The sequence below is a fragment of the Afipia sp. GW823-FHT06G09 genome (assembly GCF_058794875.1).
The window spans coordinates 612,032-721,602 of the sequence record NZ_JBXAHF010000001.1 but is presented as its reverse complement, the minus strand read 5'-3'; the positions used below and the strand labels follow the sequence as shown (position 1 = coordinate 721,602).

The window sequence follows — 109,571 nt, the reverse complement described above, 5'->3', positions numbered from 1 at the left end:
GGCTCATCGTCCTGATTTCGCGCGGCAATTCTTGCCCGCTAGGCAATTGTGCCCCGGTCTTTTGGCCGGGGCATTTGTTTTAGTGCATTGATATTGCAGCGTAAATACTGTTGGCACGGTGCTTGCGATCTCTTCTTTGAATACGGCCATGGCTATGGACACACCGGCGGGCCGCCCGGATCGAAGTTGGAGAAAATGTAATGGGTCTCTTTGGCGCACTCACCACGTCCGTCGCAGGTCTTCGTGCTCAGTCCTATGCGCTCGAAAACATCTCCGGAAACATCGCGAACTCGCAGACAACGGCGTTCAAGCGCATCGATACGAGTTTCCTGGACCTCATTCCCGATACCGGCACCAACAACCAGCTCGCCGGCAGCGTCGCGACCAACTCGCGTGAAACCAACACGGTGCAGGGCGACGTCCAGAAGGCCGCCGTTTCGACCTACATGGCGATCAGCGGCGACGGCTTCTTCGTGGTGCAGAAGCCCGGCAGCTTCACCGATAGCAACCCGGTCTTCAACGGCGTGAACAACTACACCCGCCGCGGCGACTTCACGCTCGACAAGAACGGTTATTTGGTGAACGGCGCCGGTTACTATCTCGAAGGCATTCCGATCGACCCGACCACGGGCAACGTCACCGGCAGCAACCCGCAGGTTCTGAAATTCGGCGGCGACTTCCTGCCCGCCCAGCCCACCTCGACCGTGACCTATCGCGCCAACCTGGCCTCGTATCCGATCACCACGAAGAGCGACAAGTCCGTTCCGGGGTCGGAACTGCTCAACGTCGGCGACTTCACCGTTAACCCGAGCACGGTCGGCACGCCGCCGTTGCCTTATCTCGACAACGTCGGAAGCGGCGCGTCGGTGAACAGCGCGCTGACCACCCCGACCAAGATCAACGGCACAACCGCGCTGTCGGGCGCGGCGAACACCAACTCACTGTCGGCGAGCTTTGCCGCTGGCGACACGATCACGGTGAACGGAACGCCGATTACTTTCACCGACGCATCCAGCGTTCCGCCGAATCAGAATGACGCGACCCATATCCCGATCGGCAGCACCATCGATCAGCTCCTCGACAAGATTGACGGGTTGAGCGGCAACTCCGCGCTGTCCTCGACCGTCAACAATGGCTCCGTGCAGTTGCATACGGGTCTGGCGAATAACCTCGTTATCACCTCAAGCAATGCAACGGCTTTTGCCGCGCTCGGCTTTTCCGGCACCGTCACCGTGAATCGCCTGGGTGGCGGTTCGGCGGGCGCCGGTCACGTCATCGGCTCCGACGCCGCGACATTCATTTCGCAATCGATCGCGGGTGGCGCCACCACTGGCTACGACATCTCCGGCTCGCCTGTCAGCATCCAGTTCCGCTGGGCGAAGATGGACTCATCGACGCTCGGCCCGGGCCATACCGACAAGTGGAACATGTTCTATCAGGTCGATCCGAACGCGACCGGCGGCGCGACGGCCTGGCAGAACATCGGCACCGATTTCACGTTCAGTGCAAACGGCCAGCTCACTCCGGCGGTGGCATCGGTGACGCTCACCACTCCGACCATCAGCGGCGTCACGCTGGGCAATATCACCGTGAACTTCGGCGTCAGCGGCCTGACCTCATTCGCCGATGCCAACGGCAACGCGCAGGTCAACGACATTCACCAGGACGGCTTCCCTGCGGGTTCGTTGCAGACGGTTTCGATCGGCGACAACGGCCGTGTGGTCGGCAACTATTCCAACGGCCGCAACATCGATCTGGCGCAGATCACGCTGGCGACCTTCAACGGCGCGAACTTCCTGAAGCGCCTCGATGGCGGCGCGTTCGAGGAGACCGACCAGTCCGGTAACGCGGTTTTCGGAAAGGCCGGCTCCATCACGGGTTCGGCGCTCGAAGGATCCAACAGCGATATCGCGGACGAGTTCACCAAGCTGATCGTTACGCAGCAGGCCTATTCGGCGAACACCAAGGTCATCACCACTGCGAACCAGATGGCGCAGGATCTGCTGAACGTGCTGCGATAATCGCTGAACACATCGTCGCGTGATCCGACCTGAGATGGGCAGTATGTTATGGGTCTGAGCCAAGCTCTTTCAACCGCGATGGCCGGCTTGCGGGCAAACCAGGCGTCGCTCGCGCTGGTTTCGTCCAACGTAGCGAACGCGGAAACGCCGGGTTACGTCCGTAAGACGACCAACCAGATCCAGACCGCGGTCGGCAACGGCGCCGGCGTCGAAACCATCGGCGTCAATCGCGTCCTCGACGATTACATTCAGAGCCAGTTGCGGACGGAAACCTCGGGCGCGGCCTATACCCGCACGCGTGCGAATTTCCTGAACAACCTCCAGAGCGTCTACGGTGATCCGGATTCGTCTGCCACGATTGAAGCGGCATTCAATTCGCTCACGACCGCGCTTCAGGCGCTCTCGACGAGTCCCGACTCGCAATCGGCGCGCACCGGCGTGCTCAATGCGGCGCAGGCGCTGGCCCAGCAGTTGAATTCGACCTCGCAAGGCATCCAGGCTCTGCGCAACAGCGCCGAGACGGGGATAGCCAACTCGGTATCGACGGCCAACAACGCCCTGACCCAGATCGCCAAGATCAACCGGCAATTGCAGGGCTATGCCAACCAGGACGCCGCGACGGCGGCGTTGCTGGATCAGCGCGATCAGTTCATCACGCAGTTGTCAGGACTGATGGACGTGCGCGTGGTCAAGGGCGAAGGCAATCAGGTTTCCGTTTACACGACCTCGGGCACGCAACTCGTCGGCGGCTCCGATGCCGCGCAACTGTCGTTCAACACTCAAGGCACGGTCACGCCGGAGGCGCAGTGGAACGCCGATCCGTCGAAAAGCACGCTCGGCACGATCTCCATTTCCTATCCGAATGGCGGAAGCATCGATCTCATCTCCAGCGGAGCAATCCGCTCCGGATCGATCGCGGCGTTTCTCGAACTGCGCGACAAGACGCTGGTGCAGGCGCAGGACCAGGTCGATCAACTCGCGGCGGCGATGGCGAGCGCGTTGTCGGATAAGACCACAGGCGGCACGGCATACCCGCCAGCGACGCCTGTTCCGCCGCCCGGCACGCCCGCCGGCTTCGATCTTGATCTTGCTGGCCTTCAGGCCGGCAACACCGTTCATCTGACTTACACCGACAACATCACTGGCGTTCAGCACAATATTTCGATCATCCGCGTGGATGATCCGAGCGCGCTGCCGCTGAAGGACACGGCGACGATCGATCCCAACGACAAGGTGATCGGCGTCGATTTCTCCGGCGGCATGTCGTCGGTCGTCTCACAGCTCAATGCTGCGCTGGGCGGCGCCAGCATCCAGTTCTCGAACCCCGCCGGCTCAACGCTGCGCGTGGTGGATGACGGCGCGACCGGCTTGTCAGACGTCAACGCCGCATCGGTCACGACGACCGCAACATCGCTGACCGGCAGCGGTCCGCAGGTCGCCTTGTTCACCGATGGCGGAAGACCTTACACCGGCGCGATCACAGCATCCGGTTCTCAGCAAACGGGCCTCGCGGGACGCATCACCGTCAATTCCGGGTTGCTGGCGGATTCGTCGCGCCTGATCGTCTACAGCACGAGTCCCGCGACACCGGCTGGCGACACCACGCGTTCCGACTTCATCCTGTCGCAGCTGACGTCCGGCACTTTCAGCTATTCGGCAACGACCGGCATCGGCTCGAGCAGCACGCCCTATAAGGGCACGCTGCTCGGATTCACCCAGCAGTTCACGAACATGCAGGCCAATGCCGCGAGTTCGGCGCAGCAGCTGTCCGACGGTCAGGACGTCGTGCTGAACACGTTGCAGAAAAAAATGGACGCGACCTCGGGCGTGGATATCGACACCGAAATGGCCAACCTGCTCGCGCTGCAAAACGCTTACTCGGCAAATGCCCGCGTGATGTCCACGGTCAATTCGATGTTCCAGTCATTGATGCAGGTACTGTGAGGATCTCATGACAATCGATGGCGTTAGCGGCCGGACTTCGTATCTCGGCTCGTCGATTCTCAATCTGAAGAGTCAGCTCGACACGCTGACGCAGCAGCTCGCTTCGGGAAAGAAGTCGACATCCTATGCCGGTCTCGGCGTCGACTCGGGAACCGCGACGGGGCTGCGCGCGCAGATTTCGTCGATCGCCGCTTTCGCCAACACCGGCACCGTCCTGAATACGCGCATCAATGTCGCGAACCTGTCCTTGCAAGGCATCAAAGACGCAGGCAGCCAAGTCAAGGCTGCGGCCGCAGGCGCAACGCTGAATCTCGACAGTAACGGCAAGACCGCCGGGCAGAAGACCGCGATGGCATCGTTCACGCAGGTCATCGCGCTTCTCAACACCGAGGTCGGCGGGCGTTACATGTTTTCCGGCCGCGCCACCGACACTCCGGCGACCGAGCCGGCCGATGTCATTCTCAACGGCAGCGGCACGCGCGCCGGATTGAACCAGATCATCGACGAACGTGGTCAGGCTGACGGGACCTCGGGTCTCGGCCGGACAGTAATCACGTCGGCGACGCCAACCTCGGTGACGATCGGCGAAGACGTCGCGGGATCTCCGTTTGGCCTCAAGCTGAGCGCGATTACGACGACGTCGGCGACGGCGACCGTGACAGGCCCGGCGCCGCCGGCGGCGCCTCCCGGCGCGCCTTCGGAAATGTCGGTCGATCTCGGCGCGACCAATCCGGCCGATGGCGACAAGGTTCGTTTCACATTCAGCCTGCCGGACGGTACGTCTGAAACCATCGAACTCACGGCGACAACGACGACGCCGGTGCCTGCCGGCGGCTTCGCCATCGGCGTCGATTCAACGGCAACCGCCGCCAATCTCAAAACCGTGCTCAACGCCGCCGTCGGCACCTTGTCGAACACAGCGCTGGTCGCGGCCTCCGCCATGGCCGCATCCGACAATTTCTTCAGTTCGTCGCCGCCATTGCGGGTCGGCGGTTCTCCGCTCGGTACCGCAACGACGCTCGTGAACGGCACCGCTACCGACACCGTGTCCTGGTACACCGGTGAGGACGGTCCTGATCCGGCGCGCGGAACGGCAGTTGCCGGCATCGATCAATCTATTTCGGTGCAGTACGGCGCGCGGGCCAACGAAGATGCGTTCGTTGCGCAGTTGAAGAACATCGCCGTCTATGCCGCGGTGTCGACCAACGCGAGCAATCCGAACGCGAACGGTCAGCTCACCGCTCTGAACTCGCGGATTGTAGACAATCTCGCGGTGCATCCGGGTACGCAATCGATCCAGGATATCCAGGCCGATTTCGCCGGTGCGCAGGCTGCGGTCCAGACGGCGAAGGATCGGCAGACCCAGACCGGGGCGGTCGCGCAGTCGATGCTGGATTCGATCCAGGGCATCAACGACAACGAGGTCGCAACCAAGATACTTGCGCTGCAGACTTCCTTGCAGGCGTCCTATCAGACCACTGCGTCGCTCTATCAAATGAGCCTGGTGAAGTTCCTCTAGCTGCCCTGCAACGATGAAACGAAAAAGGCCTCCTTCTGGAGGCCTTTTTTGTTCATGGTCTGCGTGTGGTGTCAGGCGGCGCTGCTGAGGCTGGCTTCACGCGCCTGTCCGTCCTTGGCGCTGTCGAGAAGCTGCTTTTCGTAAGCGATCAGTTTTTTCGATTCCTTCAGCGCTCTATAATAGTCGCCGCTTAAAATGTAGTTATTGATTTCTTCGACGAAGCCGGCCGCGCTTGGCGCGACGCTGAGGAAGTCACGCATCACGTCGAAGTACACCGCATGGTGCTCCTGCGGATCGTGCGAAATGTACATGAGCTGGACCGCCAGATAGATCAGCTTCGCCGGCGTGTCGGCGGTGTCCGGCGTCAGGATATCTTTCTCTCGCAAGACGGGGAGCCTCTCTCCTTCGATCAGGAATTTCGCGCGCTGATCGGTATTGGTGATGACGCACGACCCGACAATGATCTTTTCGTGCGGCTTGAGTTCGACCTTCAAAGCCATGGCGGTTCTCCGTGCGAGCCGGTTTCAAATCGATCCGGCGGATGGGCCGATCCTTTCGCGTTATGGTTAACGCGAGGTAAACGCTGCGGTGGCCACGGAACGGCGGCGCTTATGAGATTGTCTTGTCAAATCAACGTATTTGCGGTTTGCCGCGGTGCGTCCGCAGCCGCGTTATCCGGACAGTTGAACGAAACCGGTTCACACCTTTTTAGACTGTTGGTTCCAATGTCGGACGGCTCGCTGATCGAAGCTATCAGCGGCACGCTTGTACACGTTGCGTTTTGCGTCACACCAGAAAGGTACGCCCAATGTCTTCTATCGTTCTCTCGTCGTCCGTTCGTCAGAACCTGCTCTCGCTCCAGTCGACCGCAGAGCTCCTCTCGACCACCCAGACCCGCCTTGCCACTGGCAAGAAGGTCAACACCGCTCTCGACAACCCGACCAACTTCTTCACTGCCGCCGGCCTCGATGCCCGCGCCAGCGACATCAACAACCTTCTCGACGGCATCGGCAACGGCGTGCAGGTCATTCAGGCCGCCAACACCGGCATCAGCTCGCTCCAGAAGCTGGTTGATACCGCGAAGTCGATCGCTAACCAGGCTCTCCAGACCCCGGTCGGTTACACCAAGTCGTCCGTGACGTCGCTTGCGACCACCGGCGCGACCGCTGCCAACCTGCTCGGCGATCCTGATACGGCTGCTACGCTCACCGGTGCTGCCACCGGTACTATCGCGGCTGCTTCGGCTCTGACCGGCGCGACCGGCGGTAGCTTCGCTTCCGGCGACACCGTCATCGTCAACGGCACCACGATCAAGGTCACGGCTGCCGGCGCTGGTACTGCCACCGTCACCACCGATCCGGATGGCACGATCAACCTGAACACCACCGCGACCACTGCTGCGACCACGACCGACTTGACCGACGCGATCAAGACGGCTCTTGGCGGCGGCACCGCGGCTGCGTCGATCGCCGGCAACAAGGTCACGATCACGGCTGGCAACACCTCCGACAGCATCACCCTCGGCGGCACCGCGCTGGCCAAGATCGGCCTCACCGCCGGAACAACTGCTCCGACCTCGACGGTGACCGGCAAGACGCTGACCATCGGTGCAACCGGCGGCGGCACTGCGACCAACATCACCTTCGGTAAGGGTGCTGGTCAGGTTTCGACCCTGAACGAGCTCAACGCGGCTCTGCTGTCGAACAACCTGCAGGCTTCGATCGATACCGCTGGCAAGATCACCATCACCACCTCCAACGATGCCGCTTCGGCGAACATCGGAACCATCGGCGGTACGGCGGCGGCGTTTGCCAGTGCAGCGGCTTCCCAGGCGGTTGCCGATCCGAACTCGCAGGCAACCCGCACCAGCCTGGTCAACCAGTACAACAACGTCATCGACCAGATCCGCACGACGGCTCAGGACGCGTCATACAACGGCGTGAACCTCCTGAACGGCGACCAGCTCAAGCTGGTGTTCAACGAAACCGGCAAGTCGACGCTGAACATCACCGGCGTCAACTTCAACCCGGCTGGCCTTGGTCTCGGCTCGCTGAGCGTTGGCACCGACTTCGTCGACAACGCGGCGACCAACAAGGTTCTGGCTTCTCTGAACACCGCCAGCACCACGCTTCGTTCGCAGGCTTCGGCTCTGGGTTCGAACCTGTCGATCGTGCAGACCCGTCAGGACTTCTCGAAGAGCCTGATCAACGTGCTGCAGACCGGCTCGTCCAACCTGACGCTGGCCGACACCAACGAGGAAGCGGCGAACAGCCAGGCGCTGTCGACCCGCCAGTCGATCGCGGTGTCCGCACTGTCGCTGGCCAACCAGTCGCAGCAGAGCGTTCTCCAGCTGCTCCGCTAATACCGGAAGCACTGCAAACCATCAGAACGGCGGGGGAAACCCCGCCGTTTTTTATGGGCTTTGCTCGCGGAACGGTGCCGGAAGGCTCAAGCGGGAAGGATTTGAGGGGCAGGCGAGGGGTCGAAACGCATTTACCCTTCATTAAGGAAACAATTTAATCGGCTCTTAACCATAATTTAAACGGTGCCTCCTAAGAATTGGGGAAAGACGGTCGTTCTCCAAGTTGCATCACGCCGCTTCGTCGCCGGCTTTTGCTTATCTAAGGAAGGTACACAAATGTCCGATATCGTTCTTACGGCGTCAGTTCGCCAGAACCTGCTGTCGCTGCAATCGACGGCGGACCTTCTCGCAACCACCCAGAACCGCCTCGCGACTGGCAAAAAGGTCAACTCGGCCCTCGATAACCCGACCAACTTCTTCACGGCCGCCGGGCTCGACGCCCGCGCCAGCGACATCAACAACCTTCTCGACGGCATCGGCAACGGTGTGCAGGTCCTGCAAGCCGCCAACACTGGCATTACTTCGCTGCAAAAGCTGATCGACAGCGCAAAGTCGATCGCCAACCAGGCGCTCCAGACCAACGTCGGCTACGCCAAGTCGAGCTTCACGACTGGCCCGAACCCCGGGGCGACGGGCGCCAATCTGCTTGGATTGCCGGATACCGCTGCAACCGTGACCGGCGCTGTCGTCGGCGGCGGCCTGACTCCGGCCACCACGCTGGCCGCTGCGGGCTTTGCCAATGGTGACTCGTTCACCGTTAACGGCAAGACGATTTCGTTCGTCACCGGTTTGGCTGCCGATCCGGCGTCCACGACCGATCCCGTCACCGGGAATGTTTCGATCAGCCTGGCGAGTTCCACCGGCGGTACCGTCGCGACCATCCAAAGCGCTATCAGCAGCATCACCGGCGGTACGACGAGCATCGCGGGCAACCAGCTGACCGTCAGCAACGCAGTCGCCGACACCAGCAACAGCATTGTGTTCGGCGGCACCAGCAGCGTGCTGGCCAAGCTCGGCCTCTCGACCGGCACCACGCCGCCGACCTATACCTTCTCAGGCAAGACACTGACCATTCCGTCGACTGCGGGTGGACCGGCGACCAACATCGTCTTCGGCAATGGTGTTGGACAGATTTCCACCATCAATCAGCTCAACGCGGCGCTGCTCCCGAACAATCTTCAGGCCAGCATCGATTCGACCGGCGCGATCACCGTCACCACGTCCAACGATGCCGCGTCTTCGACGATCGGCGCCCTCGGTGGCACCGCGACGGCGCCCGGTGAGTTGTTCGCGGGCGTGATCGTCTCCGCGCCGGTTGGCGAAGCCAACTCGCAGGCAACGCGCGCGGGCCTCGTGTCGCAGTACAACAACATCATCAACCAGATCAAAACGACATCGCAGGACGCGTCGTTCAACGGTGTGAACCTCCTGAACGGCGACCAGCTCAAGCTGGTGTTCAACGAAACCGGCAAGTCGACGCTGAACATCACCGGCGTCAATCTCGATCCGGCCGGCCTCGGTCTTGGCGCGCTGACCTCCGGCACCGACTTCATCGACAACGTCGCGACCAACAAGGTGCTCGACGCGCTCAACTATGCGAGCAGCTTCCTTCGCTCGCAGGCCTCGACGCTGGGTTCGAATCTGTCGATCGTGCAGATCCGCCAGGACTTCTCGAAGAACCTAATCAACGTGCTGCAGACCGGGTCGACGAACCTGACGATCGCCGACACCAACGAGGAAGCTGCCAACAGCCAGGCGCTGTCGACCCGCCAGTCGATCGCAGTCTCCGCGCTGGCGCTTGCCAACCAGTCGCAGCAGAGTGTGCTCAAGCTGCTGCAGTAATCGGTTAACTCAGCCGGAACAGAGCAGCGGGGATAAAATCCCGCTGCTTTCTTGCGTCGTGGAGTCGCGCTATTCTTTCGTGCCGCTGTTGATCGCCGTAGCCGGACGCGTTGTGCAACGACGCAGGTTCAAGGGAGAAAGAAAGTGGCTCTCAGAGTCGAACTCAAGCCGTTCGAGAGAATTATCATCGGCCAGAGCGTCATCACCAATTCGGAAACGCGTGCATCGTTTCTGATCGACGGTGAGACACCGATTCTGCGCGAAAAGGACATTCTGACTGCGGAGACCGCGAACACGCCGGTGAAGAGAATCTATCTCTGCGTTCAGCAGATGTATCTCGAGGACGACATACCGAAGTATCAGGAACTCTATCTCGGTTTCGTCAAAGATCTGCTGGAAGCAGTGCCGAGCTTTCGCAGCCACATAGAAGCCGCAAGTAATCTTATTTTAAGCGGTTATCTTTACAAAGCTCTAAGAGAAATCAGGAAACTGATAAGTCGCGAAGACGAACTCCTATCGAGGTGATGAATGTCTCACGCTGCCCAAGCCTACGCGCGCACCGCTCAAACGACGGCGTCTCCACGCGAGATTGAAGCGCAGGCTCTTCTGAAGGCCGCGAACAAGCTTCAGCACGCGATGACGAACTGGGATCATCCCGATACGAATTTCGCCGAAGCGCTGCTCTTCAACCGCAAGCTCTGGGCGATCCTTCTGAGCGCGGTGACCAGCGACGAAAACCCGCAAACCATCGAGGTTCGTCAGAACATCGCCAACATCGGCACGTTCGTCCTGACGCAGACCGCGGAATTGCAGCTCAATCCGCAGCCAGAAAAGCTGAAGTCGCTGATCGACATCAATTGCAATCTGGCGGCTGGCCTGTCCGGCCGCGCCTGACGCCAGCGCATGGACGAACGATGGCTGATCTTTTAAGCATCATATCGTCGAACTACGTGGCGGTCGGCTCGAACGTCAACTATTCGAAGGGGCCTTACGTGCCCGTCGATGCCGCCAGCTACGAGGGTAACTGGACCGGCAAGTACGCCAACAACGACACGTTCAGCATTCAGGTCTCCAACGTCATCGGCTTCCGCGCCAAGGCGCGGTATCAGAGCGGCTCGACGGTGAAGTACCAAGACGTTCTGATCAGGGACAACTCGTTCAAGATCGGCGATTCGAAGTTCACGCTGACGAAACATGGTACGGCGCAGATCAAGACGGTCATGACCACCAACGGCACTCAGACCCTCGAGACCGCCTACGCCCAGCAGAACGGCCGTTAAACCCTCAAATCCGTATTTCTGCGCATGTTGTCCTCGCGAGCGATGTCCATTGCGCGCAGATAGGCGCGTGCGCGCAGCCGCGCTTCGTCGGGATACTGGCGCACTACGAGGCTCGTTCTGCTGTCGACGGTCCGGTAGACGATCTCCGCCGCGGCACGATCGATGATCACCTGCTTCGAAAGCCGATCGGTTTCAGCCTGGGGATTGATGCGTGCCTGAACGGAGGGATCCGGCGCCGTAACGGCCTTATCAGGCGGCAGTTGCGTCTGGACAGCCGTCTTCGCTCCGTTGGATGCCGGCTCGACGTATGTTGCAGTAACCGATGCCCCCACCGGTTTGATGTTGAAATCCGCACTCATGGCAGCCTCTGGCTCCCCCTTGAGTCAAACCCCAACCCTCCAATGCCGATTATGAGTGGAACCGGATGAATCCGGTCCTTATGTTCCCGCGCGGAATTGAATCAAAGTATCTGCATTTCGCATCGCGGTGACGTGAAAATGTCATTGCGAGCGAAACGAAGCAATCCAGACGTGCTCACCACAATGCGCTGGTGCTTCGCCGCTTGCTTCTCGCAATGACGGCGCAGAATGTCTAAAAATAATCGCTAAAGCGAACGGCTGACGGACAGCGGCGTCACCTGACGCGGTCCCGGCATGGCGCGCTGTCCGGCGGCAGTATAGCCGTTTGGAAGATTCTTGCGTTGCATTTCGCCGTTGACGCCGCGCACGATGCCTTCGGAGACCGCATGCGCCGTCGCAAGCACGGTGAGGTTGACCTGCAGCATGGCGCGGAAGGTGTCGTGGTGACGGTGCAGCGCCGTAAGCAGTTCGGGCGTCGCTTGCTTGAGATAGTCGCGGCTTTGCGCCAGCCTGGAAATCGCTTCGGTGTATTGCCGCGATGCTGCGCTCTTTTCGGTTTCGAGCGCCATCGCATCTCGGATGTTGCCGGCGCGGACGAGTTCGGTCTCCCGCTCCACGATCCCGAGCAGGGTGCTCATGATCTGCATCAATCCTTCGGCGAGCTTGCGGGCCTCGGCCGGCGTCGCTGCCGGCGCTGGAGCGGAGGATGCCTTGGCATTTTGGAGGGGCATGAGATGTTCTTCCGGTGCGTCTAGCTGGCGCGGTTGGCCTGCTGAAGAATGAGAGTGCGGTAGACGTCGTTTGAAATTCCGACGCCGCCCGCCTGTGCAAAAGACTTGGAGTATTGCTCGGTCATCATCGAGCGCCAGACGCCGGTGCCCGGCGTGTTGCCGTAAGGCCCGTCGCCCTTGATGCCGTTCATCATCTGCGAAAACATCGAGTTGAGAAACACCGCCTCGAAATCCTGCGCCTGGGTCTTGGCTTTCGCCTGTGCCTGCGGCGAGACCTTCGTCAGTGCGTCTTGCAGCACGAGATCGGGACGGCCGCCCGTGAAGGTGCCGGGAGCGCGCGTGGTGGTCGGGGTGATGCTCATTACATCACCTCGATGTCGGCCTGGATCGCGCCCGAAGCCTTGATGGCTTGCAGGATGCCGATCAGGTCGCGCGGGCCGATGCCAAGGCCGTTGAGGCCGTCGACCAGTTGTTGCAGCGAGACGCCGTCCTTCACCACGGCGAGTTTCTTGCCGTCCTCCTGAACGCCGACGCGTGTATTCGGTGTGACCACGGTGCGTCCGCGCGAGAATGGCGCGGGCTGGCTGACCTGCGGGCTTTCCGAAATGGAGACGGTGAGGTTGCCCTGTGCGACCGCGACGGTGGCGACGCGCACGTCACGGCCCATCACGATGATGCCGGAGCGTTCGTCGATTATGATCTTGGCGCCGAGATCCGGTTCGACCTGCAACTGTTCGATCTCGGTCAGCAGCGCGACTACGTTGCCCTTGAACTCCGCCGGAATGCTGAGCTGCACGGTGGAGGGATCGACCGGTTCGGCGGTCTTGGTGCCGAGATAGTCGTTGACCGCGGCCGCAATGCGCTTGGCGGTGGTGAAGTCGCCGTTGCGCAGGGCAAGGCGGACGTTGGGCAGGCGGTTCAGCGCGAACTCGATTTCGCGCTCGATGATCGCGCCGTTGGCGATGCGGCCGACTGTCGGGACGCCCTTGGTGATGCTTGCGGCCGCGCCCTCGGCGGAGAAGCCGCCGATCGCCAGCGATCCCTGTGCGACGGCATAGACGTTGCCGTCGGCGCCGAGCAGGGGGGTGACCAGAAGCGTGCCGCCCTGAAGGCTCTTGGCATCGCCGAGCGCCGACACGGTGACGTCCATGCGGGTGCCCTGGGTGCCGAAAGCGGGCAGGTTGCCCGTGACCATGACGGCCGCGACGTTGCCGGTGCGGATGGTGGAGCCGCGAATGTTGACGCCCATGCGCTCAAGCATCGCCTGCAGCGACTGCTTGGTGAAAGGGATGTTGTTAAGCGTGTCGCCGGTGCCGTTCAGGCCGACCACAAGGCCGTAACCGATCAACTGGTTCTGGCGCACGCCCTCGATGTTCGCGAGATCCTTGATCCGCGACGTCGCCTGGGCCGGTGCGCTGAAGGCGGACAGCAGGGCGATCGCCATGCATGCAGCCTGAAAAATCCGAAACATCCTCTGCTCCCCGCTGAGGTCTTTGCGGCCCAGCCCCATGCTCCCCACGAGGTTAGTCCGCAGTTAACTATGCGAGGGCCGTGCCAGAGCGGGATAATCCGTAAGATGTTGTTCCAATTAATAAATTATTGAAGGCGTTGGGCGAGCCCCTGTCGCGAAGAGCGCCGAACTTGCCGCATCCGGCATAAATTGCCGGGTTGTTTACTTCCCGTTAACCATAAATGGCCACTTTGGGGCATGGGGGTTCCGCGGACCGGTGTAAGAGCAGAGCTGGTGGTCCCGACCCGTTGTCTTGCGAGATAGGCACGATGCGAATCTACGGACCGAATGGAGCCAACCTGGCGTCGCCCACGGGAAACGCGCGGCGCTCAAGCTCGACAGCCTTTTCCCTCGGCGACATCGGAACGGCAGCGGAAACCCGCCCGGCAGCAGCACCGCGCGCCACCAGCGGCATCGATGCCTTGCTGGCGATGCAGGGCGTTGAAGATTCCACGGAGCGCCGCCGCCGATCGGTGGCGCGGGGCCGGACCGCGCTCGATGTCCTCGATGATCTCAAGATCGGCCTGCTGGCCGGTTCGTTCGATTCGGCCACCGTCGCCCGCCTGCGCACCGCGGCAGCCGACCTCAAGGCCAGCTCCGGCGACCCCGGACTTGACCAGGTGCTGTCGGAAATCGAGCTGCGGGTGGAAGTCGAACTCGCCAAGGCCGGACAATAAGGCTTGCGCCGGAAGATCGCTGACAGGCCGGAATTCCGGCCGTTTCCGTGCTTCTGCTGCGGTGCGGTTCCCTGTGGAAGGCCATATTTGAGGGCCCGATTCGGGTGCTTTCCGGCCCATCCGCGATATTGTCTGTCACAAGTCGTAGCTATATAAGCTGCCGCGCGGACAGGCATTTTCCGTCCGCCTTGTACGTCGACATGGACCGCACTTGGAAAAGTTGAAGAACTACAGGCCCTCTGAAAAAGAGCCTTTCATGAATGAGCGTCAGCGGGAGTATTTCCGCCGGAAGTTGCTCGACTGGAAGGAAGAGATCCTCCGGGAATCGAAGACCACGCTTCAGCAGCTTCAGGAAGAGAACGTCAATCATCCTGATCTTGCCGACCGCGCTTCATCTGAGACCGATCGCGCCATCGAACTTCGCGCGCGCGACCGTCAACGCAAGCTCATCTCAAAGATCGATGCCGCCTTGCAGCGGATCGAGGACAATACCTACGGCTACTGCGAAGAAACCGGCGAGCCGATCTCGCTGAAGCGGCTGGAAGCGCGTCCCATCGCGACGCTGTCGGTCGAGGCGCAGGAGCGCCACGAGAAGCGCGAGAAGGTTTATCGCGACGAATAGCAATTCGCGCCGTACGCGTTCACCGATTTCAGCCCGGTGGTCGAAAGACCATCGGGTTTTTTGTTCCGTTTCGGAACAGGAGGGGCCTTCGCGAATTAGCGCCCAATAACAAAGGGAGGATAATCGTGAAGATATTTTTGATCGCACTGGCGTTCGTGGCGACGTCGTTCGCGTTCATCGGTCAGGCCGATGCGCGTGGTTACAGGTATTGCCTGAAGAGCTCGCCAGGCCCCGGCGACTGCAGATACGCAAGCTATCAGCAGTGCAAGGCTTCGGCATCGGGTGTGGGAGGGACCTGCGTGCGCAACTATGGGCGGCGCTGAGCCGGAATTCTCCGGCTACGCGGCGAGGCTGAAGCCGGAGATCTGAACGCGGTTGCGGCCGGACGCCTTCGCCTCATAGAGCGCGGCATCGGCTCTGCTAAGTAGCGCCTGGAGCGTTTCCGGCTCCACCGAGCGAACGGCGATTCCTGCGCTGACCGTCGCCCGTACGGGCCCATTCTCCGTTTGAACGGTCGTCGCCTCGATTTGCGTTCTGATGCGGTCGGCAACAGTGGCGGAAGCCTTCGGACCTGCATCCGGCATGATGATGCAAAACTCTTCGCCGCCCATGCGCGCGGCAAGATCGTTTGCGCGGATGTTCGAATGGATCACGTCGGCAAAGGCCATCAGTATCCGATCGCCGGAATCGTGTCCGAAGCGGTCGTTGATCGTCTTGAAGTAATCCAGATCCATCATCACGACGGCCGTTCCAGATGGCGCGATCCCCATCCGGCCGTCGAACAGCGCGCGCCGGTTGAGCAGACCGGTCAGGGCGTCTCTCATGGCATCCGATTTGTGTCGGTTTGCGATCCGCATCTGATTGAGGGTGAGGGAGAGCGCCCCGATACCGGTCAATCCGGCGATCGCCATGATGGAATTGATCTCCTCCGCCCAGTTGGCCGGCCGGGACGTCAGGATGATCTGGCCCTGAACGGCGAGTGCGTAACCGCATGCGATGAAGGATGCCGCTGTGGCGACACAACATATGGCATTTGCCGTCATCAGGAGCCGGGATTCGGCGCGCGCCAGCCAATAGTGGCGCGCGATCAGCATAAGAAGCGCACCGATCGCGATATTCCCGATCATCGTTCCGATGCCGGAGTAACCCAGAGCGAAGGCGATCGATGTCGGGATGAGGGCAAGAGCGACAGCTACGGCTGTCGAAACCCAGTTGGTCTGGCCGGTGCAAAACCGGGCGCAGCCGGCGTGAAGGAATCCAAATCCCCCGATCAGGAACAGGAACGACGTCAGCAGAAGTCCCGAACTGTAGTTCTCAACGACGGCGCTGAAGACGATGACGCCGGCGACGATGAGCGCAAGTCCGGTCGCCCAGATCAGCAGATGTGTCTCGGACCGTCCGATCGCCCACATCATGAGAAAGGTCATGCCGAGCGAGGCGCTCGAAAAGCCGATCGCGACAAGGACGGATAGCTGATCAAGGAACATGCGACGAGGCCGTGGTTCAATCCTGAGCCTCTAGATAGGTCAATGATCGTTACCTAACCAACGATGCCGGCTTCATTCGCGTCTCAGGGTGATCAAATGGTTACTCCGTTCAGTCAAAGGATCACGGTACCGCTTGCGGGCGCAAATCGGCATCGGCGGTAATGGACGCAGTTGTGTTTGATTACTGAATCCGGGCGGGCGTTTCATCGAGCGCGATGGGTCGCGTGTCGCGCGCCGTCCCGCCGTACCTTTTTGCCGGTTCTTCGGTCCATCTCGCTGACAGATAGGCAATCGGCGTCGTCAGCACGATGACCACGATCGATGCGGCAAGGCCGATCTCCAGCGGATGGGTTGTCGCGAGTGCTGACTTGCGCAGATACAGACAGATGATTTCGAGAAACATCACATTGTAGAGATAGAAGCTGTAGCTGATCCGGCCGAAGAACCTTGCAACGGGGCGTCGGAGAATGTTGCCGAGCAGGCCGTCATCGCGGTGATAGAGCAGTGCGATCAGGAGGCCGCAGCAAATCTTCTCGGTGGTCGGTCCGCTGAAATACAGCAGGACGATCATGATGACGATCCAGCTATGGTGCGGCAGGACGCCGGCCACCGCGCTGCCGATCCGCGTCGGTATCAGCATTCCGACAAGAAAGTAGGGCCAGAAGGTCTTGATAGGGCCGATGTTGAGGCCGCCGATATTGAGAATGAGGGCGACGGCAACACCCGCGATGAGAAGTCCGGCTTCCCGCCCGATCAGATAGCCGCCGAACGCGACCAGCATCGCGGGCGCCGCCTGCATTTCGACGGACAATGTCCATGTCGGTCCGTTGACCGGGAATGAATAGAGCAGGGCGTTTTCGATGAAGCCCTGCACCGAGACCGGGATACCGAACACCGCGTAGACGCCGGTCATCACAGCCAGACATACAATCAGCGGCGGATAGATCCGCAGGAATCTGCGGATCAGAAACGTTGCCGACCGGCTTGCCGCCGATCCCTGCAAGCGGCGCAGGCTGCCGAACAGAACCGTTCCGCTCAGAACAAAGAAGATGGCGACAGCGATGTTTCCGTTGAATGTGCGAAGAACAAGCCAGTTGAGCCGGTCATAGGCTCCGGCGAGGCTGGAAAAGTCCTGCTCCTGGACACGCGCGATGAGCCCCAGATCGACATTCAGCACAGTATGAAAGACCGCAACCGCCAGCGCGGCATATCCGCGAAGCCCGTCGAGTGCTTCGTTTCGTTGCTGCGAATGTTCCAAGCCCTGTCCCCGCTGTATCCGGGACATTAGCACGCAATCGCCGTGTCGCCACCCGGCCGCGCGCTGCGGATGAGGCCGCTATGCCAGGGTGTGGACGATGACCGGTCCGGCGACTGCGGTGGCCGGTCCGGTGAGCAGCGGCGCGAGGTCCTTCTCGATCCATGCCAGCCCGCGCTTGTTCGACTCTTCTGCGCCGGCAAAATTGTTGAAGATGCTGATCGCCGTCACCGTATCGTCCGGCGCATAGATCACATAATAGGCCATGAAGCCTTCGACGTTGCTGATGATCGGGATCGCGCCTTCCTTGATCCTGCGCGACAGTTCCTCGACCATGCCGGCTTTTGCCTTACCCTGACGAATAGCGGCGTACATGACACCCTCCTTCACCGGTCGGCTGCTCAGGTTGCGAAGGCTGCGACGTTGCATCACGCCCATTCAGAGGCGGCCGAGCAGCAGGATTGTCCGCGCTGAACGGTAGGCAGCTTGCGCAGGCGGAAATTATCACCTCCGCGACCGGCTGAACACGGCGAAATGTTTGCTCAAAACGATCACGGCCTGCATCAGGGGAGCTGATGCAGGCCGTGTCGTGAACACCGTGCGGCGCCTAGGTTCGCTGCCTGGTGTGGGAGCGGGGAGAGAGACGGTGGGAGCCGTCTCTTATTGATGCGACATGATCCTTTCCGGAAAATCGGGCCTGCTGAAACGATACTTCGGTGTTGCGGTTAGAACGGCAGCAGGATGTCGAAGGCCTGCTGGCCGTAGCGGGCCTGCTGCACGTCGGTGATCTGACCGCGGCCGCCGTAGGCGATGCGGGCCTGCGCGATCTTGCTGGAGTCGATGGTGTTGTCGCTCTGGATGTCCTCCGGCCGCACGATGCCCGCCACGATCAGTTCGCGGACCTCGAAGTTGACGCGGATTTCCTGCTTGCCCTCGACAACAAGGTTGCCGTTCGGCAGCAACTGGGTGACGACGGCGGCGACGTTGGTCTGCAACGCTTCCTGCCGGTTGACCGAGCCCTTGCCGTCGCTGGACGAGGTGGAATCCGCGGTCAGCATGCGGCCGGGAGGGATCGGTGCATTCGTGAGCGGAATCTTGTTGATGCCGAAGAAGCTGGTGACGCCGGAGTTTTCCGAGTTGGTGCGGCTGCGCTGGGTCTCGTTGGCGATGTTGGCCTTGTCGGTGATGTTGACCTGCACCGTGAGAATGTCGCCGATCTGGTGCGCACGCTGATCCTTGAAGAAGGCGCGCGAACCGTTCCGCCACAGCGAATTCGGATTGAACGACGCCGGCTGCGGCGCGGGCATCGGCATCGACACCGGCTTGTAGCCCGCCTGGGTTGTCGGATTGTCGATCGCCGAGAGCTTCGGCTTTTCGCCGATCGCAGCGAGACGATCGAGGGATGAGCAGCCGCTGGCCATGGTGCCGAGCGCCAGGAGACTTCCGGCGACGATGAGGCGATTGAACACGTGAAACTTCGACATGACTGATTACTCGGCTTTTTTGGATTCGGGAGCGGCAGGTGGCTCGCTGTTCGAAAGTGCTGCGGTGGTGAGGCGAGGGCCGGGGGCGGTGATGGTGACCTGGCCGGGGCCGGTCACGACGCCCTGAACGGTGCGTTTCGATTGCAGGTTGACGATGTTGACGACATCGCCTTCGGTGCCGCTGTCGAGCGCCTTGCCGCGGCCGGTGAGATAGAGGCCGGGCGCTTGGTAGATCAGCATGACGCCCTGATCGCGCGAGACCAGATCCGGCTTTCCGAGGTCCGCCGCTTTCAGCGCCTGTCCGGCGCGCATCTGCTTGCGGGCCTGCATGCCGACCGAACGGTCGCGGTTGATCACGTCGTTTCCGATTTCAGTCTTTGGCCGCCGCTCGACCACAACGTCCGACGATTTCAGAATTTCGTTGCGCTCCACCGCGCGGGTCAGCACTGCTGCTTCGACAGTCTCAACCGCGGTACCGATGAAGCGCAGCTTGGTCGGATTGTAGGTCACGTCGTTGGGAATCTCGAAGGTGATGTCGAAGCGTCCGTTGCGCGGGTCGAACCGCACGATGGTCGCGCGCATGTCGCCGGTATGGGCGGCATCGAGCTGCAATTCGCGCAGGTCACGCTCGAAGGTGACGGAGATGTTGGCGGCGTCGCCGAGGCCGTTGCGCCGTTCCAGCACGCGGGCGATCTGCTGTTCGATTTCCTTGGAGACAAGGGTGCGCGACGAACGGGTGACCGACACCTCGCGGAGGTCGCGGGTGTCGACGCCGATCACCTGATGTGCGCGCAGCGCCGCAAGAAGCTGCGCGATGGGCAGCGAGCCGGTGGTGCCGAGGTCAGGCGCGCGAAAGATCGCGATCTGTGCTGCGCTTCCGGCGTTCTCGACGACGTCGCCGATGCGGACGACATCGCTGCTCACGGTGACGTTCGCGCGTAGCACCGGAGAGGCAAGCGAGTCCTGCTCCGACTGCGCCAGTACGGCGCCCGACGTTGCGGCGAGGAGGGCGGCGGCGATGACAAATGAACGCAACATCACTCTCTCCCTTAGCGGAACATGCCGGTGGTGGACTGCATCATCTGGTCGGCGGCGCTGACGACCTTGGCGTTCATTTCATAGGCGCGCTGGGCGGCGATCAGGTCGGAGATTTCCGACACGACCTCGACGTTGGCCGATTCAAGATTGCGCTGCTGCATGTCGCCGAAGCCGTCGGCGTTGGCGAGGCCGTCCTGCGGCGGACCGGAAGCCGGCGTATCGGTGAACAGGTTGTCGCCGATCGATTGCAGGCCGCCCTTGTTGATGAAGCGGGTCAGGCCGATCTGGCCGACCACGGTCGGCGTTGTCGAACCCGGTGTCATCACCGAGACCTGGCCCTGCTGGTTGATGGTCAGCTGCGACGAGTTCTGCGGGATTGTGATGGTGGGCTGTACCGGATTGCCCTGCGCCGTCACCACGCGGCCCTGACCGTCGGTCGTGAACGAGCCGTCGCGGGTGTAGGTGTAGGTGCCGTCGGTCATCTGGATCTTGAAAAAGCCCTCGCCGCGGATGGCGATGTCGAGATCGCCGCCGGTCGGATTGAGCGTGCCCTGTGTCATCAGGCGCGGCGTGCCGACGGTCTTGACGCCGCCGCCGATATCGATGCCGACCGGAAGGATGGTGCCCTGATCCGACGCCTGCGCGCCGACGCGCTTGACGTGTTCGTAGATCAGATCCTGGAACTGCGCGCGCTGCTTCTTGTAGCCGGTGGTGCGCAGGTTCGCGATGTTGTTGGAAATGACCTGGACGTTGAGCTCCTGAGCCGCCATCCCGGTCGCTGCTGTGTAAAGTGCGCGCATGGATCAGTTTCCTTATGCCGGAACGTCGGCAAGTGTCTGGAGTGCGGTTTTGCGAAGGTCATTCTGCTGCTGCATCAGCGAGGCGACCGACTGATAGGTGCGCATGACTTCCATCATGCGGGTCATTTCAGCGACGGCGCTGACATTGGACTTCTCGACAAAGCCCTGATTGAAGCGCGAGGCGAGGTCGGGCTGTGCCGTGGTGCCGGCCGGCGCCGAGTACAGGTTCGCGCCTTCGTTCTGGAGCTGCTGCGGATTGTCGAACTTGACCAGCTTCAGCTTGCCGCGAATGGAATCGAACTGGGTCACGATGCCTTCGCGCACCGTGATGGTGCCTTCGCTCGAGATCACGATGTCCTTGTCGGTCGGCTGGAACACGATCGGGCCATTGGTGCCGAGCACAAGGTTGCCGCCGGTGGTGACGAGCTGGCCCTGGGAATTGATCTGGAACGAGCCGTCGCGGGTGTAGCGCTCACCGGCCGGGGTCTGCACCGCAATGAAGCCCTTGCCGTCAATGGAGACGTCCAGCGGGCTGCCGGTCTTCTCGGCTGGGCCTTGCGTGAAATCGTGATAGGCCGCGCGGTCCTGAACGAAGCTGACGCGGCGGTCGCCGGCCGAGAAGTTGTCCTCGCGCGCGCCCGTATTCAGGTATTCCTCGAACAGCGACTTGTTGGCCTTGAAACCATTGGTGTTGGTGTTGGCCACGTTGTTGGCAATGATGTCGATCTGCCGCTCAAGCGACATCTGCCGCGACAAAGCGACGAGAAGCGTATTCTCCATCGGCCAATCTCCCCTTGTTGAACCGCGCCGTGCCTCTCCCAAGGCGTGACGCGGATCGTGCGAACCGTTGAGGCTCTCCCAAGCCGCGGTTCGCCATCTACAATGCGAGGGGCGTGCCAACTAAAAAATACGAGAGATTTCAGTATTTTAATGATTTCGAGGCGGTGACGTGGGTCGGCAATAACCTCTTGTTGACCATGTTGCCTCGGCAAATTTTTCCCACCTGAAGGACAAAAGAAAGATTTCGTTAACCATTGCGTCCGTACGGTGGACGTAGAGGGCGCTCACGCGCCGGCGGCCTTTGTATCGCGTCATTTAAAGCCAGTTCGGCAGCATCGAGCCCATCCCAGGACGACGGGCGGGGGCAATGGCAGACGACGATCAGGTCGAAGAGGGCGGTGCCGAAGCCGCCGCTCCGAAGAGCAAGCGCAAACTCATTATGATTGGCGGCGCCGCAGCGCTGGTGCTTCTGCTGGTTGGCGGCGGCTGGTTCTTCTTCATGCGCGGACACGGCAAGGAGGAGCACGCGGCTGCTCCGCCCCCGAAGCCGCCGGTGTTCCTCGACGTGCCCGAGGTACTGGTCAATCTGGCGAATGCGCCGGGCGAGCGGGTTCAATATCTCAAGGTCAAGGTTGTGCTCGAGGTCAAGGATCAGCCGCTGGTGGCGCAGATCCAGCCGACCATGCCGCGCGTGATGGACCTGTTTCAGACCTACATGCGCGAGTTGCGTCCAACCGACCTCAACGGATCGATCGGGCTGTTCCGCCTGAAGGAAGAACTGACGCGCCGCGTCAACGCTGCGATCTCGCCCAGTCAGGTGAACGCTGTGCTGTTCAAGGAAATCGTCGTTCAGTGACGGACGGAAGTTGAAACATGTCTCCGGGCGATAATGATGTCGATCAGGATGCGCTAGCCGCCGAATGGGAAGGCGCGCTGGATTCCGAAGATCCGGCCGCGGCTGCGGCTGAGGCGGAAGCCAATACGCTGACCGAGACCATGGCGGAGCAGTGGGCCGCGATGGTCGACGACGGCAGCCGCACGCTCGACATCGGCAAGGCCGGCGGCGAGCGCGTCCTGTCGCAGGAAGAAATCGACAACCTGCTCGGTTTCAGCGACGGCGAACTCAATATCGACGAGAATTCCGGCATTCGCGCCATCATCGATTCCGCGATGGTGTCGTACGAACGCCTTCCGATGCTCGAAATCGTGTTCGACCGCCTAGTGCGGCTGATGACGACGAGCCTGCGCAATTTCACCTCCGACAACGTCGAAGTCTCGCTGGACCGCATCACCTCGGTGCGCTTCGGCGACTATCTCAATTCGATCCCGCTGCCCTGCGTGCTCTCGGTGTTCAAGGCCGAGGAATGGGAAAACTTCGGCTTGTTCACGGTCGATTCGAGTCTGATCTATTCGATCATCGACGTGCTGCTCGGCGGGCGCCGCGGGCAGCCGTCGCTGCGCATCGAAGGCCGTCCCTATACCACCATCGAAACCAATCTGGTCAAGCGCCTCGTTGAAGTCGTTCTCGCCGATGCCGAGCAGGCCTTCCGGCCGCTGTCGCCCGTGACCTTCACGATCGACCGGCTGGAGACCAATCCGCGCTTCGCCGCCATCAGCCGGCCTGCCAACGCCGCCATTCTGGTCCGCCTGCGGATCGACATGGAAGACCGCGGCGGCAACATCGAGCTTCTGCTGCCCTACGCCACCATCGAACCGATCCGCGACGTGCTGTTGCAGATGTTCATGGGTGAAAAGTTCGGCCGTGATCCGATCTGGGAGGGCCATCTTGCCACCGAGATCGCGCGGGCGGAAATCGCCGTCGATGCCGTGCTCTATGAAGCCAACATGCCGCTCAAGCAACTGATGATGCTGAAGGTCGGCGATACCCTGCCGCTCAACGTGCGGCCCGATGCACTGGTGACGGTCCGCTGCGGCGACGTGCCGCTCAGCGAGGGCCGGATGGGGCGTGTCGGCGATCGCGTTGCCATTCGTGTCACCAAGCCACTGCGCAAGCCGCACACAACTTACGCGATGTTCGAGAAGCAAGACGAGCAAACCAAACTGATGGAGGCACAATGAGTCACTCATTCGGACTTGTGATCGAGAGCCTGGTTGCGGTGCTGCTTTTGCTCACGATCGGTTACTGCATGCTCCTGAACCGGCGGCTTAAGCGCCTGCGGGCCGACGAGCAGTCGATGCGCGCCATGATCGCCGAACTCATCACGGCGACCGAAATCGCCGAGCGTGCGATCGGTGGCCTGAAGCTGACGGTGCGGGAGTGCGACGAAAATCTCGGCGCTCAGCTCACCGCCGGAACGGCCCTGTCGGCGAAACTCAGCAAGCAGGTGATGGCCGGCGAAGCGATCCTCAACCGTCTGACCCAGATCGCGCTCGCGGCCCGGCCATCGGTCCCCGAGGTCGAGATGGCTGCGGGGGCCGAAACGCCGGCTGCTCCGGTGCAAAAGTCGTCGAATGCGAAGACGCTGCTTGCCGCCGCCCAGGCATTCTCCGAACGGCGAAGGGCCACCGGTCTCGCTGCATGAAAACACTTCTTCGCGATATCCGGATCATCCCGATACTTTTGATCGCGACCTGCTGTCTGGTCGTGCTCAAGGTATCGGGCCTTCTGCTTGAAGGCGGGTATATCCTTAACGATACGCCGAAGCCGAAGTCGTGGGCGCAGGAGACCTTCAACTTCCCGTCGCCGGGCAAGCTGGATTCGTCGGATGTCACCGGTTCGGTCGCCGCCAAGGATGACAAGCCGGTCGTGGCAGCTCCCGAGGTCGCGCCAATTCCTGACGGCAAGGTGGTCTATCCGGATCCCAACCGCGCGGTGACTGCATCCGAACGTGCGGTTCTTGAAAGCCTTCAGGCGCGGCGGCAGGAGATCGAAGCCCGCGCACGCGAAATCGAAATTCGGGAAAGCCTGATGAAGTCCGCTGAAAAGCGGATCGAGGGCAAGATCGAAGAGATGAAGGCGACCGAGGCGCGTGTGTCAGTTGCCGGGCAGCAGAAGCAGGAACAGGAGGCCGCGCGCTTCAAGGGGCTGGTGACGATGTACGAAGCCATGAAGCCGAAGGATGCGGCGAGGGTGTTCGACCGGCTTGAACTGTCGGTGCTGTTCGAGATCGCGTCGCAGATCGCGCCGCGCAAGATGTCCGACATCATGGGACAGATGCAGCCGGAGGCGGCCGAGCGATTGACGGTCGAACTGGCGCGCCGCTCCGGCGATAGATCGTCATCCGCGAACGACCTGCCCAAGATCGAAGGCAGGCCGCAAGCACCCGTCCGAAACTGAGGCGTGTTGGGAATGTCCAGGACCGCCGGCACAATTAAGCCAGCCCGAGGGACCAGGCCGAAAGCCCGCTCTCTTGCGGGCCGGCTTTGCTGCGGCCTGCGGTCATCGGCGCTTGCGCTGGCCGTTCTGCTGTCCTGCCTGTCGGTCGCCGCAACAGCCGCTCCGGCTGATCCTGTCAAAGGCGAGGCAGTGCTGACGGCGCAGCCCGGTTATGCCCGCCTGATTCTCAAGTTCAAGGAAGACGTTCCGACCGATGTGATTGTCGCGGGCGCGATCCTGGTCATTCAGTTCAAGAAGCCCGTCGACGTTCCGATCGATCTGCTTGCGGATTCCGTTCCCGCCTATGTCGGGTCGGTTCGCCGCGATCCCGACGGCACTGCGATCCGCATGGCGCTGACGCAGAAAGTCAGCGTCAATGTGATGACCGCGGGAGAGCGCGTGTTCATCGATCTGTTGCCGGAAAAATGGACCGGGCTTCCGCCCGCACTGCCGGCCGAGGTTGTGAAGGAGCTGTCCGAGCGTGCGCTGGCCGCCGAGCGCGCCTTGCGCATGCAGAAGATTGCGGATGAGGCGACGAAGCGTCCGCCGGTTCGCGTACGGGTATCGATTCAGCCGACCTTCGTCCGCTTTGTCTTTGAAATGCCGGACGGCGTGAATGTGTCGTCCTCGCTGGGGACGGAGAAGTTCACGTTGTCGTTCACCGCGCCGCTGATGTTCGATCTTGCGGACGCGAAGATCGCGATGCCTGCGAACATCACCTCGATCAATCAGAAGATCGCGGGCGACGGGGCACGCGTCGAGATCGCGCTGATCGGCGAGGCGGATATTCATTCGTTCCGCGAGGACAAGAATTACGTCGTCGACGTTGCCTTCGAGCCGGCGCAGAAGCCAAAAACCGTCAATTCGCCGTTGAAGCCGATCCCGGGCGACAAGGCCAGCGAGATCGCGCCGCCGACGTCCGAACAAATCGCACGTCAGATGACGGCGGACGCCAAGCCGGCTGAAGTCAAGACAGCCCAGGTCAAGCTGCCGGAGATTCAAACGCCGGACGTCAAGCCGGCGGAAACCGCTGCGCCCGCGCCGTCGACCGATGCGAAGGCCGAGACGGCCGTTGCGAAGCCGGACGCCGCGACGGCTGTGCCGACTCCTCCAGCCGTTGCCGAAGCGCCCGTGAAGACGCCGCTGGTGCCATCGCCGCCTGCCGTGAAAGCCTCGCCGCCCGAAAAGGCTGCGGCCAAACCCGCAGCGGAGGTCACGGTGGAGGCGAGGCTCACCAGTGACGATTTCCGCCTGACGTTTCCGTTCAGCACTCCTACCGCCGCGGCGGTGTTTCGCCGTTCGGACTCGATCTGGCTGGTGTTCGACACCGATCAGGCGATCGATGCCAGCGCCGTCCGCCGTGAGGGCGGATGGATCGTCGCAGAAGCCGTTCCTGTCGATTTGCCGAAAGGCCGCGCGCTGCGGATACGGCTGAATCGTCCGCAGCTTGCAACCCTGACGGGGGATGAGCGTGCGTGGACTCTCGTTCTCGCCGACAAGGGACACGCACCGCCGCAACCACTGGTCGCGACACGCAACATGGCCGATCCCGGACGCGCCAGCGTCAGTGTCAGCCTCGCAAAGCCCGGACAGCTTCATCGGCTGAACGATCCCGATGCCGGCGATCTGCTGCTGGTGATGACGGCGGGCGCGCCGTCGCGCGGGTTCATGAAGCGCCAGGACTTTGTCGAGTTCTCGCTGCTCGAATCGATCCACGGTGTGGTGATCCAGCAGAAGTCGGATGACATCACCGCGGGCATCTCGTCGGATACGCTGACCCTGACGCGGCCCGGAGGTTTGACGCTGTCCACCGCGACAGCGGCGCCGGAGCGCGCAGCCGCGCTCATTCGTCCAGTCTTCGACGTCACCGAATGGCGCGACTATCAGAACGCCGAGTTCATTCCGACCCGCAACAAGCTGCTGACAAAGGCGGCGCTGGCGACCGGAATGGCGCGCCTGCCTGTCCATGTCGACCTTGCGCGGTTCTATCTCGCACGTGGACTGTATCCCGAAGCGAAGGGCATTCTCGATCTGGCGTTTTCGGAGATCAAGCCGGGCGAGGAAGAAGCCTCGTCGCTGACGGTTCATGCTGTCGCCAGCACGCTGGCGGGGCATCCTGCGCTTGCGCTGGCGGATCTCGCGAACCCCGCCGTAGCCGCGAATATCGATTCCCAGCTCTGGAAGGCGCTTGCTCTGGCGCGGCAGGAAAAATGGGTGGAAGCGCGCGAGAAATTCAAGAACGTCGAGTTCGCCATCACGGCGCTGCCGCTCGATCTCCAGCGCATTGTGATCGCGGACGCGTTCCGCGCGTCGCTTGAGGTGAGGGACTATCCGGGCGCGGCGGTGCGGAGCAACGATCTTGACGTCGTCGGCGTCGGTCCCGAGCAGACGGCGGCGATTGCGCTGTTGCGCGGGCGTCTCGCCGAAGCGCTGGGCCGCGATCAGGACGCACTGGCGGCGTTTCAGGCCGCCGCAGGGTCGGCCGATCGTCCGTCGGCGGTCGAAGCGCAGGTCCGTCAGATTGCATTGCGCCAGAAGCGCGGCGAAATCAGCGATGACGATGCGCTTCGCGATCTTGAAGCCATCTCGGTCACATGGCGGGGCGACTCCATCGAGGTGAAGACACTGGAGATGCTGAGCCGGCTCTACGCGGCCAAGGGGCGTTATTCGGAAGCTTTCTCAGCCGTACGCACCGCGACCATGCTGCAACCGAACTCCGAAGCATCGCGAAAGATGCAGGACGAGGCGTCGGCATTGTTCGAGCAGATCTACAATGGCGCGAAGGGGGAGGATCTTCCGCCCGTCGAAGCGCTTGCGATGTTCTATGAGTTCCGCGATCTCACGCCGATCGGCCGTCGCGGCGACGAAATGATCCGGCGTCTGGCGGATCGTCTTGTCGCCGTCGATCTGCTCGAACAGGCGAGCGAGCTTTTACAATACCAAATCGATCACCGGCTTGAAGGCTCGGCCCGCGCACAGGTCGCCTCCCGGCTGGCGATGGTCTATCTGATGAACCGCAAGCCCGATCGCGCCATCGCGGCGCTGCGCACCACGCGGATCGCCGATCTGGCCGGAGAAATCCGCCAGCAGCGCCTGTTGCTCGAGGCGCGGGCGCAGACCGACATCGGTCGTCACGATCTGGCGCTCGACATCATCTCGAACGTCGGCGGCCGCGAGGCGGTCCGGCTGCGGTCGGATATCTACTGGGCGTCGCGGCGCTGGCGGGAGTCCGCCGAGCAGATCGAACTGCTTTACGGTGATCGCTGGCGCGATTTTCAGCCGCTGTCGCCGACCGAGAAGAGCGACGTCATTCGCGCCGTGATCGGATACGCGCTGGCGGAAGATGCCATCGGCCTTGCCCGCTTCCGCGAGAAGTACAGTCCGAAGATGGACGGCGGCGACCGCGCAGCGTTCGACGTGGCCTCGAAGCCGGCGACGGCGAACAGCGCGGATTTCGCGCGGATTGCGAAGATGGCGGCGACCATCGACACGCTCGATGGCTTCCTGCGTGAGATGAAGGTCCGCTTCCCCGATGCAATGGCGCGCGCCAAACTGCCGCCTGAAATCAAGGCCGATCCGAATCCGACGGGCAGCCTGAAGCGGGTGAAGGCGACCCGCTGACCGGCGGACGCTGCAGGCGTCATTGCAAGCGAAGCGAATCCAGAGCGACAAGGAAGTTGGATTGCTTCGTTGCTGACGCTCCTCGCAATGACGAAACGGAAAGTCTCGCGAGCCGACTTACCCGCCGCCGTAGCTTTGCACGAGGCTGCCTGCCACCAGCGACCAGCCGTCCACCAGCACGAAGAAGATCAGCTTGAACGGCAGTGACACCACCACCGGCGGCAGCATCATCATGCCCATCGACATCAGAACCGATGCGACCACAAGGTCGATGATGAGGAAGGGCAAAAACAGGAGAAAGCCGATCTCGAAGGCGCGCTTCAGCTCGGAAATCATGAAGGCGGGGATCAGGATGCGCAGCGACATCTGCTCGGGCGTGGCCGCCGGTGGCTCGCCCGACAGGTCCATGAACAGCTTGAGATCCTTCTCGCGCACATTCTTCTGCATGAAGCTGCGCAGCGGCACCGTGCCGCGCTCGAACGCCTGCTCGACGGTGATCTGGTTGGCAACCAGCGGCTTGATGCCGTCGTCATAAGCTTTTTGCAGCACCGGTCCCATTACGAATCCGGTCAGGAACAGCGCCAGCGCGATGATGACCGAGTTCGGCGGCGCGGTCGCGGTGCCGAGCGCCGTGCGTAGCAGCGACAGCACCACCACGATGCGGGTGAACGACGTCATCATCACCAGGATCGACGGCGCGATCGACAGGACCGTCAGCAGCGCGATCAGCTGGATCGCGCGCTCGGTGACGCCGCCGTTGCCCTGGCCCAGATTGATGCTGATATCCTGCGCGCTCGCCGGTTCGATCAGGAACCCGGTGGCGGCGACAAGACTGGCAAAAAATAAAACTCTACGCGGTGATGTCGAGGATCTCACGCGGGAGGCTTCGGACGGCCGAGGAGATTGGCCATCTCGTCTTCGAGATTCTCGAACGCAGCCTTTGGCGCGGGCGGCGGCGGCGCCGGTGGAACTGGCGGGCGCGGGGCGCCTTCGGAGCGCGGCACGGGCCGATTCCCCGCAGCCTCAGGAGCAACGGGTGGTGCGCCCGGCCGCTCGACCGGGCCGATCGATGGTGCGGTGTCGAGGCGAGGTTCACCGCCGGGCCGGCGCAGGGCGGCTTCGAGCCGCTGCGCCATGTCGGCGAGGTTCTGATCCGCCGATGACAAAGCAGGATCGGGTGCCGGGCGTACCGGCGGACGGGGCGGCATCGGCGGCGCTTTCGGAACGTCGCCCGAGCGCGGCATGCGCGGCGGCATCGGTTCGCTGCGCTCGCTTCGCGGAATTGCGCGAGGCTCCGAACGCAGCATCGGTTCAGGACGCAACGACGGTTCGGGACGAATCATCGGCTCCGGCGTGAAGCTCGGCATGACGTCCGGGCTGTGCCGCTCAGGCAGCGGAGGGGCGGGCCGGCGGGTGTCGTCATTATAAGGAGCGCGCACCGGACGATGGGGCAGCTCCGGCGCGGACGGCTCGCGATGTTCAAAAGCCTCGGTATGCGGGACTTCGCTATCGGACCAGCCGGTGTCGGGAGCCAGACGCGGCGGAAGCTCGGTTCCCGCAGGCCCGCGCGGTGCCGCCTGATCACGCTGCGGCACGCTGCGTACGATATTGGGTTCGACCACGAGATCGGCGGGGCCACCGATCATCAGCAGATGTTCGACGTTGTCGCGCCGGACCAGCACCAGCCTGCGGCGGCCATCGACCGCTGCGGCATCGATCACGGCAAGCCGCGGCATGCGCCCCCGGCTGGCTCCGGAGCCGCCGAGACTGCTTCCGCCAAACCGGCGAACAAGCCAGGCGGCAACTCCGATCAACGCAAGAACGATGACGAAGGCGATGAAGAACCAAAGCGTTTGCGGCATGTCCTGTCCCCGTCAAACAACACTCGCATCTATGCCAGATTCGCAGGTCACTGGCCGCGAAACAAGCAGTTTGGGACGAATTGAGTGCTAAGTGCGCGCTACCGGTTAATTCTTGACGGCAAATGCTGCCGCCGGCGGATGAGTACCCTATTAAAGCGCGGCGGCCCGAAATAGTTCTTCTGCCGGTACTTCAATGGCTTGTCCGGTTGAAGGGCATTCATGGCGAAAATGGGTCCGAACGGTTCTTAACCCCTTATTAACCATACACGCGGCAAATTCTGCCTACCTGAGGCGCTGCGCTTCGGGTTGAGGGCTGGCCGATGGCGATCACCGATCTTCCGATGTTGTCCGCGCTTCGCACCAAGATGCAGTGGCATCAGGAGCGGCAACGGGTGCTTGCGGAGAATATTTCACATTCGGACACACCGAACTTCAAGCCGCGGGACCTCGTGGAACCCAAGTTCGATCGTGGCGGCGCGGGTCCGGTGACCGGCGCGATGCCGTCGCTGGCCATGGCGCGCACCAGCGCAGGGCACATCCAGGCGAGCGGGGTGAGCGAGAATTTCAGTTCCAGCAACCGCGGCGGCTATGCGACCCGGCCCGCAGGCAATGCGGTCAACCTCGAAGACGAGATGCTGAAGGTCTCCGCCAACCAGATGGACTATGCGGCGGCGACCTCGCTCTACACCCGCAGCCTCGGACTGCTGAAGACCGCCATCGGAAAGCGGTAACGCGCATGATCCCGCCTAGGAGAGCCAAAGCATGAGCGACGGCAACGATTTTCTCAGGTCGATGAGCATCGCGACGTCCGGTCTGCGCGCGCAGGCGGGCCGGATGCGGGTGATTTCGGAAAACATCGCCAACGCGGACTCGACGGCAAAGACCGCGGGCGGCGATCCCTATCGCCGCAAGGTGCCGACGTTCTCCTCCGAACTCGACCGCACGCTCGATTCGCGCGTGGTTACGCTGGGAAAGATCAAGCCGGACAATTCCGATTTCCGCGTCAAGCACGAGCCGGGCAATCCGGCGGCGGACGCCAACGGCAACGTCAAGTATCCCAACGTGAACTCGCTGGTCGAAATGACCGACATGCGCGAAGCGCAGCGGTCGTATGAGGCCAACCTCAACATCATCTCCGCCACGCGCCGCATGATCCAGCGCACCCTCGACATTCTCAAGGCCTGACAGGGAGAATTAACTCATGGCTTCGCCAACAGTCGCCGCCAATGCCTATGCCAGCCTTGCGAAAATCATGGATTCCGCCGGCGGCGCGGGCGCTCTCGGCAAGACCGGCGATTCGAACGGCCCTTCGTTCGGCGCGCTGCTCAAGGAAACGATGGGCAGCGTGATGGATGCGGGCCGCAAGTCCGACGCGCAGACCATCGCGATGGCGCAGGGCAAGGCCAACGTCATGGACGTGGTGACGGCCGTCGCTGAAACCGATGTCGCCGTGTCGACGCTGGTGTCGGTGCGCGACAAGGTCATTCAGGCCTACGAAGACATCATGCGGATGCCGATCTGATTTGGCTTTTTTGAAATGCCCACGGGCAGGGGATTGAAATGACAGGTGCTGAAGTTCTCGACGTCTCGCGCGATGCGATCTGGACCATCGTGAAGGTATCGTCGCCGCTCTTGATCGTCGGCCTCGTGGTCGGCGTTGCGATCTCGCTGGTGCAGGCGCTGACGCAGATCCAGGAACAGACGCTGGTGTTCGTGCCGAAGATTCTCGCGATCTTCGTCACACTTGTTCTGGCGCTGCCGTTCATGGCTGACGCGCTGCACAGCCAGATGCTGCGGATATCGTCGCGAATCATCGGCGGGTAGCGCATGATCCGGCGCCGGTTCAGGAGCGGAATGTTCACGGACGCGGCGTTCACGGGCAGGGCACGTCTTCCATGCGTATCGACATCTCGCTGCTTCCGGCGCTCGCCGCGGCCTTCATGCTGGTGTTCGCCCGCATCGGTGCCATGGTGATGCTGCTGCCCGGATTCGGCGAAGCCAATATTCCCGTCCGCGTCAGGCTCGCGATCGCCTTAGCGCTGACGCTCATTATTTTGCCGCTGCACCGCAACGCCTACACCGTCAGCATGACCTCCATCGCGCCACTGCTGGTGCTGATGGTTCATGAAATCATCATCGGCGTGGTGCTCGGCGCCACCGCGCGCGTCACACTGTCGGCGCTGGCGGTGGCCGGTTCGGTGATCGCCCAGCAGCTCGGCCTCGGCTTCGTGACCACGATCGATCCCACGCAGGGCCAGCAGGGCGCGCTGATCGGCAACTTCCTGACCATGCTCGGGCTGACGCTGCTGTTCGCGACCGACATGCATCATTTGGTGATCGCGGCGCTGAACGAAAGCTACAACGCATTCGCCCCGGGAGAATTAATGTCGAGCGGCGACGTCGCGGCGCTGGCGACCAAGGCCTTTGCGACGGCTTTCAAGATCGGCATCCAGTTGTCCGCGCCGTTCATCGTGTTCGGCCTGGTATTCAATCTCGGCCTCGGCGTGCTGGCGCGGCTGATGCCGCAGATGCAGGTGTTCTTTGTCGGCGTGCCGCTTTCGATTCTCGGCGGCTTCCTGATTCTTGCCCTCGTCATCGCCACCATGATGGGTGCTTACCTCGATTACTTCGGCGGCGTTCTCCACGAACTCGCGCCGCGGCGCTGAGGGCAGGAACTGAAGACAAGCCATGTCAGACGAGGACAAGGAATCAAAAACACAGGACCCGACGCAAAAACGTCTCGACGATGCGTTGGAGAAGGGCGACGTCGCCAAGAGCCAGGAGGTCAATACCTGGTTCGTGATCGCCGCATCCACGTTGCTGCTGTCTTCGTTCTCGGGCTCGATCAGCAAGGGCATCGAGGTGCCGATGCGCAATCTGATGATGAACGCGCATCAGATCCGCGTCGACGGTCCCGGTCTGCTGTCGCTGCTCAGCCAGATCGAGCTGATGCTGATCGGTGTTCTCGGCGTTCCGCTGCTGATGCTGCTGATCGCGGGCGTCGGCAGCAACCTGATCCAGCACCGGCTGGTCTTCTCGTCGGAGCCGCTCAGCCCGAAATTCAGCAAGATCTCGCCGATGGCGGGCTTCCAGCGGCTGTTCGGCAAGCAGGCAGGTGCGAACTTCCTGAAGGGCATCTTCAAGGTCGTCCTGCTCGGCGTCGTGATGTGCCTTGTGCTGTGGCCCGAGCGGCACCGTCTCGATGCCATGGTCCGGTTCGATCCGATGTCGATCCTGAACGTCACCAAAACCATCTCGGTTCAGTTGATGGGCACGGTGGTCGCGGCGCTCGCGCTGGTGGCCGCGCTCGACTACCTGTTCCAGTACCGCCAGTGGTTCGAGCGGCAGAAGATGTCGTTGGAGGAGATCAAGGAAGAATACAAGCAGTCGGAAGGCGATCCCCACATCAAGGGACGCATCCGGCAGCTTCGCCATGCGCGCGCGAAGAAGCGCATGATGGCGGCGGTGCCATCGGCTTCGGTGATTATCACCAACCCGACCCACTACGCGGTGGCGCTGAAGTACGATCGCGGCATGCCGGCGCCGGTCTGCGTCGCCAAGGGCGTCGATGCGCTGGCGCTGAAGATCAGGGAAATTGCTACCGCCAACGACATCCCCATTGTCGAGAACGTGCCGCTGGCCCGCGCATTGCACGCAACCGTCGATATCGACGACGAAATTCCGGTCGAGCACTATCACGCGGTCGCAGAGGTGATCGGCTACGTGATGAAGCTCAAGCGCAGGATTTCCGGCCTTGGCTGATCCCTGTTAACCTAGGGGAACCAAGTCTGGCGCGGGCACTTGCACAGACGTAATGTGCCTTGCGTTAGGATGCCCGATTCAGGCACTCAGAGGCCGGTCGACTGCGGATTATAATGACTTGCGCGTCCTTTGCGGACGCGCGAACAGGCTGAGATGACAACCGATACGGGCAACGAACTTCGTCCCTCTTTCGCCGCCGTGCATGAGCCGGCGCGGCGAAGCGGAAGCATCTTTCTTGTGCTGCTGGTGGCGGGTGCGATCATTGCCGCGGCCGTAGCCTTTATGACCCTGGGCCGCACCCAGGCCCAGCCTTACATCCTGGTGCTGCTGGCTTTGCTGGCCATGGTCGGGCTGTTCACGCTGTTCGCCTTTGCCGCCGGGATCGTGCGGTTCGCCGATCGCCTCGCGGAAGACCCGATCACGCGTCCGATCGCCGATCATGCGTTCGACGGGCTGGCGGTGACCGATCCGCGCGGTCATGTCGTCTACGCCAATACGGCCTATCTCGCGCTGACCGGCGCATCAGGCCCCAACGATGTGCGTCCTGTCGAGCGGGTCTTCATCGGCAATCCCGATGTCTCCGAGGCGGTATTCCGTCTGCTCAAGGCCGCGCGCGAGGGCAAGCGCCAGCAGGAGGAGGTCCGCGTCGCGGGCATCGACAGCACCCATGGCCGGTGGCTGCGGATGCGCGTTCGTCCGCTGGGCACCGACAAGCGGCAGGCAAAATTCGCAGTGTGGTCGGTGGCCGACATCACCCGCGATCGCGAGCGCCAGGAAGACGTCTTCCAGGAATTGCAGCACGCCATCGAGTATCTCGATCATGCGCCCTGCGGCTTCTTCTCCGTCAATGCCAGGGGCGAACTGGTCTATGTCAACGCGACGCTCGCCAACTGGCTGGATTACGATCTCGCGGAAATAGGGTCCGGCGGCCTGAAGGTTGCCGACATCATGTCCGGCGACGGCGCGTCGCTTCTGACCTCGATCACCCCGGAGCCGGGCGAGGTGAAGACCGAGGTGTTCGATCTCGACCTGCGGATGCGCAACGGCAAGACCATGCCGGTGCGGCTCTATCACAAGCTGGCGTTCGGCGCCGACGGCACGCCCGGCGCATCGCGGACACTGGTCATCAATCGCGCGCGCGACGATCATTCCGATCCGCAGCGCGCGGCGGAAGTGCGTTTCATGCGCTTCTTCGATCATACGCCGATGGCGATCGCCACCGTCGACAAGGCGGGCAACATCGTGCGCGCCAATGCGCGGTTCGCAAAGCTCACCCAGAGCCTGTCACCGGCCGGCACCGGCAGCAAATCGATCTTCGCGGTGGTGCACGAGCGCGAGCGCGGCGAACTGGTCACCGCGATCAACAAGGCCGCGGACGGGCAGGGCGACATTCCACCCGTCGAGGCGATGCTGGACAGCGCCAAGGAGCGCTGGGGCCAGTTCTTCGTCACCTCCGTCGAGCACGACGCGCGCGATGCGGAAGCCGCGATCGTCTACCTGCTCGATACCACCGAGAAGCGTACGCTGGAGAACAGCTTCGCGCAGTCGCAGAAGATGCAGGCGGTGGGCCAGCTCGCCGGCGGCATCGCCCACGACTTCAACAACGTGCTCTCCGCCATCATGATGGCGAACGACTTCCTGCTGAACGCGCACAAGCCGACCGATCCGTCGTTCCAGGACATCATGCAGATCAAGCAGAACGCCAACCGCGCGGCGGCGCTGGTGCGGCAGCTGCTGGCGTTCTCGCGCAAGCAGACGCTGCGCCCGCAGGTGCTCGACATCGGCGATGTACTCTCCGACATCAACGTGCTGCTGAAGCGCCTGCTCGGCGAGAAGGTGAAGCCGGAGTTCGTCTACGGCCGCGACCTGTGGCCGGTGAAGGCCGACCTGTCCCAGTTCGAACAGGTCATCGTCAATCTTGCGGTCAACGCGCGCGATGCGATGCCCGAAGGCGGCAAGCTGACCATTCGCACCGCCAACGTGTCCGCGAAAGACGCCGAGCGCGGCGAGTACAAGGGCATGCCGGCGGCGGATTATGTGCTGGTCGAGGTCACCGACACTGGCAGCGGCATTCCCGCCGACATTGTCGACAAGATCTTCGAGCCGTTCTTCTCGACCAAGGAAGTCGGCAAGGGGACCGGGCTCGGTCTCTCCACGGTCTATGGCATCGTCAAGCAGACCGGCGGCTTCATCTATGTCGACTCGGTTGAGGGACGCGGCACCGTGTTCCGGATTTTCCTGCCACGGCATTTCCCGGAAGTGGCCGCTGTCCAGGAAGCGCCAGCCGCCAGCAGCGCCGTCGCTCAGGCTCCGGCACCGGCCCGCGCGCCGGATCTGACCGGGCAGGGCACCATTCTGCTGGTGGAGGACGAGGATGGGCTGCGCTCGCTCAATGCGCGCGGCCTTCGTTCGCGCGGCTACACGGTGATCGAGGCCGAGAACGGTCTCGATGCGCTCGAAGCATTAGAGCGCGAAGAAGGCGCGGTCGATCTCGTGGTGTCCGACGTGGTGATGCCGGAAATGGACGGTCCGACCATGCTGAGCGAAATGCGCAAGCGGAACCCCGACCTGCGAATCATCTTCGTGTCAGGCTATGCTGAAGATGCCTTCGAGAAGAGCTTGCCGGAGGGCCAGCAGTTCAATTTCCTGCCCAAGCCCTTCACGTTGAGCCAGCTCGTGGCTTCGGTGAAGGAAACCATGACGGCTCCGTCGTAATCGGCATGACCCGGAGCTAGCCAGTTTTCGGATTAGATCATGCCAAACAAGGCTTTGGCTCCCGCGCGCCAGATGTGACCGCACGCCTCACCGCGACTGAGGGCCGCAGGCCCTATCGTACCTATCCGCTTCCCTTTCGCACGCCGCTGCCCATGTATGTGCCTGTCCCCTTTGCCGGGGATCAATGCCCCTTGAGGGCCGAGAGGGAACAGACATGATTTCGTCGCAGCGCTTGCGCTCAGTCATCAAAACACTTGCTGTGGTCATGGCGGTCGCCATGCCGCTGACAGTAACCATTTCATCGTCGGTGGATGCCCGCCCGAGCAGCGGCGGCAGCCGCGGTTCGCGCACGTTCTCCGCGCCGCCATCCACTCCGACTGCGCCGAATGCCGCGCAGCCGCTGAACCGCACCATAACCCAGCCCGGCGCGAAGGCACCGGCAGCGGCGCCCGCAGGCGGCGGCTTCTTCAACCGTCCCGGCATGGGCATGCTCGGCGGTCTTGCCGCGGGCTTCCTCGGCGCCGGCCTGCTCGGCATGCTGTTCGGCGGCGGATTGTTCAGCGGCCTCGGCGGCCTGTCGTCGATCATCGGTCTGATTCTCCAGATCGGCCTGATCTACCTCGTGGTCCGTCTTGCGATGTCGTGGTGGAAGCGCCGCAACGCGCCGGCCTACGCCCATGCATCGGCTGCGCCCGGTCAGGCTCCGCAGCAGGATCAGGGACCGATGGCCAACGCGCGATCCGGCTTCGGCTTCGGTCTGGGCGGCGGTTCGAACGACGCGCCGCTTGAGATCAAGCCGGACGACTACGATGCGTTCGAGCGTCTGCTCGGCGAAGTTCAGACCGCGTGGTCGAACGAGGACATCGGCAAGCTGCACACGCTGGCGACGCCGGAAATGGTCTCGTACTTTACCGAGGATCTCAACGCGAACAAGGAACGCGGCGTGATCAACAAGGTGTCCGACGTCAAGCTGCTGCAGGGCGACCTTGCGGAAGCCTGGCGCGAAGGCACCACCGACTACGCGACCGTCGCGCTTCGCTACAGCCTGATCGACAAGACCATCGAGCGTGCCACCGGCAAGATCGTCGAGGGCAGTGATGCGCCACAGGAGGTCACCGATGTCTGGACGTTCGTGCGGCGTCCGGGCAGCCAGTGGGAGTTGTCGGCCATTCAGATGACTTGATCCCGCAGGATCGGTTCAAGAACAGAAGGCGTCGCGCTTGCGCGGCGCCTTTTTCTTTGGCTGCCCCTGAATAAGTCGCGGCCTTGTGTGTTGATCTTGCGCGCCGGCCATCGCATCACCGCCGGATAGTTCAAGAAGACTTCACAGGAGGACGAATGCTCAAGTTTTACATGATTGCAGCGCCGCTTTTGCTCCTTGCCGCGCCGGTTCAGGCGCAGCAGGCGAACATGACGTTTTTCATCACCAGCACGCCGATCGGCAATGGCGGAAACCTCGGCGGCCTCGCCGGCGCCGACAACCAGTGCCAGACGTTGGCGCAGGCCGCGGGTGCCGGTGCTCCCAAGGTCTGGCGCGCGTATCTCTCCACCCAGGCTGCAGACGGCAAGCCCGCGATCAATGCACGTGATCGGATCGGGAAGGGGCCATGGACCAACGCCAAGGGTGAAGTGGTTGCCAAGGACGTGGCCGATCTGCACGGCCCCAATGCGCTGACCAAGCAGTCCGCTCTGAGTGAAAAGGGCGAAGTCATCAACGGCCGCGGCGATCAGCCGAATCGCCATGACGTTCTCACCGGATCGCAGCCCGACGGGACGGCCTTTGCGGCTGGTGACGACAAGACCTGCAAGAACTGGACGAGCAGCACGCAGGGCTCGGCTGTGGTCGGCCACTCGGATCGTCTCGGCTTGCGTGACGACGATGCTTCGAAGTCGTGGAATTCGTCGCACGGCTCGCGCGGGCCGGAGGGAGGGTGCTCGCAGGCAGATCTGCGGAGCACCGGCGGCGACGGTTTGCTGTATTGTTTCGCAACGAACTGATTGGGATTCGAGGCGTTATTCTCGATCCTTCGGCGCGGACCTCCGCGCCGAAAGCGTTTGTGAGGTCCCATGCGATATGAGCTCTATTATTGGCCGACCATTCAGGGCCGCGGCGAATATGTCCGGCTCGCGCTGGAAGACGCAGGCGCCGACTACATCGATGCCGCGCGGGGCAGAGGCGGCGACAGCAGGATGATGGCCATGATGAAGCGCGGGGCGACGCCGCCATTCGCACCGCCGTTTCTCAAAGCCGGAAAGCTTCTGATCGGGCAGACCGCGAACATTCTGCTTTATCTCGGCGCGCGTCACGGGCTTGCGCCGAAGGCCGAAGCGCAGCGCCTGTGGGTGCACCAGCTTCAACTGACGATTGCCGACTTCGTCGTTGAGATTCACGACACGCATCATCCGCTCGGGCCGACGCTTTATTACGAAGACCAGCGTCCTGTCGCCAAGCGGCGCACCCGCGAATTCTGGAGCGAGCGCGTGCCGAAGTTCCTCGGCTACTTCGAACGCCTGATCGACGTCGGTGGCGGGCCATATCTCAACGGCCGGCGGCTTAGTTACGCGGATCTCTCGCTGTTCCAGATTGTCGAGGGCCTGCGCTATGCGTTCCCGAACAGCATGAAGCGCTTTGAGCGCAAGGCGCCGCGCGTGATCGAACTGCGCGACCGGGTCGCGGCGCGGCCGAACATCAAGGCTTATCTCGCCAGCGATCGGCGCATTCCGTTCAATGAGGACGGCATCTTCCGTCACTACAAGGCGCTCGATGCGTAAAGCGCTGACGCGTTTATATCGCTCCTATATCGAAGGCAGTGCGGCCTTCTCGAATTCCTATGGGCTCGCGGTCATCTTCCGGTTGTCACGCCGCATCTGCGTCGCGACGATTTTCGGGAGGTGGCCATGGCCGCTCTGTTTACCGGCGACGACAAGCGCAGCTTCTACGCTGAGGACGATTACCGCGCGTATCTGATCAGCCGCAATCCGCCGCCGATCGTTCACCACTCCGCCGCGATCCACTGGAGGCGGCTGCGCGTCCATACGCGCCGTGCGGTGAATCTTGTCGACTTTGTTCTGCATCGGATGGTCGAAGCGCTGGCCAGATCCAAGACGCGCCGCATCCAGCGCGAGCTGCAATTGCGCGGTATACGTTATCCGCAGGAGACGCATGACGAGCAGTCATCGCCGCGCTGAAATAAGAACTCCCCGGTTGCCGGATTGCCACGTAGACTGAGCGTCTGTTTCGACGCCGGTCCCGGCGATTCATCACTCCGGAGTTTTCCCATGAAGATCACGCCATCCGGCTCCGTGCCGACCAAGCGCGCGCCCGCATCCTATTTCACCGGCACGGTCTGGCAGGACCCGGTGATCGAGACGCCTGCGCCCGGACGGCTCAATGCGACGCGCGTGACCTTCGAGCCCGGCGCGCGTACGGCCTGGCACACCCATCCGGTCGGTCAGACACTTTATGTGTTGTCGGGTACCGGCCGCGTGCAGACGGAAGGACAGCCGGTGCACGAAATCCGTCCCGGCGACGTGGTGTGGATTCCTCCGGGTGAGAAACACTGGCATGGCGCCGCGCCGGGAAACCTGATGACTCACCTCGCGATGCAGGAGTCCGAGAACGGCAGCTTCGCGACATGGCTCGAGCATGTGACTGACGAACAATATGCGGTGGAGCCCTCGAAGTAGGTCGCGTCATCGCGCTGTCATGCACGTATCGCAGCGACACTGCGTGAATAATTTCATCGCAGAACATGTCTGAACCACTGACGCATTGCGTTGCGCGACGCAGCGACGAATGCGCTTGACGATAGGTGTGCATACGACTTTAGTTTGCGCGGACTGGGAGGTGCGTATCATGCCTTATGAGTCCGGGGTTCTCATCAGCAAACATCCATGTGCTCAATGCGGCCAGCCGATTGCTTCGCCGCTCTGGACCGAGAGAGAACGCAATCGCGTTTCGTTTCTGTGGTCGTGCAGCGCGTGTGACTATCAGTTTGTCACCGTCGCGGTTCTGAAGTCTGAGATGAGAGAGGATCCGGTTCCGCGGCAGCCGCCAGTGGCTGAAGTCGTGACCCGCGACGAGCCGGCGATCGCAGCCTGACTGTCTTCAAGCGCCGATACACGATCCGCGCCAGCCCCGATTCGGGGCTTGGCACCTGCGAGCGTGCGCCGGCCGGTATCATGCAGCGGTCTGGATTGTATTTCCGGGTTCCATGACTGGAACGTCAGCGAAGCGCTGCGGGCAGGGGTTCCCGAATCAGCCATCTCGCCGCAATGCTGTCGCATTCACCCTGTCTGTTCCGGCTTCATTCACATCGCCAAGCAGGAGGATCGATGCGCATCATCACCCCCGCGATCTATGCGGCCCTGCTCGGGGGCGCGATCTACCTCGCCATCTCGCAGAATCCGCTGCCGAACGCGATCGCCTCGGTTCAGCCCGAAGGCAGCAAGATCAGCTACGCGGTGCCGACCGACAGCAAGTCGCCGCCAGTGATGCGCACCGGCAAGCGCGAGGTCTGCCGCCAGTCGGTGACCGCCAAGCATCTCTCCCGGCATCAGGCGCGTGACCACATGCAGCTCTGCGTGGCGCAGGCGCGCGTCGAATGCCTCAAGCAGGCCATCGACCAGAAGCTGCGCGGCGCAGCCCGCCGTGTTTATGTGAAGAGCTGCGTCGCGGCATAATCCGCCTTTAGCGGATCAGCATATCCTCAACGCGGACAGCGGCAGGTTCTGCTGCCTCCGGCTGTGCTTCATGCAGAGGCACTGCGGGAAGTTGCAGGACAGTGGCCCGCTGACCGGGATCGAGCTGGGTCAGCAGCACGAGCTGCCCGTCGGGGAATTCCAGCGCGTCATGGTGCCGGTTCGGGTTGTCGAGATCGACGGTCCGGAACCGTGCGACGGTGTGACGAACCTTCTTCCTGAAGAATGCTCCGTCGTAATCGACCTCCCGCTCGAAGGCGAGTTCGGTGCCGGGGCGAACGCAGACCGCAACATTCGGCTCACCTTCGCCGGTGAAGCCGCGGGTTACGGTCATGGGGAATTTCGTCGACACCAGTTTTTCGCCAAGCCTGGCGGGGCGGCTTGCGACGGCGTGTAAACTATAGTCACACATTGCGGCCACTCCTGTTGTTGATCGATCAACCGGGTGATGCGCGGTGTAACAAAAAGGTAATGCTCTCGGGGCGGCGTTGTTATGTGGGCGCGCCGTCACCTTTTCGTGAAACGGCGAAAGCCCCGCCGGTCAGCGCGAGATGTATGCCGGCGCGTGTTCGATCATCCGCGATGCACGTTTTTCGCGTGCCATGCGCTCGGCGAGCTCGACGATCTTCAGGCGTCCCTGCATGTTGGGAATGGCCTTGAACGCGGCGAGCAAACGCTGCGCTTCCTCGTCCGATGTCACCAGAATATCCCTGAGCATTGTCCGTCCCTGCGACTTCAAGCGTCTCTTGGTTAGTCCGCTTCTTAGTCGCGGGACGTTACCATCCGGTTCATGCGCCAATGTGACGAATTTACCGGGGTGCCGGTGTGGTTAAGCGGGCGTAAGCGCGGCGGGGGAACAATCGCGGTTCCTCTTGGCGTGTCCGCGCACGCTCTCTCGTCGGCCCCGCGATCTTTCTCCGGTCGTCCCCGCGAAGGCGGGGACCCATACTCCCTGGACCATCGTGTTGTTGGGAGCGGGACAACTCTTTCCTTCGTCATCATAACGCTTAGTGGTTATGGGTCCCCGCTTTCGCGGGGACGACATCGGTAGTGTTGCGCGATCGCGCGCACCATCTTCTCCGGATTCAGTTTTCAAACAGCTCGCACTTGCAGATGTGCGCCATCGCCCCTGTTGTTGTGACGGCGTCGCGCGCGGGGCTTGCCCCGTTCGCGCCAAAGACAACCCGCGCCACCAGCGGTCACGCGCCATCGCCCCTGTTGTTATGACGGCGCGGGGGCGCCCGAATTCCTCTCGTCGCTTCGCCCTGAATGAGGGCGCGCGGAACGCCGGATGCGCGAGCGCATCCGCAGCCCCGTGTGCAAAAGTGAAAAGCACACGAGCGTAGTCGCCACGGTCACGCCGGTTGCATCCGGCGTTCCGCACGCAATGGTTGGAACGGCTTGCTGCGTGAGGCACCCCCGGTGGCCGGTGCTGAGTACACCACCGTTGTGTGGACTGACGGACTCTTCCATCGCCCTCTGTACGAGGAGCGACGGCGTCGTCCTGCCCCTTGGCGCGAAGCCGATGCGCCGGGATGACACGCCTTGGGCCGTCCGCAAACGGTGTGGTCGTCATCTCCGTGCCGCGCGAGATCACCCTGCAAGCCGGGAAATTCCACACGCGTCACGGCCTTCGAACACCGCCGCGGCCACCGCATCCCGCCCCGCGTATCGTGACGATCGCGAAACGCCCCTCATGACGGGGCGGGATAAATAGGAATATAGTCCGATAACTTGGAATGTCAAGATTGGTTTGCCATCGATCACCGTCAATTTGACACAAGGAAGCTGGATCGGTCTCTGTAGCGCCCCAGTTTCCGGCGCCACGCCGGGCTTCGTGTCGCAGGCAGGCAATGGAGCACTATGCGAATTGTTTGACCGGAAAGCCGCTTCCACCGTTAAATTTTTGAGGTCGAGCCAATGACGATTGCGACAAGACACCTGATTGTGAAGATGGCGGCATCGGAAGTGAATGTTCCGATCAGTATATCCGCGCCGGAACGCGCCGACGTCGACTGGATTTGCCGGTTTGAAATCGGCTGGCCTGAGGGGACGGTCAAACGATACGCGGCAGGCATCGATTCCGTGCAGGCACTTCTTTTCGCGATGCAGATGATCGGCGCGGAAATTTACGCAAGCAAGTATCACGAGGCGAGGCAGCTCATCTGGTTGGAGCCGGGTCGGGGTTACGGCTTTCCCGTTCCGAACAGCATCCGCGATCTTCTTGTCGGCGACGACGCGATGTATGGGGGGTGAGGGAAGCTTTTCCGCCTGCTGCTCCTGCCTGACGCTGCGCGCCACCGCATCCCGCTCCGGGTATCGTGACGATCGTGAAACGCCCCTCATGACGGGGCGGGACATGCCGAACATAAGAGAGGTCTTGAGGGTGGGGATTTGTATCATGTTGATGAATGGAAATGAGTGCAGCGTTATTTTTCTGACGGTTCTTAGTCATTATGCGACTTATCGAAGCTCAGCGTAGGCACTTGTTGTATTGAGTTGTCGCGAATGCCAGGAAGCTGTGCTTCAACCCGAGTCTGATTGTGATAAACGACGAGATGATTAGGAGATGGCGGGCTCGGTGCAGGCAGCATTAGTCCTAAGCCTTTGTCCAGGACAAGTTGTTCCTCATCCTTCTTTGCTGCTTTCGGTGGTTCCAATTGAGGGGGAGGCCACTTAGATGGAGGAGGAAGCGTCTTTGAGGTTAGCTGTTTTTCGACTGCCTCCATTTCGGTTGGCGAAAGATCTTTTGCAATTGCGGCAAGTTCTCGGCTCGCTTGTGAAAGTTCTTTTTTAACGTCGTTGGGGCTAAGCGCCGATACAGAATTTTCTAACTTTTCTAGCCGTTTTGCTAAGCGATACAGCTTGCCGGTCGTCTTCGTTCGCCGTTCGAAGCGATAGACTTGTTCCTCATTAGCGCCAGCCTTTTTTGTAAAAGGCTCGCATACATCTGTTGCGTACTGCCGGGCGTCGTCGCAAAGCTCTGCTACGCTATCTTTAAAGCCCTTATAGTCGGCAACTGTACTATAGACAGCAAGAGTTGCGGCTAGTGTGCCGATTACAGTTACCCTGACCCGTAGCGACCCTTCCTCAAATTGAACATCAATTACAACGTTACCACCGTAAATGCGTTTTGCGATATCAGCAGCTAGTATGTCGGTGGATTTGCCAAGTCGCTGTAGTTTCTTGCGCGAGGCATGGTAGGGTTTTAGGTGGATGTATGCTTGGGCTAGTTGAGCCACAAACGAACTCCTAAATAATCTGAATACGATCTAATGAATGTTTAAATTAGATAGTGGTGCCGTGCATTAGAGTCGTTGCTCCCTCACACACCCTTTTCGCGCGACATCGTGATGCGCACGCCGGTCTTGGCGACGGTGCAGTGGACGTCGAGCTTGCGGTAGCGTGAATCGATATTGTAGCCGCGGATGATATTGGTGCGGCTGACGCAGCGCTTCGCGCCCTTGACCGCGTCGGGCTTGGGGATCGTGAACACCAGCGCCGCCGCCGTGCCGATGAAGTCGTAATAGGCTTCCGCGGGCTTCTTCTTGTCGGTGGAGGCGAACACGTCGTTGGTGCGGTTGCGGCTCGAGCAGCCGAGCGACGCCTGAGCCACGGCGGGATGTTCGAGATAGATCACGCCGGCGACCGTCTTGCCGATCTTGAGACCGGGAATCTGGTTGGTGAGATCCTTGGCAAGATCGTCGCAGCGGTCGGCGCGGGCAGGGGTGCTGCCGAGCGCAGCCATGGCCGCAATGAGCGCAGCCGCGAAGGCGGAATTTTTGAAAAATGAGATGCGTGCTGTCATGGTTTCCCCCGGTGCCATTGAAGCGTGCGGCATTGCTTTGCGCAAGGTGGGCACTTTTGTCCCTCCCCCTTGTGGGGAGGGTGGTTTGTTGCGCGGATGCGCGGCAAACCGGGTGGGGGTGTCATTCAGCGTCGAAGATTTCATGCGTAAAGATGTACCCCCACCCCGGCCTCGCTTCGCTTGGCCGAACCTCCCCACAGGGGGAGGGAGAAGATGCGTCGTTGTGAGAATTCAAAACCCGTGGATCATGACGCTGATCGCGAATCCGACGATCAGTACAACATTGAACAGCGTCGGGACCGCGACAAGGAAGGTCGCGCGGCCGAGGTGTTCGTTATGCGCCGCATAGGCGATGGCGCAGGCGGCGGCCAGCGGGAAGGCGATGATCTTCGCAATGGTTTCCACGGCGCCGAAGGCGCTCCTGAACTCGAGCCCGTGCGCGACGACGGAAGGCATGTCGCTCAGCCACGCCATGATGATGATGGTGCCGAGCGCGATGATGGCGTGCCGCGCGCGGCCCATGGCCGCGAACACGATCGCGGCGATGGCCAGCACCGGATGTGCGGCGAGGTGCGCTTTGACCAGACCGGCGCCGATGCCCGAGCCGATATGCGACATGTCGCCTAACAATGTCGGCGCGTCGGAGAGACCGAGCCCAGCCTCGATCAGGGCCAGAATAATGAGCACGGCGCGCAGCCCGAGCATTTGCGGGGCAGGCATGGATGTGGGCTCGGGCGCGGCAGGATCGGCAATCACCGGCGTAGCGGGGGTCATGTCTGAAAGTCCTGATCGAAATCCATTCTGAAAGGCCGGAACTTAGCGCGTCCGCGCGCGGCGCACAGCCGCCCTGCAAGCGACGGGTCAGCTTTGGGCCATCTTCCTTTTGTCGGAAAAGCGATTAGAACGGTTCAAACTTCAGACGAGGCGCGAGCCGGGCCCTTGAAAGTCCAGCGCTTTTCGCCTTTCCAACCCGCGAGACCCGTTATGAACGCTCCGACCGCCATCCCGTCGCCCAAGGCCGTTCCGCCCTACAAGCACACCCCGCTGTTTCCGCTGGGCGCGGACAAGACGCCGTATCGCAAGATCACGACCGAGGGCGTCCGGGTCGAAACCGTGATGGGCAAGGAGATGCTGGTGGTGTCGCGCGAGGCGCTGCGTGCGCTCTCCGAAGCGGCGTTCGGCGACATCAACCACTACCTGCGGCCGGGCCATCTGGCGCAGCTTCGCAAGATCCTCGACGATCCCGAGGCGAGCGACAACGACAAGTTCGTCGCGTTCGACTTTTTGAAGAATGCCAACATCGCCGCCGGCGGCATCCTGCCGATGTGCCAGGACACCGGCACCGCGATCATCATGGGCAAGAAGGGTGCGCGGGTCATCACCGAGGGGGATGACGAAGCAGCCCTGAGCGAAGGCGCGCGCGATGCGTATCTGCGCCGCAACCTGCGCTATTCGCAGGTGGCGCCTTTGTCGATGTTCGAGGAGAAGAACACCGCCAACAACATGCCAGCGCAGACCGAGATCTATGCCGAGGGCGATGACGCCTACAAGTTCATGTTCATGGCCAAGGGCGGCGGTTCTGCCAACAAGAGCTTCCTGTTTCAGGGGACGCCATCGCTGCTGACCAAGGATCGCCTGCACGCCTTCCTGAAGGAGAAGGTGCTGACGCTCGGCACCGCCGCGTGTCCGCCGTATCACCTCGCCATCGTCATCGGCGGCACCTCCGCTGAACTCTGCATGAAGACGGTGAAACTTGCGTCGGCGCGCTATCTCGATGAACTGCCGACGCAGGGCTCGCCGGACGGCAACGCGTTCCGCGATCTGGAGATGGAGCAGGAAATTTTGAAGATGACGCAGTCGCTCGGCGTCGGCGCGCAGTTCGGCGGCAAGTATTTCTGCCACGACGTGCGCGTGATCCGGCTGCCGCGTCACGGTGCGTCGCTTCCCATTGGCCTCGGGGTGTCCTGCTCGGCCGACCGTCAGGTGCTCGGCAAGATCACCAAGGACGGCGTGTATCTCGAAGAGCTGGAGCACAATCCGGCGAAATATCTGCCCGAGGTCGAGGCGAAGCTCGGCGGCGAGGTGGTGCAGATCGACCTCAACAAGCCGATGAAGGACATCCTCGCCACACTGACGCAGTATCCGACCAAGACGCGGCTGTCGCTCACCGGCACCATGATCGTGGCGCGTGACTCCGCTCATGCGAAATTGCGTGAACGCCTTGAGAAGGGCGAGCCGCTGCCGGACTACTTCAAGAACCATCCGATCTATTACGCAGGTCCCGCGAAGACTCCGGAAGGCTATGCTTCGGGTTCGTTCGGTCCGACCACGGCGGGACGCATGGATTCGTTCGTCGACCAGTTCCAGGCGGTAGGCGGCTCGATGGTGATGCTGGCGAAGGGCAACCGCTCGGCGCAGGTGCGCGACGCCTGCAAGAAGTACGGCGGGTTCTATCTCGGCTCGATCGGCGGCTCGGCGGCGAACCTCGCCGAGCACTGCATCAAGAAGGTCGAGGTGGTGGAATATCCCGAACTCGGCATGGAAGCGATCTGGCGCATCGAGGTCGAGAACTTCCCGGCGTTCATCATCATGGACGACAAGGGCAACGACTTCTTCAAGGAATTGAATCTGGGGTAGCCTTTGATGCTGACGCTGTTCGGGCCCGGACCGGCGTCAGCTTCAAATTTAGGGAGCCGATTTGACCGTCGTGGAATGCGATACGCCGTTGTTGAGCATGCTGGATCGCAGTGTGATCGAGGCTGCGTATTTTCGGGACTCGTATAGGGCTCCCTTGAGCCGTCCGCAGGCGAGCGTGACCGATATCTTCATCGCCATCTTCGCCCACCATCCGGTGTGGATGAAGGCTATCCTGATCGTGCGAAACCGGATTGTCCGCTTGTTCGGTCTCGATGCGGCATCGGACTCCGAAATTCTCAACTTCACGTCCAAGAACAGCTTCAGCGTCGGCGACAAGATCGGTGTCTGGCCGATCTATATTCTGACGGAGAACGAACTCGTTGCCGGCCGCGATAACAAGCATCTGGACTTCAGGCTCTCGGTGCTGAAGGTCATGGATGCCGAAACGGCGAGCGTCATCGTGACGACGATCTGCACCGTGCATAATCTGTTCGGAAAGCTCTACCTGTTCTTCATCGTGCCGTTTCACAAATGGGGCGTGAAGCGGATCATTTCAAACGCGGTCGCCGCAGGACGATTGTAACGCTCGTCGTTAGGGCGTGGGACGGATCGATACAATGCATCGCTCAAGCCTGTTTGCTGCAATCGTCATGATGCTGATGTGCGGCGTGACTTCCGCCCTGGCGGATTGCCGCGAGGATCATGCGGCCGCCGATCAGAACGTCCGCAGGGCGCGTGCCGGTATCGAAAAGCTCACGGACAGCACCGACGCTGCGATGTGCGCGGCTTATCGCCGGTACATCGCGGCGCTGACCGCGCAGCGCGGCGTCATCGAACGCTGCGACGCCGGTCCCAACCGCGCGCAGAATGTCGGCGCGATCGATACTGCGATTGCGGATTATAACAAGCGCGTCGAGGGAGTCTGCAAACGGTGACGCGTGCCGTCGCAGGTTACTTCCCCGGTGCGATGCCCTTGAACGACAGCCGCAACGCCGCAGCGACACGCGGATCGTTTTTCTTCCACATGCCGTCGCTGATCAGCGACGCCACGCCGTGCGCGACCGCCCATGCCAGCGCCAGCGCATCCGTATCGACCGGCTTGCCCGGATCGGTCTGAACGCCGGCGACCGCGACGCGCAGTTGCTCGAATGAATCCGGAATGCCGTCGACTTCAGCGTGGCTGTTCGAGCCGAAGCGGCTGAACGCGAGGCGAAACAGCCGCGGCTCCGCGGAGGCGAAGTCGATATAGGCCATCGCCGCGGCGCTCAGGCGCTCCTTGCCCTTCAGTCCTTCTGTCGCCTTTTGCGTCCGTTTCGCCAGCAGCAGCAGCGCCTCGGCGGCGACGGCGGCCAGCAATTCATCCTTGTCCGCAAAGTGCTTGTAGGCGGCGCCCGAGGTGACGCCGGCGTCGCGGGCGGCTTCGCGCAGGCTGAAGCTTTCCGTGCCGCCACGGCGGACACGCTCCAGCGCCAGCGCCACCAGCGCGCTGCGCAGGTCGCCGTGGTGATAGGCCTCTTTTTTTACAGGCTTCATGTAACTGGTGTTTACATTGCTCCGGGTGCGCCGTAAAGTATGCACTGCTTACTTAAAACCAGAAGCATCAGGGAGGACAAACAATGAGCCAGGTGAAAGCAGGGGCCGATACGCCGTTCTGGGAGCGGGGCAATCTCGCCCCGGTTCAGGAGGAGGTGACCGCGTTCGATCTGCCGGTGGAAGGCGCGATTCCGCCCGAACTGAACGGGCTTTATGCGCGCAACGGGGCCAATCCGCGCGAGGGTCATTCCGGCCACTGGTTCATGGGCGACGGCATGCTGCACGGCGTCTCGCTGAACAACGGCAAGGCGGAGTGGTACCGCAACCGCTGGGTCCGCACCCCGCGCTTCAACGGCGCGCCGCGCCGGCCGGGTGTTCCCGATATCCGTGCATCCACTGCCAACACCAACGTCATCGCGCATGCCGGAAAGATCATGGCGCTGGTCGAGAACGCGCTGCCGATGATGATGACCCGCGATCTCGATACGGTCGGCTTCCATGACTATGGCGGCAAGCTCGACACGGCGTTCACGGCGCATCCGAAAATCTGCCCGGCCACGGGCGAACTGCATTTCTTCGGTTACGGCTTCGTGCCGCCGTTCCTGACCTATCATGCGGTGGACGCGAGCGGCGCGCTGATGGGCAGCATTCCGATCCCGACCAAGGCGCCGACCATGATGCATGACTTCGCGATGACGTCGGAGCACGTGATCTTCATGGATCTGCCGGTGGTGTTCGACATGCCGGCCGCGCAGCGCGGCACCATGCCGTTCGCGTGGAACGACAGCTATGGCGCGCGGCTCGGAATCCTCAAGCGCGGCGCGGGCATCGAATCCCTGCGCTGGGTGGAAGTCGAGCCGGGCTATGTCTTCCACGTCGCCAATGCCTTCGAGGAAGCGGACGGCACCATCGTGATCGATGTGGCCTGGTACAGCGAACTCTGGCGCGGCGGGCCTTCGGCAACGAGCTTCGACAAGGCAATCCTGAAACGCTGGCGGATTCCGCCCGGTGCCACCAAGGCCCAGGAGCAGGAGCTCGATGACCGCGCCATTGAATTCCCGCGCGTCAATGAGAGCCTGACCGGTTCGCATCACAACATCGTCTATTCGGTCGATACCGGAACGGATCTCGCATCGACGCGATACAGCAGCGTGCGCAAATACGATCTGAAGTCGGGCAAGAGCACGGTCCACGATTTCAGGACCGGCCTGCCGGGCGAATTTGTGCACGTCGCGCCCGAAGGCAGCAGCGGTGAAGACGACGGCTGGCTGATGGGATTTGTCTACGACCGCGCGCGCGATGCCAGCGATTTCATCATTCTCGATGCGCAGAACATCGAGTCGAAGCCGGTGGCGCGGATTCAGTTGCCGGCGCGGGTGCCGCAGGGCTTCCACGGCAACTGGATGCCGGGGGTGTAATGGATTTTGCCGCGTTGGTGAGGCTGTAATCTCCGCTCATTCCCGCGCAAGCGGGAATCCAGTTCTTCAAGCCAGGACTGGGTCCCCGCTTTCGCGGGGACGAGCGGTTGAAGATGCGCGGAGCAAGAAGTTGTCATGGCCGGGCATAGCCCGTTCGAAGAACGGCGTCGCTTTCGCTCGCCTATGACCCGGCCATCCACGCCTCAAACATATTGTGGGCGAAAGAACAAAGACGTGGATCACCGGGACAAGCCCGGTGATGACGACTGTGCGTGCAGAAAAATTTGCGCCGACAGGCGGAGCTCACTAGCTGTTTTCGTCGCTACAGCCCCTCACCCCAACCCTCTCCCCGTAAACGGGGAGAGGGAGAAGTTCTTACGCCCGCGTTCCCTTGAACGGGAATGAACCCATCGGGCCGATGCTGACATCGCCGGAGATGGCGTCGCCGTCGACCTTGCCGGTGAAAGCCAGCGTCAGCGGCATCGGATTGGTGATCGAGGCCTTCCATGCCACGTCGTTTCCATTGACCGTTCCGTCAACGATATCGGCTTCGTTGCCATCCGCCGCCTGCTTGCCGGTCAGCGCGCCGCCATCGGATTTCAGCGTCAGCGTCGCATCGCGATCGCCAAGCGGCGTGCTCAGGGTGATATTCCAGTTTCCGTCAACTGCCATGTGTTTCCCTCTCTCCGCGTCCCGCAAGCCTGAATTGGTCTGAAGCAGGACGCGCCAGCGCCGATATAGCGTATTTTGCACTGCCGGCGCCAATTTTGTCAGGTGCGATTTGTCACGCGGCGGACATATCCGCGCCGGAACCCCCATGCGCGAAGACCGTTTGTCCCGGCGCTGGTGTGGTGGCTCGCATGTCCGCTCCATCTGCAGCACGCTTTTGCGGACTTGCGAGCCAAACCACACCAGATTCATAACCAGGGTCCTTTTGAATCCGAAGTTCGCTATGGCGCCCGCCGCAAACGTGAAGCGAACTTCGGTTTCAGGACACCAGAGGAGCCGGGCCATGGGAGAGCTAAAGCGGGAAGTGCCCTCGCATGCGGTTCACCTTTGCATCGATATGCAGCGGATATTTTCCAGCGACGGTCCCTGGCCGACGCCCTGGATGGAGCGGGTGCTTCCCAATGCGCTCGCCCTGACGGGGCATGCGCCGGTGCGGACCATTTTCACGCGCTTCATCACGCCGCATCGCGCGTGCGATATGCCGGGCACCTGGGCGCGCTACTACGAGAAGTGGCCGGAAACGACACGCGAGAGGCTCGATCCGCGCCTGCTGGAGTTGATGCCTGAATTGCAGAGGTTCGTGCCGCCGGCCGTTGTGTTCGACAAACTGGTTTATTCGGCATTCGCCAATGGCCGGCTGCACGCAGAGCTGCGTGCGCGGCAATGCGACACTCTGATTGTCAGCGGATCGGAGACCGATGTCTGCGTGTTGTCGTCGGTGCTCGGCGCCGTCGATCATGGCTATCGCGTGATCCTGGCCGCTGACGCCGTTTGCAGTTCATCGGACGAGAGCCACGATGCGCTGACCGATCTTTATCGCCGGCGTTTCGACGTGCAGATCGAGATTGCAGATACGGAGCAGATCATCGAAAAATGGGGAAGATAACGTGCGGCTTCAGGTTGCCGCCGCCGCTGCCGCCGCGGCCCGCAGTTTCCGGGTGATGGTGACCCGGAACACCACATACTGAATGGCGAATGCCAGCACCTTGGCGCCGATGGCGATCACGGTCACGTAAAACGCCCACAGTTTCACGTCGCCAATCATGGCGAACACAATGACACCGATGCCGAGGACGAACATCAGAACGGCCCAGGCATAGCCTGCGATGGTGACGAGGCGAGGGATGTTCTCCTGCACAATCGGCGGCAGGTAACGCAGCATCCAGCCTTTGCGCAGCATGATCGCGCCGATGGCGAAATGCGCGATGCTGGGTTTGATCAGGACGAAGCGGGGATCTTTTGTCAGCAGTGTCGCGCTGCCGAGGACGATAACGAGCCCAAGGCTCGCCCACGTCATGATATCGAGCTTCTGCTGCTTGATCCGCGCGCGGATGAATTGCCCGATCGCGCCTGCGATGGCGACGCCTGTCGCGATCAAGATGTCTCCCGTCGCGGCATAGACCACGAGGAAGACGATGGTGGAGAAGAAATCGACGAAGAGCTGACGAAAGACGGCGGCCATGCCGCAACTGTCACACGGGGCCGGGCGCCGGAGCAAGGGCTTTCGGTGCTTCCGGAGCGTGGCGGAACGGGACGGGCAAGCCGCGCACCTTGGCGGCGGGCTTGCAGGCGCAATCGGTCACCGTGCCGGTGACGTCGGTCTGCGATACCAGCGGCTCAGTCGTGTCGTCGCCGGCGAGTGAAACGCCGGTGAGAGTCAGGACGATTGCAAGGCTGCCCCAGATCGCGACGCTTGGCTTCGCGCTGGTGGTTCGCCCGAACACGATCTGGGCGACGACCACGGAGATCGCGGCCAAGGCCGCCAGCACGACATCGCCGACGAGAGCGAAGGCCGCGAAAAAGACAGCAGTCGAGAGGAAGCCGAGGACAATCTTGAGAGCAGTGCGGGCCATCGAAGGCTCCTTGAGTTTGTAACGGATTGCGCTGTGGTCGGGATCAGGCAGCAGCCGCATTGGCGCTGGCCGCGATCTCGGCGCGAACGTGCTTCGGGTACCATTTCGTGAAGTAGACGGCGGTGTTGCGGGCGGCGAACGCGATAGCGGCGCAAACCCACAGCGGGGTGCTGGGCAGATAGATCGAGACAATGTCCGCGACCAGCATCAGAACGAAGGCGGCGCTCCAGACCCAGGTGAGGATGTAGTTGGTCCGCATAAAGCGCGGCAGCTTGGCGGTTTCGGCATCGACCACTTCCCGCGCATGCTGCAGCGTGAAGGGGACGCGGATTGCGATCGAACCGAGCGCGATGGCCAGAATGCTGCCGTCGACGGCAAGGCGGACGGATGTCGGGCTCATCTCGGCGGCGGCGATAAAGTGATATCCGGCCAGCGACGTGAAAATAACCAGGGCGCCGATGGGCAGCATCTTGATCGAGCGGCCTTCGATCATATCTCGCAAGACCAGGCCGAGGGCGACCGCCGCGCTGGCTGCGAGGCTGACCTTGACCGTCGTCAGCAGCATGAGCGTGGCGAAGGTGGCGAACGGGGCAAGAATTAAAAAGAGGGCCATGGCTGCCTGCCTGGGAATATCTTGACGCTGTAAAGATGCATTTAGTCGCCTTCATGGCTGTCGTCAAGGAAAATCTTGACAGCGTCAAAATGCATACCTAGATTGCGATCATGGGTGCTCAAAACGCAGCAAAGCGGGAGAAACTCCCCAAGGCCGCAGCGGCTGGTAGAAAGCCGCTGTCCAAGCCCGTGTCTGTGAAAAAAAACACTCCCTCCGCCGCCAAAGCCGCACACAAGCCTGATCGCGAGCAGCCGTATCATCACGGCGATTTGCACGGCGCTTTGCTCAAGGCGGCCAAGAGGGTTGCCGAGCGTGAGGGAATCAATGGGCTGACGCTGCGCGCGGTGGCCCGCGAGGCAGGCGTTTCTCATGCCGCGCCGTCCCATCATTTTGGCGACGTCACCGGCCTGCTCAGCGAACTGGCGGCGATCGGGTTCACGAAATTTTCCGAGCAGCTCGGTGCGGCGACGTGCAGCGAGACCGCTCCGGAAGCCGTCGCCGCGCGCAAGGCCAGCGCCTACGTCTCCTTTGCGCGCGAGAATCCCTGCCTTTTCCAGTTGATGTTCCGCGGTGAACGGCTCGATCACGACAGGCCAGCGCTGCGCGAGGCCTCCGAATCCGCTTTCCGGAAACTCGCCGGCATCGTTGCGGCGCGCCGTCATGAAGAGGTCGTGCCCGACCATCTGACGCTGGAGCAGGCGGCCGATATCGCGCGAATCTGGTCGCTGGTTCACGGCTTCGCGATGCTCTATCTGGACGGCCGGCTCTCGCCGATCATGGATGGCCTGCCGCCCGGCACCACCGAAGAGTCGCTGCTGGCCGCGATGCTGATGCCGGACCATCGGCCGCTTTAACTTCAAGCCTTCAAGCTGCTGACATTTTGAGCTGGTTGCCCGGATGCCGTGCCGACGAAGGCGCTCGCGGGTATCACCGTCATCATGAAAACGCTGTGAAATGTGCCCGGCGCGAACTGGAACCCGTTTTGCAAGGGTGTGTTGTCACACGTCTCGCGGTTGGTCGCGACAGGCGTGTGGATCGTTCATGGGCCTGACGCGAAAATCATGTCATGATGCGTGGAATCGCATTAGAACACGGCCATAAGCCTTCAGTCTTCTCGTATCGTTCCTCGTTCGTCCTGCAGTGAGCCATGCCCGAAATATCCTCGAACAAGCCCTATCGCATCGGCCGCTCCAAGACCGGCCTCGGCCTCTTCGCCACCAAGAAGATCAAGAAGGGCACCAAGATCATCCGCTATTTCGGGCCGATGCTCGATTCGAAGAACAAGAAGCACGACGACATCGACAACAAGTATCTGTTCGAAATCAACAATCGCTGGACCATCGACGGTTCGGTCCGCAAGAATATCGCCCGCTACATCAACCACGCCTGCCGCCCGAACGCCGAATCCGACGTCAATTCGCGCAAGCGCAAGGTCGTGATCCGCGCCATCAAGACCATCCAGCCGGGCGAGGAAATCAACTACGATTACGGTACCGATTACTTCAAGATCTTCCTCAAGCCGATCGGCTGCAAGTGCGACCACTGCGAGAAGAAGCGTGCCAAGAAGCGCGCCGAGGCTCGCGCGGAAAAGCTGCGGCTGAAGCTGAAGGCCGAGAAGAAGGCCGCCAAAAAGGCGCTCAAGGTCGGCAGGAAAGCTGACAAGTCTGTGAAGAAGGCCGTCAAGGCAGCGAAGGCGACAGCCGCATCGAAGCGCAAGACCGTGCTGGCGGGCGCAAAGACGGGTGTAAAGGCCAATCCGCACGCTCGAGGCACCGGAAAGCCGACCAAGACCAAGTCGGCGCGGACCCGGCCGCTCTCACAGCTTGTCCAGGCGCAAAACGCGGGCCGTGCGAAACAGGCTTAGCAGAATTCCTGTCTGCTATTCGGCTATGACGGCTTCGACGGCCTTGATGGTCTGCTGGATCGCCGCGATTTCCTGAATCAGGGCCTTTGAAAGGGCAGGCGCGCCGGAGCCCATCTGCATCACCAGTTCGCGGCGGCGCTCGCGCAGCAGAACGAGCGGCAGGCGGTGATCGAACGTGTCTTCGGTGGTCATTCCAAATTCCGCTTCGATAACCGACATCTTCGGCTCCCATCAACGACAGGGATCAAAGCTAGCGGACCCGGATTAAATGGCCGGAACGCGGATCGCTAAACTTTTATCGAAAAATCGAGCCGGGCGGACAGGATGTCCGGCCCGGCTTTCGCTTGGGGGGACGGGTGTTAGCGCGCCGCAACGGCGCCTTCGCTCTTGCGCAGCCCGATGAACTCCAGTTCCGCGAACACGCCGACGGCAATCGCCTGCATCACGATGAAGGCTTGTCCGAGAAGATTGGGTGAGACCCAGCCGCTGGCGAGCAGCGCGATGCTGTCGATGGTCCAGATCGCGTTGATGACGATCACGGCCCATACGGCAGTCTTTGACACCACGTCGCGCGAGGCAAGGTAACCGACGCCCAAAGCGAAAGGCACCAGCACGATGCCGGCGTTACGCAGAAAGGCTTCCGGCAGATTCAGCAGCGCGGCGAAGAAACCGGCGCCGAATATCAGCATCAGCGCGGCGGCGCCGCTGAAGATGGCATCGATCTGAAGGGCGCGGCGCAGGAAGGGGGATGCATTGATCATGTCAGTTCTCCTTGAGGGGTTTGTGGTCAGTCAGAGCTTGCGGCTGCGGCGGCGGGCGAGGGCCTGACGCAGCAGGGTGAACGGGCAGAGCGTCTTCAGCGCCCGGTCTTCGGCGGCCTGCACATGGGCGAACACGAAGACGCCGGTGTTGTGCAGCAGCGGCTCGGGCATGTTGAGCGACTGCGCGAGCAGGCGCTTGGCGAGTTTGGCGATCCAGCCCAGCGGGCTTGTCGCGATGATGGAAGTGTCGAACCCTGCGGTCCGGCTGGTCTTCGCCGATGGCGGCTGCTGAGTGGCGGGCTGTGGGTGTGATGTCGTTCGCATGGTCATCGGTCATCTCCTGTGATGCGGAAGATGATCCGGCGAGGGGACCAAATCGATTACCTTGCAGGTAATGGAACGCGTGAATTCTGCATGGTAGGTTTTCCACCATGATGAACGCACCATCTTCGGCGCGCCGCGCCGTCAAATCGTCCGCCAAGTCTTTGGTGAAGACTCCGCCCAATCACTTCGGTGAGCACCTGCGCGAGTGGCGGCAGCGCCGTCATCTCAGCCAGCTCGATCTCGCGGGCCATGCCGAGATTTCCGCGCGGCATCTGAGCTTTGTCGAGACCGGCCGCGCCGCGCCGTCGCGCGACATGGTGCTGCGTCTTGCCGAGCGTCTCGACGTGCCGCTGCGCGAGCGCAACGTGCTTCTGGTCGCGGCGGGCTTCGCGCCCGCGTTTCCCACGCGCTCGCTGGATGATCCCGCGCTCGCGGCCGCGCGTCAGGCGATGGAGCTTGTGCTGAAGGCGCACGAGCCGTATCCGGCGCTGGCCGTCGACCGGCACTGGAATCTGGTGTCGGCCAACGCGATGATCGCGCCGTTCCTCGCGGGTGTTGCGCCGTCGCTGCTGGAGCCGCCGCTCAATGTGATGCGCCTGAGTTTCCATCCGCAGGGTCTCGCACCACTCACGGTCAATCTTGCGGAATGGTGCGGGCATCTGCTGGAGCGGCTGCATCGCCAGTGCGAGGCCACTGCCGATCCGGTGCTGATTGCGCTCTATGACGAACTGAAAACCTATCCGATCCCTGCGCGGGGCGGGGCGCGCGCGAACCTCGCCGATTCCGTGGCGATCCCTTTCCAGATGCGGTTCGGCAACGAGGTGCTGAGCTTCATCTCCACCACCATGATTTTCGGCACGCCGGTGGACGTCACGCTGTCGGAGCTGGCGCTCGAGACCTTCTTTCCGGCAGATGAGAAGACCGCTGGGTTCATGAGGGCAATGCAGCCGCGGTGATTGCAGGTTCTCTCGTTCATCGCCTACAAGCGCAAAACGCATGGATCGATGGACATGATGATAAGCCCCGCTGCCGCCGTTGAAACCTACATTCTCGCCAAGGACGGCAACCGGCCGTTCCTGATGACGCGCGCCTTCGCGGCGAATGCAGAGCTTGAAATGGTGGTGAAGACCGACGCCATCTCGTTTCCGAGCACGGCAAGGGGCGTCAGCGAAATCGCGGATGTTCTCGTGCGGCGCTTCGGCGCCGACTACGAAAACGTCTATACCGTTTGCCTCTCGCGCCCGTCGGATGCCGATCCACGTCATTTCGCGTGCCGCTGGCTGGTGGGGATGTCCACCAAGAGCGACGGTCAGGTCCGGGTCGGCTGCGGACGCTACGACTGGACCTTCGGTTCGGACGGTCTGGTCGAAAAGCTCGTCATCACGATCGATATCATGAATCTGTTTCCCGCCGCCGAACTGACGGCGACAATGGCCTGGCTGTCCCGCCTGCCATATCCCTGGTGCACGCCCGGCGACGTTCTCGAAGGCATGCCGAAGGCTGCCGGATTTGCCGCGATCGAAGCCTATGTGAAGCAGGCTCAACTCGAGCGATAAAAGCGTCCCGCTGTTTACAGCGCGCAGCGCGGTTCGCATAATCGGTGCATGACAACACGCGCACTGACGGCTTCGCACTCTCATCCTGTTGGCGATCTCCTGCGCGGCTGGCGCACCCGCCGGGCCATGAGCCAGGCCGATCTGGCCTTCGAGGCTGGAATCTCGATCCGTCATCTGAGCTACGTCGAAACCGGCAAGGCGGCGGCGAGCCGCGATGCACTGATGCAATTGTCGGCGGCGCTCGGTCTGTCGCTGCGCGACCGCAATGCGTTGCTGGAGGCGGGCGGCTATGCGCGCCAGTATGGCGAGTGCGATCTGTCGGCGCCGGAAGTCGCCGACGCAAAACGCGCCATCGACCTGCTGCTGCAGCGTCATGAACCATTTCCCGCCATCGTCACCGACCGGCAATGGAATGTGGTGCAGGCCAACCGCGCCGCGCAGCGGCTGATGGGACTTCTGCTCGGGCCTGAGCGGATGAAACGCCCGCTCAATCACATGCGGATGTTTCTCGCGCCCGATGAACTGCGCCCGTTCGTCGAGAACTGGCCGAATGTCGCCGCGGCATTGCTGGCACGGGCACGGCATGAGGCAATGGCGGCGCCGCTCGATCAGGCGTTGCAGGCGACATGGCGCGATCTGTTGAAGCTGCCCGATATTTGCCGCGCCGAATTTCAACGAGGGTGAAGCGCCGGGGCCGCTGTGCGAGGTGCGCCTGCGCTCGGGAGACACATGCATCGGCCTGATCGGCGCGGTGCTGACGCTCGGCACGCCGCAGGATGTGACGTTGCAGGAACTGCGCGTCGAGATGTTCATGCCGGCGGACGCGCAATCCGAGGCGGCGCTGAATGCCTTTGCCGCTCAGGATGCCTGAGCTTTTTTGATTATTGCGTTTTCTTCACGCGAACCGGTGCCCGCTTCGCCTGAAAACGCTTCTTGCGAGGCTTCGCGCCGCTCAAATGTCATCGCCTGCATCACCTCGGCGAACGGTCCGCGCCGGTCGCTCAGCGTCGCCATCGTCAATCCTGCGCCATTGGCGCCGACCTGCGTGCGCGAGCGGATCAGGATCCATTCGTCTTCCGGCGCGCGGAAGAAATACAGGCTGATCTCGGGATTGACGAAGGTCCATTCGCGCATGTCGACGATCTGCGCAACGCCGCTGGAGAAATCCGCGGCCTGAACAGCCTGAAGCAGCGGCGTGTTGGTTTCCCCCTGCACCAGCGGCATATCGAGCCGCATCCACGCTGCGGCCGGACCGGGCTTTTCGAGCGCGCCTTCGATCAGTCGCACCGAGACGTTCTGGAAGTAGCGGCTCCATTTCTGTGCGAACGCCGGGGGCGGCGAGCCGGTTTCCGGCGCAGCGTCTTTCGCGGTTGCCTTTGCGAAGGGATCGCTTGGGGACTCGTTGCCCTGTGCGGTCAGGAGCGCCGTGCAGCGGCCGATTTCGGTATCGCCGTCCATCAGGCGTACCTGCATCGTCTTGGCCTTGCGGCCATCGCGGAGCAGTTCGGACTCGACGCTGAAGGCGCGCAGCCCTGCGGGGCGCCACAGATCGAAGGTGAGGCGGCGCACCGCGAAATTCGAGGCCGTCGCCAGCCGCTCGACCTCGCGCGTCATGAGTGCGGTGGTGGCGCTGCCCTGAAGCATGTCCGGCGACCATGGTCCGCCGGCCTGTTCGGTGGCGCGAAACGAATGGCCTTCGGGGACGAAAATGGCGGTCATGGCGGGCTCCTCGATCGGTGTTCAGATCGTCCTAGGAGCGGGGGTGGCGATGCACAATAACCCCGGAGGTTATGTCGTGACCCACAGGGAGCATTGCCGCCACGGACCTTGCCTCAAGGTTTCATCGGCTTATCTTCCGGTCACAATATGCCGAGGAACAGCATCATGAGCGATTTGAAGCCGTTGAAGATCGATATCGTGTCCGACGTGGTGTGCCCATGGTGCTACATCGGCAAGAAACGCATCGAAGACGCGCTGGCGCTGGTGCCGGATGTTCCGGTCGAGGTGAACTGGCGGCCGTTCTTCCTCAATCCATGGGTGCCGCGGGAAGGCATCTCGCGTGACGAATATCTCACCGCGAAGTTCGGCTCGCCCGAAGCCTACAAGGGCATCGCGGGCCGCGTGGTCGCGGCGGCTGCGGAGGAGGGGCTCGAATACAATTCTGACCGCGTGAAGCGTCAGCCCAACACCATCGATTCCCATCGTTTGATCCACTGGGCCGCGGCGGAGGGCAAGGCCGCGCAAATGAAGCAGCGGCTGATGGAGCTTTATTTCCGCGACGGAGGCGATCTCACAGATACCGATGTGCTGGTGCAGGCGGCGGCAGACGTCGGGCTGGACGCAGACAGCGTGCGCAAGCGCCTTGCCACCGACGAGGACGTGGACCGCATTTCAGGGCAGGCGCAGGAGGCGTCCGAGAAAGGCATTTCCGGCGTCCCGACCTTCGTGTTCGCGCAGAAATACGCGGTTTCCGGCGCGCAGCCGGCGGACCAGCTCGCCCGCGCGATCCGGCAGGTCTCGGCGGAGATCAATCAGGCGGCGTGACGATCTTCTTATCCCGCCCCTTGTGGGGAGGGTGGCGGGTTGTGAGCGTAGCGAGCAACCGCCGGGTGGGGTTGACTTTCGGTGTGGCGTGAACCCTCGCCCCGGCCTCCGCTTCGCTCGGCCGACCCTCCCCACAAGGGGGAGGGATACCACCGCATCCCGAGAGAAAATGTCGGTGTCTCTATTTACGCCGCCGCCGCAACCGGCGTCGGCAGCTTCGCCGGCAGGCACGCCACAGCGACGAAGATCACCGCCGCGGCGCTGGCCATCAGCCGGAACAGCGTGTCGAAGCCGTAATTGCCGTAGACGAATGAGATCATCGGCAGCGCCAGCGCGAGCACCGTGAAGCTGACGACGTAGCGCACGCCGTAGATCCGGGCGCGGGCTTCGCCGCTCGCCATCTTGCCGATCATGAAATCGTTGATCGGAATCTGGCCGAACGCACCGAGCATGAAGCCGAATGCCGCCGCCAGCGCCCAGCCCTCATGGAGGCCGGGCATCACCGCGAAGAACACGATCTGGATCGCGGCCACGACCATGAAAACCGTGCGCGGGCCGTATTTGTCGAGCAGACTGCCGACCACAAGCTGCGCCATCGATGCCACGGCGAACACGACGAAGGCAAACGCGCCGACCATGGTGGCGATATCGCCCCGGGCCGCCGTCACGCCGCTCGCCGACAGCCATTGCGTGAGATCGGTGGCGATGCCTTGCAGCCGTTCGTCGAAGATCTTCGGCAGCGCAAAGGTTGTCGATTGAAACACCAGGCTGGAGACGGCGGTGGTGAGGAACACGATCGCGGAGATGCGCAGCAGCAGCGCCTTCATGTCGGCGGGCTGGACGGGCGCGGCAGCAACTGCTGCCGGAGTCTTCTGATGCGCGGTGGACATCTCGCTCCATTGATGAGCGGCGTAAAGCACGCCCACGATGATGGAGAAGATGCCCGGCACCACGAAGGCTACGCGCCAGCCGCCGTGATCGATGAAGTAGCCGGTGATCAATGCGGCGCTGGCGACGCCGAGATTGCCCCAGACGCCGTTCACGGCGAGGCGCATGCCGGTGTTTTTCCATTTCTGCGTGACGATGGCGAGCCCGACCGGATGATAGATCGCGGCGAACACGCCGACGATGAACAGGCCGATGCCAACCTGAAGCGGCGTCTGCGCAAACGCGGTGCCGATCGACGAGATGCCGATGCCGATGAAGAACACCGCGATCATGCCTTCGCGGCTCCACTTGTCCGCGAGCCAGCCGGCGGGCAGCGAGAACAGCCCGAACGCGAAGAAGCCCGGCGTCGCATATTTCAGGAGTTCGCTGTAGCTGAGGCCCCATTCGCGCGAGAGCGCGAGCGCCGCCACCGTTGCAAAGATCAGCGTGAACAGATGGTCCAGATAGTGGCCGATGTTCAGGAACAGGAAATGGATGCGGTCGCGCGTCATGGGGGCCTCGAAACAGAATCTCTGGCGAAAAAGTACCCTTGGCAGGATGGCGCGGTCATGCCAATTTTCGTCGAGAATCTGCCATCGGGACTTTGACCGGCCATGACACCGCGCGTGCGCAGCCGCAGCACTGACGCCAACGACTATCAGTTCGTGCCGCGTCCGCTGGCGGCGATGTCGAAGAGCTTCGATGACGGCTTCGAGATCGAGCCGCATCATCACGCGCGCGATCAGCTCGTTTACGCCGTGACGGGCGTGATGCGGGTGCGCACGGCTGACGAGGCGTGGATCGTGCCGCCGGATCGCGCGGTGTATCTGCCCGCGCGCACCGAACATTCCATCAGCATTCGCGGGCATGTGGAGATGCGCACGCTCTACATCGTGCGCGATGCCCATGACGATCTTCCGGCCGCGCCGACCGTGCTGGAAGTTTCGCCGCTGCTGCGTGAACTGGTGCTGGCGCTGATCGAGGAGCCGGTGGTCTATGACGAGCAGGGGCGCGGCGGCGCGGTGGCGCTGCTGATCCTGAGCGAGATCGCCAAGGCGAAACGGCTGTCGCTGGTGATTCCGATGCCGCGCGATCCGCGCCTGCTGCGCGTTTGCAACGCGCTGCTGGCCGATCCGGCGAGCCGCCTCACCCTGGACAGCTGGGTCGATACCGCGGGCGCCTCGACGCGCACGCTGGCGCGGCTGTTCGAGGCTGAACTGGGTTTGAGCTTCGCGGCGTGGCGTCAGCGGGTGCGGTTTCACAACGCGCTGGAGGCTATCGTGAGCGGCGAGCCGATCTCGCGCGTCGCAGAGCGCAACGGCTATAGCAGTTCGAGCGCGTTCTCGGCCGCGTTCCGCAAGGCCATGGGCCAGCCGCCGAGTTCGCTGAGGAGCGAAGGGGTCGCGTGATGGTCTACCGCTCTAACAGCGGATCGTTAGAGAGAGGCATTTCTCACTCCTTTAAGAAAAGTCGTTCGGGTCCAATCGAATACTTTGTCACGGTCCCACCGCCCCACGCCTTCCATGCGACAACAGCAGGGCGATCTGGTTTGCCCCACCACGGTAACTTGTCAGCAATATCTCGGCTAATCGGATCTTTCGTTGTTTCGATGAACGCACGCTTGAAGCTGTATCCCGGCCCGATCATGCGGCTGAAATCAGTCGGGACAACCAATCTTGCTGTTTTTGGATCATTGGCATCGGAAAACAGTATGAGCGCAGGAACGTAATCTGGATGTAGTTCTCCTCGCCCTTTCAGCTTATGATCGTCTTTCCAGCTTACAGGTTCGCCGCCAGCCAGCGCCGCGCGAACAAGTCCAAACAGCTTGCTTTCATCTGAACCATCTGGCCCGAATCCCAGAATTCCAAGAAGCTGCCGATTGTCGCCAAGATCAATAACGACAGCCGTACCTTTCGCCTGACTTACTATATTTTTTGCCTCAACAGGCCCCCAGGTCCCGCTCGCATAGTGCTGAGTTTGAATTACACTAGAGCCAGACTTCGTGCCTTCCGGGGTGTTGATCTCGATTGTAAGGCGGAAACGGCTTGCATCGGCGTCTAATATATAACTCCCGGCGAGTGCCAAGGTTATCAGAGCAATCACGATCCATATCATCACATAGCGCATGATCGTTCACACAGCAGGGGCGGGATGTAGCCCGGATTTCGCTACACGGGAGAATGTTCTCGTAGGACGCGGATAGGCGGGACATAAGGGCGTTCACGCCCGTCTTTGACGGGCTATGCCCAGCCATGACGAAGAGGGCTGACCTGAAGACCCTCACGCCTTCTTCAGATAATAGTTCGCGTTCTTGCCGAGCGCGATGCGGCGGATGATGCGGCGCATGGTCTCCGATCCGCGCAGCGGCTCGATGATTGCGGCGGCTGTGCGGTAAAGGCCGAGCTTCACGCCGTCGAGCGCCGGGTTCTTGCCCGGGGCCGCCTGCGGCAGGCCAAGGCCACGCAGCATCGAGTTGAAACGGTGCAGATCGTTCAGCCGTCGCACCTCTTCGGTCTTCCAGGTGATTGCCATCGAGATCGAATGCGATCCCTTGGTCTTGACCCAGTGCGGCCACTGATAGGGAATGTAGCAGCCGTCACCGGCGTCGAGATTGAATTCGATGCCGCGCGGGCGGAAGCTCTCATGGAACGGAACGTTGCGGTGCTTGACGGTGGAATGCTCGACCTGCGCATCGTCGGCGATCCGGCCGTCGCGGTTGTCATAGACCGCGAAAATCTTCTCGCCGTAGATCTGCACGAAGAAATTGTCCTCGGCGTCCATGTGGAACGGCGTCGTCGAGTTCGGCGATGACACGAACAGGAAGCCTTCGATCTGCGAGAAGCCGGCATCCTCGATGCTCTTGAAGCCGCGTGCGCGGGCGACCGACGTCAGCGCGTCCTCAAGCAACTGACGGTACTCCGGTGATTTCTCGACGCGCTTGAGCACCATCCATGCACCGGCGGTCTGGATGCGGTTGACGACTTCAACCGGATCGAGATCGACACTCTTCACCTTGTCCGGGTCCTGGCTGACGGAAGCGTCGCCGGAATTGTACTCGATCAGGTCGCGCGGCATCTCGGCAGCAAGCTGCGCGATGCGGGGCAGCGTCAGCAGTGGATGGCCCGAGAGCTTGTGACGGATCGCGAACGGCTTCAGCGGAAAATCCCGCTTCAGCGATTCATTGTCGGCAGTAATGACCGGCGAAATGCTTGAGGCGACGTTCATGAGCGTGTCTCCCGAAATTTTCTGATGAAATGAACAATGCGGCGCGCAGGCTCGCGAACGAGCGTGCGCAAGGCCAGGCCGAGCCGGATGGCGGGCACGAATGGGTCGCGGCGGTTGAGCGGGATCAACACGTCGCCGATGGCGAGGCGTCCGCGCCAGATCGGGTCTATCATGGGATGGCCCGGGATCGCGGTGGAGTCGACCATCGCAATCGTGTCGTCGGCGCACATATGGCGCGTCAGTTCGAGCGTCAGCTGCACGCCCGGGGAGTACTTGGCGAAGTTCTCGTCGACACCGAGCTTGAAGTAAAATGCGCGGTCGAGATGCCGCAGCACGATGGCGGATGCGACCGGCGTCTCGCCGGCATGCAACGTCACGATCTCGCAGTTGCCGCGCGCGGCGGCGTCATAGACCGCGCGGCGGACGAATGCAGCGTCGCCTTCGTGCTGGGCCAGCGCCGTGCCGCGCCTGGCCTTCCAGCCGCTGGCTTCGAGGGCGAGAAAAATTCCGAGGTCGCGTTTGATCTCGCTCGGCGTCGTGGCGATGGTGAAGATGACCTCGCCATGCTCGGAGAGCCGGTTGCGCTGGCGGCGGAGTTCCTTGAGCTTCTTGGGGCCGAGCGCGTCGCGGAGCAGATCGTCGGCGTTGCGCGTGGCATCGAGGCTGGCGCGTGCGTGACTTTGCAGGATACGCGGCTTCAGTCCCTCGCTGGCAAGGGCGCGGGTGAATGCCATCATCGCCGCGCCGTCGAGCGTGATATCGCGCAGGATCAGCGCATGGGCGCCGGCATTGCGTGCCTGCTGCATCAGGCTTGCCGCGGCCTCATCCGCCCGATCGCGGTCGAGCAGCGGCGTCGCCAGCGTTCCGTATGGATCAGCGCTGACAAGCGCGGGCAAGGGAAGGTTATAGGCGCGCCAGGCGGAGATCACCGGCAGCAGGCCGATCAGACACGGCGTGTCATGGACAGCGACGGCATCAGCGGCGAGGGCGCTGACACTGGTGCGCGCCTGCGCGGAGGCATTCACCGCCAGTTCCCATTCGGGCAGGTAGTAGCCGTTGGGCTCGATGGCGTTCTCGCTCAGACGCCGCCAGAGCTCCGCAGAAATCGTATCGAGCAGCGCGAGCGTCGTTTCGGCGGAGCTGTTGCTCTCGTCCGCTTGCTCACGGACAAAGCCCACCGCGCGGCGCGCGGCAGCGGCTTGTGCTGCATTGGCAATCTCAACCACCGTCCCAATCCCTGTTCACGCGTTTTTTGAGCGCGCAGCTTTTTCGTGCGTCGCGCCGTTTTGTTGTGCGTCCCAGGGCAGACGTTATGGGCGAAACATCAAAATCGGATGTGGGGTTCGGGTTAAATGCGCGGTGCTTTTTTCATCGTCCGTTAACGATGACGCGTCGCGCAGCCGATGGCGTGACAGCGCCTGCCGGTATCATCCGGTTGGAAATGATCCGTACGCTTAAGGAAGTTTAAGCAATTGCGCGTAATGTCAAACTATTATGACACTACCGGCGCAGGATTTTCATAGCGGCGCCGTTCAAGAAGACAGTTTTTGCAACCGAAATTCTGGAAATACATTTTCACAAGCAACCTCTGAAGGAGGTCGCAATGAGCAAGGAACTTCGTAAGAGCCAGCGCATCGATTTCGAGCGTGGCTTCGATGTTCAGATCATGGGAATTGACGGCACCTGGCGCCGCCCGTGCAAGATGCTTGACGTTTCAGAAGGCGGCGCGCTGCTGAAGGTCGAAGGCTCCGTCGGCAATCTCGATCTGAAGGAATTCTTCCTGCTGCTGTCCTCGACAGGACTCGCCTACCGGCGATGCAAGATGGTGCGCGTCAACGGCGACCAGATCGGCGTGATCTTCCTGAAACCCGATATCACCAAGAAAAAGACTGCATCTCCGGCAGCAAGACGGGCGCCGGTGGAAGGAATGGCCTGACCGTTATCTGCAAACCATTTTACGGATGTGTCTCATGCCTCAAGAGCGCCGTTTCAACCGCGTCAAGCCGTCGGGAAATCTCTCCCGGTCGGCCAAGATCATTGTCGATCCGAAGTCTCCGGTGATCGGCTGCAACGTCGTGGACTACTCGGCGGGCGGAGCCTGCCTCGAGGTGACGCCCGGCAAGCCGCTGCCGCAAAGATTTGAGCTGCTCTATGCCGGCTCAAAAAAGAAGTGCCGCGTCGTGTGGGCGAAGGGGCCGCGTCTCGGGGTTTCGTTCTAGCTGTCTTTCAATTCTGGGGCGGGCTGTCGAACGCGATGCCGACGCGCTGACCGTTGTTCCAGACCATGCGGCAGCGGGCGATAAAATCATCCGCCTTGATGGCAAGATTGAATCGCGGCGGGATCATCGCAGCATTGGCGACGTCCAGTGCCGCGCCGCGCGTCGATATGTTGCGCACGGTGCAGTCGACGCCAGCGCCATTGAACGTGATGACGCCGCCCTTGAAGACGCGGCGGCGCGTTTCCGACCGCCTTTCCGCCAGTGGTACTTCTGTCATGGCTACCTGCCTCTGGATCACGGCCGCAGACTAAATTGCGGCCGGTTGCCAGCCCTTAAACCGGCGCCTCTCGCAGGCCGCACCCGCATTCAGGATTGATTCACGACGTTGGCAGCGGGGACCCGGGGCTGCCAGGGCTGGTCCGCCGGCGAATTCAGGGGCTTGCCCTGCGATTGCCCCGTCTTGGCCATCGTTTGCCGGTGGAGTAGAACGGTGCCGCCGCCGGGCCGGTGGCGATCAACCTCAAGAATTGGACTGCTCCGGGAGAGTTTTGATGCGGGTGTTTCGGGTGGCGATGCTGATTGCCTTGGCCATGGGCCCGGTTTCCATGCCGGCGTTCGCCCAGTTGATGCCCGGCTTCAAGCTGAACGAGGGCAAGGAGCTCTCCGAGGAGGAAAAGGCGCGGAACAAGGCCAATGAGGAGGCGGCCAAGGCTGCGCGCTCCAAGATCCCCGACGCCAAGGCGAACAGCGATCCATGGGCCTCGGTCCGCAGCGAGCCCGCAGCCAAGCCCGCCGCGAAAGCGAAATCCACCGCGAAGTGATCGTCCGCCGCAAGGCTGGCTACTTCGGGTTTTTCTGGTCGGCTGAAAGCCAGTTGCTGAGGTTGACCGCCACGTCGAGCTGACGGGCTTTCTTCAAGAGGTCATCACGCTTCTGGCAGGGCGGCATCGCGCTTGCCTGATTTCGCGTGTCGTCCGCGATCTTTTGCCACTTTTCTTCGATCGAAATTGAGTTGGTCCGGGCCATGGATGGCGCTCTCCTGTTCGTCAGGGGTGAGCCAGGGCAGCAGCCTAATCGAAGCAGCCGCCGGTTTCCGTAAACCGGTTCAACCGGCGGTTGGTCGAAACGATCCCTTGGGGAGGATGGCCGGCCGGGACATATTTTTGCATCGCGGTGGAACGAAAGCCGCGCCTCATTCGTCTTGCTGAGATATGTCGAGTGGGGGGACACATGTTTAGCCCGATCCGGCTTATTCAGGGATGGCTATGGCCCGTGGCGGAAGAGGCTCCGTCCCCGGCGCAGGATTCGACCAGCATGGCGGATCTGGTCCGGCTGCTTGAAACGAGCCCGGACCCGTCGGCTCCGGCGAACCCGCCGGCGGCAGACACAGCCGACGGCCGAGGCGCCTGACATGGTCTGATCCGCAGGAAAAAGCCGCCCGGTGAGGCGGCCCTTTCCGTGCTTGCTTACTGCTTCGGCATATCCATGCCTTTGTGCGGATCGTCGGCTTTCATGCCGTCCATCATCGCCATGTTCTTGCAGCAGCCGCACGTCCCCATACCCATCTGCTTGTGAACATGGCGGGCTTGTCGGCCATGGGGTCGCCGGCGGCGGCGGATTTCCCGCACATGCCGCCTTGAGCAGGTGAGCTTTGAGCCTGCTGGCCGGAGCCGCCGCACATTGCAGCGGCGGGCGACAGCCCACTTCTTGTAAGCCGCACCAACCGGGGCCCGGGTTACTTCCCTTCGGGCGGCCGCACGGCGTGCAGAAGCTTGTCCAGCTTCGGCGACGTGAGCGGATCGGTGTCGCACACCTCGCACACGTACTGCTTTTGCCTGTTCTTGAAAACCAGCGTCATCCGTTGCCCGCACACGGGACAAACTGAAGGATCAGACGAGGTCATGGGTCGCTCCGCGTGGACGAGGCGGGGAGCACAACACTCTCAGTCACCGGTGATGCCACGGTCGGACGGTGATCTCACAAGCTTAGCGGGTTCCGATTTTCGCTGCATCAGAAATTGCTGCGATAGGATCAGAACATGTCTACTCCCTTCGAGGGAGGCAGCCGGCCAGATACATCTCGCAAAGAAGCGCGAATATTGGAGAGGATTTTAACAAAGAGGGATCTCAAGCGGCCGCACGCTTTCAAAGCCCCGCAACCGGTCTAGTGAATAGGCCCGGCTTTCCGTTCAGCGAGCTTGAGCTCATCGGCGCGCTCACGGCGTTCCCTGGCCAGGAACTCTCTCTCGCGTTTTTCAAACGCCTCAAGCTCTTTCTGAACCACCTGCATGAACTGGTCGTGGGCCGATTTCGCGATCTGGGTAGGGCTCATCGTCGCCACTCCTGTCAAGAAACTGTCACAGGAGAAGTCATTAGCCGTGGCAAAAGTTCGGCGCCATTCATCACTTCGGGTTACAGCCCGCTGATGCCTCGCAAAAACACGTGAGAAGTGATGCGGAGTTTTCGGCCGCACGGCTGCGCATTGTGAACTGTGACCGCGCTCACAGACGCGGCCATCGATTCATGATCTGAAGAATTCGGCTCTTCGAGCCATTCCGAACCCCGGCGGCGCTCATACCGCTGTGGTGCCCTTATCGGGCGTTTCCTCCCTGGACTTAGCCGCCGCTTCCTTGACGGGAGGCGGCGGTTTTTTTGGCGAGGGATCGTTACAGCCGGCCGCGTCTGCGCCACATCCGGACGATCGTCAGGACCGGCCGCGGCCAGAGCAGCACCCTGATCCAGTGCAGCGTTCCGTATCGTGCGCTGGTGCTCATGGCCGCATCATAAATCAGATACTGGCGCTGCTCCATCAGTGCTGTGGTAGGCTCGGCGCGACAGCGGGAGGCGCAGTGCTCATCAAGGGACCAGTTCCGGCTCCGATTACTTTGGCGACGATTGCCGGGGCGTTTCCGGTTTTCCGCGCGCTGTTCAGCGGCGGCAACATCGCACTGGGAGCGGCGGTGGGGTTGGTCGGCGCCGGCATTGCCTATGTCGTCGGAGCCTATTTGCTGCGGAAAATGGGTCTGCCCGTTACGGCGAGCCTGGCGGACGTATCTGCAGCCCGGAAAAACGAAAAAGCCGACAAGCAGTAAGCCAGCAAGCAGAGACCGCCGATGCTCGCGCTGCAATCAAAGGAAGCCCGCGCCGGGAAAGCGGGGGACAAAACCCGGCGCGGGATGAAGGGAGGATTTTCGATCGTCCTGTGTACGATTGAACAACCCCGAATGGCCGAATCCGTTCCCCTCTAACACCGGCCGCTGCAAAATCTCCGTGCAGGAGCATCAGGGAGCGAAAAGGCAAAGCAGCTGCAATGTGTTAACTGTGGCCGCCGGTGACAGCTGTTTGGATTCACTGGCTGGAAATACAGGCCGTTCAAGACGTCTTACGATATGAATACTCATATCCAGCGCGCGGGCCTGAGCTACCGCCTCCAGTAACGGCGGTCGCCCGAAGTCAGGCTGTGCAAATGAAGAGGCCGCCGTTGGGGCGGCCTTACTTTTTATCGTTCAGCCGCGCGTTTGATGACGCTGTCGTTCGTAAACGACGCACATCACGCCGTTCACAGCAAAAACACCGAAGAAAACGACGGCCGCATATTCGGCTCGCACCTGCAACAGCGCCATGGCGACGAGAATGGCGAAGGCCCATGCGGCGTTGATCAACATGCGCTTGAGCAGCGCGCCGCGGGTCGGGACGGCTGCGAACCAGTCGCTCAGGAAGTACCACAGACTCATGCGGACCTCATGTGTTGGCGTAGGCGGTTTCTGTAGTCTGGCTGGACCGAGGGGCGCTTAGCAGCGCACCCCGCCAAGCCGAAACAGGCCTTTCAAATCAAGTTGGGCCACTATGGGTTAACCAGATGAAGGGCCTAGACTTCCAGGAATCTAATTGGCCGCCCACTGAGGCGGCCTTAGGGCCCGACGTGTGGAAGGCTGAACAGCGCGTCGATGATGCGCGTAAGTGTATCGCTCCGGTAGATTGCATAGACCGTAAGGGCGGCGGCAATGAGCGCGGGGATCCAACCAAGCGCTAGACCCCAACCGTCATAGCGAGCGATGAGCACACCATAAATAACAACAAACACGATCAGGGCTGCGAAGAGACCTATGTTCACGCGATGGTCGAGTTCGTCTTTCATGCTCGAAATCTAAATAGGCCACCCCTAAAATCAAATTGAGCCACTAGGGGATAAAACAGGCCAGTACCCGACCTGGCAAAAGAACATATTGCGAACTTGGAACAAAAAGGGTACATTCTTTTCATCGGATCCACCCCGATTCCGGTCCGCCGACCTTGGGAAGCCGTTTGTCCGGCAGGCGAATCCCATACATAAGGAGCATCACAGATGGCCCCCGCCGCCCTGCGTATCGTTGAAGGATCGTCCATGGACAAGACCAAGGCCCTGTCGGCCGCGCTCTCCCAGATCGAGCGCCAGTTCGGCAAGGGCTCCGTGATGAAGCTCGGCAAGAACGACCGGTCGATGGACATCGAGGTGATTTCCTCGGGCTCGCTGGGGCTGGACATCGCGCTCGGCGTCGGCGGTCTGCCCAAGGGACGAGTGGTCGAGATCTACGGGCCGGAATCCTCCGGCAAGACCACGCTGGCGCTGCATTGCGTGGCCGAGGCCCAGAAGAAAGGCGGCATCTGCGCCTTCATCGACGCCGAACACGCGCTCGATCCGGTCTATGCCCGCAAGCTCGGCGTCAATGTCGATGAACTTCTGATCTCGCAGCCGGACCATGGCGAGCAGGCGCTGGAAATCGCCGACACGCTGGTGCGCTCCGGCGCGGTCGACGTGCTGATCGTGGACTCGGTGGCGGCGCTGGTGCCGCGCGCCGAACTCGAAGGCGAAATGGGCGATGCGCTGCCCGGCCTGCAGGCGCGATTGATGTCGCAGGCGTTGCGCAAGCTGACCGCCTCGATCAACAAGTCCCACACCATGGTGATCTTCATCAACCAGATCCGCATGAAGATCGGTGTGATGTACGGCTCGCCGGAAACCACCACCGGCGGCAATGCGCTGAAGTTCTACGCCTCCGTGCGCCTCGATATCCGCCGCATCGGCCAGATCAAGGAACGCGACGAAGTCGTCGGCAATTCGACCCGGGTCAAGGTGGTGAAGAACAAGCTGGCGCCGCCGTTCAAGCAGGTCGAATTCGACATCATGTACGGCGAGGGCGTCTCCAAGATGGGCGAAATCCTCGATCTCGGCGTCAAGGCCGGCATCGTCGAAAAGTCCGGCGCCTGGTTCTCCTATGACAGCCAGCGCCTCGGGCAGGGCCGCGAGAATTCCAAGGCCTTCCTGAAGGCCAATCCCGAGATCACCGCCAAGATCGAAGCCTCGATCCGGCAGAATTCCGGCCTGATCGCCGAGCAGATTCTGGCAGGCTCGCCGGAGCGCGATGCCGATGGCGAGGAGCCGCAGGACGACTAAAGCGTTTTCAAGCGAAGTGGGAACCGGTTCGCGTTAAGAAAACGCGACAACTAAAAAGAGTTCATTTTCGACCGGGCTTCACGGCCCGGCCGGTGCGATCCGAAAAGACGGGAATCCTTTTCGGGCATCCATCGCACCTTCGGAAGCAAACGGGCGTTGTGGATGTTGAGTTGCCGACATCCCCAGCGCCCGATTTGTTTTTGAGCGACGAGCGCGGCTGTTCTCTCTCCGCGTCGTCCCCGCGAAAGCGGGGACCCATACTTCCTAAGCTATCGATGCCGTGGGATGTGGGGCAGATGCGTCGTTCTCTTCAGATGAGAAGAGGAAGGTGGATCCCCGCTTTCGCGGGGATGACCGGTTTGGAATTCGAGCGTGCGCTTACTCCGCCGCCTGCGCGTAGTCGGCGACCGGCGGGCATGAGCAGACCAGATTGCGGTCGCCATGGACGTTGTCGACACGGCCCACCGGCGACCAGTACTTGTCGCTGCGCGAGGTGCCGGCCGGGAAGCAGCCTTCCGCGCGCGTATATGGCCGCTGCCAATGATCCTCGGCGATGTCGTGCACGGTGTGCGGCGCATGGCGCAGCGGCGAAGCTTCAATGGGCCATCGTCCGGCCTCGACGTCGGCGATCTCGCGGCGGATCGCGATCATGGCGTCGCAGAAGCGGTCCAGTTCCGCCTTCGATTCGGATTCCGTCGGTTCGATCATCAGCGTGCCCGGCACCGGGAAGCTCATGGTCGGGGCATGGAAGCCGTAATCGATCAGCCGCTTGGCGATGTCGTCCACCGTCACGCCAGATCCCGCCTTGAGCCCGCGCGGATCGACGATGCATTCATGCGCCACGCGGCCGTTGTGGTTGCGGTAGAGCACCGGGAAATGCGGATCGAGCCGTTTGGCGATGTAGTTGGCGTTCAGGATCGCGACTTCCGTGGCGCGCGTGAGGCCTTCGCCGCCCATCATCAGGATGTAGATGTAGGAGATGACGAGGATCGATGCGGACCCGTAGGGCGCCGCCGACACCGGGCCGACCGCGGCGTCATCACCGTTTGTGATGTTCGCCGGAAGGAACGGCGCGAGGTGTTTCTTCACGCCAATCGGGCCCATGCCGGGACCGCCGCCGCCGTGCGGAATGCAGAAGGTCTTGTGCAGGTTGAGATGGCTGACGTCCGCGCCGTAGTCGCCGGGGCGGGCGAGGCCGACCTGCGCATTGAGGTTCGCGCCGTCGAGATAGACCTGTCCGCCGTGGCCGTGGACGATGTCGCATATCTCGCGAATGTGCTCCTCGAACACGCCGTGGGTCGAGGGATAGGTGATCATCACCGCCGCGAGATCGTTCGCGTGCTGCGCCGCCTTCTTGCGCAGGTCCTCGACATCGACGTCGCCCCGCGCATCGCAGGCGACCACGACAACGTCCATGCCGACCATGCTGGCGGAGGCCGGATTGGTGCCATGGGCGGAGGAGGGGATCAGACACACCTTGCGATGCGCCTCGCCGCGCGAGCGATGATAGGCGCGGATCGCGAGCAGGCCGGCATATTCGCCCTGCGCACCGGAGTTCGGCTGCAGCGATACCGCGTCATAGCCGGTGATGTCGGCCAGCCATTTTTCCAGTCTGGTGAACATGGCGTGATAGCCGCCGGCCTGTTCTTCTGGCGCAAACGGATGGAGCGCGCCGAATTCCGGCCAGGTCACCGGGATCATCTCGGTGGTGGCGTTCAGCTTCATGGTGCAGGAGCCGAGCGGGATCATGGCGCGGTCGAGCGCAAGATCGCGGTCGGACAGCTTGCGCATGTAGCGCAGGAGTTCGGTCTCCGAGCGGTGCTCGTGAAACACCGGATGGGTCATGAATTTGCTGGTGCGTGCGAGGCTGGACGGCAGCGCGTCGCGTGCCTCCTTCTCCACGTCAGCGTAAACCAGATTGCCGCCGAAGGTGCGCCACACGCTTTCGACAATCGCAGGCGTCGTGGTCTCGTCCAGCGCGATGCTGACGGTGGTCTCATTGAGCCGCAGATTGATCTGCTCATGGGCAGCGTGGGAGATGATCCCCTGCCGCTGGCCGTTCACGGCGACCGTGACCGTATCGAAATAGGCGTCGTTCAACGGCGCGAAGCCGAGCTTTTTCAGTCCGGCCGCCAGTACGGCGGTGCGCCGGTGCACGGTCCGTGCGATATGGCTCAAGCCTTCGGGGCCGTGATAGACCGCGTACATCGACGCGATCACGGCGAGCAGCACCTGCGCGGTGCAGATGTTCGAGGTCGCCTTCTCGCGGCGGATGTGCTGTTCGCGGGTCTGCAGCGCGAGGCGATAGGCCGGCGCGCCGCGCGAATCCACCGACAGGCCGACGATGCGGCCGGGCAGCGAGCGCTTCAGCGCATCCTTCACTGCCATGTAGGCGGCATGCGGTCCGCCGTAGCCCATCGGTACGCCGAAGCGCTGCGTCGAGCCAACCGCAATATCCGCGCCGAGATCGCCGGGTGAAGCGAGGAGCGTGAGCGCCAGCGGATCGGCAGCGACAACAGCGATGCCGCCTTTCGCCTTCAGCGCCGTGATGGGTGCGCGCGGATCATTCAGCCCGCCATGCGTGCCGGGATACTGGAACAGCGCGCCGAACACGTCGGCCTTGCCGAGATCGTTCGCGGGATCGCCGACGATCAGCGACCAGCCGAGCGGCTCGGCGCGGGTGCGCAGCACGGCCAGCGTCTGCGGATGCACTTCGCGATCGACAAAGAATGCCTTCGTCTTCACCGATGAGGAACGCTCGGCGAGCGCCATGGCTTCCGCCGCCGCGGTGCCTTCATCGAGCAGCGACGCATTGGCGATATCGAGCCCGGTGAGATCGCAGATCATGGTCTGGAAGTTGAACAGCGCTTCAAGCCGTCCCTGGCTGATCTCGGGCTGATACGGCGTGTAGGCCGTGTACCATGCGGGATTTTCGAGGATGTTGCGCTGGATCACAGCGGGGAGGATCGTGCCGGAGTAGCCTTGGCCGATTAGCGAGGTGAACACCTGATTGCGCGCCGCGATGCCGCGCATGTGTGTCAGTGCGTCGATTTCACTGAGCGGCTTGCCAAGATCGAGCGCCGTCTTCAGGCGGATGGACGCAGGCAGCGTCTGATCCATCAGCGCGCTCAGGCTGGCCACGCCGACGGTCTGCAACATCGCATTGATGTCGCGTGGCGAGGGACCGATATGCCGGCGGGCGAAATCGACGGCGGGTTCGGCGGACGGGCGGATGGCGGTCATGCGTAGGTCCTCACTCTGTGGGCTTATGCCGTGTGGGCCTTGTAGGCAGCTTCATCCATCAGGCCGTCGAGATCGCCCTTGTTGGCGATGCGCAGCTTGAAGAACCAGGCCGCCTTGCCGGGGTCGGAATTGATCAGCGCAGGATCGGCGACCAGCGCGTCGTTGATCTCGATCACTTCGCCGGTAATCGGCGCGTAGACGTCGGACGCCGCCTTGACACTCTCGACCACAGCGGCGGCTTCAGTCTTCTTCAGCGCGCGGCCGACCTTCGGAAGTTCGACGAACACCACGTCGCCGAGCTGGGTCTGAGCGTAGTCAGTGATGCCGATGGTGGCGACATCTCCCTCGATGCGGAGCCATTCGTGATCGGGCGTGTACAGTGTGGTCATGAAATCCTCAGCCTGTTGATTGCTATCGTTTGTAGCCATTGGGCACGAACGGCATCGCCGATACGCGCAGCGGCAGACACTGCCCGCGCACATCGGCAAAAACGGTCGTGCCTTCGTTGGAAAGAGATGTCGGCAGATAACCCATCGCGACGGGCGCGTTCAGCGTCGGCCCGAAGCCGCCGGATGTGACAGCGCCGATCTTGTCGGATGATGTTTCGCTGGCGTAGAGAGCTGCGCCTTCGCGCACCGGCGCGCGGCCCTCGGCCCGCAGGCCGACACGGCGGCGCGATGCGCCGGTTTCGAACTGTTTCAGGATGATGTCCGCGCCGGGGAAACCGCCGGCCCGTGCGCCACCCAGGCGGCGGCTCTTCTGCACCGACCATTCCAGCGCGCCTTCGACTGGTGTGGTCGTGGTGTCGATGTCATGGCCATAAAGACAGAGGCCTGCCTCCAGCCGCAGGCTGTCGCGGGCGCCAAGCCCGATCGGCAGCACGGTGGGATCGGCGAGCAGGGCCGTCGCAAGCCGCTCGGCATCCTCGGCGGGAACCGAAATCTCGAAACCGTCTTCCCCGGTGTAGCCTGAGCGCGAGACGAAGCAATCGATGCCGAGGACCTTGTGCGGTCCCGCGTCCATGAACTTCATCGCGGCGACGCTCGGCGCGTGCTTCGACAGTACCTCGACCGCCTTCGGTCCCTGCAGCGCGATCAGCGCGCGGTCCGGCAGCGGTTCGATGATGCAGGTGTGGGAGAGATGCTTGCGCAGGTGCGCTTCGTCCTCGGCCTTGCAGGCGGCATTGACCACCAGGAACAGGTGATCGCCGAAATTCGCCACCATCAAATCGTCGAGAATCCCGCCGGCATCGCTGGTGAACTGCGCATAGCGCTGGCGGCCGTGCGGAACCGCGAGAATGTCCTGCGGCACCAGCCGCTCCAGCGCGCGGGCGGCATCTTCCACCTTGCCCGACTTCGGCCTGAGCACGATCTGGCCCATGTGCGAGACATCGAACAGGCCGGCGGAGGCGCGGGTGTGGAGATGTTCCTTCAGCACGCCGGCGGTGTACTGCACCGGCATCTCGTAGCCTGCGAAGGGCACGATCTTGCCGCCGCGCGCCACATGCAGGTCGTGCAGCGGAACGCGCTTCAGCGCATTTTCGGGGGAGTCTGGTTGGCGCTCAGTGGCAAGCATATTCAGGGCTCCTGACGGATTCCGGGACAGTTCCCGAAACCTTGTCGAAGCCCCATCTGTCGCTGTGCCTGAGAGTATTATCCCGTCGGCGGATGCCGCGCCGGTCTGCCGGCCGCATCTCTTTCCAGATTTCAGTCAGTCACACGGTCCGTTTGCCTGAGAGTTTCCGGGGCGGTTGCTCCTTCGGCGCCGGCATGAAGCCGGTCTCTCCCGACGTGACTTATCAGCTTAGTATATAGCTTACTTAGGCAGGGAAACACGCCTTTCGAGGCCCTGTCAACGCAACTGCGAGATTATCAACGGCCTTCGCGGCGCTCTTGTGACTGCTTGCAAGCTGCTGATCCGGTGCACACTTTCTGGACATTCCTAGCCCGTTCCGTCTAGAAACAGGGCGGGACAAATTGCGCTGCACGCGTCATTGAAGGCGGGCGGCACATCCGAGTGTTTTCGGGCGAAACAGAGCGTGTTTTGCATGCCGAAAACGCATCAGAACATTCAGGGCTTTTTGAGAGCTTTTTGGGCGCGATTGGACGAGCATGAGCGGCGTTAACGAGATCAGGTCAGCGTATCTGAATTATTTCGCGAAAAACGGCCACGAGATCGTGCCGTCGTCGCCGCTGGTTCCGCGCAACGATCCGACATTGATGTTCACCAATGCGGGCATGGTGCAGTTCAAGAACGTGTTCACGGGCCTTGAGAAGCGGCCCTATCAGCGCGCGACCTCATCGCAGAAATGCGTCCGCGCCGGCGGCAAGCATAACGACCTCGACAATGTCGGTTACACCGCGCGGCATCACACCTTCTTCGAGATGCTCGGGAACTTCTCGTTCGGCGATTATTTCAAGGACCGCGCCATCGAGCTTGCCTGGAATTTGATCACCAAGGAGTACGGCCTTCCGAAGGACAAGCTGCTGGTCACGGTCTATTCCGAGGACAACGAGGCGTTCGGCCTCTGGAAAAAGATCGCGGGCCTGCCCGAATCGAAAATCATCCGAATCGCGACATCGGACAATTTCTGGCAGATGGGCGACACCGGCCCCTGCGGTCCCTGTTCGGAAATCTTCTATGACCACGGCGACAAGATCTGGGGCGGGCCTCCGGGTTCGGCCGAGGAAGACGGCGACCGGTTCATCGAGATCTGGAATCTCGTGTTCATGCAGTTCGACCAGATCGCATCGGGAAATCGCGTCGCGCTGCCGAAGCCGTCGATCGATACCGGCATGGGCCTGGAACGCATCGCCGCCGTGCTTCAGGGCAAGCACGACAATTATGAGATCGATCTTTTCGTCGCGCTGATCCGCGCGATTGCCGATCTCACCGGGGCCGATCCGCAGGGCGAACAGAAAGCCTCGCTGCGCGTGATCGCCGACCATCTGCGCGCCTCGTCGTTCCTGATCGCGGACGGCGTTCTGCCGTCGAATGAAGGCCGCGGCTATGTGCTGCGCCGGATCATGCGCCGCGCGATGCGCCACGGGCAGTTGCTCGGGGCGAAAGAGCCGCTGATGTATCGCCTCGTGTGGGCGCTGGTGCGCGAGATGGGTCAGGCCTATCCGGAACTGGTGCGTGCCGAGAACCTGATCGAGGAAACGCTGAAGCTGGAAGAGACCCGCTTCCGCAAGACGCTGGACCGCGGTCTCACAATCCTCGACGAGAAGAGCGCGTCGCTCAAGAAGGGCGATATGTTCGATGGCGAGACTGCGTTCACGCTGTACGACACTTATGGTTTCCCGCTCGATCTGACGCAGGACGCGCTGCGTAACCGCGGCATCGGCGTGGACATCGCCTCGTTTACCGACGCGATGGAGAAGCAGAAGGCCAAGGCCCGCGCGGCATGGGCCGGATCTGGCGACACCGCAACCGAGAACGTCTGGTTCCCGCTGCGCGAGAAACTCGGCGCTACCGAATTCCTCGGATACGACACCGAGATCGCCGAAGGCGTCGTGACTGCGCTGGTGAAGGACGGCAAGGAGATTGACAGTGCCAAGGTCGGCGACAGCGTCGCCATCGTCATGAACCAGACGCCGTTCTACGCCGAATCCGGCGGTCAGGTCGGCGACACCGGCGTTCTGACCGGCGACGGCATACGCGTGCGCATCACTGACACGCAGAAGAAGGCTGGCGATCTTTTCGTGCATCTCGGCACCGTCGAGCAGGGCACGGTGAAGCTCGATACGCCGCTGCAACTCGAAGTCGATCATAGGCGGCGCACGGCGATCCGCGCCAATCACTCCGCGACGCACCTTTTGCACGAAGCGCTGCGGCAGGTGCTGGGCGATCACATCGCGCAGCGCGGCTCACTCGTTGCGCCGGAACGTCTGCGCTTCGACTTCGCGCACAACAAGCCGATCACGCCGGACGAACTGCGCCGCATCGAGGACATCGCCAACGATGTCGTGCTGGAGAACGGCGAGGTCGTTACCCGCTCGATGGCGATCGATGACGCGCGCGAATCCGGCGCACGTGCCCTGTTCGGCGAGAAGTACGGCGACGAGGTGCGCGTGGTGTCGATGGGCAGCGCGGCCCGCGAGGGCGCGGCGAGCAATGCGCTCGGCTGGTCGGTCGAACTGTGCGGCGGCACCCACGTGAAACGCACCGGCGATATCGGCCTGATTTCGGTGACCGGCGAGAGCGCGGTGGCTTCCGGCGTGCGGCGCATCGAGGCGCTGACCGGGAACAATGCGCGTCATGCGGTGAATGCAACCATTCACACGGCGAAAGCAGCGGCAGCGGAACTGAAGACCACGCTGGACGATCTGCCTGTGCGTGTGGCGGCCCTGATCGAGGAGCGCAAGAAGCTCGAGCGCGATCTGTCGGACGCGCGCAAGAAACTCGCCATGGGCGGCACGAGCGTGTCCGGCTCCCATCGCAGCGAGGATGATTTCATCGAAGTCAGCGGCGTGAAGCTGATGGCCAAGCGCGTTTCCGGCATCGAGATGAAAGATCTCAAGAGCCTTGCCGACGACGGCAAAAAGCAGATCGGTTCAGGCGTGGTCGCAATCATCAATGTCGGCGAAGACGGCAAGGCCGGCGCGGTGGTCGGTGTCACGTCCGACCTGACGTCACGCTTCAGCGCCGTCGATCTGGTGAAGGTCGCGTCCGAAGCCCTCGGCGGCAAGGGTGGCGGCGGCCGTCCCGACATGGCGCAGGCCGGCGGTCCCGATGGCGCAAAGGCCGATGCAGCGCTGAAGGCGATCGAAGCGGCGATGGGTGCCTAGCGCGGCGCGGCGATGCTTTCGATCCGGTTGGTCCAGATGCCGAGACCGGATCGTTGCGGTGCTGCCTTGAACTCCTCCGGCGTATCGAGGCCGGTGGAGGAATCGCCTTTCTGATAGCGGCCTGCAAGGATCACGACTGCGGAAGCGCTATGCATGCGGGTCAGGAAGCGATCCGGCCATCCCCACAGCAGCCATGCGTAATTCTGCGGAATCAGCAACAAACTGCCAGCGCACGACGATGGCACGTAGCCGGTCCAGCCAACGGCGAGATAGCGCCACAGACACCCGATCTCCTGCCGGTTCGACATCGTTGGAATCTGCGGCAACTGCGCGCGTAGCGCGGTGACCGGACGATCGCCGCCATACACCATGAGCATCTTCAGGCGATCGGGCGGCAGTTGTTTCAGGCGGGCCGTGAGCCTGTCGGCTTCGGCGGGATCATTGCTCTTGATGTGAATCAGGAAGCGGCGATCGGGAAACGCAGTCAGCACCTCGTCGAGGGTCGGCATCAGACCCACGCCTGTGCCGCGCAGGGGAAACGTCTTGCCGCCGTCCGCCGTGTAGCCGTAGCCGATATCGAGACGTTTCAAATCCGAAAGCGTGTGCTCGCGGGTGACGCCCTTGCCCTCGGTGCGGCAATCGACCGTCCAGTCGTGAAAAACGGCAAAGTGGCCGTCGGTGGTGGGATGAATGTCGAACTCCACGATATCCGCTCCTGCGTCGAAGGCAGCTTTCATCGAGGGCAGGGTGTTCTCGATAAAATCGTGCGTAGGCGGGTGGATCATCGTCGCGGTGCAGTCATCGGCAGTCTGAGCGTAGGCGGGATAGGTCTGGTGCACGCCGCGATGCGCCAGCAGAAACGGCTTGCCCGTTGGCGCGAATGCGAGCCAGCTTGCGTTGAGAAGGTAGACGGTGGCGATGAAAAGAAGAACGGCAAGAACAACGCGGCGGCGCATGGGGTATTCCTGAAAGGAACGTTTCACTCTGCTGCCAAACACGACAAAACAAGGGCGCGACAGTTGCTGCGGCGATGGGTAGCGAAAGATGCACTGGCATCAATCTACCTCATGCGGCAAAATGCGGCATGCATCACAATACTCCTTTGATTTCGACGGTCGTCGTCGGCCTCGTGCTGGCATTTGTTCTCGGAGCTATCGCTCAGCGGTTTCGCGCTTCACCCCTTGTGGGGTATCTCCTTGCGGGCGTGGTGATGGGCCCTTTCACGCCTGGTTATGTGGCGGATCAGAATATCGCCAATGAGCTTGCCGAAATCGGCATCATTCTGCTGATGTTCGGCGTCGGCCTGCATTTCTCGCTGAAAGATCTGCTGTCGGTGCGCGCCATCGCGGTCCCCGGTGCGGTGGTGCAGATCGCGGTCGCGACACTGCTCGGCATGAGCCTCGGTTGGGCGCTCGGCTGGCCCATTGGCGGCGGGCTGGTGTTCGGTCTCGCGCTGTCGGTCGCCAGTACGGTCGTGCTGTTGCGCGCTTTACAGGAGCGGCGGCTGGTCGATACCGAGCGCGGACGAATCGCGGTCGGCTGGCTCATCGTCGAAGACCTCGCGATGGTGCTGACGCTGGTGCTGTTGCCCGCACTTGCCGGCGTGCTGAAAGGCGAGGGTGCCAATGGTCTCAGCGCCTATGCGATGGCGCAGCCGGTTTTTGTCACCCTCGGCAAGGTCGCGGCCTTCGTCATCTTCATGCTGGTGGTGGGCCGCCGTGTGATCCCGTGGGTTTTGCACTATGTCGCGCATACCGGCTCCCGCGAACTGTTTCGCCTCGCGGTGTTCGCGATCTCGCTCGGCGTCGCGTTCGGCGCGGCGATCCTGTTCGATGTGTCCTTCGCGCTCGGCGCGTTCTTCGCCGGCATGATCCTGAGCGAATCCGAACTCAGCCAGCGCGCCGCGAACGAAACCCTGCCGCTGCGCGATGCGTTTGCCGTGCTGTTCTTCGTGTCCGTCGGCATGCTGGTCGATCCGGCGATCATCGTCCGCGAGCCGCTGCCGCTGCTGGTGACCGTCTTCATCATCATCTTCGGAAAATCTGTCGCGGCGTTCGGCATCGTGCGCATGTTCGGGCATCCGACATCCACCGCGCTGACGATCTCTGCAAGTCTCGCCCAGATCGGCGAATTCTCCTTCATTCTCGTCAGTCTCGGCGTCAGCCTAGCGCTGCTGCCGGACCGTGGCCGTGATCTTGTTCTTGCAGGAGCAATCATCTCGATCATGCTGAACCCGCTGTTCTTTGCGTTGCTGGATCGCTATGAGGCGAAAAAACAGGCAGCCGAGGAAGCCGCGGCAGCAGCCTCGTCAGCGGAGGACTCCGCTGCAGAGGTGGCCGCGGAGGCGGCAAGAAAGAAGCCGGCCCGAGTCGAGTTGCCTGTCACCGCTCTCACCGGTCATGTCGTGCTGGTGGGTTACGGGCGCGTCGGGAGTGTTGTCGGGGCATCGTTAAAGCAGGGAGGCGTGCCGCTTCTGGTCATCGAAGATAATCCGGGATGCCTCGAAAAGCTCACTCAGGCGGGAATCGAGAAGATCACGGGCAACGCGGCCGCGCCGGGAATGCTGGTTGCGGCAAACCTCGAGGCCGCGCGCGGGCTCATTGTCGCGATACCCGATGCGTTCGAGGGCGGGCAGATCGTCGCGAAAGCCCGCGCGATCAGCGCGACACTGCCGATCATTGCGCGGGCGCATTCGGAAGAGGAAATCGCGCACCTCAAGCATCATGGCGCGAATTTCGTGATCATGGGCGAGATGGAAATCGCCAAGGCGATGATCGCGCAGATCGGTCTCGCCAGCATCTGAGCGCTGGCCGCTACGGGTCAGGATGCGAGATGCTTTTCGCGTGTTGCGATCAGGTTGCGGATCTCCGGAGTGATCGGGGCGGGGCGATGCGTCGATTGATCGGTGTTCACCCAGACGATTTCACCGGTGGCCATTAGATCCGCGCTGTCCTTCAGGAAGATCGCCAGCTCAAACGCCATGCTGGAGCTGCCGATCCGTGCGACGCGCGCACCGACTTCGATCTCCGCGTCGAAACGGATCGGTGCTTTATATTCCACCACCGACTTGACCACATGGAAGTCCATGCCGGTCTTTTTGGCGTCGGCGTACTGGTCGTAGCCCAGCGCGCGGAAATATTCGGTGATCGCCGTGTCGTAGAAGGTCAGGTAGTGCGCGTTAAACACCACGCCCTGACCGTCGATTTCCGAGTAACGGACCCGGAACGGCTGGAAGAAGCTGAACTGGTCTCGGGTCATGTTCGGCATTCCGTTCTTTTCGAAGTCCACAAGCAAACGGCGCAGACACTGTCTGCGCCGTTGAAGAGCGACGGATCAGGCGTCGTGCGTTGCCTCAGGCAGCCATCGCCTTGGTGAGGTTCTCCGCGACCTTGTCGAGGAAGCCGGTGGTCGAGAGCCACTTCTGGTCGGCGCCGACCAGCAGCGCGAGATCCTTGGTCATGAAACCGGATTCGACGGTGGCGACGCAGACCTCTTCCAGCGTCTTGGCGAACTTCGCCAGTTCCTCGTTGTTGTCGAGCTTGGCGCGGTGGCTGAGGCCGCGGGTCCAGGCGAAGATCGACGCGATCGAGTTGGTCGAGGTTTCCTTGCCCTTCTGGTGCTCGCGGAAGTGGCGGGTCACGGTGCCGTGGGCGGCTTCCGCTTCCATGGTCTTGCCGTCCGGCGTCAGCAGTACGGAGGTCATGAGGCCCAGCGAGCCGTAGCCCTGCGCCACGGTATCGGACTGCACGTCGCCGTCGTAGTTCTTGCACGCCCAGACATAGCCGCCCGACCATTTGAGCGCGGCCGCGACCATGTCATCGATCAGACGGTGCTCGTAGGTCAGGCCCTTGGCGTCGAAATCCTTCTTGAACTCGGCGTCGAACACCTCCTGGAAGATATCCTTGAAGCGGCCGTCGTACTGCTTGAGGATCGTGTTCTTGGTCGAAAGGTAGACCGGATAGCCGCGCGCCAGACCGAGGTTGAACGAGGAGCGGGCGAAGTCGCGGATGGACTCGTCCAGGTTGAACATGCCGAGGGTCACACCGGGGCCCGGAGCCTTGAACACCTCGCGCTCGATCACCTTGCCGTCGTCGCCGACGAACTTGAGACTGATCGTGCCAGCGGTCGGGAACTTGAAGTCGGTGGCGCGGTACTGGTCGCCGAAAGCATGGCGGCCGATGATGATCGGCTTGGTCCAGCCTGGAACCAGGCGGGGAACGTTCTTGCAGATGATCGGCTCACGGAACACGACGCCGCCGAGGATGTTGCGGATGGTGCCGTTCGGCGACTTCCACATTTCCTTGAGGCCGAATTCCTTCACGCGGGCTTCGTCCGGGGTGATGGTGGCGCATTTCACGCCGACGCCATGCTTCTTGATCGCATTGGCCGCATCGATGGTGACCTGATCGTTGGTCTTGTCGCGGTATTCCATCCCAAGGTCGTAGTATTCGAGGTTCACATCGAGGAACGGGTGGATGAGCTTGTCCTTGATGTACTGCCAGATGATCCGGGTCATCTCGTCGCCATCGAGTTCGACGACGGGGTTGGTCACCTTGATTTTTGCCATGGGGAATCGGGCCTTAGATTGGGGGCGGAGAGGGCGAGAGAACCGCAACGGTTCCGTAGCGAGGCTATAGCACCCGCCTTGGCGGGCTGGAAGGCAACGCACCTGAGACTTTCTGGCATGCCGGGCGGGTGTGGCGTTCCGGCGGGCAAATCCGGACCCTGTTTCAGCCGATGAACGTGAAGCGATCCGCGCTTTGCCGCTGTGTGCGGAAACCGTGCCGTGGCAGAACCCGTGCGCACTTCCCCGAGGCGTGGTTTTGGAGAGCCGCGGTGCGACAGGAAGCGAACCTCGCGTTTCGCGCGAGATTCAAACCATTCGGTAACCCCATTGATTTATAAGGATAATTTCGGAAGTTATGGCCGGGGCTGAATCGGCCTGTTCGGTTCTTGAATCAATTCCTTCACGGCTTGAATCAAAACCTTCAGAAGCTGATTCAAAACCTTCACAAGTTGAATCCGGATCATCAGAACCTGATTCAAGGCCCTCTCGATCCTGATTCGAAATGCCATGACCGCAGCCGGAGCGGCGCTATCGTGCTTTTGGCGTAAACGGCCCCGGCGGGGATTTGGTAATCAGGGCGGTGACAAGCAGCCCTGCGATCGCGAAGCAGGACGTCAGCCAGAAACCGTCGACGTAGGCCAGCACGTTGGCCTCCCGCTGGACGATACCGGCCAGTGTTCCGACGCTGCGCGCGGGGGCCGTCGCTGTGCCATGGCCGGCGAAATAACCCGACATGCGGGCAATAAACTGCTCCACCTGATCAGTCGCGTGGGTGATGTGCTGACCGATCAGGTTGGAGTGGGTCTGTTCGCGCACCCGCAGCCAGGTGCTCATCAGCGCAATGCCGATCTCTGCGCCGCCGAGGCGCATGATCTGGATATAGGCCGCAAACGCCGTCGCCCGGGTCGGATCGGAGTTGGACAGCGCGATGATAATGATCGGAAACAGCGTGAATGCCTGGCCGACCGATTGCAGCAACACAATCGGGATGAAGTCGGCCAGCCGCCAAGTATTGGTGATTTGCGTTCCGAGCAATGCGGCGATCCCGAACGTGATCAGGCCGATGATCAGGACGATTCTCACGTCATATCGCCGCAGCAGCCAGACCGAGAGGGGAAACAGCACGGCAAAGGGCAGAACGCCATAGATCAAAAGCAGCCGCCCCGTCTGTTCCGGCCGGAGCTGCGCAACGGCGGAGAGGAAATTCGGCACCAGCGATGAATTGGAGAGACTGGTCAGGGTGTAGAGCAGGATGACGACCAGCGCGAAGCCGATATTGCGCGAGAACAGCACATTGGCGTGCGCCCACGGCTCCTTCACCACGGCCTCGTTGATGAAAAACGCCACCAGCAAAAACGCGCCGCAGCCGAGCATTGCGACAACGGTTCCGGAGTTGAGCCAATCCAGCCGGTTCCCTTGATCGAGGCCGGCATAGACCATGGCGATGCCGGTCCCCAGCAACAGCATGCCGCCCCAGTCCGCGGTTTCCAGCAGCGTCCGGTTGACCGGATCGCGGGCGGCGCCGAAGTAAACCAGGATCGCCATCAGCACGGCGATGATCGCATCCTGCCAGTAAAGCCACTGCCAGCCGAGATGTTCGACATAGAGGCCGACCAGTGCCGGACCGAAGTTGAGCGCAAAGCCGACCCGCAATGCGTAAATCCCGATCGCCACAAGCCACCACTGCATCGGCAGGTTGCGGAAAATGATCATCAGCGTGGCCGGCACGAAGGTTCCGATCAGTAGGCCATGAAGGATCGTGAGTGCCAGAAGTGTGTGGTAATCGCGGACAAATGGAAGAGCCAACGAGATCACCGCGAACACGAGGCTGGGCGTGCCGAGGATGCGGCGCAGTCCGAAAACGGTGGCGAGCCAGGCCACCGCGGGCGCGATGAAAATCTGCGACGCGGTCGAGGCCGTGCTCAGCCAGGCCCCTTCGTCGTAGCTGAGCGAAAAGGCGCCCTTGAGATCGGGCAGGCCAATCGAAAACATCCGGCTGTCGATGTTCGCCATCGACGAGCCGAGCAGCACGGCGATCACGGCAAGCAGCGGATAGTGAACGGGCTGGCCGGTGGAGACCGGCCCGCTGGCGATGATTTTAGCGTCCGACACCGGCTTTGGCTCCGGCGCTTGAGGGGGCAACCGTGCCTTCGGTGTTGATCCGCGTCACGGCCGACATGCCCGGCAGCAGACGGTCGAGCAGGGGCTGGCCCTTGTCGAACTCGATCCGGACGGGAATTCGTTGCACCACCTTGGTGAAATTCCCCGTAGCGTTGTCGGGGGGCAGCAACGCGAACTGCGAGCCGCTCGCCGGGGAGATGCGCGCGACCTGCCCGCGCAGCGTTTCGTCCGGGAAGGTATCGATGGTGATCTCCACCGGCTGTCCGGGCTTTACGCGGGTCAGCTGCGTCTCCTTATAGTTCGCAATGACATAGACATTCGGCAGCGGCACCACGTTGAACAGGTTGCTGCCGACGTTGACGTAGTCGCCCGGCTGAACCTGCCGTGCCCCGACCACGCCGTCGAACGGTGCCACGATCCGAGTGTAGCCGAGCTTGAGCTTTGCGGCCTTCAGCGCGGCCTGAGCGGCGAGCACATCGGCGGCGCGCTGCTTTTTCGTTCCGGCGAGAACTTCGAGCTGATGCTTCTGCGCGGCGATGACAGCGCGGCTGGCCCGCACGTCGGCGTCCGCCTTAGCAAGGGAAGCGGTCGCCTGTTCCAGCCGCTGGCGCGTGCCGGATGAACTCTGGGTCAGCGATTGCTGACGTTCGAGTTCCTGTTGCGCCTCGATCTGAAGGGCTTCGGCGGAAGCGCGCTGCGCTTCGGATTGTGCGATGGTGGCGTATTGCAACTCGACCTGATTGGCGAGGTTGTCGAGCGCGGCCTGCGCTCCGGCGACCGAGGCCTCCGCCTGCGCGACCTGCGCTTCGTAGTCCGCCGGATCGATCTCGACGAGCAGATCACCAGCCTTGACGTGCTGATAATCGCTAGCGGCGACCTTGATCACTTCGCCGGCGACGCGGCTGCTGAGTTGCGTCGTCTCGGCGCGAACATAGGCGTCGTTCGTGGTCTGGATCACGGCACTGCCGATCCACGCGTCCCAGCGCAGGGTCGCCAGCACCACGAAAACCGCTGCCGCAATCAGGCACGCGACTGGAATCGCCAGCCGGCGCACCGTATCACTTGCATGCGACGGCTCCGGAGCCGTGCTGGATGTCGCCGGAGCCTGCTGTGGGGCAGGGCCGCCAGCGGAGGCATTATCTGTCTGAGTCATGGGTCACCATCAGCATCACGCTACTCCAAGCGGCGGAGAAATTCAGAGCGAAACTTGTAATTTTCAGCATTGCCCTGTTGCACCTGATTGCCGAGAAATTTGCCGAACGTCCATTATCCCGAAAAATATCTTGACCTGTGCGCCGCCAACTGCGTTACGGCAGGGCGCAGCGAAAACCAAAGCAGGATCATGACCGGTTCAGGCAGCGACAAAACCAAGACGCGAAAGGAATTGGCCGGACCCGTGGTGGTGCTGGTCGAACCGCAGCTTGGCGAGAACATCGGCATGTGCGCGCGCGCCATGGGCAATTTCGGGTTGACCCGGCTGCGCATCGTCAACCCGCGCGACGGCTGGCCCAACATGGCCGCCCAGCGCGCCGCCGCGGGCGCCGATCACATTCTTGATAAAGTCGAACTGTTCGACACTGTGGAAGCTGCGGTCGCCGATTGTTCGCTGCTGTTCGCGACCACGGCGCGGGCGCACGATCAGGCCAAGCCGGTCGTCGGTCCCGAGGAGGCCGCCCGCCAGATCGTCGGGGAAACCGCGGCGAGCGGCACGGCCGCGATCATGTTCGGGCGCGAGCGTTACGGTTTACAGAACGACGAGGTCGCGCTCGCCAACCGCATCATCACGTTTCCCGTCAATCCGGGGTTCGCCTCGCTGAACCTGGCGCAGGCCGTGCTGCTGATGGGCTATGAATGGTTCAAGCTCGCCACATCGAATGCGCTGCCGTTCGCGATGCCCGAACGTTCGGAGCGGGCGTCGAACCATCAGATGCAGGCGTTCTTCGACAACCTCGTGAGCGAACTCGACAAGGTGGAATTCCTGCGTCCGCCGGAAAAGCGCGACACCATGCTGGTGAACATGCGCAACATCTTCACCCGGATGGAGCCGACCAAGCAGGACATGCACACCCTGCACGGCGTGGTCATGGCCATCGCGGAGGGCAGGAAGGGGCCTGCAAAAGGCGGGATTCTCGACGGCAACGAGGCGACGCGGCTGCGCGCGCTGCTGGCCGAGCAGTCTGACGGCCGAACCCCGTCTGAAAGCGGCGGCACGGTGAGGGGGCTGGCGCGGTTGCTGCGGCGTAATCCGACCGATGCGGAGCGTATTCTCTGGCAGGCGCTGAGGACGGACCGCCGTTTCGCATCTCACTTCAAGCGGCAGACGCCGGTGGGGCGTCACATTCCGGATTTTGTGTCGTTCACGAAGCGGCTGGCGATCGAACTCGTCAACGCCAATGAGACCGATGTGATCGAACGGGATCGCGCGGCGCGGCGCGAATGGCTGGAGGCGCGGGGGTATCGCGTTTGCCTGATCAATGCGGCGGACGTGGAAGCCGATCTCGCCGCGCAACTCGACCGGCTGGCCGCAACCGCCTAGTCCTTCGCTACCGCAGTACCGATTTTTCTTCTTTGATGGGATGAAAGCGCGTTACCAAGGGTTGCTACAAAAACGCGTAACCAAAAAACCATCAAAGGGAGGCTTCCATATGCGTTCACTCGGTCTTGCAGCCTTGACGACGGCTGCAATCGTTATCGCCGGTCCGGCTCACGCGCAGGCGCCGCAGGTTGAAAAGAACGTGTCGATGGCGATGGCCATCGCCATCATCCAGGGCACCATCGAGCAGTGCACCAAGGACGGCTACAAGGTGTCTGTCACGGTCGTCGACAAGGCCGGCAACGTCGCGGCTCAGGTTCGGGGCGACGGCACCAATCCCCACACCATGGAGTTCAGCCGCCTGAAGGCCTACACCTCCCGCACGCGCGGCCAGACCTCGCTGGAGTTCATGAAGCTGACAGACAAGCCGGAAACGGCTTACCTCAAGCAGATTCCGGGTGTGGTGGCTGTCGGCGGCGCAGCCCCCATCAAGGTCGGCAACGAGGTCATCGGTGCGGTCGGCGCATCGGGTGCACCGGGTGGCGAAAAGGACGAAGTCTGCGTCCTCGCCGGCATCGCGAAGGTTCAGGACGCGCTGAAGTAAATCATTCCGGCAAGCAAAACGCCGCGCGAGCGGATCGCGCGGCGTCTTTCGTTCAATGGGGTGGAATTACTACCCGGCCTTGATCTGGGCGACGGCGACGGCCATCAGTTCGTCCATCTTCTTGCGAACGTCGGCTTCCGACACGCCCTTGCTGGCCAGGTCGGCGGCCACCTTGCGCAGGACGTCGGTATCGCCGGCTTCCTCGAAATCGGCCGCGACAACCTCCGTGGAGTAGGCCACGGCGTCATCACCGGTTTTGCCCAGTTTTTCGGCGGCCCAGAGACCCAGCAACTTGTTCCGGCGGGCCTCCGCCTTGAACTTCGTTTCCTGGTCGAGGGCGAATTTCTTCTCGAAACCTTCCTCGCGCTTGTCGAAAGTGGACATATATCTGTTCCGTAAAGCTGAATTGGTCATGCCGGGATGTCGGCGGGACCCTGCATATAGGAGGTCCGACCCCGGCAAGGCAACGTCCCAGAGGTCGCAGGAGGTGGCGATTGCGGGCGAAATACGCCGAAACTGGAATTCTTGAGGATTTCCAGCGCAAAACACCGCTTACTTTTGCGGGAATACGCGCTGCGTTGCGTTGTATCGGCGGGTTCAATCGGGTACGTTGCCGATGAGTCCGGTTCGCGGTTTGTTTCACGATTCCGGACTTCACGGCAGCTCCGCCGTGGGTCGCGTAAATCACCCGGAGCACCCCATTCATGGACTTCAACAGAACACGGTACATCCCTATGAGCCGTCGGCGTCGCATTTATGAAGGCAAGGGCAAGACCCTTTACGAAGGGCCTGAGCCTGGAACCCTGATTCAGCATTTCAAGGACGACGCCACCGCGTTCAATGCCAAGAAACACCAGATCATTGAGGGCAAGGGCGTCCTCAACAACCGGATCTCGGAGTATGTCTTCCAGCATCTGAACGACATCGGCGTGCCGACGCATTTCATCAAGCGCCTCAACATGCGCGAGCAGTTGATCCGCGAGGTCGAGATCGTGCCGCTCGAGGTTGTGGTGCGCAACGTCGCCGCCGGTTCGCTGTCGCAGCGCCTCGGCATCGAGGAAGGCACGCAGCTCCCGCGTTCGATCATCGAGTTCTATTACAAGAACGACCAGCTCGGCGACCCGATGGTCTCCGAGGAACACATCACCGCGTTCGGCTGGGCCACGCCGCAGGAGATCGACGACATGATGGCGCTTGCCATTCGTGTGAACGACTTCCTGACCGGGCTGTTCCTCGGCGTCGGTATCCGTCTTGTGGACTTCAAGATGGAATGCGGACGGCTGTTCGAGAACGACATGATGCGCATCATCGTCGCTGATGAAATCTCGCCGGACTCATGCCGGCTGTGGGACATCAAGTCGAACGAGAAGATGGACAAGGACCGCTTCCGCCGCGATCTCGGTGGGCTGCTTGAGGCCTATACCGAAGTCGCCAAGCGTCTCGGCATCCTGATCGAGAACGACCGTCCTGCGGGCTCCGGCCCGGTGCTTGTGAAGAGCTGAATTCGATGAAGGCGCGCGTCACCGTCACATTGAAGAACGGCATTCTCGATCCGCAGGGCAAGGCCATCGAAGGAGCGCTGAAATCGCTCGGCGTCGATGGCATTGCCAGCGTGCGGCAGGGCAAGGTGTTCGACATCGAAGTCGCAGGCAGCGACAAGGCGAAAGCCGAAGCCGCGCTGAAAGCCGCAGCCGACAAGCTGCTCGCGAACACGGTGATCGAGAATTACCGCGTCGAGGTTCTGGGTTAGGCCAAGCGACCGATGAAATCAGCCGTTCTCGTCTTCCCCGGCATCAATCGCGAGCGCGACATGGCGCGCGCGCTCAAGCTCGCGTCGGGTAACGACGCCGCGATGGTGTGGCACGCCGACACTGCCCTGCCGAAGGGCACCGACCTTGTTGTGGTGCCGGGTGGGTTTTCCTATGGCGATTACCTGCGCTGCGGCGCGATCGCGGCCCGCGCGCCGATTATGGACGCGGTGCGTGCCCATGCGGCGAATGGCGGCCTCGTGCTCGGCGTCTGTAACGGGTTTCAGATTCTCTGCGAGTCGGGCCTGCTGCCGGGCGTGCTGATGCGCAATGCGCAGCTCAAGTTCATCTGCCGCGATGTGCATTTGCGCGTCGAGCGCTCCGATACGCCATTCACGCGCGGCTACAATGCCGGGCAGGTGATCCGCGTGCCGGTGGCGCATGGCGAGGGCAACTACGCCGCCGACGAAGAGACGATCCGCCGTCTCGAAGGCGAGGGCCGGGTGCTCTATCGCTATTGCAGCGCTTCAGGCGAAGTCGGCGACACGCACAACATCAACGGCGCGGCGGCATCCATCGCGGGCATTGTCAGCGACAAGGGCAACGTGCTCGGCATGATGCCGCATCCGGAAAACCACGTCGAAGACATCATGGGGAACACCGACGGACGCGGGCTGTTTGCAGGCCTCGTGGCGCATCTGGAAAGCGCGGCCTGAGGCGTCAAGGCGCGGCGACGGTTTCCATCAGAGAGACGGTATCGCGGCCCCGCAAGGAGCCGCGATTTTTTCTGGATCAGGCGCTGCGCAGGGTGGCCAGGAAGTGATCCACCTGGGTCCGCAGCTGCTGGTTTTCTGCCGTCAGCGAACTGGCTGACGAATGCACGTCCGCAGCGGCGCGGCCGGTGTCTTCCGCGCCCTTGCTGACCATGACGATATTGGCGGCCACGTTCGACGATCCGGTCGCCGCAACCTGAATTCCGCTGGTGACCTCACGCGTCGCGGCGTTCTGCTGATCCACGGCCTCGAAGATCGCGCCGGCAATTTGCGAAATCGAACTGATCGTGCCGCTGATCTCGGTGATGGCGCTGACGGTTTCGCCGGTCGAGGCCTGCATGCCGACAATCTGAGTGCTGATCTCGTCCGTTGCCTTTGCGGTCTGCGAGGCGAGCGCCTTGACCTCCTGCGCAACGACGGCAAATCCCTTGCCGGCCTCGCCCGCGCGGGCAGCCTCGATGGTCGCGTTGAGCGCGAGCAGGTTGGTTTGCTCGGCGATGGCGTTGATCATCTTGATGACATCGCCGATGCGGGCGGCGGCTTCGCTGAGACCGGCCACCCGGCCGCTCGCGCCTTCCGCCTGCTTGACCGCATCGTTTGCGATCCGCAGCGATTCCTGAACCTGCCGCGATATCTCGGAGACCGAAGCGCTCATTTCCTCCGCGCCAGCCGCCACGGACTGCACGCTTTGCGACGCCTGTTCGGAGGCCGATGCGACGGAGCCCGACAGGGTCCGCGTCTGGTCGGCGGTTGATTTCAGCGTGTCGGCCGCCGCATTGAGATCTCGCGACGTCGTGCCGACGCGCCCCACGATCTGCGAAATGGTTTGTTCGAACTGCCCCGCAAGCCGTTCGAGAACGTCGCGCTTTTCGCGCTTGCCGGCATCCAGATAGACCGAGATGGCGAAATCCATGTCCAGCATCGCCGCGCCGACCACGGCTTCGATGATCGCGGCCTTCTTTTCGAGCAACGCCCGGCCGCCGAAACGCGCCGTGACGCCGGTTTCGATCGCGGCGACAAGGCCGCCGATGATCTGCTTGTAGCCGCCGATGTACCAGCGCGGTTCAAGGCCGAGACGGTGATGGGTCTCCCCGATCCGCGTGACAGAGCGGACATAGTCGGCATCGAAGCGCGCGGACAGGATCATGTCCCAGTGGGCAAGCTGCGCAGCTTTCGCATGTGCGACGATCTCGGGACGCGGGAACATCTTCTGGACGTCCGGAAACTTCGCGACGGTCCGATAGAACTTGTCGAGGATCGCTGGCAGCGCCGCCATAGCCATGGGGCGGACCTCGCGCAGCAGAGTGCGGGTCGTGTCGTCAATTCCGATGAAGGCCATGCGGGCGGCGAGAGTGTCGGAAGGATTCATGATGTCTGGGCCTGACTTAAAGCGTAGCGGTGCGTCTACCGCTTGCGGGGGGCAGGCAGTGGGTTACGCAGTCCGATGCGACGGAGTGAGCCGGGGCGCGTTGAAGGCGCGCTGGCCGGGCTACGCTACGAAGGTTTGGTTAATGCGATCTAAATTTTACGGGTCGCCGCCCGGTAACGACGTGATTTCAATCACTTTTCCTTTGCCTGCCGGCTGGCCATCGCGTCCGCGACCGGGAGGCCGGCCAGGTGCGGAGTTTTTTTGCGCACGGTCGTCCGAAGGCCCGAAAAGAGGGACGGGTGCTGCCCCCTCGAGCCCTCGGCAAGGGCTGCAGCAGGGGCTTTTTTAGCCGGGATTTGTCCCTATCTGATGCTTGCCGCAGGCCGGGCTGCCGTGCACAAAGAGGCCCGGAATCAAGCATATTCCGTCCATCCCGCACCTCCGGCCGCCCGGAGGGATGCCGAAGCATTTGACCGGAGCGCCGTCGCCTTGACGATCAGGAACGAACCCCAGATCACCCCCGATCTCGTCGCCAGCCATGGTCTCAAGCCGGACGAATACGAACGGATCCTGAAGCTGATCGGCCGCGTGCCGACCTTCACGGAACTCGGCATCTTCTCGGCGATGTGGAACGAACATTGCTCCTACAAGTCCTCGCGCATCCATCTGCGCGGCCTGCCGACCAAGGCGCCGTGGGTTATTCAGGGCCCCGGCGAGAACGCAGGCGTCATCGACATCGGCGACGGGCTGGCCGTGGTCTTCAAGATGGAGAGCCACAACCACCCGAGCTACATCGAGCCCTATCAGGGCGCGACCACCGGTGTCGGCGGCATCCTGCGCGACGTGTTCACCATGGGCGCGCGGCCGATTGCCTGTCTCAACGCGCTGAGCTTCGGCGATCCGAGCCATCCGAAGACCCGTCATCTTGTTTCGGGCGTGGTCGCGGGCGTCGGCGGCTATGGCAACTCGTTCGGCGTGCCGACGGTGGGCGGCCAGACGCGTTTCCATACGCGCTATGACGGCAACATTCTCGTCAATGCGATGGCCGTGGGCCTCGCCGAAAGCGACAAGATTTTCTACGCGGCGGCCTCCGGCGTGAACATGCCGATCGTCTATCTCGGCTCGAAGACCGGCCGCGACGGCATTCACGGCGCCACCATGGCCTCCGCCGAATTCGACGACGACAGCGAGGAGAAGCGCCCGACCGTGCAGGTCGGCGATCCGTTCGCGGAAAAGCTGCTGCTGGAAGCCTGCCTCGAAATCATGGAAGCGGATTGCGTGATCGCGATCCAGGACATGGGCGCGGCGGGTCTCACATGCTCCGCGGTCGAAATGGGCGCGAAGGGCGACCTCGGCGTCGAACTGCATCTGGATTCAGTGCCGACGCGCGAAACCGGCATGAGCGCCTATGAGATGATGCTCTCGGAAAGCCAGGAGCGCATGCTCATGGTGCTGAAGCCCGAAAAGGAAAAGCAGGCGGAAGCGATCTTCAAGAAGTGGGGGCTCGACTTCGCCATCGTCGGCTACACCACGCCGACGCAGCGCTTCGTTGTGAAGCATGGCGGCGACGTGATGGCCGACCTGCCGATCAAGGAGCTGGAATCCGAAGCACCGCTCTATGACCGGCCGCATGTGCCGTCGCCGCAATTGCCGGTGATCCATGCGCGCGACGTCAAGGCGCCGGTGTCGATTACCGAGGCGCTGTCGAAGCTGATCGCCACGCCAGAACTCTGCTCGAAGCGCTGGGTGTGGGAGCAGTACGATCATGTCATCGGCGGCAACACCTTGCAGCGTCCCGGTGGCGATGCGGCAGTGGTGCGCGTGCAGGACGGACCGAAGGGCCTCGCGCTGACCTGCGATGTGACGCCGCGCTATTGCGAGGCTGATCCGTTCGAGGGCGGCAAACAGGCGGTGGCCGAAGCGTGGCGCAACATCACGGCGGTGGGCGGCAAGCCGCTCGCTATCACCGACAATCTCAATTTCGGTAATCCCGAGCGGCCCGAGATCATGGGCCAGTTTGTCGGCTGCCTGAAGGGCATCGCGGAAGCCTGCCGCACGCTGGATTTCCCCGTCGTGTCGGGCAACGTCTCGCTTTACAATGAAACCAATGGCCGCGGCATTCTGCCGACGCCATCCATCGGCGGCGTGGGCCTGCTGGACGATTTCACCAAGTCGGCGACGCTGGCGTTCAAGGCTGAGAACGAGGCGATCCTGCTGATCGGCGACACGCAAGGCTGGCTCGGCCAGTCGGTCTATCTGCGCGATATCTGCGGCAAGGAAGAGGGCGCTCCGCCGCCGGTCGATCTCAATGTCGAGAAGCGCAATGGCGATGTGGTGCGCGGCATGATCAAGGGCGGCACTGCGACCGCTGTGCACGATGTGGCCGATGGCGGTTTGCTGGTGGCGCTCACCGAAATGGCTATGGCCAGCGGCATCGGTGCGATCCTGGACGCGCCGCCGGAAGAGATCGTGCCGCATGCCTGGTGGTTCGGCGAGGATCAGGCGCGCTATGTTGTCACCGTGCAGGAAGAGCATCTGCTGACGGTGCTGAGCAAGCTCAAGGCGGTCGGCGTGCCGTGCCATGTCATCGGCAAGACCGGCGGGCACGACATCGCGGTCGAAGGCGAGACGCCGGTTTCGGTGGCGTCGCTCAAGGCGGGCTTTGAGAACTGGCTGCCGGCCTACATGTCCGGAAAGAACTGATCGCGCGCTGCGATCATTTCCTGCTTTGACGTGTGCGCCGTCGCGGCTGTTCCTGCCGCGACGCCATGAATCTTTTCGCGACGTCAATGAACCGCGCCGCCAGCGGCGACAGATGATCCTCGCGCCACACCAGCGAGATATCGAGCGTCGCGGTCGCGTCCACGATTTCCAGCGATACGATTCCCGGCGGCAGGGTCGGGATGAAGGATGCATCGAGGATCGTGCAGCCGAATCCTGACCGCACCAGTTGCAGCAGCACCGGCACGTCGTCGGCTTCCTCGGCAATTGTCAGGGAGAAGCCACGGTCCGTCACCAACTCATCGATGAGCGCACGAAAGCCGCGCCATCGCCGCGCGGTGCCGATTACCAGCGGAGAGGTTGACAGCGTTTCCAGCGTGATTGTCGGCTTCTCTGCCCATGGATGACTCGCGGGGATCAGTGCGACCAGCCGTTCGCGCGAGATGGGCATGGCCCGCAGCGGCGGCGCGGCGACATTCGACATGATGAAGCCGAGATCGAGCGTGCCTTCCTCAAAGGCTGCGGCCTGTTCGGACGAGGCGAGCAGACGCAGGCCGACCTGGGCCTGCGGGTGATGCTTGCGGAATTCGATGATGATGTCGGACATCGGGCCGGTCGCGGCAAAGGTCGAGTAGCCGACGCTGACGGTGCCGCTGAGCCCCTGGGCGACACGCTCCGCATGCGCTGTCGCACGTGTCAGGCGCTGCATCGCGTCCGCGCTTTCGCGGTAGAGCACTTCGCCGGCCGGTGTCAGCACCACGCGCCGGGTGGATCGCTCGAACAGCGCGAAGCCCAATTGACGTTCCAGATCCCGGATGGCGCGGCTGAGCGCGGGCTGGGCGATGCCAAGCTGTTCGGCAGCCTTGCGAAAGCTCAGCGTTTCGCCGACGGCGAGAAAGTACGGAATTCTGGCGGGCAGCAGGGGACGGGTCATGGAAAGAGATCGCGGACGGTTCCAATTGTTGCCTTAAAGGCATCAATCACAGCTTGATTGGTATTGGACAGGCATGAATGCCATCTGTCAAACCGGTCCGTATCGATCCGCGGGGTGAGGTTCGCCCTGCTTCGCCGCGCGCGGCGCAACCACAAGAAACGCAGGGGAGAGACCATGCCCAAAGGCAAGGAGATGATCGTTGCGGCGCAGGCCGAAGCGGCGGAAGCCGGAGCGGAGATGTTGCGGGCCGGTGGCAACGCCATCGATGCGGCAATTGCCTGCGCGCTGGTTCAGGGCGTTGTCGATCCGCTGATGACCGGCATCGCGGGCTTCGGCAGCGCCGGCATCTATTTTCCCGGACAGAACTTCCATCAGTATCTCGATTTCCATGCGCCCGCGCCGGCGGCGGCGCGTCCCGACATGTGGGCCGATCTGATCGAAGGCGAGGCGCGCGACGGTTACGGCTTCATCCTGCGCGGCAAGGTGAACGACCTCGGTTACCAGTCGATCTGCGTGCCCGCGTCGCTGAAGGCCTACTACGAGGCGCATTCGCGGTTTGGTGTGCTGCCGTGGCGTGAGATCGTTGCGCCAGCGATCGCATGGGCCGAACGCGGCTGGATGGTGCGTCCGCATGTCGAACTGTTCTGGTCCGATCCTGGCATCATGGACCGCGCCTCGGGTATCGATCGTCTCTCGTTCACCGCCTCGGGGCGGAAGCTCTATTGCCGCGACGACGGCAGCTACAAGCGCGTCGGCGATGTCGTCAAAAATCCGGACTATGCGCAGACCTTGCGGATGATCGCCGAAGGCGGCTCTGACGTGTTCTATCGCGGCGAACTGGCGAAGCGCATCGCCGCCGACATGAAGGCGAATGGCGGCCTGATCACCGAAGACGATCTCGCGAACTACCAGCCGCGCTGGTGTGAGCCGCTGCGCGGCCAATATCGCGGCTATGAGGTGACGACCAACAATCCGCCGGGCGGCGGCGTCATGCTGCTCGAAATGCTCAACGTGCTTGAGAATTTCGATCTCTCCTCACTCGGACACAACAGCGTCGAATATCTGCGCGTGGTCTGCGAGGCGATGAAGCGTGCGACCGCCGACAAAGACCGTTTCCTGGGTGATCCCGGTTTTCTCGACATTCCCGTCGGCAAGCTGACGTCGAAAGAGTATGCGGCGACGATGGCTGCCGAAATCAAGAAGCGCATCAAGGGTGACGTGCCGCGCTTCAATTCGGGTCATCCGTCGAAGGACACCACCCATGTGTCGGTGGTCGACCGTGACGGCAACTGCGTGACCATGACGCATTCGCTGGGCATGCCGTCCGGTGTCATCACCGAGGGCCTTGGCTTCATCTACAACGGTTGCATGGGCGTGTTCGATCCGCGGCCGGGTCGCCCCGGATCGGTCGCGCCGGGCAAGGCGCGTTTCACCTCGGTGGTTCCGTCGATCGTTTTCAAGGACAGCAAGCCGTATCTCGTGATCGGTGCGCCGGGCGCAACGCAGATCGCCATGGGCGTGCTGCAGGCGGTTCTCAACGTGCTCGATTTCGGCATGACCATGACCGAAGCGGTGAGCGCGCCGCGCTTCTCAGCGACCAGCAACGCCATCGACGTGTCCAACCGTATCGTCCACGGCGTGACGCGCGAACTTGAAGCCGACGGCTACGAGGTAATCCGCAGCCCTTACACGTTCGGCTTCGCAGCCGTGCACGGCATCAAGATCGACGGCGACAAACTCGACGGCGGCGCAGACCCCGGACATGACGGCATCGCGCTGCCGGTCTGACGCCAAACAACAGAATTTAGAAGGAGGACAAACTATCGTGAGAACAACAAGGATCGGACTGACTGTCGCGGCGATGCTGATGGCAGGCAGCGCGGCGCAGGCGCAGGTTTCTGACGACGCGGTGAAGATCGGCGTGCTGACCGACCACTCGGGCGGTTTCGCCTATCTGGTCGGCAAGCACTCCGTTGAGGCGACGCAGATGGCGGTCGATGATTTCGGCGGCAAGGTGCTGGGCAAGCCGATCAGTGTCGTCACCGCCGACCATCAGAACAAGGCCGACATTGCTTCAGCGATCAGCCGCAAGTGGTTCGAGACCGAGGGCGTCGACACCATCACCGACGTCGCCGGTTCAGCCGTGGCGCTGGCGACTCAGGAAATCGCGCGCTCGCGCGGCAAGGTGCTGCTGATCTCCGGTGCCGCCACCACCGAACTGACCGGCAAGGCGTGCTCGGAGACCACGTCGCAGTGGAGCTACGACACCTATGCGTTCGCCAAGGGCACGGCGAGCCAGGTCACCAAGCAGGGCGGTGATAGCTGGTATTTCCTGACCAGCGACTATGCGTTTGGCCATTCGCTCCAGCGCGACGCCAGCCGTTTTGTCGAGGCCAGCGGCGGCAAGGTGCTTGGCAGCGTGCGATTCCCGTTCGGTTCGCCGGACTTCTCGTCGTTCCTGCTGCAGGCGCAGGCGTCCAAGGCCAAGGTGATCGGGCTCGCCATGTCGGGTGCGGACCTTCTGAGCGCGGTCAAGCAGGCACGCGAGTTCGGTATCGTGCAGTCCGGGCAGAACCTCGCCAGCCTCGTCATCTACATCAACGATATCGAAGGTGTGGGCCTGAACGTGGCGCAGGGCCTGACGCTGACGACCTCGTTCTACTGGGACGCCAACGACGAAACCCGCGCATGGGCCAAGCGGTTCATGGAGCGCTCGGGCGGGTTCATTCCGAACCTCATCACCGCGGGAACCTACGCGTCAGTGCTTCACTATCTGAAGGCGGTGGAGGCGGCCGGGACCGACGAGGGCAAGGCGGTGGCCGCCAAGATGAAGGAAATGCCGGTCAACGATTTCTACAACAAGAACGTCCAGATCCGCGCGGACGGCCGGGTGATGCACAAGACCTTCCTGATGAAGGTGAAGTCACCGGCGGATTCGAAATATCGCGGCGATTTCTATCAGCAACTGGCTGCGATGTCGGGCGACGAGTCGTTCAAGCCGCTGGCTGAGAGCGAATGCCCTCTCGTTAAAAAGTAGAAACGGAAATATCCCGACTTTGCCCGCCGGCGACACTCCGGCGGGCATTTTTGTGTTGGAAGGCTAGATTTCCTCGATCGTGACCTTGTTGGGGTAAAACGCCAGATGCCCTTCGATCTCTTTCACCGATTCATAGGGCGTCTCGTAGGTCCAAATCGCGTTTTCCAGCGTCTGGCCGCCTGACACGATGCTGAAATAGCTCGCGTCGCCTTTGTAGGGACAATAGGTGCTGTGGTCCGTCCGCTCTAGCTTGTCGGAATTGGCATCGGCGCGGGGAATATACTGGACGGCAGGGTAGCCTGCCTCTTTGAGCGTCAGGGCGTGGCTGGTTTCGGCGATCACCTCGCCACCGACGCTGACCCGGACCCGTTTGGGGTTCTCTGCGATTGTAATCGGGTGGTCCGGGCCTGGAATCTTCATACGAATGTTCATGGCGGGCTTCCTGTTGAGAGCCACAATATAGGAGCTATCTTCCGCAATGCTCGCGTGACGGCGCGGGTTGTGCGGGCTAGAATCAGGCATATTTCGTGCGTTGAGTGAGCCGGGTACGGCTCAACATGAGGAGATTCAAAGACATGCCAATGGACGCGCGGGACATCGAAACGATGATCAAGGCTGCCTTGCCTGACGCGCAGGTCACCATCCGCGATCTCGCCGGAGACGGCGATCACTACGCGGCCACCGTCATCTCGGAATCCTTCCGCGGCAAGTCGCGGGTGCAGCAGCACCAGATCGTCTATCAGTCGCTGAAGGGACAGATGGGTGGTGTGCTGCATGCGCTGGCGTTGCAGACGGGTGTGCCTGACGCCTGATCGACGAAAGCGGGGGCCGCCGTGTCGACAAAGAGAACATTGCTGCGGGCGCGGACGCCGCACCAGCATCATCGCGTCACCTACGTCGAACTGTTCTTCGATCTGGTGTTTGTTTTCGCCATCACGCAGCTTTCCCACACGCTGCTGGCACACTTCACGCCGCTGGGCGTCTTGCAGACGACGATCCTGTTTTTGGCGGTCTGGTGGGTCTGGATCTTCACATCCTGGATCACCAATTGGCTTGACCCGGAGCGCACACCGATCCGGGTGATGCTGTTCGGGCTGATGGTCGCCGGGCTGCTGCTGTCCACCTCCATTCCCAAGGCGTTTGAAAGCCGGGGGCTGGCGTTCGCGCTGGCCTTTGTCGTCATGCAGGTGGGGCGCTCCGCTTTCACGTTCTGGTCGATTCCCAAATCCGAGCCCGGTCTGCGCATGAATCTGCTGCGCATCACCCTGTGGCTTGTCTGCAGCGGCGTATTCTGGATCGCGGGCGGGCTGGCCGAAGGGCAGGCGCGGCTGATGCTGTGGATCGTTGCGGTGGCGATCGAATATTGCGGACCGGTGATGCGATTCCGGTTTCCCGGCCTGGGGGCGACGCCGCTCGCGGATTGGGAGGTCGAGGGTGGCCATATGGCCGAGCGCTGCGCGCTGTTCATCATCATCGCGCTCGGCGAGTCCATCGTGGTGACCGGAGCCACCTTCGCGGAAGCTACATGGACCGCGCCGACGGTCATGGGTTTCATCGTCGCGCTGATCGGCAGTATCGCGATGTGGTGGGTTTATTTCCATATCGGTGCCGAAGCGGGGGCGGAACACATCTCGCATTCCGACGAAACGGGAAAGCTGGCGCGGCTGGCCTACACGTATCTGCATCTGCCGATTGTTGCGGGGATCGTGGTGTCGGCAGTGGGCGACGAATTACTCTTGGCGCATCCCGCAGGACATACGGACACCAAGGCCATACTCAGCATCATCGGCGGGCCGCTGCTGTTCCTGATCGGCACGATCTTGTTCAAGCGCAGCATCCGCGGCATCTTTCAGCTCTCCCACCTCGTCGGCATCGGTCTGCTGATTGTGCTGATCCCGTTTGCGCACTCGTTGTCGCCGTTGCTGCTGTCAACGGCAACGACGGTGATCATGCTGATCGTCGCCGCCTGGGAAGCGATCTCGCTCGGCTCCGGGACGAAGGAAGACGAGATCTAGAGGTTGGCCGCTCCCACCTTGCGGGCTTATGCCTGCGCCACCAGCGCGTGAACCGAAAACATTCCGTCGGGATCGGTCCATGACGCGCGCGGCGTCCATCCCGAACTGCGCGCCAGATCCGTAAAGCGCTTTATGCTGTATTTATAGCTGCTCTCGGTATGGATCGTCTCGCCGGTACGGAACGTCGCCGTGTGATCCAGCACCCGCACGGTCTGTGGCTTGCGGCTGATCAGGTGCATCTCGATGCGATGGCGCTCGCGGTTGTAGATCGCACTGTGCTTGAATCCGTCGAGATCGAGATTGCCGCCGAGTTCGCGATTGATGCGCGCCAGCACATTGAGATTGAACTGGCCGGTCACGCCCGCCGAGTCGTTGTAGGCGTCGTGAAGCACGCGCTCGTCCTTCTCCAGATCGACGCCGACGATTAATGTCGCACCTTCGCCGAGGATGGCGCGGGCGCTGCGCAGGAAGGCACGGGCTTCGTGCGGGTCAAAATTGCCGATGGTCGAGCCCGGAAAGAAGCCCACCTTCGGCATGTCCTTCACTTCCGGCGGCAGTTCGAACGGCTTGGTGAAATCGGCCGTTACGGGATGAACCGCGAGATCGGGGAAGTCCCCGCGCAGCGCGCTGGCCTGACCGTTGAGGAAATCACCGGAGATATCCACCGGAACATAAGCCTTGAAGGCGCACTGCTTGAGCAGCAGGCGCACCTTGGTTGTGGCGCCGGCGCCGAATTCCACCAGCGCGGCGTTGGCCGGGATCGCCGCTGCAATTTCCTCGCCGCGGTCGCGCAGAATGCGCAGTTCGGTGCGGGTCGGGTAATATTCCGGCAGCAGCGTGATCTGCTCGAACAGTTTCGAGCCCGCCTCGTCGTAAAAGTATTTTGGCGACAGTTTTTTCGGCTGTTGCGACAAACCTGCGATCACGTCCTGCGCGAAAGAATGGTCAATCTGATCGTGGTGCGGGGCGTCGGCCCGCGTGTTGACATGCACATTCATGACGATCTCGTGTGTTCAGGGTTCAAACGGCGTAGTCGGCGAGGCGCAGTCCGGTGAACTGCCAGCGATGATGCGGATAGAAGAAATTGCGATAGGTCACGCGGCTATGGTTGTCCGGCGTTGCCAGCGACGAGCCGCGCAGCACCAATTGGTTGACCATGAACTTGCCGTTGTATTCCCCGAGCGCGCCTTCGATGGCGCGATAGCCGGGATAAGGTGAGTACGAACTGCGGGTCCACTGCCAGACGATGCCGAAGGCGTCGTTGAGATGGCCGGCGCGGGCGGCGACTTCCCACTCCATTTCCGTCGGCAGGTGCTTTCCGCTCCAGCGCGCGAAGGCGTCCGCTTCGTAGTAGCTGACATGGGAGACGGGGGCTGATGGATCGATCGGCTGCAAACCGCCGAGCGTCATGATCTTCCATTCTCCGTCAGTGTTGCGCCAATGGCCGGGGGCCTGCCATTCCTCACGTTCGGCGGCAGCGAAGCCATCCATCAGCCAAAGCGTGGCGGTCTCGTAGCCGCCGTCCTGCATGAAGGCGAGCCACTCGGCGTTGGTGACGAGATTGCGCGCCAGTTTCACCGGGCCGACCAGCGCGCGGTGAGCAGGCTTTTCGTTGTCGAAGTGAAATGAATCGTCCGTGTGGCCGATGGTGTGGATGCCTTCCATCAGCGTGACCCATGCGTCGCCCTTGCGGGTCGCGGCGGGAAATCGCCAGCCGGGCTGATAGGCGGGCGGGATCGGATTTTGCGCGAAGGCGTGCAGGATGTCGGTGAGCAGCAATTCCTGATGCTGCTGCTCGTGGTTGAGGCCGACCTCAATGAGCGGCTCCAGTCTGGCCAGCGTGTCCGCGTCCGCCGAACTGAAAAATGCCGCGACCGCGGCATCGACATGCTTGCGATAGGCCGTCACCTCGTCCGCACCCGGGCGGGTGAGGTGGCCGCGCTGGGCCCGGGCGTGACGGGGGCCGGCGCTGACGTAGTAGGAGTTGAACAGGTAGGCATAATCCGGGTGGTAAGGCTTGTAGCCGGGAGAATGCTCGCCCAGCAGGAATTGCTCCCAGAACCAGGTGACGTGGGCGCGATGCCATTTGGTGGGGCTGGCGTCCGGCATCGACTGGACCAACTGGTCCTCGGGGGACAACGGGGCTGCCCGGCGCTCGGTCTCATCCCGGACCGTGCTGTAGGCCGTCAGCAGCCTTGTTGCCCGCTCGTCGCGGGATTCGGGTGGAAACGCGGAGGGACTGGTGACGCGGGCGTCGGACTGGGAGGCTGGTTTCGTCACAAGAATCTCCGGTTGAGGGGAGAACGATGCTTCTCGGGATCGGTTCCGCAGTAGGGATGCTCTAGATAGGGCGGCCTTCCGGAGAAAAAAGGCACCGTGGGCCATGAAATCCATACGTTGCGGAGGCGATGATTGTTTCATGGGGATGGCATGGCAGACCCGCGCGCCCGTTCGGGAGCGCCGCATGGCTCCTTTTCAGCGATTTAATTGGGATGCGGAGCCGTTCCGGGCTACATATATGGCCAGAACGGCTGGCCGATGGGAGATTCCCGGACCGGCCGCAGGCCCCGGGTTTGCAAGGACGCGAATATGAGCATCGACCAATTTATCGACAACGAAGTAAAGTCCAACGACGTCGTGTTGTTCATGAAGGGCACGCCGCAGTTTCCGCAGTGCGGATTCTCGGGCCAGGTGGTCCAGATCCTCGATCACGTCGGTGTCGCCTACAAGGGCCTGAACGTTCTTGAATCGGGCGAACTGCGCGATGGCATCAAGATCTATTCGAACTGGCCGACCATTCCGCAGCTCTACGTCAAGGGTGAGTTCGTCGGCGGTTGCGACATCATCCGTGAGATGTTCCAGGCCGGCGAATTGCAGCAATTGCTCGCCGACAAGGGCATCGCGGTTCAGCAGCCCGTCGGCTGATGTTTTTCAGGGCGAGACGGCTCAAGCCGTCTCGCTTGTGCGGCCACCTTTTTCACAGATACAGTCCTTCCATCCTGGACACGCCGGGATGCAAGGATTTTTTATGCCCGTTTCCGCAACTCGTCAGCTGATTGGCGCAACGCCCATTCTGCGCTATGCCCGCAGTATTCTGCCTGTCGCACTTTTTCTCATAACAGCCGTTCAAGCGTCGGCCGACAGCGCAATGCGGACTTATCCGCCGAACGCCGTTCTTTCTCCGCAGCGCCTTGAGCGCATCACCGAGTTTTTCAATGCCGAAGTCGCGAACAACAAGATTTCCAGCGCGATCGTTCTGATTCAGCGCCGCGGCAAGCAGGCCTATTTCAAGTCCTTCGGCAAGATCGATGTGACGACCGGCGAACCAATGACACCGGAAGCGATCTTCCGGATCTTCTCTATGACCAAGACGGTGACCAGTATCGCGGCGATGTTGCTGGTCGACGACGGCAAGCTGAAGCTCGACGATCCGGTGTCCAAGTACATTCCCTCATTCGCCAATACACAGGTCGGCGTCGAGACCAAGGGCGAGAATGGCGACCCCGTCCTCAAGCTGGTGCCATTGGAACGTCCGATCACCATTGAAGATCTGATGCGGCAATCCGCTGGCATTCCCTATGGCTTTTATGGCAACAGCCTGGTGCGCACGGCCTACAAGAGTGCCGACATTTACGCCGATGGAACGGACAATGCCGCGGTGGCCGAAAAGATCGCGCGCCTGCCATTGGCCGAGCAGCCGGGGACGTTGTGGGACTACGGCCATTCGATGGATGTGCTCGCCCGCGTAATCGAAGTGATATCTGGAAAATCTCTCTACGCCTTCGAAAAGGAGCGGCTGTTCGATCCGCTCGGCATGAAGGACACCTCGTACTACGTTGCCGACCCTTCGCAGTATCGCCGGATTGCAGAGCCGCTGCCGAGCGACAGCAATTTCAGGACCGGGAATTCCCGCAATCCCCGGAAGGCCTATAAATGGGAGCCGGGGACCAGCGGATTACTGACGACCATCGGAGATTTCAGCCGGCTCTCGCAGATGCTGCTGCATGGCGGTGAACTCGACGGTAAACGTTATCTGAAGCCCGAGACCTTCGCGACCATGACTGCGAACCACATCGCGCCCGCAACAGGCGTGAAGCGTGGATCGTACTACTTCCCCGGCGACGGCTTCGGATACGGCCTGGGCTTTGGCATTCGCACCGAACCCGGGAATGCGACGCCTCCACCGCCGGGATCGCTCGGCGAAATCAAATGGGACGGCGCCGGCGGCACCTATTTCTGGATCGACCGTGCTCAGGATATGTTCGTGATCCTGATGATGCAGTCGCCGTCAGAACGCGGCCGGATTCAGCCTGCGCTGAAAGCCATGGTTTATGACGCTTTAGAGTGACCGGCGCGCTTTGCACGATAGCCGCTGCCCGCTAAAGTCCGGGCTCATTGACCGGATTGGCGGAGATCAGTTTTGTTTGATTCAAATATCGTCCGGCGCGCTGGTGCTGCCTTGGTTGTCGCAGCGATCTCTGCCGCAGTCATAACGACATCACTGCCGGCTTGCGCCGAAAGCCTTGGGCGAACAGACCCGGACAAGGCCGGATTCTTCCCGCAACGGCTCGCGCGCATCACCGCGTATTTCAACAACGAAGTCGCGACCGGCAAGATACCGGGCGCAATCGTGCTGATCCAGCGCCACGGCCAGCCCGCATACTACGAATCGTTCGGTGTCCGCAGTCCTGCCACCAAGGCACCGATGACGCCGGACACCATCTTCACGCTGTTTTCGATGACCAAACCGATCACATCGGTGGCCGCGCTGATGCTGGTGGAGCAGGGCAAGCTCGCGCTCGACGACGAGGTGGGGCAGTACATCAAGGGCTTCTACACCATCAAGGTTGGCGCGGAGAAACCAGGCCCTGACGGCAAGCCGGAACTCGATCTCGTTGCGCCGCGCCGCCCGATCCAGATTCACGATCTGCTGCGCCAGTCAGCGGGCATTCCGTATGCATCGCTGGCCTATGGCGTTGTGAAGAAGCCTTATGAAGACGCCGACCTGATGTCCGGCAAGTTCACCAATGCGGAAGTTGCGGACAAGATCGCCGCGCTGCCGCTGATCAGTCAGCCCGGAGAATACTGGACCTACGGTCACGCCACCGACGTGCTGGGGCGGGTGATTGAAGTGGTGTCTGGTAAATCGCTTTACGAATTCGAGAAGGAGAATCTGCTCGGCCCGCTCGGGATGACCAATACGAGCTTCTTCGTCACCGATCCGGCGAAGCAGGCGCTGCTGGCCGATCCATTTCAAACCAAATATGACAAGCTCGATCGCGATCCGCGCGAGGTCACCAAATGGGAATCCGGCGGCGGCGGCATGGTGTCGTCGATCGCCGACTACGCGCGCTTTGTACAGATGCTGCTCAATGGCGGTGAACTCAACGGCACGCGTATTTTGGCGCGCAAGACCGTCGACCTGATGACGTCGAACCACATCGGCGAGGGAACGGGCATCAAGCCGTGGGTATACTATTTCCCTGGTGCTGGATTTGGTTTCGGCCTCGGTGTTGCCGTGCGGACGGACGCTGGCGTCAGCCATTGGCCCGGCTCGGTCGGCGAGTTCGAGTGGAGCGGGGGCAGCGGAACGTATTTCCTGGCAGATCCAAAGGAAAACATGTTCGCGATCCTGATGATCCAGTCGCCTTCACAGCGCGGGCGCATCCAGTCAGCATTCAGGAGCCTTGTTTACGGCGCGATGAAATAATCAGAATCTCACAGCAAGGTTGGCCCTGACCGAATGGGCGCTGGCATCGGCGGCGAGACGCCCGGTGTACAGAATTCCCAGAACCGTATTCCGGTAAATAAGCGCATCCAGCCCGGCTTCGACCAGCAGCGTGTCGGCGGCAATCGGAACGCCCGCAATCGCAAATGGCGACGGGCTTGCCGCGAACGACATCAGCGAGACGGGCGTAGCTCCATCGTAGGCGTGCTGCCATCCGAGCGACCCGCGCGCGGTC

117 protein-coding genes, 1 pseudogene and 1 riboswitch (2 of these 119 running past the window's edge) are annotated in these 109,571 nt (G+C 62.1%); of the genes and pseudogenes, 64 read left to right on the top strand and 54 right to left on the bottom strand.

Annotated elements, in window-relative coordinates:
* From msrB to AC1Q67_RS03690, 4 genes are all read left to right on the top strand, one after another.
* A protein-coding gene (gene msrB / locus AC1Q67_RS03705) for a peptide-methionine (R)-S-oxide reductase MsrB (RefSeq protein WP_492235708.1) crosses the window boundary here: on the top strand, nt 1-15 show its 3' portion. The gene continues 498 nt to the left of window position 1, outside the view; the window shows 15 of its 513 coding nt (coding positions 499-513); the start codon falls outside the window, past its left edge; the stop codon is at nt 13-15.
* 185 nt (nt 16-200) lie between these two features.
* The gene (locus AC1Q67_RS03700) at nt 201-2,021 is read left to right on the top strand and encodes a flagellar hook protein FlgE (protein ID WP_492235169.1); all 1,821 of its coding nucleotides are present in this window, start codon (nt 201-203) and stop codon (nt 2,019-2,021) included.
* A 48-nt stretch (nt 2,022-2,069) separates the two neighbouring features.
* The gene (gene flgK / locus AC1Q67_RS03695; RefSeq protein ID WP_492235170.1) at nt 2,070-3,965 is read left to right on the top strand and encodes a flagellar hook-associated protein FlgK; all 1,896 of its coding nucleotides are present in this window, start codon (nt 2,070-2,072) and stop codon (nt 3,963-3,965) included.
* A gap of 7 nt (nt 3,966-3,972) precedes the next feature.
* Nucleotides 3,973-5,484 carry a flagellar biosynthesis protein FlgL gene (locus AC1Q67_RS03690; RefSeq protein WP_492235171.1) on the top strand — a complete coding sequence of 504 codons (1,512 nt, stop codon included), beginning with the start codon at nt 3,973-3,975 and terminating at the stop codon, nt 5,482-5,484.
* Nucleotides 5,485-5,555: 71 nt separating this feature from the next.
* Here AC1Q67_RS03690 and flbT (AC1Q67_RS03685) read toward each other — a convergent pair whose 3' ends face one another.
* Nucleotides 5,556-5,984: a flagellar biosynthesis repressor FlbT gene (flbT, locus tag AC1Q67_RS03685; protein ID WP_492235172.1), complete on the bottom strand. Its 429-nt coding sequence runs from the start codon at nt 5,982-5,984 to the stop codon at nt 5,556-5,558.
* 308 nt (nt 5,985-6,292) lie between these two features.
* Between flbT (AC1Q67_RS03685) and AC1Q67_RS03680 the strand changes: the two genes are divergently transcribed.
* The 5 genes from AC1Q67_RS03680 (at nt 6,293) to AC1Q67_RS03660 (ending at nt 10,968) form a co-directional block, all read left to right on the top strand.
* Nucleotides 6,293-7,846, top strand: coding sequence for a flagellin N-terminal helical domain-containing protein (locus AC1Q67_RS03680; RefSeq protein WP_492235173.1), 1,554 nt, complete (start codon nt 6,293-6,295; stop codon nt 7,844-7,846).
* 276 nt (nt 7,847-8,122) lie between these two features.
* On the top strand, nt 8,123-9,688 hold the full coding sequence (locus AC1Q67_RS03675) for a flagellin N-terminal helical domain-containing protein (RefSeq protein ID WP_492235174.1): 1,566 nt from the start codon (nt 8,123-8,125) through the stop codon (nt 9,686-9,688).
* 144 nt (nt 9,689-9,832) lie between these two features.
* Nucleotides 9,833-10,213: a flagellar biosynthesis repressor FlbT gene (gene flbT, locus AC1Q67_RS03670; protein WP_492235175.1), complete on the top strand. Its 381-nt coding sequence runs from the start codon at nt 9,833-9,835 to the stop codon at nt 10,211-10,213.
* A 3-nt stretch (nt 10,214-10,216) separates the two neighbouring features.
* A complete protein-coding gene (gene flaF / locus AC1Q67_RS03665) occupies nt 10,217-10,582 on the top strand; it encodes a flagellar biosynthesis regulator FlaF (RefSeq protein WP_492235176.1) in 366 nt (121 codons plus the stop codon).
* A 20-nt stretch (nt 10,583-10,602) separates the two neighbouring features.
* On the top strand, nt 10,603-10,968 hold the full coding sequence (locus AC1Q67_RS03660) for a hypothetical protein (RefSeq protein ID WP_006021438.1): 366 nt from the start codon (nt 10,603-10,605) through the stop codon (nt 10,966-10,968).
* Here the strand turns inward: AC1Q67_RS03660 and AC1Q67_RS03655 are convergent.
* The 4 genes from AC1Q67_RS03655 to AC1Q67_RS03640 all read right to left on the bottom strand — a co-directional run bounded on the left by AC1Q67_RS03655 (nt 10,965) and on the right by AC1Q67_RS03640 (nt 13,529).
* Nucleotides 10,965-11,327, bottom strand: a complete 363-nt coding sequence (locus AC1Q67_RS03655; protein WP_492235177.1) for a hypothetical protein — start codon at nt 11,325-11,327, stop codon at nt 10,965-10,967. The genes AC1Q67_RS03660 and AC1Q67_RS03655 overlap by 4 nt on opposite strands.
* Before the next feature lie 245 nt (nt 11,328-11,572).
* Nucleotides 11,573-12,058, bottom strand: coding sequence for a hypothetical protein (locus AC1Q67_RS03650; protein WP_492235178.1), 486 nt, complete (start codon nt 12,056-12,058; stop codon nt 11,573-11,575).
* A 20-nt stretch (nt 12,059-12,078) separates the two neighbouring features.
* Entirely contained in the window at nt 12,079-12,420 is a 342-nt protein-coding gene (flgJ, locus tag AC1Q67_RS03645; protein WP_492235179.1) for a flagellar assembly peptidoglycan hydrolase FlgJ, read from the bottom strand.
* Nucleotides 12,420-13,529, bottom strand: coding sequence for a flagellar basal body P-ring protein FlgI (locus tag AC1Q67_RS03640; protein WP_024577031.1), 1,110 nt, complete (start codon nt 13,527-13,529; stop codon nt 12,420-12,422). Before AC1Q67_RS03640 ends, flgJ begins: the two co-directional genes overlap by 1 nt.
* Before the next feature lie 308 nt (nt 13,530-13,837).
* On the opposite strand from AC1Q67_RS03640, the gene AC1Q67_RS03635 reads away from it, so the two are divergent.
* From AC1Q67_RS03635 to AC1Q67_RS03625, 3 genes are all read left to right on the top strand, one after another.
* Nucleotides 13,838-14,245 carry a flagellar assembly protein FliX gene (locus AC1Q67_RS03635; RefSeq protein WP_492235180.1) on the top strand — a complete coding sequence of 136 codons (408 nt, stop codon included), beginning with the start codon at nt 13,838-13,840 and terminating at the stop codon, nt 14,243-14,245.
* Between the two features lie 256 nt (nt 14,246-14,501).
* Nucleotides 14,502-14,867, top strand: a complete 366-nt coding sequence (dksA, locus tag AC1Q67_RS03630) for an RNA polymerase-binding protein DksA (protein WP_006021432.1) — start codon at nt 14,502-14,504, stop codon at nt 14,865-14,867.
* 125 nt (nt 14,868-14,992) lie between these two features.
* Nucleotides 14,993-15,190, top strand: coding sequence for a DUF3551 domain-containing protein (locus AC1Q67_RS03625; RefSeq protein ID WP_492235181.1), 198 nt, complete (start codon nt 14,993-14,995; stop codon nt 15,188-15,190).
* 15 nt (nt 15,191-15,205) lie between these two features.
* Here the strand turns inward: AC1Q67_RS03625 and AC1Q67_RS03620 are convergent, their stop codons facing one another.
* From AC1Q67_RS03620 to flgF, 7 genes are all read right to left on the bottom strand, one after another.
* Nucleotides 15,206-16,354: a GGDEF domain-containing protein gene (locus AC1Q67_RS03620; protein ID WP_492235182.1), complete on the bottom strand. Its 1,149-nt coding sequence runs from the start codon at nt 16,352-16,354 to the stop codon at nt 15,206-15,208.
* 181 nt (nt 16,355-16,535) lie between these two features.
* A complete protein-coding gene (locus tag AC1Q67_RS03615; protein ID WP_492235183.1) occupies nt 16,536-17,612 on the bottom strand; it encodes an acyltransferase family protein in 1,077 nt (358 codons plus the stop codon).
* Nucleotides 17,613-17,690: 78 nt separating this feature from the next.
* On the bottom strand, nt 17,691-17,984 hold the full coding sequence (locus AC1Q67_RS03610; protein ID WP_024577036.1) for a hypothetical protein: 294 nt from the start codon (nt 17,982-17,984) through the stop codon (nt 17,691-17,693).
* Nucleotides 17,985-18,334: 350 nt separating this feature from the next.
* Nucleotides 18,335-19,093: a flagellar basal body L-ring protein FlgH gene (gene flgH / locus AC1Q67_RS03605; RefSeq protein WP_492235184.1), complete on the bottom strand. Its 759-nt coding sequence runs from the start codon at nt 19,091-19,093 to the stop codon at nt 18,335-18,337.
* 6 nt (nt 19,094-19,099) lie between these two features.
* A complete protein-coding gene (gene flgA, locus AC1Q67_RS03600; RefSeq protein WP_492235185.1) occupies nt 19,100-20,131 on the bottom strand; it encodes a flagellar basal body P-ring formation chaperone FlgA in 1,032 nt (343 codons plus the stop codon).
* Between the two features lie 11 nt (nt 20,132-20,142).
* Nucleotides 20,143-20,931, bottom strand: a complete 789-nt coding sequence (gene flgG / locus AC1Q67_RS03595) for a flagellar basal-body rod protein FlgG (RefSeq protein WP_024577039.1) — start codon at nt 20,929-20,931, stop codon at nt 20,143-20,145.
* A 12-nt stretch (nt 20,932-20,943) separates the two neighbouring features.
* A complete protein-coding gene (gene flgF, locus AC1Q67_RS03590) occupies nt 20,944-21,711 on the bottom strand; it encodes a flagellar basal-body rod protein FlgF (protein WP_024577040.1) in 768 nt (255 codons plus the stop codon).
* A gap of 367 nt (nt 21,712-22,078) precedes the next feature.
* Here flgF and fliL point away from each other — a divergent pair, with 367 nt between their 5' ends.
* The 5 genes from fliL to AC1Q67_RS03565 are packed head-to-tail and all read left to right on the top strand — an operon-like array spanning nt 22,079 to nt 28,669.
* Complete coding sequence (fliL, locus tag AC1Q67_RS03585; protein WP_492235186.1) at nt 22,079-22,567, top strand: flagellar basal body-associated protein FliL; 489 nt, start codon at nt 22,079-22,081, stop codon at nt 22,565-22,567.
* A gap of 17 nt (nt 22,568-22,584) precedes the next feature.
* Nucleotides 22,585-23,790, top strand: coding sequence for a flagellar motor switch protein FliM (fliM, locus tag AC1Q67_RS03580; RefSeq protein ID WP_024577042.1), 1,206 nt, complete (start codon nt 22,585-22,587; stop codon nt 23,788-23,790).
* Entirely contained in the window at nt 23,787-24,254 is a 468-nt protein-coding gene (locus AC1Q67_RS03575) for a DUF6468 domain-containing protein (RefSeq protein WP_492235187.1), read from the top strand. Before fliM ends, AC1Q67_RS03575 begins: the two co-directional genes overlap by 4 nt.
* Nucleotides 24,251-25,009, top strand: a complete 759-nt coding sequence (locus tag AC1Q67_RS03570; RefSeq protein WP_492235188.1) for a MotE family protein — start codon at nt 24,251-24,253, stop codon at nt 25,007-25,009. Before AC1Q67_RS03575 ends, AC1Q67_RS03570 begins: the two co-directional genes overlap by 4 nt.
* 12 nt (nt 25,010-25,021) lie before the next feature.
* A complete protein-coding gene (locus AC1Q67_RS03565; protein WP_492235189.1) occupies nt 25,022-28,669 on the top strand; it encodes a tetratricopeptide repeat protein in 3,648 nt (1,215 codons plus the stop codon).
* Between the two features lie 117 nt (nt 28,670-28,786).
* On the opposite strand, the gene fliP is transcribed toward AC1Q67_RS03565, so the two are convergent.
* Together fliP and AC1Q67_RS03555 are read right to left on the bottom strand one after the other, a co-directional pair.
* The gene (gene fliP, locus AC1Q67_RS03560) at nt 28,787-29,545 is read right to left on the bottom strand and encodes a flagellar type III secretion system pore protein FliP (protein ID WP_492235190.1); all 759 of its coding nucleotides are present in this window, start codon (nt 29,543-29,545) and stop codon (nt 28,787-28,789) included.
* A complete protein-coding gene (locus AC1Q67_RS03555; protein WP_024577047.1) occupies nt 29,542-30,531 on the bottom strand; it encodes a flagellar biosynthetic protein FliO in 990 nt (329 codons plus the stop codon). Before AC1Q67_RS03555 ends, fliP begins: the two co-directional genes overlap by 4 nt.
* Before the next feature lie 320 nt (nt 30,532-30,851).
* On the opposite strand from AC1Q67_RS03555, the gene flgB reads away from it, so the two are divergent.
* The 13 genes from flgB (at nt 30,852) to AC1Q67_RS03490 (ending at nt 41,691) form a co-directional block, all read left to right on the top strand.
* Nucleotides 30,852-31,262 carry a flagellar basal body rod protein FlgB gene (gene flgB / locus AC1Q67_RS03550; protein ID WP_024577048.1) on the top strand — a complete coding sequence of 137 codons (411 nt, stop codon included), beginning with the start codon at nt 30,852-30,854 and terminating at the stop codon, nt 31,260-31,262.
* A 31-nt stretch (nt 31,263-31,293) separates the two neighbouring features.
* Nucleotides 31,294-31,716 carry a flagellar basal body rod protein FlgC gene (flgC, locus tag AC1Q67_RS03545; protein ID WP_024577049.1) on the top strand — a complete coding sequence of 141 codons (423 nt, stop codon included), beginning with the start codon at nt 31,294-31,296 and terminating at the stop codon, nt 31,714-31,716.
* A 16-nt stretch (nt 31,717-31,732) separates the two neighbouring features.
* Nucleotides 31,733-32,053 carry a flagellar hook-basal body complex protein FliE gene (fliE, locus tag AC1Q67_RS03540; protein WP_024577050.1) on the top strand — a complete coding sequence of 107 codons (321 nt, stop codon included), beginning with the start codon at nt 31,733-31,735 and terminating at the stop codon, nt 32,051-32,053.
* A 38-nt stretch (nt 32,054-32,091) separates the two neighbouring features.
* Nucleotides 32,092-32,355 carry a flagellar biosynthesis protein FliQ gene (gene fliQ, locus AC1Q67_RS03535; protein ID WP_024577051.1) on the top strand — a complete coding sequence of 88 codons (264 nt, stop codon included), beginning with the start codon at nt 32,092-32,094 and terminating at the stop codon, nt 32,353-32,355.
* Nucleotides 32,356-32,426: 71 nt separating this feature from the next.
* Nucleotides 32,427-33,197, top strand: a complete 771-nt coding sequence (gene fliR / locus AC1Q67_RS03530; RefSeq protein ID WP_024577052.1) for a flagellar biosynthetic protein FliR — start codon at nt 32,427-32,429, stop codon at nt 33,195-33,197.
* 22 nt (nt 33,198-33,219) lie between these two features.
* The gene (flhB, locus tag AC1Q67_RS03525; RefSeq protein ID WP_024577053.1) at nt 33,220-34,293 is read left to right on the top strand and encodes a flagellar biosynthesis protein FlhB; all 1,074 of its coding nucleotides are present in this window, start codon (nt 33,220-33,222) and stop codon (nt 34,291-34,293) included.
* Between the two features lie 153 nt (nt 34,294-34,446).
* Complete coding sequence (gene cckA / locus AC1Q67_RS03520; RefSeq protein WP_492235191.1) at nt 34,447-37,008, top strand: cell cycle histidine kinase CckA; 2,562 nt, start codon at nt 34,447-34,449, stop codon at nt 37,006-37,008.
* A 214-nt stretch (nt 37,009-37,222) separates the two neighbouring features.
* Nucleotides 37,223-38,191, top strand: coding sequence for a Tim44 domain-containing protein (locus AC1Q67_RS03515; protein WP_492235192.1), 969 nt, complete (start codon nt 37,223-37,225; stop codon nt 38,189-38,191).
* A gap of 155 nt (nt 38,192-38,346) precedes the next feature.
* The gene (locus tag AC1Q67_RS03510; protein ID WP_492235193.1) at nt 38,347-39,006 is read left to right on the top strand and encodes a lectin; all 660 of its coding nucleotides are present in this window, start codon (nt 38,347-38,349) and stop codon (nt 39,004-39,006) included.
* A 69-nt stretch (nt 39,007-39,075) separates the two neighbouring features.
* Entirely contained in the window at nt 39,076-39,780 is a 705-nt protein-coding gene (locus AC1Q67_RS03505) for a glutathione S-transferase (RefSeq protein WP_492235194.1), read from the top strand.
* A gap of 126 nt (nt 39,781-39,906) precedes the next feature.
* The gene (locus AC1Q67_RS03500) at nt 39,907-40,197 is read left to right on the top strand and encodes a hypothetical protein (protein WP_024577058.1); all 291 of its coding nucleotides are present in this window, start codon (nt 39,907-39,909) and stop codon (nt 40,195-40,197) included.
* 90 nt (nt 40,198-40,287) lie between these two features.
* Nucleotides 40,288-40,695 (top strand): (R)-mandelonitrile lyase, encoded by a 408-nt coding sequence (locus AC1Q67_RS03495; RefSeq protein WP_024577059.1) that lies wholly within the window; start codon nt 40,288-40,290, stop codon nt 40,693-40,695.
* A gap of 648 nt (nt 40,696-41,343) precedes the next feature.
* A complete protein-coding gene (locus AC1Q67_RS03490) occupies nt 41,344-41,691 on the top strand; it encodes a hypothetical protein (protein ID WP_492235195.1) in 348 nt (115 codons plus the stop codon).
* Nucleotides 41,692-41,698: 7 nt separating this feature from the next.
* On the opposite strand, the gene AC1Q67_RS03485 is transcribed toward AC1Q67_RS03490, so the two are convergent.
* Together AC1Q67_RS03485 and AC1Q67_RS03480 are read right to left on the bottom strand one after the other, a co-directional pair.
* A complete protein-coding gene (locus AC1Q67_RS03485; RefSeq protein ID WP_024577062.1) occupies nt 41,699-42,121 on the bottom strand; it encodes a hypothetical protein in 423 nt (140 codons plus the stop codon).
* A 129-nt stretch (nt 42,122-42,250) separates the two neighbouring features.
* Nucleotides 42,251-42,427 carry a hypothetical protein gene (locus AC1Q67_RS03480; protein ID WP_192817777.1) on the bottom strand — a complete coding sequence of 59 codons (177 nt, stop codon included), beginning with the start codon at nt 42,425-42,427 and terminating at the stop codon, nt 42,251-42,253.
* A 1,202-nt stretch (nt 42,428-43,629) separates the two neighbouring features.
* Here AC1Q67_RS03480 and AC1Q67_RS03475 point away from each other — a divergent pair.
* Nucleotides 43,630-43,965, top strand: a complete 336-nt coding sequence (locus tag AC1Q67_RS03475; RefSeq protein ID WP_492235196.1) for a DUF6968 family protein — start codon at nt 43,630-43,632, stop codon at nt 43,963-43,965.
* A gap of 191 nt (nt 43,966-44,156) precedes the next feature.
* Here the strand turns inward: AC1Q67_RS03475 and AC1Q67_RS03470 are convergent, their stop codons facing one another.
* From AC1Q67_RS03470 to AC1Q67_RS03460, 3 genes are all read right to left on the bottom strand, one after another.
* The gene (locus AC1Q67_RS03470; RefSeq protein WP_492235197.1) at nt 44,157-44,951 is read right to left on the bottom strand and encodes a hypothetical protein; all 795 of its coding nucleotides are present in this window, start codon (nt 44,949-44,951) and stop codon (nt 44,157-44,159) included.
* 83 nt (nt 44,952-45,034) lie between these two features.
* Complete coding sequence (locus AC1Q67_RS03465) at nt 45,035-45,517, bottom strand: hypothetical protein (RefSeq protein WP_492235198.1); 483 nt, start codon at nt 45,515-45,517, stop codon at nt 45,035-45,037.
* Nucleotides 45,518-45,748: 231 nt separating this feature from the next.
* A complete protein-coding gene (locus AC1Q67_RS03460; protein ID WP_492235199.1) occupies nt 45,749-46,291 on the bottom strand; it encodes a hypothetical protein in 543 nt (180 codons plus the stop codon).
* A 210-nt stretch (nt 46,292-46,501) separates the two neighbouring features.
* Here AC1Q67_RS03460 and AC1Q67_RS03455 point away from each other — a divergent pair, with 210 nt between their 5' ends.
* The 3 genes from AC1Q67_RS03455 to AC1Q67_RS03445 all read left to right on the top strand — a co-directional run bounded on the left by AC1Q67_RS03455 (nt 46,502) and on the right by AC1Q67_RS03445 (nt 49,089).
* Nucleotides 46,502-48,154, top strand: coding sequence for a fumarate hydratase (locus AC1Q67_RS03455; RefSeq protein ID WP_492235200.1), 1,653 nt, complete (start codon nt 46,502-46,504; stop codon nt 48,152-48,154).
* Between the two features lie 70 nt (nt 48,155-48,224).
* The gene (locus AC1Q67_RS03450; RefSeq protein WP_492235709.1) at nt 48,225-48,737 is read left to right on the top strand and encodes a DUF2867 domain-containing protein; all 513 of its coding nucleotides are present in this window, start codon (nt 48,225-48,227) and stop codon (nt 48,735-48,737) included.
* A 34-nt stretch (nt 48,738-48,771) separates the two neighbouring features.
* Nucleotides 48,772-49,089 (top strand): hypothetical protein, encoded by a 318-nt coding sequence (locus AC1Q67_RS03445; protein ID WP_492235201.1) that lies wholly within the window; start codon nt 48,772-48,774, stop codon nt 49,087-49,089.
* A gap of 16 nt (nt 49,090-49,105) precedes the next feature.
* On the opposite strand, the gene AC1Q67_RS03440 is transcribed toward AC1Q67_RS03445, so the two are convergent.
* On the bottom strand, nt 49,106-49,687 hold the full coding sequence (locus AC1Q67_RS03440; RefSeq protein WP_492235202.1) for a TetR/AcrR family transcriptional regulator: 582 nt from the start codon (nt 49,685-49,687) through the stop codon (nt 49,106-49,108).
* An 83-nt stretch (nt 49,688-49,770) separates the two neighbouring features.
* On the opposite strand from AC1Q67_RS03440, the gene AC1Q67_RS03435 reads away from it, so the two are divergent.
* Nucleotides 49,771-51,105 carry a carotenoid oxygenase family protein gene (locus AC1Q67_RS03435; RefSeq protein ID WP_492235203.1) on the top strand — a complete coding sequence of 445 codons (1,335 nt, stop codon included), beginning with the start codon at nt 49,771-49,773 and terminating at the stop codon, nt 51,103-51,105.
* A 375-nt stretch (nt 51,106-51,480) separates the two neighbouring features.
* Here the strand turns inward: AC1Q67_RS03435 and AC1Q67_RS03430 are convergent, their stop codons facing one another.
* Nucleotides 51,481-51,777 carry a hypothetical protein gene (locus AC1Q67_RS03430; protein ID WP_492235204.1) on the bottom strand — a complete coding sequence of 99 codons (297 nt, stop codon included), beginning with the start codon at nt 51,775-51,777 and terminating at the stop codon, nt 51,481-51,483.
* Nucleotides 51,778-52,117: 340 nt separating this feature from the next.
* Here AC1Q67_RS03430 and AC1Q67_RS03425 point away from each other — a divergent pair, with 340 nt between their 5' ends.
* Complete coding sequence (locus tag AC1Q67_RS03425; RefSeq protein ID WP_024577072.1) at nt 52,118-52,720, top strand: cysteine hydrolase family protein; 603 nt, start codon at nt 52,118-52,120, stop codon at nt 52,718-52,720.
* Between the two features lie 9 nt (nt 52,721-52,729).
* On the opposite strand, the gene AC1Q67_RS03420 is transcribed toward AC1Q67_RS03425, so the two are convergent.
* The 3 genes from AC1Q67_RS03420 to AC1Q67_RS03410 are packed head-to-tail and all read right to left on the bottom strand — an operon-like array spanning nt 52,730 to nt 54,300.
* Nucleotides 52,730-53,296: an inner membrane-spanning protein YciB gene (locus tag AC1Q67_RS03420; protein WP_024577073.1), complete on the bottom strand. Its 567-nt coding sequence runs from the start codon at nt 53,294-53,296 to the stop codon at nt 52,730-52,732.
* Nucleotides 53,297-53,306: 10 nt separating this feature from the next.
* Nucleotides 53,307-53,687, bottom strand: a complete 381-nt coding sequence (locus AC1Q67_RS03415) for a hypothetical protein (RefSeq protein ID WP_024577074.1) — start codon at nt 53,685-53,687, stop codon at nt 53,307-53,309.
* Nucleotides 53,688-53,730: 43 nt separating this feature from the next.
* A complete protein-coding gene (locus AC1Q67_RS03410; RefSeq protein ID WP_024577075.1) occupies nt 53,731-54,300 on the bottom strand; it encodes a hypothetical protein in 570 nt (189 codons plus the stop codon).
* Between the two features lie 110 nt (nt 54,301-54,410).
* Here AC1Q67_RS03410 and AC1Q67_RS03405 point away from each other — a divergent pair, with 110 nt between their 5' ends.
* Both AC1Q67_RS03405 and AC1Q67_RS03400 read left to right on the top strand, forming a co-directional pair.
* On the top strand, nt 54,411-55,154 hold the full coding sequence (locus AC1Q67_RS03405; protein ID WP_492235205.1) for a TetR/AcrR family transcriptional regulator: 744 nt from the start codon (nt 54,411-54,413) through the stop codon (nt 55,152-55,154).
* A 293-nt stretch (nt 55,155-55,447) separates the two neighbouring features.
* Entirely contained in the window at nt 55,448-56,164 is a 717-nt protein-coding gene (locus AC1Q67_RS03400; protein ID WP_492235206.1) for an SET domain-containing protein, read from the top strand.
* A gap of 15 nt (nt 56,165-56,179) precedes the next feature.
* Here the strand turns inward: AC1Q67_RS03400 and AC1Q67_RS03395 are convergent, their stop codons facing one another.
* The 3 genes from AC1Q67_RS03395 to AC1Q67_RS03385 form a co-directional block, all read right to left on the bottom strand.
* Nucleotides 56,180-56,383 carry a hypothetical protein gene (locus AC1Q67_RS03395; protein ID WP_024577078.1) on the bottom strand — a complete coding sequence of 68 codons (204 nt, stop codon included), beginning with the start codon at nt 56,381-56,383 and terminating at the stop codon, nt 56,180-56,182.
* A 140-nt stretch (nt 56,384-56,523) separates the two neighbouring features.
* Entirely contained in the window at nt 56,524-56,925 is a 402-nt protein-coding gene (locus AC1Q67_RS03390) for a hypothetical protein (protein WP_492235207.1), read from the bottom strand.
* Nucleotides 56,926-56,955: 30 nt separating this feature from the next.
* Nucleotides 56,956-57,255, bottom strand: coding sequence for a hypothetical protein (locus AC1Q67_RS03385; RefSeq protein ID WP_492235208.1), 300 nt, complete (start codon nt 57,253-57,255; stop codon nt 56,956-56,958).
* 104 nt (nt 57,256-57,359) lie between these two features.
* On the opposite strand from AC1Q67_RS03385, the gene AC1Q67_RS03380 reads away from it, so the two are divergent.
* The 4 genes from AC1Q67_RS03380 to AC1Q67_RS03365 are packed head-to-tail and all read left to right on the top strand — an operon-like array spanning nt 57,360 to nt 59,676.
* Complete coding sequence (locus AC1Q67_RS03380; RefSeq protein ID WP_492235710.1) at nt 57,360-58,205, top strand: helix-turn-helix domain-containing protein; 846 nt, start codon at nt 57,360-57,362, stop codon at nt 58,203-58,205.
* Nucleotides 58,206-58,259: 54 nt separating this feature from the next.
* Complete coding sequence (locus tag AC1Q67_RS03375) at nt 58,260-58,805, top strand: hypothetical protein (protein ID WP_492235209.1); 546 nt, start codon at nt 58,260-58,262, stop codon at nt 58,803-58,805.
* 48 nt (nt 58,806-58,853) lie between these two features.
* Nucleotides 58,854-59,489: a helix-turn-helix domain-containing protein gene (locus tag AC1Q67_RS03370; protein ID WP_492235210.1), complete on the top strand. Its 636-nt coding sequence runs from the start codon at nt 58,854-58,856 to the stop codon at nt 59,487-59,489.
* Nucleotides 59,490-59,511: 22 nt separating this feature from the next.
* Complete coding sequence (locus AC1Q67_RS03365; protein ID WP_492235211.1) at nt 59,512-59,676, top strand: hypothetical protein; 165 nt, start codon at nt 59,512-59,514, stop codon at nt 59,674-59,676.
* Here AC1Q67_RS03365 and AC1Q67_RS03360 read toward each other — a convergent pair.
* Nucleotides 59,664-60,524, bottom strand: coding sequence for a thioesterase family protein (locus AC1Q67_RS03360; protein WP_492235212.1), 861 nt, complete (start codon nt 60,522-60,524; stop codon nt 59,664-59,666). The two genes, AC1Q67_RS03365 and AC1Q67_RS03360, sit on opposite strands and share 13 nt — an antisense overlap.
* 165 nt (nt 60,525-60,689) lie before the next feature.
* Here AC1Q67_RS03360 and AC1Q67_RS03355 point away from each other — a divergent pair, with 165 nt between their 5' ends.
* Nucleotides 60,690-61,349, top strand: coding sequence for a DsbA family oxidoreductase (locus AC1Q67_RS03355; RefSeq protein WP_024577085.1), 660 nt, complete (start codon nt 60,690-60,692; stop codon nt 61,347-61,349).
* Between the two features lie 185 nt (nt 61,350-61,534).
* On the opposite strand, the gene AC1Q67_RS03350 is transcribed toward AC1Q67_RS03355, so the two are convergent.
* Nucleotides 61,535-62,788 (bottom strand): MFS transporter, encoded by a 1,254-nt coding sequence (locus tag AC1Q67_RS03350; protein ID WP_492235213.1) that lies wholly within the window; start codon nt 62,786-62,788, stop codon nt 61,535-61,537.
* 102 nt (nt 62,789-62,890) lie between these two features.
* On the opposite strand from AC1Q67_RS03350, the gene AC1Q67_RS03345 reads away from it, so the two are divergent.
* Nucleotides 62,891-63,685: a helix-turn-helix domain-containing protein gene (locus tag AC1Q67_RS03345; protein ID WP_492235214.1), complete on the top strand. Its 795-nt coding sequence runs from the start codon at nt 62,891-62,893 to the stop codon at nt 63,683-63,685.
* Between the two features lie 43 nt (nt 63,686-63,728).
* On the opposite strand, the gene AC1Q67_RS03340 is transcribed toward AC1Q67_RS03345, so the two are convergent.
* The 3 genes from AC1Q67_RS03340 to AC1Q67_RS03330 form a co-directional block, all read right to left on the bottom strand.
* Nucleotides 63,729-64,403, bottom strand: coding sequence for a hypothetical protein (locus AC1Q67_RS03340; RefSeq protein WP_492235215.1), 675 nt, complete (start codon nt 64,401-64,403; stop codon nt 63,729-63,731).
* Between the two features lie 153 nt (nt 64,404-64,556).
* Nucleotides 64,557-65,501 (bottom strand): cupin-like domain-containing protein, encoded by a 945-nt coding sequence (locus AC1Q67_RS03335; RefSeq protein ID WP_492235216.1) that lies wholly within the window; start codon nt 65,499-65,501, stop codon nt 64,557-64,559.
* Nucleotides 65,498-66,727, bottom strand: coding sequence for a GNAT family N-acetyltransferase (locus AC1Q67_RS03330; RefSeq protein ID WP_492235217.1), 1,230 nt, complete (start codon nt 66,725-66,727; stop codon nt 65,498-65,500). The genes AC1Q67_RS03335 and AC1Q67_RS03330 overlap by 4 nt, the downstream gene beginning before the upstream one ends.
* A 377-nt stretch (nt 66,728-67,104) precedes the next feature.
* Here AC1Q67_RS03330 and AC1Q67_RS03325 point away from each other — a divergent pair, with 377 nt between their 5' ends.
* Together AC1Q67_RS03325 and AC1Q67_RS03320 are read left to right on the top strand one after the other, a co-directional pair.
* The gene (locus AC1Q67_RS03325; RefSeq protein ID WP_492235218.1) at nt 67,105-67,437 is read left to right on the top strand and encodes a PilZ domain-containing protein; all 333 of its coding nucleotides are present in this window, start codon (nt 67,105-67,107) and stop codon (nt 67,435-67,437) included.
* Nucleotides 67,438-67,471: 34 nt separating this feature from the next.
* Nucleotides 67,472-67,720 carry a PilZ domain-containing protein gene (locus tag AC1Q67_RS03320; protein ID WP_024577091.1) on the top strand — a complete coding sequence of 83 codons (249 nt, stop codon included), beginning with the start codon at nt 67,472-67,474 and terminating at the stop codon, nt 67,718-67,720.
* A 7-nt stretch (nt 67,721-67,727) separates the two neighbouring features.
* On the opposite strand, the gene AC1Q67_RS03315 is transcribed toward AC1Q67_RS03320, so the two are convergent.
* Nucleotides 67,728-67,997: a PilZ domain-containing protein gene (locus AC1Q67_RS03315; RefSeq protein ID WP_029659844.1), complete on the bottom strand. Its 270-nt coding sequence runs from the start codon at nt 67,995-67,997 to the stop codon at nt 67,728-67,730.
* 274 nt (nt 67,998-68,271) lie between these two features.
* Here AC1Q67_RS03315 and AC1Q67_RS03310 point away from each other — a divergent pair, with 274 nt between their 5' ends.
* Entirely contained in the window at nt 68,272-68,541 is a 270-nt protein-coding gene (locus tag AC1Q67_RS03310) for a hypothetical protein (RefSeq protein ID WP_492235219.1), read from the top strand.
* A gap of 19 nt (nt 68,542-68,560) precedes the next feature.
* Here the strand turns inward: AC1Q67_RS03310 and AC1Q67_RS03305 are convergent, their stop codons facing one another.
* The 3 genes from AC1Q67_RS03305 to AC1Q67_RS03295 all read right to left on the bottom strand — a co-directional run bounded on the left by AC1Q67_RS03305 (nt 68,561) and on the right by AC1Q67_RS03295 (nt 70,051).
* On the bottom strand, nt 68,561-68,746 hold the full coding sequence (locus AC1Q67_RS03305; RefSeq protein WP_024577094.1) for a hypothetical protein: 186 nt from the start codon (nt 68,744-68,746) through the stop codon (nt 68,561-68,563).
* A gap of 709 nt (nt 68,747-69,455) precedes the next feature.
* A complete protein-coding gene (locus AC1Q67_RS03300; protein ID WP_492235220.1) occupies nt 69,456-69,623 on the bottom strand; it encodes a hypothetical protein in 168 nt (55 codons plus the stop codon).
* 260 nt (nt 69,624-69,883) lie between these two features.
* Nucleotides 69,884-70,051, bottom strand: a complete 168-nt coding sequence (locus AC1Q67_RS03295) for a hypothetical protein (RefSeq protein ID WP_492235221.1) — start codon at nt 70,049-70,051, stop codon at nt 69,884-69,886.
* Between the two features lie 553 nt (nt 70,052-70,604).
* Here AC1Q67_RS03295 and AC1Q67_RS03290 point away from each other — a divergent pair.
* Nucleotides 70,605-70,811 (top strand): hypothetical protein, encoded by a 207-nt coding sequence (locus AC1Q67_RS03290; RefSeq protein WP_492235222.1) that lies wholly within the window; start codon nt 70,605-70,607, stop codon nt 70,809-70,811.
* A 414-nt stretch (nt 70,812-71,225) separates the two neighbouring features.
* On the opposite strand, the gene AC1Q67_RS03285 is transcribed toward AC1Q67_RS03290, so the two are convergent.
* Entirely contained in the window at nt 71,226-71,453 is a 228-nt protein-coding gene (locus AC1Q67_RS03285) for a hypothetical protein (RefSeq protein WP_492235223.1), read from the bottom strand.
* A 176-nt stretch (nt 71,454-71,629) separates the two neighbouring features.
* Entirely contained in the window at nt 71,630-71,857 is a 228-nt protein-coding gene (locus AC1Q67_RS03280; protein ID WP_024577098.1) for a hypothetical protein, read from the bottom strand.
* Between the two features lie 207 nt (nt 71,858-72,064).
* On the opposite strand from AC1Q67_RS03280, the gene recA reads away from it, so the two are divergent.
* A complete protein-coding gene (gene recA / locus AC1Q67_RS03275) occupies nt 72,065-73,153 on the top strand; it encodes a recombinase RecA (protein WP_024574824.1) in 1,089 nt (362 codons plus the stop codon).
* A gap of 378 nt (nt 73,154-73,531) precedes the next feature.
* Here recA and gcvP read toward each other — a convergent pair whose 3' ends face one another.
* The 3 genes from gcvP to gcvT are packed head-to-tail and all read right to left on the bottom strand — an operon-like array spanning nt 73,532 to nt 77,971.
* Complete coding sequence (gcvP, locus tag AC1Q67_RS03270; RefSeq protein ID WP_492235224.1) at nt 73,532-76,396, bottom strand: aminomethyl-transferring glycine dehydrogenase; 2,865 nt, start codon at nt 76,394-76,396, stop codon at nt 73,532-73,534.
* A 23-nt stretch (nt 76,397-76,419) separates the two neighbouring features.
* Nucleotides 76,420-76,785, bottom strand: a complete 366-nt coding sequence (gcvH, locus tag AC1Q67_RS03265) for a glycine cleavage system protein GcvH (RefSeq protein WP_024574826.1) — start codon at nt 76,783-76,785, stop codon at nt 76,420-76,422.
* Nucleotides 76,786-76,807: 22 nt separating this feature from the next.
* Nucleotides 76,808-77,971, bottom strand: a complete 1,164-nt coding sequence (gcvT, locus tag AC1Q67_RS03260; RefSeq protein ID WP_492235225.1) for a glycine cleavage system aminomethyltransferase GcvT — start codon at nt 77,969-77,971, stop codon at nt 76,808-76,810.
* Between the two features lie 134 nt (nt 77,972-78,105).
* A riboswitch (glycine riboswitch) is annotated at nt 78,106-78,195 on the bottom strand.
* Between the two features lie 312 nt (nt 78,196-78,507).
* Here gcvT and alaS point away from each other — a divergent pair.
* A complete protein-coding gene (gene alaS, locus AC1Q67_RS03255; RefSeq protein WP_492235226.1) occupies nt 78,508-81,186 on the top strand; it encodes an alanine--tRNA ligase in 2,679 nt (892 codons plus the stop codon).
* Here alaS and AC1Q67_RS03250 read toward each other — a convergent pair.
* The gene (locus AC1Q67_RS03250; RefSeq protein ID WP_492235227.1) at nt 81,183-82,142 is read right to left on the bottom strand and encodes a glycerophosphodiester phosphodiesterase family protein; all 960 of its coding nucleotides are present in this window, start codon (nt 82,140-82,142) and stop codon (nt 81,183-81,185) included. The two genes, alaS and AC1Q67_RS03250, sit on opposite strands and share 4 nt — an antisense overlap.
* A 128-nt stretch (nt 82,143-82,270) precedes the next feature.
* On the opposite strand from AC1Q67_RS03250, the gene ybaL reads away from it, so the two are divergent.
* On the top strand, nt 82,271-83,989 hold the full coding sequence (gene ybaL, locus AC1Q67_RS03245) for a YbaL family putative K(+) efflux transporter (protein ID WP_492235228.1): 1,719 nt from the start codon (nt 82,271-82,273) through the stop codon (nt 83,987-83,989).
* Nucleotides 83,990-84,006: 17 nt separating this feature from the next.
* Here the strand turns inward: ybaL and AC1Q67_RS03240 are convergent, their stop codons facing one another.
* From AC1Q67_RS03240 to AC1Q67_RS03225, 4 genes are all read right to left on the bottom strand, one after another.
* Complete coding sequence (locus tag AC1Q67_RS03240) at nt 84,007-84,444, bottom strand: acyl-CoA thioesterase (RefSeq protein ID WP_492235229.1); 438 nt, start codon at nt 84,442-84,444, stop codon at nt 84,007-84,009.
* 94 nt (nt 84,445-84,538) lie between these two features.
* Nucleotides 84,539-85,753, bottom strand: a complete 1,215-nt coding sequence (locus AC1Q67_RS03235; RefSeq protein WP_024574832.1) for an NADP-dependent isocitrate dehydrogenase — start codon at nt 85,751-85,753, stop codon at nt 84,539-84,541.
* Between the two features lie 528 nt (nt 85,754-86,281).
* Entirely contained in the window at nt 86,282-87,865 is a 1,584-nt protein-coding gene (locus AC1Q67_RS03230) for an MFS transporter (protein WP_492235230.1), read from the bottom strand.
* Complete coding sequence (locus AC1Q67_RS03225) at nt 87,852-89,027, bottom strand: HlyD family secretion protein (RefSeq protein ID WP_492235231.1); 1,176 nt, start codon at nt 89,025-89,027, stop codon at nt 87,852-87,854. Before AC1Q67_RS03225 ends, AC1Q67_RS03230 begins: the two co-directional genes overlap by 14 nt.
* A gap of 189 nt (nt 89,028-89,216) precedes the next feature.
* Here AC1Q67_RS03225 and AC1Q67_RS03220 point away from each other — a divergent pair, with 189 nt between their 5' ends.
* The gene (locus tag AC1Q67_RS03220; protein ID WP_492235232.1) at nt 89,217-90,410 is read left to right on the top strand and encodes a TrmJ/YjtD family RNA methyltransferase; all 1,194 of its coding nucleotides are present in this window, start codon (nt 89,217-89,219) and stop codon (nt 90,408-90,410) included.
* Between the two features lie 109 nt (nt 90,411-90,519).
* Nucleotides 90,520-91,011: a GlcG/HbpS family heme-binding protein gene (locus AC1Q67_RS03215; protein WP_492235233.1), complete on the top strand. Its 492-nt coding sequence runs from the start codon at nt 90,520-90,522 to the stop codon at nt 91,009-91,011.
* A 69-nt stretch (nt 91,012-91,080) separates the two neighbouring features.
* Here the strand turns inward: AC1Q67_RS03215 and AC1Q67_RS03210 are convergent, their stop codons facing one another.
* Nucleotides 91,081-91,395, bottom strand: coding sequence for a DUF1476 domain-containing protein (locus tag AC1Q67_RS03210; RefSeq protein WP_024574837.1), 315 nt, complete (start codon nt 91,393-91,395; stop codon nt 91,081-91,083).
* A gap of 350 nt (nt 91,396-91,745) precedes the next feature.
* On the opposite strand from AC1Q67_RS03210, the gene purC reads away from it, so the two are divergent.
* The 3 genes from purC to purQ are packed head-to-tail and all read left to right on the top strand — an operon-like array spanning nt 91,746 to nt 93,475.
* Nucleotides 91,746-92,513, top strand: a complete 768-nt coding sequence (gene purC / locus AC1Q67_RS03205; protein ID WP_019196322.1) for a phosphoribosylaminoimidazolesuccinocarboxamide synthase — start codon at nt 91,746-91,748, stop codon at nt 92,511-92,513.
* A gap of 5 nt (nt 92,514-92,518) precedes the next feature.
* A complete protein-coding gene (gene purS / locus AC1Q67_RS03200) occupies nt 92,519-92,761 on the top strand; it encodes a phosphoribosylformylglycinamidine synthase subunit PurS (protein ID WP_492235234.1) in 243 nt (80 codons plus the stop codon).
* Between the two features lie 12 nt (nt 92,762-92,773).
* Nucleotides 92,774-93,475: a phosphoribosylformylglycinamidine synthase subunit PurQ gene (gene purQ / locus AC1Q67_RS03195; RefSeq protein WP_492235235.1), complete on the top strand. Its 702-nt coding sequence runs from the start codon at nt 92,774-92,776 to the stop codon at nt 93,473-93,475.
* Between the two features lie 76 nt (nt 93,476-93,551).
* On the opposite strand, the gene AC1Q67_RS03190 is transcribed toward purQ, so the two are convergent.
* Together AC1Q67_RS03190 and AC1Q67_RS03185 are read right to left on the bottom strand one after the other, a co-directional pair.
* Nucleotides 93,552-94,187, bottom strand: a complete 636-nt coding sequence (locus tag AC1Q67_RS03190; RefSeq protein WP_492238143.1) for a methyl-accepting chemotaxis protein — start codon at nt 94,185-94,187, stop codon at nt 93,552-93,554.
* A 231-nt stretch (nt 94,188-94,418) separates the two neighbouring features.
* A pseudogene (locus tag AC1Q67_RS03185) lies at nt 94,419-94,901 on the bottom strand (protoglobin domain-containing protein); the annotation flags it as partial.
* Between the two features lie 489 nt (nt 94,902-95,390).
* On the opposite strand from AC1Q67_RS03185, the gene purL reads away from it, so the two are divergent.
* A complete protein-coding gene (gene purL, locus AC1Q67_RS03180; RefSeq protein ID WP_492235236.1) occupies nt 95,391-97,604 on the top strand; it encodes a phosphoribosylformylglycinamidine synthase subunit PurL in 2,214 nt (737 codons plus the stop codon).
* 13 nt (nt 97,605-97,617) lie between these two features.
* On the opposite strand, the gene AC1Q67_RS03175 is transcribed toward purL, so the two are convergent.
* Complete coding sequence (locus AC1Q67_RS03175; protein WP_492235237.1) at nt 97,618-98,556, bottom strand: LysR family transcriptional regulator; 939 nt, start codon at nt 98,554-98,556, stop codon at nt 97,618-97,620.
* 174 nt (nt 98,557-98,730) lie between these two features.
* Between AC1Q67_RS03175 and ggt the strand changes: the two genes are divergently transcribed.
* Complete coding sequence (gene ggt / locus AC1Q67_RS03170; protein WP_492235238.1) at nt 98,731-100,344, top strand: gamma-glutamyltransferase; 1,614 nt, start codon at nt 98,731-98,733, stop codon at nt 100,342-100,344.
* 73 nt (nt 100,345-100,417) lie between these two features.
* Nucleotides 100,418-101,593 (top strand): ABC transporter substrate-binding protein, encoded by a 1,176-nt coding sequence (locus tag AC1Q67_RS03165; protein WP_492235712.1) that lies wholly within the window; start codon nt 100,418-100,420, stop codon nt 101,591-101,593.
* Between the two features lie 63 nt (nt 101,594-101,656).
* On the opposite strand, the gene AC1Q67_RS03160 is transcribed toward AC1Q67_RS03165, so the two are convergent.
* On the bottom strand, nt 101,657-102,025 hold the full coding sequence (locus AC1Q67_RS03160) for a DUF427 domain-containing protein (protein WP_492235239.1): 369 nt from the start codon (nt 102,023-102,025) through the stop codon (nt 101,657-101,659).
* Nucleotides 102,026-102,168: 143 nt separating this feature from the next.
* On the opposite strand from AC1Q67_RS03160, the gene AC1Q67_RS03155 reads away from it, so the two are divergent.
* Both AC1Q67_RS03155 and AC1Q67_RS03150 read left to right on the top strand, forming a co-directional pair.
* Entirely contained in the window at nt 102,169-102,405 is a 237-nt protein-coding gene (locus tag AC1Q67_RS03155; RefSeq protein WP_006021342.1) for a BolA family protein, read from the top strand.
* 21 nt (nt 102,406-102,426) lie between these two features.
* Nucleotides 102,427-103,608 carry a low temperature requirement protein A gene (locus AC1Q67_RS03150; RefSeq protein WP_492235240.1) on the top strand — a complete coding sequence of 394 codons (1,182 nt, stop codon included), beginning with the start codon at nt 102,427-102,429 and terminating at the stop codon, nt 103,606-103,608.
* Between the two features lie 26 nt (nt 103,609-103,634).
* Here the strand turns inward: AC1Q67_RS03150 and egtD are convergent, their stop codons facing one another.
* Entirely contained in the window at nt 103,635-104,606 is a 972-nt protein-coding gene (egtD, locus tag AC1Q67_RS03145) for an L-histidine N(alpha)-methyltransferase (RefSeq protein ID WP_492235241.1), read from the bottom strand.
* A 22-nt stretch (nt 104,607-104,628) separates the two neighbouring features.
* A complete protein-coding gene (gene egtB / locus AC1Q67_RS03140) occupies nt 104,629-105,888 on the bottom strand; it encodes an ergothioneine biosynthesis protein EgtB (protein WP_492235242.1) in 1,260 nt (419 codons plus the stop codon).
* 309 nt (nt 105,889-106,197) lie between these two features.
* Here egtB and grxD point away from each other — a divergent pair, with 309 nt between their 5' ends.
* The 3 genes from grxD to AC1Q67_RS03125 all read left to right on the top strand — a co-directional run bounded on the left by grxD (nt 106,198) and on the right by AC1Q67_RS03125 (nt 109,318).
* Nucleotides 106,198-106,533 carry a Grx4 family monothiol glutaredoxin gene (grxD, locus tag AC1Q67_RS03135; protein ID WP_006021337.1) on the top strand — a complete coding sequence of 112 codons (336 nt, stop codon included), beginning with the start codon at nt 106,198-106,200 and terminating at the stop codon, nt 106,531-106,533.
* Nucleotides 106,534-106,636: 103 nt separating this feature from the next.
* Nucleotides 106,637-107,956, top strand: a complete 1,320-nt coding sequence (locus tag AC1Q67_RS03130) for a serine hydrolase domain-containing protein (RefSeq protein ID WP_492235243.1) — start codon at nt 106,637-106,639, stop codon at nt 107,954-107,956.
* A 72-nt stretch (nt 107,957-108,028) separates the two neighbouring features.
* A complete protein-coding gene (locus AC1Q67_RS03125; RefSeq protein WP_492235244.1) occupies nt 108,029-109,318 on the top strand; it encodes a serine hydrolase domain-containing protein in 1,290 nt (429 codons plus the stop codon).
* Here the strand turns inward: AC1Q67_RS03125 and AC1Q67_RS03120 are convergent, their stop codons facing one another.
* Nucleotides 109,319-109,571 carry the final stretch of an autotransporter outer membrane beta-barrel domain-containing protein gene (locus AC1Q67_RS03120; RefSeq protein WP_492235245.1) on the bottom strand. 2,447 nt of this gene lie beyond the right edge of the window, so the window shows 253 of its 2,700 coding nt (coding positions 2,448-2,700); the start codon falls outside the window, past its right edge; its stop codon occupies nt 109,319-109,321. It lies immediately after the preceding gene.

Excerpts from the sequence above, each read along its gene's own strand:
- AC1Q67_RS03700 (WP_492235169.1), top strand. The coding sequence starts at position 201 with ATGGGTCTCTTTGGCGCACTCACCACGTCCGTCGCAGGTCTTCGTGCT.
- flgK (WP_492235170.1), top strand. The coding sequence starts at position 2,070 with ATGGGTCTGAGCCAAGCTCTTTCAACCGCGATGGCCGGCTTGCGGGCA.
- AC1Q67_RS03690 (WP_492235171.1), top strand. The coding sequence starts at position 3,973 with ATGACAATCGATGGCGTTAGCGGCCGGACTTCGTATCTCGGCTCGTCG.
- flbT (WP_492235172.1), bottom strand. The coding sequence starts at position 5,984 with ATGGCTTTGAAGGTCGAACTCAAGCCGCACGAAAAGATCATTGTCGGG.
- AC1Q67_RS03680 (WP_492235173.1), top strand. The coding sequence starts at position 6,293 with ATGTCTTCTATCGTTCTCTCGTCGTCCGTTCGTCAGAACCTGCTCTCG.
- AC1Q67_RS03675 (WP_492235174.1), top strand. The coding sequence starts at position 8,123 with ATGTCCGATATCGTTCTTACGGCGTCAGTTCGCCAGAACCTGCTGTCG.
- flaF (WP_492235176.1), top strand. The coding sequence starts at position 10,217 with ATGTCTCACGCTGCCCAAGCCTACGCGCGCACCGCTCAAACGACGGCG.
- AC1Q67_RS03660 (WP_006021438.1), top strand. The coding sequence starts at position 10,603 with ATGGCTGATCTTTTAAGCATCATATCGTCGAACTACGTGGCGGTCGGC.
- AC1Q67_RS03655 (WP_492235177.1), bottom strand. The coding sequence starts at position 11,327 with ATGAGTGCGGATTTCAACATCAAACCGGTGGGGGCATCGGTTACTGCA.
- AC1Q67_RS03650 (WP_492235178.1), bottom strand. The coding sequence starts at position 12,058 with ATGCCCCTCCAAAATGCCAAGGCATCCTCCGCTCCAGCGCCGGCAGCG.
- flgJ (WP_492235179.1), bottom strand. The coding sequence starts at position 12,420 with ATGAGCATCACCCCGACCACCACGCGCGCTCCCGGCACCTTCACGGGC.
- AC1Q67_RS03640 (WP_024577031.1), bottom strand. The coding sequence starts at position 13,529 with ATGTTTCGGATTTTTCAGGCTGCATGCATGGCGATCGCCCTGCTGTCC.
- AC1Q67_RS03635 (WP_492235180.1), top strand. The coding sequence starts at position 13,838 with ATGCGAATCTACGGACCGAATGGAGCCAACCTGGCGTCGCCCACGGGA.
- dksA (WP_006021432.1), top strand. The coding sequence starts at position 14,502 with ATGAATGAGCGTCAGCGGGAGTATTTCCGCCGGAAGTTGCTCGACTGG.
- AC1Q67_RS03620 (WP_492235182.1), bottom strand. The coding sequence starts at position 16,354 with ATGTTCCTTGATCAGCTATCCGTCCTTGTCGCGATCGGCTTTTCGAGC.
- AC1Q67_RS03610 (WP_024577036.1), bottom strand. The coding sequence starts at position 17,984 with ATGTACGCCGCTATTCGTCAGGGTAAGGCAAAAGCCGGCATGGTCGAG.
- flgH (WP_492235184.1), bottom strand. The coding sequence starts at position 19,093 with ATGTCGAAGTTTCACGTGTTCAATCGCCTCATCGTCGCCGGAAGTCTC.
- flgA (WP_492235185.1), bottom strand. The coding sequence starts at position 20,131 with ATGTTGCGTTCATTTGTCATCGCCGCCGCCCTCCTCGCCGCAACGTCG.
- flgG (WP_024577039.1), bottom strand. The coding sequence starts at position 20,931 with ATGCGCGCACTTTACACAGCAGCGACCGGGATGGCGGCTCAGGAGCTC.
- flgF (WP_024577040.1), bottom strand. The coding sequence starts at position 21,711 with ATGGAGAATACGCTTCTCGTCGCTTTGTCGCGGCAGATGTCGCTTGAG.
- fliL (WP_492235186.1), top strand. The coding sequence starts at position 22,079 with ATGGCAGACGACGATCAGGTCGAAGAGGGCGGTGCCGAAGCCGCCGCT.
- fliM (WP_024577042.1), top strand. The coding sequence starts at position 22,585 with ATGTCTCCGGGCGATAATGATGTCGATCAGGATGCGCTAGCCGCCGAA.
- AC1Q67_RS03575 (WP_492235187.1), top strand. The coding sequence starts at position 23,787 with ATGAGTCACTCATTCGGACTTGTGATCGAGAGCCTGGTTGCGGTGCTG.
- AC1Q67_RS03570 (WP_492235188.1), top strand. The coding sequence starts at position 24,251 with ATGAAAACACTTCTTCGCGATATCCGGATCATCCCGATACTTTTGATC.
- AC1Q67_RS03565 (WP_492235189.1), top strand. The coding sequence starts at position 25,022 with ATGTCCAGGACCGCCGGCACAATTAAGCCAGCCCGAGGGACCAGGCCG.
- AC1Q67_RS03555 (WP_024577047.1), bottom strand. The coding sequence starts at position 30,531 with ATGCCGCAAACGCTTTGGTTCTTCATCGCCTTCGTCATCGTTCTTGCG.
- flgB (WP_024577048.1), top strand. The coding sequence starts at position 30,852 with ATGGCGATCACCGATCTTCCGATGTTGTCCGCGCTTCGCACCAAGATG.
- flgC (WP_024577049.1), top strand. The coding sequence starts at position 31,294 with ATGAGCGACGGCAACGATTTTCTCAGGTCGATGAGCATCGCGACGTCC.
- fliE (WP_024577050.1), top strand. The coding sequence starts at position 31,733 with ATGGCTTCGCCAACAGTCGCCGCCAATGCCTATGCCAGCCTTGCGAAA.
- fliQ (WP_024577051.1), top strand. The coding sequence starts at position 32,092 with ATGACAGGTGCTGAAGTTCTCGACGTCTCGCGCGATGCGATCTGGACC.
- fliR (WP_024577052.1), top strand. The coding sequence starts at position 32,427 with ATGCGTATCGACATCTCGCTGCTTCCGGCGCTCGCCGCGGCCTTCATG.
- flhB (WP_024577053.1), top strand. The coding sequence starts at position 33,220 with ATGTCAGACGAGGACAAGGAATCAAAAACACAGGACCCGACGCAAAAA.
- cckA (WP_492235191.1), top strand. The coding sequence starts at position 34,447 with ATGACAACCGATACGGGCAACGAACTTCGTCCCTCTTTCGCCGCCGTG.
- AC1Q67_RS03515 (WP_492235192.1), top strand. The coding sequence starts at position 37,223 with ATGATTTCGTCGCAGCGCTTGCGCTCAGTCATCAAAACACTTGCTGTG.
- AC1Q67_RS03510 (WP_492235193.1), top strand. The coding sequence starts at position 38,347 with ATGCTCAAGTTTTACATGATTGCAGCGCCGCTTTTGCTCCTTGCCGCG.
- AC1Q67_RS03505 (WP_492235194.1), top strand. The coding sequence starts at position 39,076 with ATGCGATATGAGCTCTATTATTGGCCGACCATTCAGGGCCGCGGCGAA.
- AC1Q67_RS03500 (WP_024577058.1), top strand. The coding sequence starts at position 39,907 with ATGGCCGCTCTGTTTACCGGCGACGACAAGCGCAGCTTCTACGCTGAG.
- AC1Q67_RS03495 (WP_024577059.1), top strand. The coding sequence starts at position 40,288 with ATGAAGATCACGCCATCCGGCTCCGTGCCGACCAAGCGCGCGCCCGCA.
- AC1Q67_RS03490 (WP_492235195.1), top strand. The coding sequence starts at position 41,344 with ATGCGCATCATCACCCCCGCGATCTATGCGGCCCTGCTCGGGGGCGCG.
- AC1Q67_RS03485 (WP_024577062.1), bottom strand. The coding sequence starts at position 42,121 with ATGTGTGACTATAGTTTACACGCCGTCGCAAGCCGCCCCGCCAGGCTT.
- AC1Q67_RS03480 (WP_192817777.1), bottom strand. The coding sequence starts at position 42,427 with ATGCTCAGGGATATTCTGGTGACATCGGACGAGGAAGCGCAGCGTTTG.
- AC1Q67_RS03475 (WP_492235196.1), top strand. The coding sequence starts at position 43,630 with ATGACGATTGCGACAAGACACCTGATTGTGAAGATGGCGGCATCGGAA.
- AC1Q67_RS03465 (WP_492235198.1), bottom strand. The coding sequence starts at position 45,517 with ATGACAGCACGCATCTCATTTTTCAAAAATTCCGCCTTCGCGGCTGCG.
- AC1Q67_RS03460 (WP_492235199.1), bottom strand. The coding sequence starts at position 46,291 with ATGACCCCCGCTACGCCGGTGATTGCCGATCCTGCCGCGCCCGAGCCC.
- AC1Q67_RS03455 (WP_492235200.1), top strand. The coding sequence starts at position 46,502 with ATGAACGCTCCGACCGCCATCCCGTCGCCCAAGGCCGTTCCGCCCTAC.
- AC1Q67_RS03445 (WP_492235201.1), top strand. The coding sequence starts at position 48,772 with ATGCATCGCTCAAGCCTGTTTGCTGCAATCGTCATGATGCTGATGTGC.
- AC1Q67_RS03440 (WP_492235202.1), bottom strand. The coding sequence starts at position 49,687 with ATGAAGCCTGTAAAAAAAGAGGCCTATCACCACGGCGACCTGCGCAGC.
- AC1Q67_RS03435 (WP_492235203.1), top strand. The coding sequence starts at position 49,771 with ATGAGCCAGGTGAAAGCAGGGGCCGATACGCCGTTCTGGGAGCGGGGC.
- AC1Q67_RS03430 (WP_492235204.1), bottom strand. The coding sequence starts at position 51,777 with ATGGCAGTTGACGGAAACTGGAATATCACCCTGAGCACGCCGCTTGGC.
- AC1Q67_RS03425 (WP_024577072.1), top strand. The coding sequence starts at position 52,118 with ATGGGAGAGCTAAAGCGGGAAGTGCCCTCGCATGCGGTTCACCTTTGC.
- AC1Q67_RS03420 (WP_024577073.1), bottom strand. The coding sequence starts at position 53,296 with ATGGCCGCCGTCTTTCGTCAGCTCTTCGTCGATTTCTTCTCCACCATC.
- AC1Q67_RS03415 (WP_024577074.1), bottom strand. The coding sequence starts at position 53,687 with ATGGCCCGCACTGCTCTCAAGATTGTCCTCGGCTTCCTCTCGACTGCT.
- AC1Q67_RS03410 (WP_024577075.1), bottom strand. The coding sequence starts at position 54,300 with ATGGCCCTCTTTTTAATTCTTGCCCCGTTCGCCACCTTCGCCACGCTC.
- AC1Q67_RS03405 (WP_492235205.1), top strand. The coding sequence starts at position 54,411 with ATGGGTGCTCAAAACGCAGCAAAGCGGGAGAAACTCCCCAAGGCCGCA.
- AC1Q67_RS03400 (WP_492235206.1), top strand. The coding sequence starts at position 55,448 with ATGCCCGAAATATCCTCGAACAAGCCCTATCGCATCGGCCGCTCCAAG.
- AC1Q67_RS03395 (WP_024577078.1), bottom strand. The coding sequence starts at position 56,383 with ATGTCGGTTATCGAAGCGGAATTTGGAATGACCACCGAAGACACGTTC.
- AC1Q67_RS03390 (WP_492235207.1), bottom strand. The coding sequence starts at position 56,925 with ATGATCAATGCATCCCCCTTCCTGCGCCGCGCCCTTCAGATCGATGCC.
- AC1Q67_RS03385 (WP_492235208.1), bottom strand. The coding sequence starts at position 57,255 with ATGACCATGCGAACGACATCACACCCACAGCCCGCCACTCAGCAGCCG.
- AC1Q67_RS03380 (WP_492235710.1), top strand. The coding sequence starts at position 57,360 with ATGAACGCACCATCTTCGGCGCGCCGCGCCGTCAAATCGTCCGCCAAG.
- AC1Q67_RS03375 (WP_492235209.1), top strand. The coding sequence starts at position 58,260 with ATGATGATAAGCCCCGCTGCCGCCGTTGAAACCTACATTCTCGCCAAG.
- AC1Q67_RS03370 (WP_492235210.1), top strand. The coding sequence starts at position 58,854 with ATGACAACACGCGCACTGACGGCTTCGCACTCTCATCCTGTTGGCGAT.
- AC1Q67_RS03360 (WP_492235212.1), bottom strand. The coding sequence starts at position 60,524 with ATGACCGCCATTTTCGTCCCCGAAGGCCATTCGTTTCGCGCCACCGAA.
- AC1Q67_RS03355 (WP_024577085.1), top strand. The coding sequence starts at position 60,690 with ATGAGCGATTTGAAGCCGTTGAAGATCGATATCGTGTCCGACGTGGTG.
- AC1Q67_RS03350 (WP_492235213.1), bottom strand. The coding sequence starts at position 62,788 with ATGACGCGCGACCGCATCCATTTCCTGTTCCTGAACATCGGCCACTAT.
- AC1Q67_RS03345 (WP_492235214.1), top strand. The coding sequence starts at position 62,891 with ATGACACCGCGCGTGCGCAGCCGCAGCACTGACGCCAACGACTATCAG.
- AC1Q67_RS03340 (WP_492235215.1), bottom strand. The coding sequence starts at position 64,403 with ATGCGCTATGTGATGATATGGATCGTGATTGCTCTGATAACCTTGGCA.
- AC1Q67_RS03335 (WP_492235216.1), bottom strand. The coding sequence starts at position 65,501 with ATGAACGTCGCCTCAAGCATTTCGCCGGTCATTACTGCCGACAATGAA.
- AC1Q67_RS03325 (WP_492235218.1), top strand. The coding sequence starts at position 67,105 with ATGAGCAAGGAACTTCGTAAGAGCCAGCGCATCGATTTCGAGCGTGGC.
- AC1Q67_RS03320 (WP_024577091.1), top strand. The coding sequence starts at position 67,472 with ATGCCTCAAGAGCGCCGTTTCAACCGCGTCAAGCCGTCGGGAAATCTC.
- AC1Q67_RS03315 (WP_029659844.1), bottom strand. The coding sequence starts at position 67,997 with ATGACAGAAGTACCACTGGCGGAAAGGCGGTCGGAAACGCGCCGCCGC.
- AC1Q67_RS03310 (WP_492235219.1), top strand. The coding sequence starts at position 68,272 with ATGCGGGTGTTTCGGGTGGCGATGCTGATTGCCTTGGCCATGGGCCCG.
- AC1Q67_RS03305 (WP_024577094.1), bottom strand. The coding sequence starts at position 68,746 with ATGGCCCGGACCAACTCAATTTCGATCGAAGAAAAGTGGCAAAAGATC.
- AC1Q67_RS03300 (WP_492235220.1), bottom strand. The coding sequence starts at position 69,623 with ATGACCTCGTCTGATCCTTCAGTTTGTCCCGTGTGCGGGCAACGGATG.
- AC1Q67_RS03295 (WP_492235221.1), bottom strand. The coding sequence starts at position 70,051 with ATGAGCCCTACCCAGATCGCGAAATCGGCCCACGACCAGTTCATGCAG.
- AC1Q67_RS03285 (WP_492235223.1), bottom strand. The coding sequence starts at position 71,453 with ATGAGTCTGTGGTACTTCCTGAGCGACTGGTTCGCAGCCGTCCCGACC.
- AC1Q67_RS03280 (WP_024577098.1), bottom strand. The coding sequence starts at position 71,857 with ATGAAAGACGAACTCGACCATCGCGTGAACATAGGTCTCTTCGCAGCC.
- recA (WP_024574824.1), top strand. The coding sequence starts at position 72,065 with ATGGCCCCCGCCGCCCTGCGTATCGTTGAAGGATCGTCCATGGACAAG.
- gcvP (WP_492235224.1), bottom strand. The coding sequence starts at position 76,396 with ATGACCGCCATCCGCCCGTCCGCCGAACCCGCCGTCGATTTCGCCCGC.
- gcvH (WP_024574826.1), bottom strand. The coding sequence starts at position 76,785 with ATGACCACACTGTACACGCCCGATCACGAATGGCTCCGCATCGAGGGA.
- gcvT (WP_492235225.1), bottom strand. The coding sequence starts at position 77,971 with ATGCTTGCCACTGAGCGCCAACCAGACTCCCCCGAAAATGCGCTGAAG.
- alaS (WP_492235226.1), top strand. The coding sequence starts at position 78,508 with ATGAGCGGCGTTAACGAGATCAGGTCAGCGTATCTGAATTATTTCGCG.
- AC1Q67_RS03250 (WP_492235227.1), bottom strand. The coding sequence starts at position 82,142 with ATGCGCCGCCGCGTTGTTCTTGCCGTTCTTCTTTTCATCGCCACCGTC.
- ybaL (WP_492235228.1), top strand. The coding sequence starts at position 82,271 with ATGCATCACAATACTCCTTTGATTTCGACGGTCGTCGTCGGCCTCGTG.
- AC1Q67_RS03240 (WP_492235229.1), bottom strand. The coding sequence starts at position 84,444 with ATGACCCGAGACCAGTTCAGCTTCTTCCAGCCGTTCCGGGTCCGTTAC.
- AC1Q67_RS03235 (WP_024574832.1), bottom strand. The coding sequence starts at position 85,753 with ATGGCAAAAATCAAGGTGACCAACCCCGTCGTCGAACTCGATGGCGAC.
- AC1Q67_RS03225 (WP_492235231.1), bottom strand. The coding sequence starts at position 89,027 with ATGACTCAGACAGATAATGCCTCCGCTGGCGGCCCTGCCCCACAGCAG.
- AC1Q67_RS03220 (WP_492235232.1), top strand. The coding sequence starts at position 89,217 with ATGACCGGTTCAGGCAGCGACAAAACCAAGACGCGAAAGGAATTGGCC.
- AC1Q67_RS03215 (WP_492235233.1), top strand. The coding sequence starts at position 90,520 with ATGCGTTCACTCGGTCTTGCAGCCTTGACGACGGCTGCAATCGTTATC.
- AC1Q67_RS03210 (WP_024574837.1), bottom strand. The coding sequence starts at position 91,395 with ATGTCCACTTTCGACAAGCGCGAGGAAGGTTTCGAGAAGAAATTCGCC.
- purC (WP_019196322.1), top strand. The coding sequence starts at position 91,746 with ATGAGCCGTCGGCGTCGCATTTATGAAGGCAAGGGCAAGACCCTTTAC.
- purS (WP_492235234.1), top strand. The coding sequence starts at position 92,519 with ATGAAGGCGCGCGTCACCGTCACATTGAAGAACGGCATTCTCGATCCG.
- purQ (WP_492235235.1), top strand. The coding sequence starts at position 92,774 with ATGAAATCAGCCGTTCTCGTCTTCCCCGGCATCAATCGCGAGCGCGAC.
- AC1Q67_RS03190 (WP_492238143.1), bottom strand. The coding sequence starts at position 94,187 with ATGAGCGCTTCGGTCTCCGAGATATCGCGGCAGGTTCAGGAATCGCTG.
- AC1Q67_RS03175 (WP_492235237.1), bottom strand. The coding sequence starts at position 98,556 with ATGACCCGTCCCCTGCTGCCCGCCAGAATTCCGTACTTTCTCGCCGTC.
- ggt (WP_492235238.1), top strand. The coding sequence starts at position 98,731 with ATGCCCAAAGGCAAGGAGATGATCGTTGCGGCGCAGGCCGAAGCGGCG.
- AC1Q67_RS03165 (WP_492235712.1), top strand. The coding sequence starts at position 100,418 with ATGCTGATGGCAGGCAGCGCGGCGCAGGCGCAGGTTTCTGACGACGCG.
- AC1Q67_RS03160 (WP_492235239.1), bottom strand. The coding sequence starts at position 102,025 with ATGAACATTCGTATGAAGATTCCAGGCCCGGACCACCCGATTACAATC.
- AC1Q67_RS03155 (WP_006021342.1), top strand. The coding sequence starts at position 102,169 with ATGCCAATGGACGCGCGGGACATCGAAACGATGATCAAGGCTGCCTTG.
- egtD (WP_492235241.1), bottom strand. The coding sequence starts at position 104,606 with ATGAATGTGCATGTCAACACGCGGGCCGACGCCCCGCACCACGATCAG.
- grxD (WP_006021337.1), top strand. The coding sequence starts at position 106,198 with ATGAGCATCGACCAATTTATCGACAACGAAGTAAAGTCCAACGACGTC.
- AC1Q67_RS03130 (WP_492235243.1), top strand. The coding sequence starts at position 106,637 with ATGCCCGTTTCCGCAACTCGTCAGCTGATTGGCGCAACGCCCATTCTG.